The organism is Cytobacillus sp. Hm23 (assembly GCF_051842895.1).
GTDB lineage: Bacteria > Bacillota > Bacilli > Bacillales > SM2101 > Nanhaiella.
Map to the genome: position 1 here is coordinate 1 of NZ_JBPXRQ010000008.1, position 115343 is coordinate 115343.

Below are 115343 nucleotides of genomic sequence, written 5' to 3' on the forward strand. Positions count from 1 at the left end.
TGTAACATCAAGATATATAAGAAAAGAGTTCCAAAAGGAACTTTCGAAATACTATTGGAAACCTTATTTTTGGAACCGTAGTTATATGGTTTTAACTACAGGAGGAGCTACCATTGACACAATAAAAAAATACATTGAAGAACAAGGTGAATGAAGACCTTAGCGACTAACCCCCACTAAATCAAATAGATTTTGAAGGGGAATGCGTCGCTATTTTTTTTTCAACCTTATATTAATAATGATCTAGCAAAACACCCTTTATATGGTAATAGTTTATGAATAAATACTCGTAAAAAAAGCTAGAAGCGATTTTAGGCCTCTAACTTATTCATGACTATGCTTTTGCTTTACCAGTACACATACAATTATTGATCTTCTGTGTAGAGTCTATAATGAACTAATTACAAAGCGCTCAAAACCACAATATATACTAACTTCATTCACCTTTGGTTTGTATGACATCTGGTTTTTCACCAGATTGATCTTGCATTTTTTTTCCTTTATTACCACCGAAGCCTCTAGGCTGAGTTCCGATATGATTTGGTGTATAATGACTACGTTTATCATTAAACTGTTTAGCCATGTATAACCCCCCCTTTTCATCATTTATTATGGTCAAGTTGACCTTATTCATGTATGAAAGGAGCAAAAGTTTTCATCATTGAAACTATTGGATTTTTCTGATCATTTTTTGTTCGAGCTTTAATTCAATTTTCTCTAATGCCTCTTGATCTTTTAATAATTCTTTTTTATTTTCTCGTACTAATTCCTCAAAAGTGACTTTTTTAATTTTTCGCAATTTTCTCACCATCCTTTATATTTTATTTTAACGTTAGTATTACCCAACAAACGTATAAATTATTACAACTTTTCGAAAAATCATTATTATATAAACACAAAAAAAGAAACTTCTTTGATAAGTTTCTTTTCCTTACTTTTTACATTTGACTGTTTTGCAAAGATTGTTGTTATTCATTCTAACATATTAGTACTAAAACGATTAGCAATAACGACATCTTTTCTACTATTGTAATTATTGAGTTTCTTAAAACTCGATACTGTCCATAATCATTAATTATAACAACAAAGTTTATGAACAGAGCCTTCCATTTTCAGCAGCATTATCATAAATCCTACACTCGTTTATTTTCTTTGTCGGATTAACAAAACATCGTTTCTAATTCATATCATCAATAAACTTTTCCATCTTTTCATAAGACAGTTGACCCACAAACTTATTTCTAATTATCCCATTACTATCAATAAAATACGTAGTCGGAATTGATAATACTTGAAAAATCCTATTAGCATTATCATCTTCATCTAACAGAACAGGAAAAGTCATTTTATATTCATCCACAAAACTTTCAACATCATATTCTGGATCAACATTTACCGCTAAGATCATAACATCAGAGCCGTACTCTTCATGAAACAACTGAAAATCAGGTATCTCTTCTTTACATGGTGGACACCAAGTTGCCCAAAAGTTCACTATTACTTTTTTTCCTTGCAGGTCAGAGAGCTTTATTGATTCGCCATTTAAAGTAGGTAATTCAAAATCAGGAGCCTTATTTCCTACTGCAATACCTTCAACAGCTGCCTCTGCGTTACTAGTTTTTTCATCAACATGAGCTGTTTCAGTATCATTTCCAAACTGTTTGCCAACTTCTTCAATGCTACCATTTTTTCCAGCAGATACTACTTGCCAAATACTTACTCCAATAAAACCTATTATTAAGATCACAGCTATTATTTTTTTCATTCCAACGCTCCTTAAATACCATGGTGAAAACTCATGTAACGTTATATGATTTATTATAAATGTTTATATGTAATAATAATATTTCTCTTTATAAACATTTTATGACAAGGCTCTTTTCGTACACTTTGTTGCTTTTTTTTACTTACATTAATCACTGATGTATATTATAGATCTTTTATAGTCTTTAGTGAAAAAAGATGCCTCGAACGCTAATAATTTTTTGTGTGTTTACTCTTATGACGAAAAACAACTATCAATATCGAAATTAGCCTCTAACAAGGCTCTTTGCGTAAGCTTTATTGCTTTTACCACTCACATTCAATCACCGATGTATATTATAGAATTTTTATTGTCTTTAGAAAAGAAAAGATGCGGTGAACTTTTGTTATAAATCTGCTTAGCTCTTACAATTAATTCGAAAAGGAGCCTTTACCGTAAAAATAACCTTACAAAAAAGCGTCAAAAATCAACGCTTTTATTGTAAGCACTTCTTATGTTAATGATCTGACGGCTCAGCAACTTTCACTAATAATTTGCCTAAGTTTGTACCTTTAAATAAGCCAATAAATGCTTCAGGTGTATTCTCAAACCCTTCGATAATCGTTTCTTCATATTTTAATTTTCCTTCTTTTAACCATTGTGCTAATTGTAGAATCCCTTCACTAGCACGATGTGCATAATCACCTACTAGAAACCCTTTCATTAAAGTGCGGTTTTTAATTAAAGTAGTTTGAATGCGAGGTCCAATGTCTTCTTGCAAATTATATGCAGAAATCGCTCCACACACTGGGATGCGTGAATGTACATTTAAATGTTTAAATACTTCATCAGACACATTCCCTCCAACATTTTCAAAGTAGACATCTACCCCACTTGCACATGCGCTTGCTAATTCATCTTTGAAATGTTCACTCTTATAGTTTATAGCTTCATCAAATTTAAGCTCATTTAGTAAGTAGTCGATTTTATCTTGAGAACCAGCTATCCCAACTGTACGAGCGCCTTTGATCTTCGCAATCTGCCCAACGATCATACCAACAGCCCCTGCAGCTCCCGATACTACAACAGTCTCTCCTTCTTTCGGTTCACCAATATCTAGTAAACCAAAATATGCGGTTAAGCCAGTCATACCGAGAATTCCTAACGCAGTCGAAATTGGTGCAAGGGATGGATCAATTTTCTGGAGCTCTGATTCATGAACAACTTGATTTCTAGCCCATTTCTGAAAACCTACAACGATATCCCCTTTTATCAATTTCTTTGACTTTGATTCCATTACTTCACTTATGACACCACCGACGATTGGTTGATGCAGTTCATATGGGGCAGCATAAGACTTCCCTTCCCTCATTCTTCCTCTCATATATGGATCTACAGATAAGTATAAAGTTTTTAAAAGGACTTCCCCAGAATTGAGAGCGGGTAAATTAATTTCGACAAAATTAAAGTTATCATTGTTTGGAACACCTTGTGGCCTTGAAGCTAGTTGAATTTCTTCACTACGCATATTTGAATCTCCTTTCTCTTTCTATACTACAAACTACCCTACACCGTTAGATTATATACTAAACTGTTCTAAACAAAAAAGAAGTTGATTTCATCATAACAATAAAGATATTGAACATAATAAATTTGGCAGTTGGACTATATTATCTAACCAAGGGTTTTGATAAACAAACAGGTAGTTGTCCCTTTTTCTTCTACTATTCAAACTAATTAATTTATGTACGATTTTTACCTGTTGCTACATACTTTTAACAGGTTTGTCATTATATTAACTATAATTGATATTGCTACAATAAGATCATTTTTGATGTCCTTACATTTAAGCTAAAAAGCTGTTAAGAACACCTTTTTGTTAAGAGTTTAACTACTGCAAAATAAACAGCTATACAAAGAAAAAGGGCCAGACCTTTATACTATATTATGCAAAAATGTTGGTATACTCCCTTTCACATTATATAGAATTAGTCAGACCCTTTTTAACTTACTTAGTATATTCTAAATTATCCGTGTAATTTGTCACGAAGAACCATTTGTAAAATACCACCGTGGCGATAGTAGTCAATTTCAACTTCACTATCAAATCTCACAAGTACTTCGAATTCTTTTTGATTACCCGCTTCATCAGTAGCTGTCACTTTTACATGGTCTCGTGGGCTTACAGATTCATCGATAGCAACTTCGATTGTTTCTTTCCCTGTTAACCCTAAGCTTTCAGCACTTTCACCTTGTTTAAACTGTAGTGGTAGAACACCCATAAGAACAAGATTACTACGATGAATACGTTCAAAGCTTTCAGCAATGACAGTTTTGATTCCTAGAAGGTTCGTTCCTTTAGCAGCCCAGTCACGTGAACTTCCCATTCCATAGTCATTGCCAGCTAATACAACAAGTCCTGTATCATCTTCCTTATACTTCATACATGCTTCATATATTGACATGATCTCGCCAGTTGGCCAATGAGTGGTCCAACCGCCTTCTGTACCTGGAGCGATTTGGTTACGTATTCTAATATTAGCAAATGTACCTCTTGTCATCACTCGGTCATTTCCACGTCGAGAACCGTAAGAGTTAAAGTCTCGTGGCGTTACACCTTGTTCTTGTAGATATTTACCAGCAGGAGTATCTTTACCAATTGACCCAGCAGGTGAAATATGGTCTGTTGTGACAGAGTCTCCAAATTTAGCAACTACACGTAAGCCTTTTAAGTTTTGTACTGTACCTGGCTCTTTTGATAACCCTTCAAAGAACGGTGGATTTTGAATATAAGTAGAATCTTCATCCCAACTATACAATGCTTCTTCAGAAGTCTCTATTTCATTCCAACGCTCATTGTCATCAAATACTTGTTCGTATTCTTTTCTAAACAATTCTGGTGTAACAGTTTGATTAACGACTTCTTTTACTTCTTCCATAGTTGGCCAAATTTCGTTCATGTAAACGTCGTTACCGTCTTTATCTTTTCCAATTACATCTTTTTGCAATTCAATATCAACAGTACCTGCAAGAGCGTAAGCAACAACTAATGGAGGTGATGCTAAGTAATTTCCTTTGACTAAAGGATGAATACGGCCTTCAAAATTTCGATTACCAGAAAGTACTGAAGTAACTAATAAATCATTTTTCGCAACTGCTTCTTCAATTTCCTCTGCCAATGGACCTGAGTTACCGATACATGTTGTACAACCATAACCTACTACGTTAAAACCAAGTTGCTCTAAGTATGGGAGTAAACCAGCATCTTTAAGGTATCCAGTAACAACTTTAGAGCCAGGAGCTAATGATGTTTTTACATATTCAGGAACCTGCAAGCCCTTTTCAACTGCTTTTTTCGCTACTAATCCAGCTCCCACTAAAACATATGGATTTGAAGTATTCGTACAAGATGTGATAGCAGCAATCGCAATCGCACCAGTTTCCATCGTTGTCTCATTACCGTTTGCTAATTTAACAGCTACTTTTTTATCTAATTCAGCTTTATCTAACCCAAATCCTTGGTTACCAGCTTCTGCTGTTAAAGCTGTATTAAATGCTTCCTTCATTTTAGTAAGTGGTATTAAATCTTGTGGACGTTTTGGTCCTGAAAGGTTTGCTTCTATTGCTGATAAGTTGATCTCAACCACATCAGTAAAGATAGGATCTTCTGCATCAGCTGTAAAGAACATACCATTAGCTTTACAGTAAGCTTCTACAACTTTCACTTGTTCTTCTGAACGACCTGTTAAACGCATATATTCAAGCGCTTCCTCATCAACTGGGAAGAAACCACAAGTTGCCCCGTATTCTGGAGCCATATTAGAAATTGTCGCACGATCTGCAAGTGGTAATTCAGCAACACCTGGTCCATAAAACTCAACAAATTTTCCTACAACACCTTTAGCACGAAGTACCTGAGTTACTTTTAATGCTAAATCAGTCGCTGTAGTGCCATTCGGTAAAGCTCCTGTTAGCTTCACACCGATGACTTCAGGAACTGGAAAATAAGATGGTTGTCCTAGCATACCTGCCTCTGCTTCTATACCACCAACACCCCAGCCTAGAACTCCTATACCATTGATCATTGTCGTATGTGAATCCGTACCAACAAGCGAATCAGGATAAGCAATAAATTCGCCATTCTCATCTTCAACCGCTTGAACAACATTTGCTAAATACTCTAAATTTACTTGGTGAACGATACCAGTAGCTGGTGGTACAGCACGATAATTATCAAAAGATTTTTGAGCCCAGCTTAAAAATTTATAACGCTCTGCATTTCGTTCAAATTCTAAATCCATGTTAAAGTTTAACGCATCTGCACTACCTGCTTTATCAACCTGTACAGAGTGATCAATTACTAAATCTACTGGAATTTCAGGGTTAATTTTATCTGGATCTCCACCCATATCTGCCATAGCTTTACGCAGTGATGCTAAATCAACGACAGCTGGTACCCCTGTGAAATCCTGTAAAATAACACGTGATGGCTTAAAAGGTACATCTATTGCTTTTATATCCTTAGTACCCCATTTAGCTAAATTTTCCACATGATCTTTTGTAATTACTCGACCGTCAACTTGACGTAAGACTGATTCCAACAAAACTTTAATAGAATATGGTAGGCGAGTAATGTTACCTAATTTTTGTAAAGAATTTAATTGAAAATAATTATACTTTTTTCCATTAACTTCAAATGAAGAACGTGCTTGAAAAACGTCTTGCTTTGTCATTTGTCCTTCCCCCTGTGTCGAAATTTTAAGAATGTAGTCTCAAAAACCCTTCTGAGCGCACATTAATTTGAACATATTATTAATATGTTCAATAATTAGTTGAGAGTATTATCGAAAAATATCATTTTTTCTCCCAATTCTAAATTACTTCTCATCCATCTTAATACAAGGAAGATTATAAGTAAATATCAATAATGTTATTGAAAATGATAAGTTTCCCTTATTATACATATTTTTTCCCTTGCAAATAAAAAATAGTAGTGTCTGCAATTTATCAGCAAAAATTGTAATTATAAAGATGATGGAGGTGAAGAAATGGGCAAACGTAAAGCAAACCATGTCATCCCTGGTATGAATGATGCAAAATCACAAGGAATGGGTGCGGGTTATAATGAAGAAATGCAAAATGAGCCATTGACAGCTGAGCAAAGAGCAAACAATAAGAAGAGAAAGAAAAATCAATAAAGAACCAGACCTTTTCGTAAATTTTAATCATGATTAATGCACGAACCTTGTTTTATATAACATTACATCATAAAAAAATATTCTGAACAAAATTTCAAGGACAAGTGCCATTTCGCAAGAATATACACCTCTTCTCTTGTGAAATGGCTGTTTCTTTAATACATAAAATAAGTTCAAAGCACAAAAATTGATTCTAATAGAACACAAAAAACAATGAAATTTAAATTGTAAAGACAAAAAAACCTGCCAATGCAGGTTTAAGGTGTATTATTGATTTCATTTACAATCGTGTGTAAATCTTGCTGAAATTGCTCAAGTTTTGGCTTTTGGTTTTCAGAGGCAACTTCAAGTGCATTATTTATTTGTTCGTAAGCTTCATTAATTTCATTAGATAAATGTTTTAATTCAGAACCATAATCCGCTCGATTCTCTACGATATTATTGTATACGTCCTTAACTTCCTCTGTACCTTGTTGTGCAGCTTGAAAAGCTTGCTGTTTATTTTTATGATAAGGCACTTATTGTCAACTCCTTCAAATAGATGGAACTTTCTTAGCTAGTATAGACAAAGCCTCTAATATCTATTCATTGAATAAAAAAAAACTTTACTGTCATCCTAAAAAAGAAGGAGGAGATTTATCCATGGATGAAAATAATACTAAAGGAATTCGAAAAAATGCTCCTGATGGTGAAAACCCCGGCCAGCCTGAACCATTAGACGGATCGAAAAAAGTGAAAAATCATAACCATACGAGACAGAAGCATAATAAAGGACATGATATGTAAAAAATTATGAAATCCTATGTAATATATCAACTATTACATTTGCCTCTTCTAAAGTCACAGTTCTAAAATCTAGTACGATCTTGCCTTTATTAATTCTAGTAACAATGCTCGGTGTGCTCCTTCTTAACTGTTGTGATAGCTGTTGAGACGATTTGCTATGGTGCTCTACTGTTACAACATATGTAGGGAGAGTAACTCCTGGCATTGTTCCTCCGCCAATTTCGGATTCATCTTTTAATAAAGCGAACTTATAATCATTTGTTTTGGTGTTAACCAATTCTATAAAATGCTCAGAACGCTGTTTAATTGCTCCAGTCGTTTCCAATATATCTCGCAATGTTGGGATCTCAAGTATATTACCTTTCAGGTATGACAAAAGTGTATCTTCAAGTGCTGCAAAAGTCATTTTATCAACTCTTAAGACCCGCGCAAGCTGATGTTTTTTTAGCAGATCAATAAGAGGCTTTTTCCCAACAATTATTCCTGCCTGAGGACCCCCTAATAATTTATCTCCACTAAAAGATACTAAGTCAACTCCTTGTTCAAGGATGTCTCTTACAACAGGCTCATCCCCAATGCCATTTTTCTGAAAATCAAATAAACTCCCACTACCAAGATCTTCATAAAATATAATGTCTTCATATTTTTCTCGAAGTTGTACAAGGTTTTGTGTAGGTACTGTTTTAGTAAATCCAATCGTTTTAAAGTTACTCGTATGCACCTTCATGATCATCGCAGTTTGCTCATTAATTATTTCTTCATAATCGTGTAGATGAGTTTTGTTTGTCGTCCCAACTTCTTTAAGGGATACTCCACTCTCCTCCATAATAGCTGAGATTCGAAATGAACCCCCGATCTCAACAAGCTGCCCTCTGGACACAATGACCTCTCGATCCTTTGCTAATGCTCTTAATACTAAAAATACAGCAGCGGCATTATTATTGACAACCATCGCAGCCTCAGCACCTGTCACTTGGCTAATAATCTTCTCAATGATGTCATGCCGAGAACCCCTTGTCCCCGAATCTAGATCAAATTCTAAATTGGAGTAATTTGATGCAATTTCTACTACCCTCTTTACAGCTGAATCACTTAAGCGGGCTCTTCCTAAGTTTGTATGTAGGATCACTCCCGTAGCATTAACTACTTTTTGTAAATGATATTCAGACATTGACTGTAGTTTAGCTTTAACTTGAGTAAATATATGATTAACCATGGAGGCCTGTCCATGAAATTGAATGATATATTCATTAGATAAAAGCTGTTCTCTCAATTGATTCACTTCGGTTTGAATAACTTGAGTCAACGTCTGCTCGTCAATATTAAACTCTAATAGCATAGTAAAAAATTGATTGTTTTTTTGCAATATATGTATTGGTGGTAATTGTCTTAATAAATCAATTCTCATGGAATCTTCCCCTGTCCATTTTTTATCAATTATATTTTAACCATTTTAATCGTTGACACCTTTTTCGTTCAATCATCATATCATATCCAATAGTATATTTCTGGAGGATAATTCAAATGGTTAATAACAAATATCCTAAAGCGATGCAAATCCAATGTATTGAAGATTGGATGGAGCAATTTTTTCATGACTCTTTCTATCAGATTCTTGACGAGCAGCAATTTAGAGTTGATTTATTTGAGACTGAACATGAATATATAGTCGAAGCAGAATTACCTAATGTGAAAAAACAGCACATTAATATAACAAGACACAATAATGAGGTGTCAATTCTCGTTAACAAAAATGAGCAAGAGGTAGTTGAAAGAAACGTGATTCTTCCATTTTCTATTGAATCGAAAGCAATAAAAGCACTGTTTCATAATGACATTTTAGAAATTTATATTAGTAAAGAAGCTAAAACAAATGTTCAAACAAAACATATTAACATACAGTAATATCATATTCATCTTCACGCAATATGGTAGGAAATTTGACCACAAAAATAAGCATCAGTCACTAGCTGTGAACAGATGCTTTTTAAATTGATCTGATTGCTTTATAAGTGTATCCATACCGAGAAGAAGAATTGAAGAATTGAAGATTTTGCAGTCTCGGTCAGTTGGAATAAAGTTTCCACATCATACACCAATGTTTATGTTATTTTGAACATGTTCACTTCTTATTCCATTTATTCTTTTTGCTCAATCATATTTATAATTTCATTGGCATCCGGATGTTCACCAGTTTCAAGCTTTGAATAAATTTTCTCACCATTAACTGAAACTTCGAAAGCACCACCTGAACTCGGGATAAGCTCAAGACTTGTTATTTGAGAATAAAAATGAGAAAACAACTTCTCTGCGAAACTCGCAGCTCTAGGTGCATAGTTTCACTGCATACAAAATTCTACGGATACTTTATAATTTTTCACAACTATTCCTCCAGTACTAAATTAATTATTTCAACATATGCCAAATTAACATGTGAATGCAAATATTTTGCATCCACTTTTATTGTAGTACATCCATTATTATATCGTAAAGTTACTTAAACTATTGGTTTTTTTTTATTGTCAGTCTATACTTTTATTAACGGAGGTGAAGATGATGAGTGAACATGAAAAAATCCGTTTAACTGCATTATCAACAAAAGCTGGTTGAGGCTGTAAAATTGGTCCACAAGACCTAGCGCAAGTTTTGCGCTATTTACCTGAACAAAAGAATGACCCAAACTTTCTCGTCGGGCATGAAACATCTGATGATGCAGGAGCCTACAAAGTAACTGATGAACTAGCATTAGTACAAACTTTAGATTACTTTACTCCAATCGTTGACGATCCATATATGTTTGGTCAAATTGCAGCTGCGAATGCATTGAGTGACCTGTATGCGATGGGAGCTACGCCAAGAACAGCATTAAACATTGTCGGTTTCCCAATCAACAAACTAGGGGCAGAAATTCTAGCACAAATCTTAAAGGGAGCTGCTGATAAGGTGGCAGAAGCAGATGCACTAATTATTGGTGGGCATTCCATTGATGATCAAGAGCCTAAATTTGGATTATCTGTTACTGGCTTTGTTCACCCGAATAAAATATGGAAAAATATTGGTGCTACACCTGGAGATGTATTGGTGATTACGAAACCACTCGGTGTAGGAGTTTTAACAACTGGCATTAAACGCGATAAAACAACACTCGACCAGACAAAACAAGTTACAGCAACCATGGCTCAATTGAACAAGATGGCAGCTGATTTACTACAAAAATATACACCAAGTGCTGTTACTGATATAACAGGATTCGGATTACTTGGACATGCAAGTGAAATGGCGCGAGGAAGCAATGTAAGCATGTTAATTGATTACTCGAAAACACCTCTATTAGATGGTGCACATAAGCTAGCAGAAAATGGAGTAATACCAGGAGGCTCAAAAGCCAATCATCAATGGCTGAAACAATCTGTGACATATGGTACGAACATCACTGAAACTGAACAGTTACTATTATGTGATGCCATTACTTCGGGTGGGCTCTTTATAAGTATGCCTATAAACGATGCAAAATCGTATGTAGAAGAGCTACATAATAATGGTATTGAAGACGCAGCGATTATCGGGCGTGTAATAGAAAAAGAAGATAAGTTTATATTCGTGCAATAAGTTTTTTACTTTAATTGGACCTGTACACGAGAAATAATAGTTAAACATTTACAAACTAAGCTGTTCACAAGCCATGAAATGATATAACAAAAGGTCCAAACTGAAGAAGCAGCGGGAATCTATTCTGAACCGCTACTTCTTATTTGAACCCATACTCGTTTAGAGTCTTCTCTTGTCGTATATTTTAACTTATCAAATAGTTCAAGTAATGGTACTAAATACTTCCTAGATAGTTGGAGAACATCTTTAGCGTCTTTGAGCTCAAACTGTTTCGGAAAATGTGAGCGTAGCTTTGCAATAGCTTCTTGTAACGCTGCAAAATGAATATAGTATTTACCATTTATTCCTATAAGTTTTCCAGTAAATATCAAATGATTTCTTAGTTCGTCAGCTTCCGTATTAGGTATTCCTGATTGTTTTACATATTCTTCCCAAGACAGAACTGTAATTCCGTCCTTTCGGATCATTTGAATCATATTCTCCATTCGTTTTGCCCATTGTTTAGGATAACTAGGAGTAAAGCAATGCATTGAGATATATTGCTCTTTCTTAATAAATATATCTTGATCCGACGTTTGAGTAAGTACAAAATCAAGCACTTGTGTTGGATATTTGGTTGAAAAGTGTTGAAGTAATTCCGCTTTGTTGATTCCTGTTCTTAGTGGATAACGAACATGGTAAGTATGTAAATATGATTTCATCTCTTCAATTATATTAAGGATAATAGCATTTAGAGTAACTTGGTTCTTTTTAATAACAACAAACTCTGGATGTAAGACCAATTCACCTACCAGGCGTTCGTTAATCGAACTACGCTTATTAATGTCAGATATGGAAATGATACCAGCTTGTTCGATCATATCTATTAAACGTTCTTTCGGAGTCCCTTTCATTTTGCTATGCAACATAGATACCGTATCTTTGCCAAAACGGTATTTCTGACCATTAGGGTCAATTACCCATCCTCCACCAATTGTTTCTACTGGAGTAGGCCTACGAATTATAAAACGATCTCCTCTTGTCACAACCGTTGACTCTGCTAAACGGAGTTGACAGAGAATTTCTTCATGAACTTCATCACTATTTACTTCATTACGATCAAAGAAAACAATTTTCGCCATGATTTCAGCTGTTCCAATGTGGCATTTTACTAGAGACCTTTGTTTTAGTGTGTGCTTAACATGCTTACTAAGTGAAAGTGCAATATCAATCGTATTTGTCACTAAATAAGATTCTGAAGAAGAAACTAAAACCTCACCACGTTTCACTTCATCACGTAAGGACGATACATTTATAGCTATTCTTTGTCCAGCCCAAGCTTCATCTACTGGTTTGCTATGCATTTGCATTTGCCTTATATTTGCTCTTTGGTTTGAAGGTAATATCGTTACTTGCTCATCTTCCCGCACAGACCCATCAAACACTGTTCCTCTTACGACTGTGCCTTGACCTTTTAACGTAAAAACTTGGTCGATTGGCAATCGAAATACATTTCTTGTATTTCGTGGAGAGATTGTCCGTAATAGTTTTAGTAATACTTCTTTAAGCTCATCAATTCCCTTATTTGACAAACTATCAACTAACAGGGCTGGAGCATATTCAAAAACTGTCCCTTGTAACTCTGAATGAATATCTTCTTTAACGAGTTCAAGCATTTCATCATCTACTGTATCTATTTTAGTAATTGCAATAATTCCATGTTTAATTCCTAAAAACGATAATATTTCTAGGTGTTCCTTTGTTTGTGGCATGACACCTTCATCGGCTGCAATAACAATAACAACAACATCTATGCCAGCCACTCCCGAGATCATCTGTCTAATAAACCGTTCGTGACCTGGACAATCAATGATTGAGGCTATCATGTTTTCATGAAGGTGCAAAGGTGCAAACCCTAACTCTATAGTAATCTTGCGTTCCTTCTCCTCTTTCAATATGTCAGTATCTACATTTGTCAACGCTTTCGTTAAAGCTGTTTTTCCGTGATCTATATGACCAGCTAGGCCGATCGTATAATGCTGCTCTGTCACGTAACATCACCTGCAACTCAATCACAATTTTACATTGTAATTTATCTTTGTATTATTTTAAGACTGATAAAGTAATAAGCTATTGTATAGACCTCTTAGATAGCATTTAAAAAAACACTAATCACACTATTTTCAAAGCATAATTTTTGAATGTCACAACACGAATACTTGGCAATTAATGTATGATATATGCCATGTATGCCAAGGACAAATATTACGCAATGGTAGCTGCTTGTTCTTCTATTGCCTTTTGCATATCTAGGTTAGTTACACGTTTTTCAACTTCATCTAATAGATCATGGATCTTGTTTTCAAAATACTGTACTTCTTCTTCAGTTAAGGCATTCTTCATTTTTTCTGTTAGCCGATCAACCTGCTCTTTCTCTGCTTCAGTTAGATGCTTTGCTAATCCTCGCATGAAAAGACCTCCGTTAATTTATCAGTACTGCTATTATATCATAAAAACCTTTAATCGTTGGATCATTCATGCGACTACATTAACCTTTTTTTAACACGTTCAAGTCCATCTACTTTTGTTCGCTCAGTTTTAATTTCTCGATGTAATAATATATTTTCAGCTGCCATTCCTGATAATATTGAGATACCGACTAAATCTGTAACATTACACGGTGAAAATAAATATGTTGTAGCTAAAACTGCAGCCACTGCACCTATTAAAAAGTCCGCAATAAAACCAACATCATAACCTTTTGGCTCTGTCCTTTTTTTGGGGAAGATGAGAACTCTTTTATTGCGAATGAGATGGGCAATGATTCCCGTAACCCCCCCTACTATCGCCGAAATTAACACGGTTTCAAGTAGCATTTCTCACCTCAACCTCCTTTTAGTTATAAAACACTAAAATTCTACTTAACTTCCTTTACAATTTTACTAAACCTAAGCATGTGACTGTGTAGATAGCAGTTAAAAAAGAATTAATACTATATTCAATTGCATAATATAGGTTTGATAGAAATTAGAAGCAATAGTTCTAATAGTGGGTAGATGGTTTAATAAATATATTAGGGGATTGAGTTTATTGGAGTAAAAAAAGTAAATTACATCTAATTATTCTTAATTTTCAGTTTTTTTTAAGCGTTTCTTAAGCTTGTTCACTGTCCTTTAATGGGCTATATTATTATTTATTATCATAACATATATAAAAACATTATTTTCCTTTTTTATCTTATAATTATAAAAATAGGAATTTGTACTTGCATAGCTCTTGTTTTGCTATGGTATTCAAGTACTAGTGTCAATATTGCGGAGACATATATCTTAACTATCACCATTAAATTATTTAATATTATTATTATTTATATATAATAAACAGATTCCTTGTCTTAATCTATTAATCTTAAAATTAATATATGCAAAAAATTTCTCTTGCAGATTTTATGTAGTGGATTGTATAATGTACTCGTAAATTACTATTAATTATCCTATTTTTAATCATTGTGGGGCTGGGTGTACATCTGGTGAGTGCCGCGGTCTTCAAAACCGTTTGAGAGGCGCGTGTCGTCTTTGGTGGGTTCGATTCCCATGCAGTCCCGCCAACATACCTTTCGGCATAAGGGTTTCTAGTGATTTGATCGATGATTTTATACGGTGATTTGTGCGAGATTCCCCTAACGGATTTCGCCCGGTTTTAAGAAAGACTGTTATGATCCGTAATGAAAAACCGTTATAGTCTGACGATGAAACTGTCCGCTTTCAAAAATTGAAAGGGGTTATTTTTATGCGTAAAAAAACTATTACGAGAAGATACAATCGCGACAATTCCTCAAGAGAACGCGTAGATTTATCGATGTCAATGAGCGAGATGTTCGAACAATTTATGTATCTCAAGAAAGCCGAAGGACTCGCAAATAGAACTATCGACGAATACTATATTCACTACGAATATTTTATGCGGTATGTTGAAAATGATATTCCACGCGAGGAAATGACGACAGAATTATTTTGCAGCTGGATTGCGCACATGGCCGAGGAGATGGAACTAGCGCCAGCAACTATTAATATTCGAGTCAGAACTATGAGGGCATTTGTGCGCTATGCGTACGAGGAAAAAGGTTGGATAGACGAGCCGGTACATAAACGGTTTAAACCAATTAAAGCGCCGATAGACATAATAGAAGTATTTACAAGTGAGGAAGTTAAGCGAATGATAGGCACGATTGATGATTCGACTTACGTTGGATTTCGCACTAAGGTTGTTGTGTACGTATTACTTGATACGTTAGTAAGAGTTTCAGAGCTAGTTGAATTTAAACGTAATAATATCGATTTGAAGTCAGGCACTATAAAATTAGAGGGCCTCGAAACTAAGACGCGAGTAGGTAGTTATGTGCCACTTTCTTCTAAAACCATCCGCCTACTTAAAGAGTATTTGGTTGAAACGGAGGATTGCGATAGTGAATACGCTTTTCTAACATACGAGGGGCGAAAAATTAGTACAAGCACTATTCGTGACGATATAGCCTTAGTTGGTAAGATTGCAGGAATTAAGGATAAGCGAGTATCACCGCACACATTTCGACATACTGGAGCATTGTATTATATACTATACGGAGGTGTTCCGTTTAGCTTAAAAAAATACTTGGTCACTCACATATGAACATGGTTCGACGTTACGTACAAATGACTGACGTTGATATAAAAAGGCAACACAACACTTACTCACCGTTGAATCGAGTTTTTGGTAATAAATGAGAACTACAGCCGGTTTTTACACCGGCTTTTTTTTACCCGTCATATACGTCTACTTCAACACCCACCACTTCGCTAAACTTCACTCGCTTAAATCCGGTATTCGTTTCAACGACATACTCCCGTGCCCTATCATCAATGAAATGCACTTCACCAATTAATGTCGAAATAGCCCCGTCATGCCACGTCTTGAACTTAACGGTGTAATGAAATTCCATTGCGAGGTAAATTCGTTCCTCCCACTTCGTTAGCATATATTCGTCAACTGTCGGTTTTTCAACGTGGTAATACGCCCGTTCAGCCTCGCGCTTCAATTTTCCTTGTTCCGGCATCTGAAATGCTGGCGCCCATTTTACGATTCCTCTGTCTTTTATCGTCATTACTAATCGCCTCCATAACGATTTCATAATCGAACATAAGTTCGTGGTGCAATCGTTCAATTTATCGTCACAAGGAAGTTTCATCGCAAATTAGAAGTCATTAACAACGAAAATAGACGGAGGCGATCGAATGCAAAAAGGCGAAAGAGAATTTACGCGTAGTGTCGTGAGAGCAATTATGAAATGTGATATTTCGTGTTCCTACATATTATATGAACGCAATAACTTACGAAAATACTTCGTTGTAAAGGAGGATACTCATAGACGATGCTTTTACACTTTGCGTTTTTAGTCCTCGCATGATTGTTGACTTTCATTTTAAAGCCGGTGGTACGGATGATTTAGCGAGGCAGTGGGCTAAGAATGCGGTTAAGGACGTGATCGAGCACGGGAAAAAAACGGCGAATGTGGTTTATGGTCGAGAGTTCAGTTAATTCATATTGTCGTAAACTGTAAAAAATGATAGATTATTGGTATAGAAGATTCAAGAGAAGGACCAGATACCGTGGAAACATCTAGGGAAGTATACTTCAAAAGCGAAGAAGAGGCGAAAACTAAATACGTAGAACTAGGCATATCGAACTTAACGACTAAGAGATTACCGCGAACATTCTTTTATAAAGTTAACGGACACTGGCACATTTGTTGCGTAGTTGGTTACATCGAAGATCAGCTCGATATGGTAATCATTGAGTTTATGAACTTCGAGAAAAAGATCGTGTGGATTCGCGAATTTGTCAAAATGCAGGAAGATAAAACGAAAGAGTTTGCGCAATTTGAAAGAGAAGCGCTAAGACAACGGGAGGAGACAAACACGTAATGAGTGACTATGGCATTTACGAAGAGTTGAAAATGATATCCACGATTTCAGAAGCGAAGGAAACTCTCTGTTGTTTAGGTGAAAACGATGAGTTAACGTTCAAAGTTGACGAAGGAATGGTAAAAATTAAAAAGTCGTTTCCGAGTCATTATTACGATTTTTACTATTTTCATAACGAAGCATTATTACGATTTACTATGCCGCTTAATCTATCCAGTAACAAGGCAGCCGCCGAGTTATATAGAATCCGGAAGTATTACAACGCTCATTTAAAAGAAGTAAACGCCAAAGAAGTAAATATAAACTGGGGGTAGTTGCGATCTTTGGGGTCGGAATGGCGTTCATCCCGAGCGAAGATATGTTATCAATGTAAAAAAATTTGCAACGGTTAATTAATAAATACAAACAACAGTCAACCTCCAAACATACATAATATGAAGCGAAGAAATACTTCGCCTTGCTGAACTAGCACTGCCCCGCTCATTTGAACGGGGCTTTTTCAATACTCGCAACGAAAATCACCGCATACACTGTTATAAACGAATAAAAGGGGGTCGGTACGATGGTACTGGCTTATGTTGTTAGTATGTCACAGAGTAATAATGTAACTGTTATAGACACTAAAAGTCACACCGTAATCGCAACCATTCCTTCTATAAATATTCCAGCTAATGCTAATATCGCTATTACTCCAGACGGAAAGATCGCCTATGTGTTAATTTTAGATAGCATTGATAATGTTAGTTTAGTATCTGTCATTGATACAAAGACACATTCAGTTATTGCAACCGTGCAAATAGGTAATAATATAGTATTTTTCCCACAAGATGTAATTTCCTTTACACCGGATGGAAAACTTGCATATGCAACTGTTAGTGGAGGAAATATCGTATCAGTTATTGATGTAAAAACACACTCGGTCATAGCTACTGTTGTAGTTGGAATAGCACCTATCAAAGTAGATTTTACTCTGGATGGAAAACTCGCTTATGTTGTAAATTCAAATCCGAGTGGTGTTGGCTCAGTTTCCGCAATTGATGTAAAAACTCATACTGTTATTACAACAATTCCTTTAACTGGAAACGAAGATGCGCCGAGCAGCATCGTTATTACACCTGACGGAAAACTCGCTTATGTACCTACTTCGAATGGAAACACTGTCATAGTTATTGACATAAAAACTCACTCGGTTATTGCCACAATTCAAGTAGAAAATAATAATCCACCTCAACGTTTTATCTCCTTCACACCAGATGGAAAATTAGCTTACGTAGGAAATAACATTGAAGGAACTGTATCGGTTATTGACGTAAAAACACATTCCGTTATTGCTACCGTCGATGTTGGTGCAAATCCGGCTGCTATCGCATTCACACCGAATTAGCCCCGCTCATTTGAACGGGGCTTTTTCAATACTCACAACGGAAATTACCGCATACACTTGTTATAAACGAGTGCAAGGAGGTCGGTACGATGGTACTGGCTTATATTGTGAATAATAGTGGAGGAGTTTCAGTTATCGATACTAAAACTCATTCTGTTATTGCTACTGTTTCAGTAGGGGGAAGTCCTAGTAGTGTAGCCTTTACTCCGGATGGAAAAATTGCATATGTCACAAATCAAAATTCATTCAGTGTGTCCGTAATTGATACAAAAACACATTCGGTTATAGCAACTATTACTGTACCTAGAGCGCCAAGGATGGTCGCAATTACTCCGGATGGAAAGCTCGCTTATGTTGTACATGGGGGTTTAGAGGGCGGTCAGGAAAATGTTGTTTCGGTTATTGATACAAAGACTCATTCGGTTTTGGTAACCATTCAAGTTGGTTTTTCTCCAAACTCTGTCGTGTTTACTCCAGATGGAAAAATCGCTTATGTCGTAAACGGATCATCGAACAACAATAGCGTTTCCGTGATAGACGTAAAAACTCACTCCGTTATCTCTACTATTCCAGTAGGAAGCTTGCCAAGTAATATCGCAATTACTCCGGATGGAAAGCTAGCTTATGTGACAAATATTTTCGGTAATTCTTGCTCTATAATTGACACAAAAAGGCACTCCGTTATCGCAACTGTTAGTGTTAAAAACCGTCCCTCTGATGTAAAGTTTACGCCTTACGGGAAACTTGCTTATGTCGTAAACAGAAATACAGGTGGTACTGGTTCTGTATCTGCAATAGACGTGAAAACGCACTCTGTTATCGCTACTGTACCGGTAGCTAATCAGAATGATAGACCGAACAACATCTCAATTACTCCGAATGGTAAACTAGCGTATGTAAGTACGCTTAGTAGCGATACAGTAACGGCTATTGATACAAAAACACACTCGGTAATTGCAACAATTCAAGCAGGTAGCGACCATAGTTTTGTCGAATTTACATCTGATGGTAAGTTGGCGTACGTTGGAAATCTCGATGACGGCACGTTATCGGTAATTGACGTAAAAACGCACTCGGTAAATGCAACCGTCGACGTTGGCACACGTCCGTCTGCTATCGCATTCACACCGAATTAACCCCTCTCAATTAAGAACAGGGCTTTTTCGTGGGGGGTTTCACCAATTGTCCGTAGCTTTCCACGCTTACCTATTTATTATTCGCCAACGCCCTATATAACATGAGAAATAACTGCCCTCTCGTACATGCTACATTCAATCGTTCACCATTCGAAATCCCTTCCGCCTTCGCCCATTCGATAGCTTCCTCTAATTCCTGTTCGTAGGCTAATGGCGTTGGCTTCGTTGCAACTGGCTTATACGTATGTCCAATATGACGACAAAATGCACGCACAACCACCTCCGCGTAATCCTGCCAATCGTTAAGTAATTGCGTCACGTCATCTTTTTTCGAATAGGCAAACCCGTACTCTACAATCGTTGTATTAACTGCGCCAGTATCCCGGTGCATATAATAGTAGTCTTTCTTGTTGTTATATGATAGAGTTCGCGTAAATACTCGACGCATGTTTTGACCTTCGTTTACGATTTCCTGCGCCAATAACTTCGGTAAATCATCGTCTGCGTAAATCGAATGAATTGTCTCAACTCCATCGCCACCGCCTGCGTTAATATGATTTGATATGCAATATTTAGCACCGCTTGACTTAACTTTTGAAGTCCGATGACTTGGCGACAAATATACATCAGAATCACGAGTCAAAGCAACCGGAACACATAGCGCCTTAAACCTTTCGTATTAATATAGCGATATTTTTAATACGAGGTCTTTTTCCTTCCAGTGTTGATTCGAACCGCCGCCTGGATCTTTTCCGCCGTGCCCAGGGTCAATAATTATTAGTGGTTTCGCCATTACTTAACGCCTCCTTTGTTCTTTAGTACGTCGACTGCTTGCGAAATAACTGCCGGCACTGGCACACCGATTCGTCCGGCGTTTTCAATAATCGATAACACCTCGTTCGCTGCATAGAAGAATATCGATGCATTCCGAATTAAATAACTTCCGTCGCCTATAGCGTTATCGATTAAATGTGCGACTGCAACCCTGATGAATATTGCGAGTTTCTTTGCGATACCTTTGAAGCCGATCGCGCTCGATAACTTACCCTCAACGCCACCCGCGATTAATCCCGAAACAAAATCAATTATGACTACAGATAATAAAAACACCATTAAGCCGTCAAATCCTCCCCACAAATACGTTGATATTGAGCCTCCAACGCCAATTCCTAGTTTTGCGAAAATGTCCCATCGTTCCATCATTTTGTTTCCCTTTCGGCCTCTAAATTTTGTCTATAATTAATCGTTCATTTGCGTTAAAGTTCAGTCTTAAAACCACAACCTTATCATTTGTAAGTAACGTCAGATCACTGCGATAAGGCACCGATTTAACAACACTGACGTTAATCCTTATGTCTGCCGTTGAACCTCCAACTGTCACCACCTCGCCGTAATCTGCGAAATGAGTATACCGCTTCAATTTGGCATCAATCTTATCGTTAATTACTCGATCAATACCACGCCAAAACTGCTCGAGATTTTTAAACAAGCGATATCACCCGCCTCGCTTCTAACGTCATGTATTCGCCAACTCGAAACGGTATATTCAAACGTTCAATCACGTATTTATCATTAGTTGCTGTCGTGTCCTCTACGAGTTGTAATACGTCGTCGGCTTCGTGTAAGTAGTTCGGCAATATCGTTATTTCTTGAACTTCGCCAATTTGTGAGGCTCGCTGTAATTCGTAGTCGGCTCGGTTTTGTGCCTCTTCCTCCGTTGTGATTAAATGCGCCGAGTGGCCGCGCCACTCTAGTAATCTCTCGCCGATATTTCTGATTGAAATTGGACTGTTCGAGGCGTTATTTCACGATTGTTACCAGCCACTACGATTACTTTGTTACATAGTTCCTTCGTGTCTAAACGTTTAACGCTGCCGGCATAGGTTGTATACTGCGATTTATCATACGTTTCAACAATCGGGGCATTTTCATAATCTACCTTCTGGCGAAATCGTAAATAACCGTTATTATCAAAGTAAATATCGTAATTAGCGAAGTCAGCAAGCTCTTTCATTGCGTCACCCCGTGCCGTTCCCGTATCGTAGTTGAGTGTGTACGGAATGGTAGCGTCACAAGGGTCAAAAAGAAGATTATTAATACCGCCTTCTACCGCAATCAATTCAATCGCGTCATATACCGACGAGCCCGTTTCTATCGTGGTGTTGTACGTAAAGTTTCCGATTGGACTGCCGTCAAGTAAGCGCCATTTATCACCACCGCTAATTTCGGCTATTACATTACCGTCATGGCTAGAACTTGCAGCCGGGCCATCGATAATAAAAACGCCGAGTGAAATCCACTCGACGCTGTCATATGAAACGTATAACCGTATTCTTTTGTTGAGCCATATCCGCCCTCCTGCCGACCAATTAAACTCGTTATAATCATTCTCGAGTGTTAGCGCAAAACTACGCCTTACACCTCTTGTCTTATCGATGTCAATAGAACCGTCAATAGCTTTCGAGGTCATTACGTCAATTACTTGTTCATCGCGATCTAGTAATTCTAGTTTAATATATACATCGGCGATTACTTGCTTTGCTGTTATTTTGAATGTATCACTTGCAATAATCACGGCTTATCACCTACTTCGACCCAATCTACTGACAACGTTTCTCCTTCGATGTTTGGAGTCCGTTGTATATTAAAAATATTCACACGCCAACTATCATCTCGCCACGACTTTAATAATAACGGCTTTCGTTTTAGTGCTAACCTTCGTAATCTTTCGTAATCCTCACGTTCAGATAATAGATCGGTAATCGTTCCTCGTTCAGCGTAGTATTGACCGTAACGTATAAACGGTTTTTCTGCGAATGTTCGAATTCCTGCGCGATCTTCTTCGAGTGGAATCGGAGTAGGGAACGTGTTGTATAAAAACTGAAACAAAATATGTGTCGGATTATCTTCGTCAACAAGCCAATATCCGTTGTGAGTTGGCGTAATTCGTTTACCGATTGCGTCTCCTTCAACGCCATTGACTGCAATAGGTTTAACTGCGTATTCGTACTCTCGTTGAGCAACGACTGTGTAATCCGTATAGTCATACGCTGGAATATCTTCGTCATTGGCAATTTGGTAGATTTTCTTACCGTCACGCATTACGTGCCATTCTCCGATATGCAAGCCGTTGAAAACTACTTCGCCAGCTTCAAGATTACCGTCAAAGTGTGCGAGTAATATGGAGTTACCACCGATTTCTCGGCATTGCTCCCACAGCGCCGTGTTCTTCGGCTGCTCAATCATCGCGCGATATATTTTAGTCCGGAAGTCCGACCGTTTATGTAAAATGTTCATTAATAAAGCGTCGTGGTGTACGGTCGTTCCCATGTATACATACGCTGTTAATTCACCTTTCGGGTCGCCGAGTGGCATAACAACCGACGTGAACCACTCGCGAAGTTTCTTTCGAAGTTCCGGCGTTGATGCGTTTGTGTTGGCGTCCTCTAAATCATCGCAAATAACCAAGTCAGGGGGATTACGATCCCAGTTACGACCGCGTAAACGTTGACCGGTCGACGCTGCTTGAACTAACGCTACTCGTTCGCGTCTGTGTTGTTCGCCAACAATCGGATGCCAAGCGATGAACTCGCTTGAATTATCCTTTTCGTTCCCTTGCAATTTTGGGTCGAGTAATGGGCCGAAGTCGGCGCGTAATTTTTCGTTATATTTCAGTTGATTCGAAATCCAGTCCATGTTGGCGCTCGATACGTCCGGTGTTTCCGAAATAATGATGATATATTTGCGCAATCGGTACACGACCTCATGTATAGGGTACGCCTTTGAAAGAAACGACGATTTAGCGTGAGATCGGGGCGCTGCGACTCCGACCTTATCATTACGCTTAACGTATGATACTTCGTCCATTAGCCCACAAATTTCATGGTGAAACGATGGAGCGTTTGCTAATACGTTGCTAGGTGGTTCGTTTTCCGGATCGAAATCGTAACTCGGAATCCAGTTACCGGAGTTTTCCGGGTTCAAGTCCTCACTTAAATATTCGTATGCGAAATAGAGCAAGTCACGTTCGCCACGATGAATTCGGTTGTAACGCTCGAGCTTTTCGATTAGTTCGAAATAGTCCTGCGCAATTTCCACCGGCATTTCTTCGGCTGAGGTATATTCAGCGTCTATTAACGTAATAATGTCGTTTATTTCTTCGATTTTACGCTGTCGTTGGTCGTATTCGAGCCATTCGCCATTTTCCCACGCCAATAAATCGCCCTCCTTTCCGTTTTAGTGCACGCGAATAAGCCCACCGTTGATGGCGAGCTTTTTGAACATATAAATTTGCGTTATGTTAGTTCGGTGTAAATGCAATAGCTAACGGTCTATCTCCAACGTCGACGGTTGAGATAACTGAATGGGTTTTTACATCGATTACCGAAACTGTTCCTTGAGTAGCATTTCCAACATAAGCAAATTTTCCATCCGGAGTAAATTCAGAAAAAAGTTGATTGTTACCCACTTGAACTGTCGCTACTACAGCATGAGTTTTCGTATCTATTACCGTTACCGCATCTCCAGTAGAAGAATTGATATATACTAACTTTCCATTCGGTGAAATGGCGATTCCTGTAGGGGGCGTACTTCCAGCACTTACAAACACAGTTGCGATAGTAATGTTAGTTTTCACATCAATTACTGAAACAGTGGAATCGCTTGTATTCACAACATAAGCAAGTTTTCCATCAGGTGTTATTTTAACGTTCTGTGGTTCATTTCCTACCATCACAGTAGCGATAACAGAATGAGTTTTTGTATCTATTACTGACACGTTATTACTTGGATTATCATCCGTTCCTTCATTAGCTATATAAGCTAACTTTCCATCCGGAGTAAATGCCAACTCTACCGGAGTCTCCCCTACTGGCACTGTAGCAATAACGGAGTGTGTTTTCGTATCAATGACTGAAATGTTATTCGAATCCCTATTCACAACGTAAGCTAGTTTTCCATCCGGAGTAAAATCGACAAACACGGGCCTTCCACCCACGTTTACTGTGGCTATAACAGAGTGTGTTTTCGTGTCTATGACCGATATATTATTCGATCCTGCGTTCGTTGCATAAGCAAACTTTCCGTCGGAGGTAAAAGTTATACCGTTAACAAAATTGAAGTCTATCCCTAATGGGACAGTAGCAATTACTGAGTGTGTTTTGACATCGATTACAGACACAAAAGCCATATCACTTGCGTCATCTGCAAACAACACATAAGCAATTTTACCATCTGGTGTGATTGCAATAGTGTCCGGCGGCCCTTCTACAGAAACAGTAGCAATAACAGCTTGGGTTGTCGTATCTATGATTGATATTGTTTGGGATTGAGTGTTTGAAACATAAGCCAGTACCATTCTGTACCGACCTCCTTACAATCGTTTTTACCAGTGTATGCGAGAGTAAGGTCAAAGTGATTTTTAATATCCGCATTGTTTTTCCACCTGACAACGCTTTTTCGATAGGGTGGCTTGGGGGTTGCATACATTATTCATTCGATCGTATAACGAATGTAACAGAAAGTCTTTTTGTTACATTGAAGAAACGCTCGAACGATTGATATAACAACGTTTGTTAATGATACATAATCCCCAATACCCCTACTCGCCATATACATTCGGGGAATCCCAGTATATCAACGTTCTATACTACCGCCTATCCTACCAGGAATGTATAGAATCCTGTATATTCCTCAAAGTGTTCGGGGTACCGCGCGTCGGGTATGCCGTGCAGACCTAACTACACGGTTGTGTCATTCCATCACAATTTACTTCTACAGTCAGATTTTCTCCACTCATAACCATCAGATCTATTTTAGTTACATTTAGAAATGAATAGAGTTTGCTAGAGAGAGTACCAATACCATTTAAAGTTAGGGTTATGGGATGTATAATACCATTTGAAGTAAAGTTAATAACTACCTCTCCTACACCGGCTGGATCTTGACCTTCAAATAATACGACCTCACCATGCAATCCAACTGCTCTACCAATGTATACTTCCGCTATATTATTAGTCGTACTATTTAAACCTTGATTTACCACATTTATATCATCCGCTAACAATTGACAGGGACAATCACACGTTTTATCCTTACCGGTAGTACTCCCGCAACAAGTACTTACTTTCTTATACTGACTCATTGATCTACCTCCATAATCACAGTTTAATACGGTATTTTATGCCGATATTTATAACCGTGATTGGACGTACGACCTCAGCCGACATCAAGTCCGTCCTATTATTCCGCATCCCTTCCTATTAACTATCGCTCACTATTCGTCAGTGTCTACCGTTTGCTTAAATCGTTCGATCTTCGCTTTCATATCCGACATACTTACGCCTTCCTCTTTACCTTTCGAATCGACTTCGACTTTCTCCGTTAACATACTATGCGCCTGCAACAACGTCCTAAACATCGCAGCATTACCGTCCTTGATAATGTGATCGGGTATCGACTCCATTACTTCCGGTAATCTGTCGAGTGTGTTGCGCATAATCTGACGATTTAATTCTTCGTTAAAATGATCGAGTTTACGCCAACGCTGTAATGTACGTTCTGTAACGCCTACCTCTTCGGCTATTTCAGTGTACTTCATTCCGTTCCTTTTCGGCATTGCTAATATCGTAATTGCCGTGATCTGTGCTTCCGTTAAATTCCGTGCCATAACTAACGCCCTCCTTTCCGTTTGATTAAACGATAATATGACGTTGGTAATCTTAATACTTTATCATCGGTATACTTAACGTCTATATCACCGTTGAAATATACGTTATCAACGTTAAAGATGCCGATATAACTTACGTATACTAGATCGTCTATTACCGGTAACTCATCGTATATAACGGAGTAGTTTGCGAATATATAACCGAAATCATCCGTTTCTTTTAATAGCGCCATACACACCGCCCTTTCAATCGATTTAATAAGTTCAAAACCATTGTGCCGCCTTTCGCTTCGCTCAATTCGTCACTGTCCTTTATTACTTTCCTCGGCGATTATTTAATAACCAACGATAAAGGGGCCACAGCGACGAATGTAGTGAAACGGAATGAGGCGCAATCTAGGTCGGTAGACAAAGATTAAGATATAATTTCGCACTCAAAATCGCTACATCCCTTGTCGCTCTTAGTACGAACCCTGTTTTTGGTTGTGCGAATAAAGTCGTACTTTTCGCCGATTTGTGCGAATAAGGTCGTACTTGTTATCAATTACGTAATTCTAATTGAGAATCAACGTCTTTTCTTCACGTTAAACATGGCGAGCAAAGTGTCGTCCGGCTTCTTGTTTTGACGATAAAACACACTAGGATTAAACGTATATCGCTCCGGCTCGGTGCCGACCTTAATCCTCGCAACCACGTATTCGCTACCGAACTTCATTTTCGGAAGCCTTCGCCCTAACGTGTCAGGATGAACGCCCAACACTTCCGCCAATTCCTTACGATTAAACCACGATATTTGCTTCGGGTCTTGCTCGAAAGGGTTAGCGCATAACGCATTCGTTTCCATGTGAACGTAAGGTAACATACGATATATCAAACCGATGTCAGTCGCCTTTACTTCGCAATATACACGCTTGATTTTTGCCGTGTACGACTTAATAACGTACTGATCTTCGAATGCACCTTTGAAATGATAACGTTCATTAACCGCGTAAGTGTCGTCGCTGTTTTCGATAATAATGCCGTGATCAACACACGCGTCATAGAAGTCGTAAAATGTGCGTGGCTTCTTATCGAGTTGTAGGACGGTCATCATTTGTGATTTAGTCATTGGCGACTTATCAGCGTTAGTTAATGCGCCGCCGCCATAACCAACGTAGCACTGTAATAACATTAAATAACCGCATTGTGCCGTTGTTAGTACGCTGTACACTTCATGTAAGTTTCGCATATTGGACGCAGTAAAGTCCGCTTGTCGACCTTTGCGCCATTGCTCGCGTTGTTGCTCGGCTTTGAATGCTTGCGATTGTTCGATACTGACCACTCGATGTGTATCAACTGGCGCTGACAATCGTGGTTCGCCGTTTTCATCTACATAAGAAAAAACACCGCTAAAATAACGGTGTTCGCTGGTCGTGCCTTGTATTTTATTTGTCATTCGTTATCCTCCAATTAATTATTTAACGGAAAGGTTGGCCGGAACATACCCGGCTCATGCGTTAACCTTTCGCAAAATAAATAAACCAACCACGTTGATTGTGCTATCAGTTAACTACAAAATATTTACTTATACGTCTAATCAACAACGTACAACCTCGCATATTATGCTTCAAATAAACTATGAAATGAGGTTTAATTATGGGTTCTTATGTTCCAAAATCATCATGTTGCGGTAGCACTAAAACTGTCACCAAAGAACAAACCGCGTGTTGTGATTGTCCTGCTATTACTGGCGGTAATGATGGAGAGTTTAATCTTGCCTGCGGTAGTCCACCATATACTATCTTTGCTGGAAATACAAATTCAACCGTAAATGGTACTATTGAAGTAAATCCAAATTCACAATGCGGCATTGATATAATAGTTGTCTCTAACGGCAATAATATTCCTTTTAGTATTCCTCCTGTGAATGATCCAGCAGTAACTAATAATAGTAACTCTTTGTTTATTTCGATGAGTAATGTAACATCTATTACAGTTACATGTAACTCAACAGGTACCGGCAACTGTTTAGGTGAGTTTGATTTTATTGCGTCAGAAAGATGTATTACACAATCTCCTTCGCAAAATATACCTTTTAATTAATTTTCTTCGATTCTTCAATGGCCCTCAAAAGAAATAATTTCGTCTGAGGGCGACCGTTTACACTACGATGCAAGCATTGCTTTAAACAATTTGCCCTCGCCCTTAAAACGCAAAAACGGAAACAACTTAACGATTGCCCCCGCCTCAATTAACGATACTACGAATCGGATCGTGATAACTGGCGACCCAACGCTTACCTACGTCAGTAATTTCGTATTGCTCAGCTTCTTTGCGCTTGCGATATGCCGCAGCTTGACGGCGATTAGTCAGCCGTGACTTCTTCACCTGTTGAACGATCGATTACTAGAATGTTAGTTATTGCTATCACCTCCGTTACTCTGTGCCTCCAACTCCCGAAGTGCCTGCGATTCTTTCCTCGCTTTACGTTGAATCATCTTTAAACCGGTAATAGCTTCTGAAATATCAACGTTTAATTTCACTGATAACTCGCCAACTTTGCGCTCTTGCGCCATGTTAGGTCGCCTCCTTTTCCGAAATATAACAAAGCGCATTGATTTACTATTACCTTTAGAACACCAAAATATTTACTCTTACGCCTAATCAAAACGAATTAATTAACGATACAATACCACAAACAAACTATGAAATGAGGAAGAATAATGAGCGCGTATGCTTCAAAATCATCGTGTTGCGGTAGCACTGTAACTACTACCAAAGAACAAACTGCATGTTGCGATTGCCCGGTAATTGTTGACCAATGCTCAGGGAGAATAGAGCGAGAGTGCGGTAGTCCAACATTTTCTTTTTTCAATGGAAATACTATAGGATCTGTAAATGGTACAATTAATATAGAACCTACTACAACATGTGAAATACTGATAGTAGTAACCTCAAACGGGATGGATATTCCTTTAGGTCCTTGTATCAGTGGGGATGTTATATGCATCTCATATAGAAACGTCACTCAAATAACTCTTACATGTACTAATGGAGGTACAGGAGAAACTTGTGTGATAAATTATAACTTTACTATTACTGAAAGATGTATATCTAACACCGTTGTTCCGAGCACTCCTATACGATAGCGTTAATTCGCGCACTGACCGCCTCCTTTGACTAATATAAAAAGCCAACCACATTGATTTGCGGTTGGCCATTAAACACCAAAATATTTACTCTTACGCCTAATCAAAACTAAATAATTAACCATACAATACCGCAAACAAACTATGAAACGAGGTAGTAAAATGAGTGCGTATGTTTCAAAATCATCATGTTGCGGTAGCACTGTATCCACAGTCAAAGAACAAACTGCTTGCTGTGATTGTCCTATGGAAATCATCAGCGAGGTGGTGATATTAACATAGCGTGCGGTGAATCCATGACTATTTTAGCAGGAAACTTTAGAGGTCTACTGACCGGAAATATTGTTGTACTTGATTCATCTGAGTGTGGACTCCGTGCTACGATTACGACAAATGGTACAGATTTTGTGTTCGATGTACCTCCGAGAAATGATCCAGGTCAAAATGATAATGTATTCACTTTTTCATATACAAACGTAACTCGAATCACAGTTATGTGTTTAAGTGACGGTGGAGATAATTGTATCGGATCTTATTTCTTTAAGTTCTTCGATAGATGTATAAGTACATCGCTACCGAATCAGTAGCTCAATCGCTCTCAGACGAAATTATCTCCGTTGAGGACGACCGTTTATATTTAGATACAAGCAATTTATCATCGGATTTAGGTCTCTATATACTGCGATAAGGATTACAGAAAAATATACACATTTACTTAAAATATTTTCGAATTATTTCCGCTTTCCTTCTATTTAATAACAGTATCTCTTCTTTTACTTCCTGCACTCTATTTCTACTTTGAATATAATCGCTAGAACAACCGTTATATTTATTGTTGTGCCAGTCTTGAAACTTTAGTTCTTGCTGTAATTCTTCTAATTCAGACGCAAGAGCATCGATATCATGTTCTAAATTGTACAATTCGTCAGCTCTAGCGCTGGAATTAACGTACACTTTTTCACGATTATACTTAGGTTCAAACGTACTAATAACATGTGTTTCGTATATATCTCGCTCTGCCCCGTCATCGATGTAATATAAGTCAATTCGGTATGCCTTCATTTTTGTACAAAGTGTAGGTGATTACTAGGTAACGCCACCTTTATATTCCGCATTCTTTCAGTATTTCGCAATCCACCCATACCACTACCGTTCTTAGGATCTCCGGTTGCTTTTCTTTGATAGCGTTTAACACTTTCTTCTTTCATTGGATGAGCAACATCGTACGGATTAAATATAATATCTTCATGCTTTGCGAAATGAAACACAGGTTCAAATGCGTTTTTAAATCTATTTTTCAATTTGCCGGGAAAGCCGTTTTTAGTCCAGGTGAACTCATCAACAAATCTAAAACCCACTTCCCTCTTCAATCGGATTAATAATTCATAAACGTATAGATGACGTTCACCTTTATCGCAGTGTGCTTTAATATTTAAGAAAAAGGATCCCGTAGGCTTTAAAATTCTCTTAATCTCTTGTGCGATCGAAATAAACCAATCGTTATACTCCTCGGCCTTAATCCCTCCATACGTTGTTTCTCGCCTATCCGCATAAGGAGGACTTGTGACGACTAAATCAACGCTATTATCCGGCAACAACCGCATACCCTCGATACAATCCATTTGATAGATTCGATTCAACTCAACGCTACCTAAAAGTTTCTTTTTACTCATTTTATTACCCACCGTTTCCCATGCCGTAAATTATACCAACATTTGGTGATTACGAAAATGCGATAATTCAAGAACTAAAATCATTAGAAATAAATACCTTAGATGCTTTAGATAGTATCATTGGTAAGGATATAAAAAGATACGGATATGAAGAAAGGACATTTACTGCCTCCCTTAGAGACATTATGATCATTTATGATGCTGAAGATTTCTTTTCCAGTGCACAATTTGATAGAGATATACCGTTCGGTATAAATCATATGGATTATCAATTATATAAAAACAACGGTGTTGATGTAGATCAATTAATGAAGAAATACAATATAATTGAAATCCCATTTCAAGGTTTTGTTTAGAAACCTCTAGAATTAACATAGTCTGTACTATTTTCTACAACAATATTGAGTGCATCACAACCAATCCGCCAACTCCGAAAACTTGTCGCTAGCCTTTACGCTCCTCTCTACCTCCCCCTTTCGTTGTTCCTCCACCAATACTCGTTGCCAAATATTACGCTTATAGCTCCACATGAACCCGAAACTAATACCGGGGTATTGTGGCGTTGGCCTATATTCCGCAAAGCATTCGTCAATAAATTGGCGTAGTAACTCCGGTTCGTGTTGGCGTGGCTTCTTTGCTGTTCCGATGATATTGCCGATTAGGCCCTGTTCGACTCGCCAGCTTCGAAAGGGTACGTAATCAACTCCGTAGAGCTCTTTATGGCGATCGTCGAGATAAGCGTGAAATGTTGTCGAGTTCCAGGTCGTAATTTCCCTTGCTCGCCAGTCGCGTGCTACGGGTAATTTTTGCCATTGCGTTTCACTTCACTTTCGTTTGATATTAGGCGTTTTAACTGCATTGATACGTATTGTATTAGCGTTGAGTTAAGACGCCTATTTTGCCGTGTTTGATACGGTAGAATGATAGTTTATGCCTTCGATTTTGTTGATCTAGGAATTGCCGTACTTTAGTCAAATATAATAAGTTAGAAAGGAGGTAATGAGCGTGAAAAAGTTAAAACGAATTCTCCTAATTTCCGCAGTTGTTATTACTGCTTATGCCGGCACGTCACATTTTACAATTAACGAAATTTTTGCCGGTCCACCATGTAACGGTTGTTCAGATGATAGTAATCAATAATGTTTAAGAAGAGTGATGCTATTCGGCGTTGCTCTTTTTACTTTCCACCGCCCCTTCCGGCTTAATTTTGAAACTTCTTGCGAACTCGATTAAGCATTCATCGCAAAGATCGAACGACGATTGTTCGTAATTAATATACGCTGTAATAGGATGATAGGCTTGCGCGTAATCGCCCGCCTTAACCTCGGCTTGTTTGCCGCAGCAATTACAAGTCACTTGCGTTACTGATTCGGTTTTTATCGTTACCTTTTCGAAAACTCTCATCGTACTATATCCTCCTCCCTTATAAATACCGTGTTATTTAACGTTCTACCCTTTCCGAGACTAATTACATTCGACGGTGAATAACGCCCTGATCTCACGCTGAAATGATTGAATTTCATTGAGTAATTCCGCTAAGGTAGCCGCCCCACTCTCGCGAATACGTTGATCGACTATCCATTCGAGTGCTTGCCCACCGATCGGCAGTAAGCTACCTCGCGCCATTTGACTGTAGGTTCCGGCGATGAACCCTTCACTTTTAGTTCAGCCCATCTTGGCGATTTAGTTGGGTCGGCGATGTACTTGCGAGTAACAATAACGTTGAGTGAGTCCGAGGTTAATCGGTAGTTATCGTTTACTTGAACGTTCATGAATGCGCCTCCTTTTCAGATAGTTTAATAATTACTATAGTGACTATTACACCGAGTAAGTAAGTGATATACCCTACGATTGGTATTGATTCTACGATAGTTAACGCGATGATCTGTATTATTAGACCGGCTATTAACGCTATTAACATTCTCATACGCATTACCTCCGTTTCTTTTAATGTCTTATGTACCTCTTATCGCTGAGTACTTTAACGTTAATCTTTAAGTTAGTTAATAGACACCGCGACAAGGTACTTGGCGCTATCTTTTATCTTCTTAGTGTCAACACTCGCTATGTTCGTCGTTACGTTGTCAGTCGTTGTTTACATGGTTAAATATTTCGAGTCTACTAACCGGTAAAACTGTATATCTTGTGTTCTCGAACGTTCCTCCTTTCGCCCTCCCTTTTTTCGCAATTACAACCGGCCTCCCTTCCCAACGATAATCTAGCAATTTTTGAATATACTTATTCGCTGTCTGTCTACTAACGCCAAGCCCGTTGGCGATCGAACTCTGCGTCGGATAACACTCGCCTTTTTCATTCATAAACGAAGCTATCACGCAAAGGGTCGTCCAGTTTTTCGTTCCCATATCGCCAATTAGCCCCGACTGGACTGCATCAACGTACATTTTGACGAAGATTCTAGTTTCGGATTTGCCGGACGTTAAGTTATATTCGGATTGTGATTCGATGGAAATTAGCTTGCTGTCCGCCATGATTTAAGTCAACACCTCCAAGTTAATCGCATAATAACATTGCTCGAATCGGTTAGTACGGATATGGCTCATCTGTTCCTTATAAACGATCGGCTCGCCTTTCCATCGGAAGTCGCATAACGCTTTAATTCGACGGCAAACTGATTCTCGACGCATTTTCAAAATGTCGGCGATGTGTTCTTGAGTGACGTTAGTAGTTCCTTCCTCTTTTGTGTAGGCTGCGAGGAGGCAAAGCGTTTGCCATCTTTCGGCGCCCAATTCGGCTAGTAGTCCGATTTTTGTAGCGTGTGAGATTGATATATTGTTCATAAATTACGATTCTCCTTTCGGAATAAATCCATTTGATTAAGTATTCGTATAATAATACCCGCGAGGATTGTAGTCTGCGCACTTTTCAGCAAATATTTTTTTTTCGTTACCTCCTCCGTTTAATGTCTCATGATATTATACGACCTCTAATCCAAATCCTCACAAAATCTCGTAGGCTTTCTCGTTTAGCTGCGTTTAACACACTAATATATAATGGGAAATTGAAGAAAAAGATACTCTATAAGTTAGTGGCGTAAAGGAGGACTGTAGAAGGAAAATGAGTTATTAACACGAATAAATAATGCTAACAGAAAAACATCACAAATACATACTACACAAGGTCAAGGAATTTCAGCATTTATATTTCCCTTCCTGGACTAGCGATTTTATCTCGTTTAATCACAAACGGGGCTTTTTCACTTCTCACGATGGAATTCATCGCATAATTTGAAATATACGAATTAAAGGAGGACGACAATGTTTGCTTATGTAACAAATATAAACGATAGAACTGTCTCAGCTATTGATACTAAAACCCATAGCGTGATTGCGACTATACGGGTCGGTGAAAACCCTCAGAATGTCGCCTTTTCACCTGATGGCAAGCTCGCTTATGTAACTAATAGCGGTGATATGACTGTGTCTGTTATTGACACGAAAACGCATTCTGTTATTGCTAATATTCAAGTAGGTGCAGCACCAACTTTCGTTGAATTTACACCTGACGGGAAACTTGCTTATGTGGTTAGACGCGGAGATGCCATGGTCTCAGTCATAGATGTGAAAACTCATCGTATAATGGCTACTGTGGAGGTTGGTGGTGGCCCATTTTTTGTTTCGATTACACCCAACGGAAAACTCGCTTATGTGACAAGTTCAGATGCCCCAGGAACAGTATCCGTTATTGATACAAAAACGCATTTTGTTATTGCGACTATAAATGTTGATGGTTTTCCACAAGATGTAAAATTTACACCTGATGGGAAACTTGCTTATGTAGCTGGCTCTAATGGAAATAACCCTTCTATTGTCTCCGTTATTGATACGAAAACACACTCCGTAATTGCTTCTGTTACTATAGGTCTTATGGCGTTTAAAATTGCGTTTACACCAAACGGCAAGCTCGCTTATATAACGAACGCTGGAACTGGCCCTCAAGCAAGTAACTCCGTTTCCGTCATTGATGTAAAAACGCATAATGTGATTGCAACAGTTCAGGTTGACGGCATTCCGTTTGATGTAGCGATAACCCCGAATGGAAAACTCGCTTTTGTTTCTGTTGCCGGTAGCAATAATAATAATACAATCAGTGTTATAGATACTAAAACACACTCTATCATTTCTAACATAATTACTGGTTTTGTAATCGGCACCGCCCTTTTTATAGCTTTGTCCCCTGATGGAAAATTAGCGTATTTCCCTAACACAATTGGCATGGGTATAGTCACAGCTGTCGATGTTAAGACTCATTCTATCATAGCCTCTATACCGGTCGGTTCGGAACCATTCTTTATAGCCTTCACACCAAATTAACCCCACTCATTACGAACGGGGTTAATTTTGGGAGGTTATTCACCGATTATGGCGTAGTGTTCCCCTCTTACCTACTTATTATTCGTCAAAACCTGAAACTGTATCGTCAACACTTGCTGTTTAGTACAGTGTTCCTTTAACCGTTCTCCATTAAAAATACCTTCCTACCTCACCCAAACAATTGTTTTTCGGTGTTTGTAGAAAGGACTTCTTGAGAAACTACATTCTAGCTTTGATCAACTAGTCCAGCAAGCAAAAAATAGAGTGCTTTAAAATATATATAATATGTAAATTGCATCAGTTACCATTTTACAGCTAAATTAACACAATTTTTATTTATTATGTATATTCTGTAAAGAGGTGATATCATGCAGCTACAAGCAATAAACTCATCAAAAATAGAAGCAGTGGGATATGATAACAACGGAATGATTTTAAGGCTTAAATTTAAATATATCACTTGTGACTACTACGAAGTTCCTAGCCAAGTATACAGAGATTTAATGGAAGCATCTTCAAAAAGTGGATATTTTACAAAACATATTAAAAATTCATACCGTTATTGTATCGTTTAAAACATATTTATGAGAAATAACTGCTAGTACAAGTAGTTATTTCTTGTTTCTCTCATAGATCTACACTGTAAGATTTTAAATGAGACATGAAACAGTTTGTAGAGATTTCCCCATAGTATGTATTCATATTTATCAATAACAATGGATAAAACAAGTTATTGTAGAACTTTTCTTTTTGCTCTTTTTATAAACTTTGTTCTTCCTGCTACTAAATTATGATCGTAAAAAACAATTTTTACCATTAGGTATCGTTTTAATAGTAGAAATCTGCCACAATTATTAGGAGAGAGAAAACACTATACATATAAATCTTGCGGAAAGTTTACTTCTACTAATAATTTGTTATATTTTATATTTTTTTTCAATTATATTATAATCAGATATACGTTTAACATATACTTTATATTTAAATGTACGATAATTGTTTCAATTAATGTCGAAATGTTATTTTAAACATTTTCATAGAATTTGTTGCTTTATAGCTCAAACAATAATAATATTAATTTTGATGTTGTGAACGTGAGAATTTTTTGAGGTGAAAAAGATGTTAACTGGTTGGTTTTTATGGTTTATTCTGTTTTGGGTCGTTTTTCTTATTGGCATGTTTGCAATCGGAGGCTATTTCATGTTCCGCAAATTCTTCAAAAGACTTCCGAAAGAGGATGGAAAATCCGAATTGGATTGGCAAGATTATTATATTGAAAAAACGTATCACTTGTGGACTGATGACCAAAAAGCTTTATTAGAAGAATTAGTTAAGCCAGTACCTGAACTTTTTAGGGATGTTGCCCGCCAAAAGATTGCAGGGAAAATTGGTGAAATAGCATTAGAGGAAAAAGCAAACTCAATTACACAAAGTTTAGTCATCAAGGGTTATATTTTAGCAACACCTAAGAGAGATCATAAATTTTTAGTTCGCACTTTACGCGAAAAACAAATTGATCTAACACCGTACGAAAGTTTTTTTTAACACCTACTAAAAGAGGCTGACTCAATTAAAGTGCTCCCTTTATAAAGGGCATTTTAAAATGAGAACAGCCTCTTTTTACGTTTTTTATCATTGTTTGTTGTTTTCATACTAAAAGTAAACTGTGTTTTGTGCATCTTTTCATTTCTAATTTAATTAAAATCATTTCTAGATTGCTAACAAAAGCAACAACGTTTTTAACAAGATCTATTTTAAAAGCTCTTCAAAATTTGCAAGTGTTACAACGATTCGTTCGTGGCCAACCTGGATGTATAAATCTTTTTATATTGAAAATACATTGCAATACGCCAAGGTACAATCATGCCAAAAGCTAAAATCCAAAACATGCCACTCAACTCAGCATAGTTAATTTGTGTACTTAAGTATGATTTAAAGATGATTCTAATGATTAATAGTCCTATTAAAATGAACACAAAAGCTTTTGATCTTTTTAAATAAATATCTTCCCCTCTCACTTCAAACTTAGAAGTCTTAATTAAAAGTATTGAAAAGAGAGCCCCGACTGTCAATGCTTCTATCAATTCAGCTGAAGAAACACGAAACATTGGATGGATGAACATCAATGCCCCCGTGCTCATAAATATTGGTGGTAACACTATTTTTTTTACATTCGTAGGTTTCTTGGCTGCTTTCATTCTAATTAATATGACAGCAATCGCCATTAAAATTGCAACTATTGATGAAGCGTAAATCAATCAAATCAATCCTTTGCTTATTTATCTATAAAGTTTATTATACGTAATCATCATTATAAACGATAGTAGATAAATAAAAAAACCATTTAAGCCTTTTCTTAAATGGTTTTTTACATTAGCACTTTTTTACTATGTTGAGATCGTCTAGAACATTTAAATGAGGATTTATGCCATCGTCTTTAAAATAGGTGATTTTCGCATAAATAGATATTTTACATCCTCAGAGCTGACACGATTACATCAATCATTCGTAGCATTTATGCCACTCGAAAGAGCAACTGCTCAAATTTCATGGAAAATAGCAACAACTTTTATGTATGGAGCATAGTTGTAAAGAAGAAAAGCATGAACTTTAAGGGCAGTGTCGTTAATTCGTTATTACAAATTACGTCAACAGAAACCTAAGCGTATTATGGAATTAGATAACTCGATTAATAGCTTCTATTACACGACCCTCATCGAACGGTTTAACAATAAAATCTTTTGCACCTGCTTCTATTGCTTCAACAACCATTTTTTGTTGTCCCATCGCTGAACACATAATAATTTTTGCATGTGGATATTTTTGTCTAATTCCTTTAACTGCATCAATTCCACCCATACCAGGCATTGTTATATCCATAGTTACTAGATCAGGATGTAATTCATCGTATAACTTAATCGCTTCATTTCCGTTCTCACCTTCACCAACGACTTCATGTTGTGCTTTTTTTACTATGTTTCCAAGTGTCATGCGCATAAATTTCGCATCATCAACAATTAATACTCTTGCCATACAATTCTTCTCCCCCTCGACTCTATTAGCTCTATATAGTCAAAAAGTAGTGACATCATATACTTTATCGAAAAATCACAATTTTTTCAATACTTTTGTTGTGATATGAAAGTCCTAATTTATCATAAAATGACCCTTTAAAACATATTAACAGGGAACAAAAGTCCCCGTCACTCGTCTTGAGTTAAAATCCTGTAAAACCACCAAATAATGGAGTAAGATAAATCGTTATTTTCGTCATTAAGTCAAAAAACAACATAATTCCAAAGACGATCATTATAAATCCACCAATTTTCATGATCGTTACATTATGTTTGCGTATCCAGTGCATTTTTCCTATAAAAAGGGATAGGATTAAAAATGGGATTGAAAAACCTAAAGAGTACGCAGTCATGTATATTACTCCTGAACCCGGATTAGCTGCAGCTAGCACTAACACACTCGAAAGGATTGGACCAGTACAAGGCGTCCAACCTGCTGCGAATGCCATACCAATTAAAGAAGATCCTACATAACCAGATGGACGATTTTTAAATTCGAGCTTTACGTCTTTCATCATAAATTTAGGTTTAAAGACACCTATTATAACTAGACCAAAGAAAACAATTAAAATTGCACCAATTTGCCTTATTAAATCTTTGTAGTTAATAAAAAATTCTCCAATAAAAGATGTGCCAAATCCTATCGCAATAAAGATTACTGAAAAACCAAGCAGAAAAAATATTGTATGTAGTAAGCTTCTTTTTGCTAATTTGGTATTTTCATCCTTCAATTCTCCAACAGAAACACCGGTGATATATGATAAGAATGCTGGATATAATGGCAAACAACAAGGCGATATAAAAGATAAAAAACCAGCTCCAAATGCTAGAAAGATGTTAACATCAGCCATTTAAACAACTCCTACGTAGTAGATTCTCTTTATATTCTAGCAAATAAAATAGCTAAATCCTCATTTGAAATTGTGACATATTTGTGTCGAACTAGCTATCTCGATTGATGATTTCCTTAAAATACTATTTCTTCTAATTTATCAGATTGACCATTTTGTAAAATAAACATTTTATAATATAGGCCTTTTAAATGAAGAAGCTCTTGGTGAGACCCTCTTTCAACAATCTCTCCTTTATGGAGAACGAGAATTTGGTCTGCATCTTGAATTGTTGAAAGTCGATGAGCAATTGCTATTGTCGTTCTTCCCTTTCGCATTTTAGTTAATGCAGCTTGGATGGCTTCCTCAGTTTCAGTATCGATATTTGCTGTTGCTTCATCAAGTATAAGTACCTTTGGGTTTGTTGCAATTGTCCTTGCAAAAGCGATGAGTTGACGTTGACCACTAGAAAATGTTGACCCTCTTTCAACTACTTCTTGATTATATTTATGCGGCAGCTTGTCAATAAATGAATCAGCTTGTACAAATTGTGCAGCTTTTTTTATATCCTCTTCTTTTATAGAATTATTTTTCAGTTTGATGTTATCAGCTATTGTACCAACGAATAAAAACGGATCTTGAAGAACGAGGCCAAGACTAGACCTTAACTCCTTATTTTTATATTTTCGAATAGATACTCCATCAATAAGAATATCTCCTCGATTAAATTGATAAAAATTCATTAACAGGTTGATGATCGAACTTTTCCCGCTACCAGTATGTCCAACTAAAGCAACAGTCTCACCTTTGTTTGCAGTAAACGAAATATTCTTTAAGATATCTTGTTTTCCATCGTAAGAAAAACTAACATTTTTAAATTCTATATTACCAACTTTGATCAAAGGATTGTTATCACTATCGCTATCAGGTGCTAGTTCATTTTCATCCATTAAATTGAATACTCTATCAGCTGACACAATAGCTTGTTGATAAAGTGATAATCTCATCATCATCTCATTAACAGGTTCAAAAAAACGGTCTAGATAGCTAATAAATGCATACAGTACTCCAATTTCAATAGGTCCTTCCATTGAAATAATTCCGAAATAAGAAAGCACTAGGACTAATGCTAATGTAGAAACTACGTTTATAGCTGGACGTAATAACAAACCATCTAATTTAATATTCTTCATCCCCGCACGAAAATGACCTTCATTAATATGAGCGAACTCTTCTCTTAATCTACGTTCTTGTCTGAAAACTTGAATGATTGCCATACCTTGAAGTGATTCATTTAGTTTAGCATTTAGCTGACTCAACTTTTCACGCATATCTTGATAATATTTAGAACTGTAACGACGATAAGTTTTCATAATAAGAAAGATGATCGGAATAAGGACTAAACAAAAAATTGCTAATTGGACATTTAATAAAAACATAGCCACGAAAATACCAATTAAAAATACACCGTTTTGAACGAAAGTTGCTAAAACACTTACAAACATATCTTTGATTGCTTCTGTATCATTCGTTACTCTAGAAACAATGCTCCCATCAGGGGTTTTATCGAAATACGATAAACCAAGTTTATGTACTTTGTCAAATACATCAATTCGTAATTGCTGAATAATTTTTAGTGCGATTTGCTGAAACTTTAATAATTGGAAATATTGAATAATGACTTTAGCCAAAATCGAACCTAAATATCCAATTGCTAACAATAGAATCGGTCCATATTCTAAATTTTGTGGCGTTAAATAGTCATCAATAAATATTTTGACTAAGATTGGACCAATGATATCAGCTGTTGTAGCTGTTATTAGTAAAGTAAATGCAATGACAAAAGATTTTTTATGTGCTTTCGTATACGAAAGCAGTCTAAATAACACTTGGCGCTGCTTTTTAGCAGAAATTGATTTATCCATGTTTATCCTCCAAATTCAACAAGTGCTTCTAATTGCTGAGTAACATACATCCTTTTATACCATCCAGCTTGATTCATTAGCTGTTCATGCGTCCCTTGTTCCATAATCCTTCCTTCATCTATAACTATAATGAGGTTTGAATGTTGAATAGCACTCAATCGATGAGATGTTATCATTGTTGTTTTGCCGTTACGGTTCTCTTTTAGAGACGATAGAATTTTCTCCTCAGTCTTCGCATCTACGGCTGATAAAGAATCATCTAAAATGAGAAGTTCTGGATCCATCAACAACGCTCGTGCAATTGCTATCCGTTGCTTTTGTCCACCTGACAATGAAACACCCCTTTCTCCAACTACCGTTTCATAACCATGTGTAAATCCAGTAATGTCTTCATGAATATGAGCTAGCTTTGCTGCATGGTGTATTTCAAAAATTGATGCTTCAGGTTTAGCAAAAGCAATATTATCTGCTATCGTACTTGAAAACAGATAATGATCTTGTGGCACATAACCTATGGCACTACGTAAGTCATGCAAAGAATATTTCTCAATAGGATGTTCCCCAAATAAGATATCCCCTTCATATTTATCAAACTCTCGTATAAGGAGCTTTAAAAGAGTTGTTTTACCTGCACCCGTTTTACCTACAATTCCAATTGTTTGCCCTTTTTGTAGTTTAAATTTAATTTCATGTAATACATTTTGCTGTTCATTAGGGTATGTAAAGCTATTAATATTATAGGTAATATGACCAGAGGGAGTTTTCTTATTATCCTTTGAATCATCGTCAATGTCGACTTTTTCAGATAATAAATTAGACACACGGTCATATGATGCTCTTCCTCTTTCCACAATGTTAAACAGCCAACCAAAAGCCAGCATAGGCCAGATAAGTAAACCTAGATACGTCGTAAATGATACTAACTCTCCTAATGTCATCTCACCTAGTATGACATATCTTGAGCCAAACCCAACTGCCAATAGAAAAGATAGTCCAACAATGAGAGATATAGTAGGGTCAAACAGCGAATCAATCTTAGCCACAGTTACATTCTTTTTGACTACGTCTTCAGATTGTTCAAAAAATGCCTCATTGTCTTCTTTTTCCTGTCCAAAAGTTTTAATAACTTTTATCCCGCTAATACTTTCTTGAACTTTGTCGTTTAAAGAAGAAAAAGCTTCCTGAGCTTTATGAAAATGTTTATGTAATAATGTTCCGTAAAAATTGGTTGCTAATGCCATAAAAGGCATTGGTATTAGACAAATTAATGTTAATTTCCAACTAATCGTAGCTGCCATTGTAATTAATACAAAACCACCTGTAGCTACTGAGTCGACAAGTGTTAATACTCCCGCACCTGCTGTTTGCTGAATGGCTTGAATATCATTTGTAGCATGTGCCATTAAGTCACCTATACGCTTTTTTTGGTAAAATGATTGAGACATTTTTGTGAAATGCTCAAATAATTGGTTTCGTAACAACCTAGCCAGCTTTACTGATGATCCAAAAATCATCATCCTCCATACTAAACGGAGAAAATAAACTATAATAGTGACTGCAATTAATAACAACATCCACTTTAATAATAGGTTAATTGATAACGTCTGATCATTAATATGATCTACAACAATCCCTATTACTCTTGGTGCTACTAGTTCCAGCATAGCTACTATACATAGCACGAGAATCCCAAAAATATATGACTTTTTTTCTTTTTTAAAAAACCACATCAAGTCTTTAAAAACACTCATCTTTTGTCCCCCATTGAACTCAGTCAAGTAAACTTGTAATTCGTTGTACTAAGGTAAGTCTCTTGCCCCACCCTTTCTTCACCTATAATCCATCAGTGAGAAAGTGCTTCATATTTACTATGATAAGGTATGTGCATATACATAAACATAGAAAATAATGTTTATCAGTATTGCAAAGAAATGATATGTATGAATAATCTAACACATACGAAAACTTCGTAACATTTATTTACAGACCATATTCATTATTTGTAATCGAATTCATAAAAAGACACCCAACCATTTGAGTGCCTTACAACTTTATTTTATTTGGTTGTTCATTGCTTTCATCATTTGATTGATTTTCTTTTGTGATGGCTTTTGACCCATTTGTGCCATCATCACTTTCAACATTTGTTCATTAATAGGTGGATTTTTCTTAAGATAGTTCATCATATATTTTCGAGCTATGAAAAATCCTAGAGCAACTCCAGCAATTAAACCTAAAGATACCCATAGAACTATTTCCCACATACTATTTTCCTCCTTCAAATTGTCTACATTACAGTGTACTAAACCAAATATGATTATACAATAGTTGAGCACAAAAGTCTCAATAAGAAATAATTTTTATAAAAAACATGTAGTTTTATTTTTTTAACAGAACATTCAAAATATTATGCGTGTGACAATGGTAATGAAGGATTCTCTAACATTACTAAAGAGCATTCATTTTAACTGGTTTTAACCAGCCATACCGATCGAGCTGTAAATCCATTGCTAAGAAACAAGGGTCGAATTTTCTTATAATTTCAAAAAATACAGCTTCAGCTTCATAGCTTCCTTCAGCAGTTAATTGCATGTATTCTTCATATACGACTAATTTTGCATAGCTTTTATTATCAGGTAATAATATGGAATGAACCTTACGATGAGAGTTATTATCGTTCTGGTTGTGTAGTTGTTTCACCAATAATTTGTGGATTGTATGAGTAGGAATTGGTTGAGTTATATACTCTATTTGTTTTTTTAGTAATTGTTTTCTTGCACTATTAGCATGTTCATAATCTACAAACAACTGTAATAGCATTTTCTCTCGTCCAAAATAATGTTTAGCAAATTGTTCTTCAATTAAATAAATACGATAGTGTCTCACGAAGTTCCCTCCTTTATCCTACATATTTAATCTAATTATAGACTTGTCTTATTTAAATTATTGTCTTATTCCGCAAAAATGAGCCACTTGTTTTGCCGAATTCTGTCTAATATGTCTGTTAATGATAATCACCTATTTTATTTACGAGCGTATAATATAAAAGTTGAAAGCTATTTTCACATAAATAGTTGTTTTTCCTACTAAGACAAAAACGTGTATACAATTCGTGTAAAGTAATATTAGTGCTAAAAAAGCCGATCAAAAAAAGCTAAACTGAAATAGTGAAGGAGGTATGATAAGGTGTTTACATCCCGAGTTAATTTCGATCCTAATGCATGTCATTATCAAATAATATATAATTCCCCTCAGTTACTTAATGACTATCATGTAAACCATACTAGTCGACACCCATATAACAACAGACAATTTCCTCCTGTTGACACAACAATGTTTAGTAAATCCGCAAAAGAAATGCAAAAGTTGATGAGTGAGGCTGCTTTAGTTCTAAATAAAATTGCTTACTCTAAGGAATTTGCACATCAGGTCATGACCGCCGCTCAAGAGTCTCAGTTAAATAAAGTTGAACAATTAATTAAATCAACAGGTATTACTTCAGAAGTTGAATGTTCATTTAATCCAGATGGTATTACAATCACTTTTATTTTAGCAACTAGTGGAATTGATTGTTGCCATTTAAGTATTATTTTACGTTGGAGAAGTTAAAAAAAGGCTCTTTTCGTAAACTTTGTTGCTTTAGTTCCTAAACAGATGTTTTACTCAACAGTATAATCTCGTTTTAATTAATAAAATCTATGCGAAAGCAGCCTAAAAAAAAGAGCCCTTTAAAAAGGCCCTCTTTTGCTTATTTTTGTATTAAGTTCTTTACTTTGTTTACTACATTTTCAACTGTAAAACCATACTCTGCCATTATTTTTTCTCCAGGTGCAGATGCGCCAAACTGATTGATCGCTAAAATATCACCTTCATCGCCAGTATATCTTTCCCAGCCTAATGAAGAAGCCATTTCAATACCTAAACGTTTTTTAATATTTTTAGGTAAAACAGCATCTTTATATTCTTGTGGTTGTTCTTCAAAACGATCCCAAGACGGCATACTAACAACTGATACATGAATGCCATCATTAGCTAATGACTTCTGCGCCTCAACAGCTAGACTAACCTCTGAACCAGATGCTAATAGCAATGCATCTACATTGTCATTACTTGCTGGAGACACAACATATGCTCCTCGCTTTACACCTTCATATGCATCACGCTTCGTGTTTGGTAAAGTAGGCAAGTTCTGACGTGTAAGCACAAGTGCGTGTGGCTTATCAGTAGCTTCAATTGACACCTGCCAAGCTGCAGCTGTCTCATTCGCATCACCCGGTCGAATGACTGAAAGACCAGGCATCGCACGTAGTGCTGGCAGCTGTTCAACTGGCTCGTGAGTTGGTCCATCCTCACCAACAGCAATACTATCATGCGTAAATACATAAGTTACTGGTAATTTCATTAAAGCTGCTAAGCGAATGGCAGGACGCAAGTAATCAGAAAATACAAAGAAAGTCCCACCAAATACTTTCACACCACCATGAAGTGTCATGCCGTTTAGAGCAGCTCCCATGGCAAACTCACGTACACCAAACCATATATTTTTTTCTTCATATGAATTTGGCATAAAGTCATTTGACTCTTTAATCATTGTTTTATTAGACCCTGCTAGATCAGCAGATCCACCTATAAATTGTGGAACACTATTAGCTATAGCATTTAATACCTCACCAGAAGAGGATCTTGTCGCTAAGCTACTTCCTTCTTCATAAGTTGGTAATTCCTTTTCCCAACCACTTGGAAGCTTTCCTGTAATAGCTGCTTCTAGTTGTACTGCTAATTCAGGGTATTGTTCCTTATACTGAGCAAACATTTGGTTCCATTCATCTTCTTTTTTACTACCAGCATCCTTCACAGTATCTGAGAAATTGTCGTACACTTCAGACGGTACATGAAAATCTTCTTCAAATGTCCAGTTGTAGGCCTCTTTCGTTAATTTTAACTCATCTGCACCTAGTGGAGATCCGTGTACTGCTGACTTACCTGACTTATTAGGTGCTCCGTAGCCAATGACTGTTTTAATCTCAATCATCGTTGGATGGTCAGTATCAGCCTTCGCTTCTTCAATTGCTTGCGATAATTCTTGTATATCATTACCGTCTTCAACACGAATATACTGCCAGCCGTATGATTGGTAACGGTTTTTGATACTTTCAGAGAATGACTTATCGAGGTCACCGTCTAAAGATATATCGTTTGAATCATATAACACAACTAGACGTCCTAGCTTAAGGTGACCTGCGAGCGATGCTGCCTCAGCTGATACACCTTCCATTAAGTCACCGTCACCACAAATTGTATACGTGTAGTGATCTACAACATTAAATGTATCTTTATTATATGTAGATGCCATATGTCTTTCAGCCATAGCCATACCAACAGCCATCGCGATACCTTGACCAAGTGGCCCTGTTGTTGCTTCTACTCCAGCAGTATGCCCATATTCTGGGTGTCCTGGTGTTCTGCTTCCCCATTGACGGAAGTTTTTAATATCATCCATCGTTACGTCATAACCACTTAAATGTAATAAGCTATATAATAGCATTGATCCGTGCCCAGCTGATAATACAAAGCGATCACGATTAAACCATTGAGGATTAGACGGGTTGTGGTTCATATATTTAGTCCACAACGTATATGCCATAGGAGCAGCTCCCATCGGCATGCCAGGATGTCCTGAGTTAGCTTTCTCAATTGCATCAATCGATAAAGTTCTGATTGCAGCAATAGATAAATCATCAATATTAAGTGACATAAAATACCACCCTTTCAATCATTATAGTACATATCATATATTCAAAATGAACAAATGTACATACATTGTGAAAAAAAGATACATTTTGTTCAAGAAAACATCTTATCATAGTATGTACAAAAAACGATACATACTATGATGTATCCTTAAACTTCCTTCATTCAGCTTATAATTTAGGAAGATTTTAAAATAAAAAGTTACGAATACCAATAACTATAGCCTTAGTGAAAACGGCTATTCTTACTCTTTTTTAACTTTGTAGGTGTAACATCATTTCCTTCTTTATCTACGACTTTGACTGAATGTAAAGTATTTTCCATCGAATTACGAAACGATTGAATATATTCCTTACGTAAATCCTGTTGTTCACGTTTTTCTTCATCCGTTAACCCAGATGATTTCGATTTTTTTGACAAATAGTTAATACGATTAATTTTTTCATTTGATAACACGTAAATGCTTCCTTTCTATACAATAGAATATTATGTTCTGTACATATTACAAGAAGAGAGCTTCATTTTCAACGGTTTTGTTTTAGTACAAAAAACTAAAGACTTATGCAATTAGTATTTATCGTATCTTCTCTTTGTTGAAAATAATGTCAATAGCATTATAATACGATCTAACCTTCCACTATAGTTGAATACAATGGTATTGCTAAAAGTGCCATTTTAATAGGCTAAATTCGTAAAGGTTGTTGCACTTCAGACTATGATTTAAGCACGTTTATATCTAGCTTTTGTGGTACCTTTTCTACTACTTATAATTTTGTGGATCCGACAAAACTCCGTCTTTCTGTCTTCTTGTTATTATAATAGCAACAAAAGTTTACGAAAGGCTGTTTTCGAATTGATTATTGTTTTTCGTATTAAGACTCAACTAAAGGTTGTGACATCTTTTCTTCCCTACAACGATGACTAACATGTAAAGTCACTTATATTGTACTAATTTGTAAACAATAGTAACAAAGCTTACGAACAGAGCCTAACGAAATTGCCTTACAATAACAACGTATTAAAAGTATACAATTTTAAATTGTATACTACAGCATTCTTCCATTCTATTGTTAGCCATCTACTCTAATTTATTATGCATATATTCTTTATACCGTCGATGTACCGTTGCTTTTGACACATTAAATCCGAGACCACGTAATGTAGCCGCTATATCTGAAAATGTGAGATTATTTTGACGTAACCTTATAATTTCCTCGATAGGTATTTCTTTTCTTTCTCTACCTGAGCTTGCATGGATGTTTTTTAAATTCCTCTCTGGCTTATAACCTTCTTCAATAGCACGTTTCATTCCCCGTTTAATTTTTAAATTATGTATTTTGCGTTGATATTCCTCAACAATGCTTACAATTTCCAACATCATGGAATCAGCTTCAGACAATTGTAGCTCTCCATGATGATGAACAGTATATATTTTAACTTTTTCTTTTAAAATAAAATGCAGCAAAGCTATTCTTGCATTACCCCTACCTAGCCTTGTCTCATCTTGTATTAAAAGGGCATCGATTTGCTGTTCCTTAATTTCATTCAATAATTCATAAATGCCATCTCTATCCATGTCATATCCGCTTGCTCTTTCTACAACCACTTTCTTCACATCAAAATGGTAACTGTTTGCAAGCTGGAGTAATTCTTCCTTTTGTCGTGTTAATGATGTCTCCTGTGTTTGTTTATTTGTACTAACACGACAATATATTATTGCTTTTTCCATTTCTACCTCCGATTAATTGTTAACAGCATAAGTATCATACATTTTATTACCTTCTGATTTTAACACTGGAATATAAATTTCATCACCATAAAAAATACTATCAGGAGCAATTTGATTTACATCCTCTACCCAACTGATAAAGTCATTTATTGACAAATCGTGACTGTTACTATACTCGGAAGCAATATCCCATAGTGTATCACCATCTTCTACTTTAATAATGATATAATCATTTTTCTCGATATCCTTATAAGAAGTAATTAGTGCAAAAGCAAAGCCGATAAAAACAGTAAAAAACAAGATATAGTAAATTTTAGATTGTTTCATAATAAGTCCCCCTGATCAACAGAATACATGTTCGTTTTTAGTTATTGTATACGAACAAATGTTTTATGTCAACAATTTTACGAACTTACGTTTGTTATACATGACAAGTCGTGCTATAATGAATGAAAGTAAAATCTTTCTAGTATATCCTTATCGTCTTAATAGATGATCTTAATTTTTAAATGTTATGGACGGGTATACATGCTAACCATAGAAAAGATTATTATAATGAGGTGCTAACGATGGCAAAATTATCGAAAAGGCAACAAGACATACTGGATTTCATAAAACAAGAAGTACAATCAAAGGGATATCCACCTTCTGTTAGAGAAATTGGAGAAGCGGTAGGGCTAGCTTCAAGCTCAACGGTTCATGGTCATTTATCTCGTTTAGAAAGTAAGGGATTAATCCGTAGAGATCCAACGAAACCTAGAGCAATTGAAATATTAGATTTAAATCCTGCTGATGTAATTCCAAAAAATAACGTTATGAATGTACCGATCATTGGAAAGGTAACAGCTGGTCAACCAATAACAGCGATTGAAAATGTTGAAGAATACTTCCCTCTTCCTGATAAACTTGTATCTCCTGACGAAAATGTTTTTATGCTTGAAGTAATGGGAGATAGCATGATTGAAGCAGGTATATTAGATGGGGATCACGTCATTGTTCGGCAACAACAAACTGCTTCCAATGGAGATATCGTTGTTGCAATGACGGAAGATGATGAGGCAACAGTTAAGAGATTTTTTAAAGAAAAAGACTACATAAGACTACAGCCAGAAAACTCAACTTTAGAACCTATTATTCTTCGTAATGTAGCTATATTAGGAAAAGTGATCGGGGTGTATCGTACCATTCATTAAAACATGATGTTACATAATGAATGTATGATCTACTCTTTGACAAATTATAAAAGGTTGTACCAATCAGTTCGATTAACATACAGGTTAGCAGTCCACAATGCTCTTTAACGTATTCATACTATCTCATATTATAATCCAATCCTTAGCTTAGAACGTCTGAGCTAAGGATTTTTTTGTCATATAGTAAGCTCCCTGCCAAATTATTTTTATTGGCTATTTTCACAATAGTTGCTGCTTTTAGTTTTAAGATATAAACACGTATATATAGTGTTCGAGACACCTTTTCTTCATTTTTAATTATTGATCTCCTATAAAACTAATAATGCTGTCCGTTTTTAGTAAAAAACAAAGTTCACAAAAAAGTCTTTAGTTTTAACTTTATCATTCAATGAATTGCTTAATAACTTGCTCTCATATTTCCTTCACTATGACCATTAATTTTATGCTTATTACCTTGAGTTAGACTTGACGGTCTAGACCGTACGGTCTATTATATATAATAAGAAAGCTCCATTAACTATTAGGTCATTTCCGCATAGCGTGTTTTTCGTACTAAAACACAAACACGAATACAACTAGATTTCGTGCCATCATTTCACATATAAAACGATGTATATTGAGTAACGATGTCTATATCTTCAGTATAAAGAACTAAAGCAACAAAGTTTACGAACAGAGCTAACTATTAAGATTAAAAACTTGTAGGAGATGATGTAATTGACGCAAGGATTTAATAAAGAATTCGAACACTCAGATGATTTAATGCAAGCAGCATTAAATGAATTTGTGGAAAAAGGCTATGAAAAAGCCTCATTAAATCATATTTTGAAGACGGCGAATATGAGTAAGGGATCATTTTACTATCATTTTAACAACAAGGAAGATCTTTACTTAAATCTCATAGACATTTTAATTCATAAAAAGCAAGAATTCCTTGTCAAGGTTATGAAGCCAAGTGATTATGCCAAAGACATTTTTTCGATATTTAAAACACAAATCCGAGTTGGAATGCAATTTGCCAATGAATACCCAGATATTAACCGTTTTGCAAACAGCTTTATTAAAGAGAAAGGAACTAACATATACGAAAAGGCGTTGACAAGGCATAATTTTCAGGATAATGATCAAATGAACAAGCTCATTGAAGCATCCTATAACAAAGGTGAAATAAGGCAGACACTACCACTCGAATTCGTCCAATCATTAATTGGTTTTTTGTTCACTAATATTGTGGATGTAGCTGATATGTCAAAGCCTGACAACTATGAATCAAGTCTAAACCACTTAATTGATTTCCTGAAAAATGGCTTAGCAGATCAGTAATGATCATAACCATCACATGTTGACATCAGCAAAGTATCAAGTCTTTACCTGTCCAGTTGATAATTTGGAGTAAGATAAATAAATGCTACATCAGTGCATCGTTAAAGTAATAATTCCTTTCTGCCTTCAATTAGTTTTCAAAATAACAAGCTTAATTTGAAAAGGAGAGTTATTATATGACTCAATTTGATTATCCTGTAGGATACCATGATTTTCATAAAACAAAAATTATAGACTATCAAATGAATCGCTGGTATTCAATGGGATACACACGAAAAGAAGATATGGTAGATGCAGCAAGCAGAATAAAAAAGTTAGAAGATTGGAAAGAGGAAATGATAAGGCAGGCTGAAAAAGCTATTGATGAAAAACGCTTAATGAATGGAACATTTTATTACAGGGCTGCAGAATTTTTTGCTCATCCGAATGACCCAGATAAATTAAGACTTTATGATACATTCATTGAAATGTTTTATAATGACCTATTTGTTGAACATGATATTGAACGTCATAACATACCATACGAAAATGTATTCTTACCTGCGATGAGACTACCCTCTAACAATAAAAATGGCAGAGGAACGATTGTGATTCATGGAGGATTTGATTCCTTTATGGAAGAGCTATACTCCATGGCAAACTATTTTGTACAATTAAACTATGAGGTCATTTTATTTGAAGGTCCAGGGCAAGGTGGTGCCTTAAAAAAATCTGACTTAGCACTTAGTTATGAGTGGGAAAAACCAACGAAAGCCGTTCTAGATTACTTTCAGTTAAATAACGTAACCTTATTAGGTGTGTCCATGGGTGGCTGGCTCTGTTTTAGAGCAGCTGCGCATGAACAGAGAATTAAACGAGTTATAGCTCTTAGTATAGCCTACGACTACATGAAAATTCCCCCACCTATAATTGAGAAATTTGCTTTATGGCTTTTCAAACACCCTAAATTAATGTATTGGATGGCTGATGTAAAAATGAAGATGATGCCACAAGAAAGATGGGGAACAGATAATTTAATGTATATTACTAAAACTGATACTCCGTTAGATGGTGGCATGGCATTATTAGAATTCAATGCTGCACATTTAAAATCAGAACACGTTACACAAGATGTATTAATATTAACAGGGTCAGAAGATCATTTTATACCGTTGAAGATGCACGATATTCAAGTAAAAGCTCTAACGAATGCAAAATCTATAACTGAAAGAATCTTCACTAGAGATGATCATGCTCATAATCACTGTCAGGTTGGAAATTTTGGCCTTGCTCTTAGTGTCATGTCAAATTGGTTAAATGAAAAAGAATAACAAATTTGAAGGATTATAGAGATAAAGATAAAGCTAAGCTATTGAAGAAAACCCCATTAACTAATATAAATCAGTTAAGGGGTTTTTATTTAGACTGTTTTCGTATTGGTTGTTGTTTTTTGTATTAAGAAATAAACACGTATAACTAGAGTCGTGGGCATTTTTTCTTCTGTACAACGATGACTAAATATAAAATCTCATTGATGGGATTTTATTTAAAAATACAGTTAATTAAAGCAGTTTTATTTATTCTCCCCCTCCCCCACCGCTGTCACCACTGCCCCCACTGTCTCCGTTACCGTAATCAGATGAAAATAAACCTACACCATTTCCATCATCGTTACTACTAGTGGATGAACTTGTCCGATGATGAATACGATGTTTTGTTCTGTTAGCATTTCCAGTACTAAAAGCAGTAATTGAGATAATAATAACTAATAAGATAAACCCAAGTATCATAAATTCCATAGAAATCCCCCCACATTTAGTTATATATAATATACGAATAATAATAGTATGAAGTTTCATGAGTTTGACAAAAAAGTACGGCTCAAAACAGCAATACCTTAACATTTCTACCTAGTTCAAATTTTTCTAATGGCTTGTTTCGCATTAGTTGTTGCTTTTTATAATAGTGGGTTCGTATAGGATGATGCATGTCGTACTAAAATATAACACGTATAAAACTAGTATTCAGGGCATATTTCTTCTATAAAACGTTACCTTTATCTTCTGTTTTCGAACTATTTGAACAAAGTTTACGAAAAGAGCCTTATAATAAGAGCTAAACATGTTCGGCATCTTTCCTTCTCTATAGACTATTAAAATCATATAATACACAAATGTAAGTGAAAAAATGCAACATAGTTTACAAAGAACCCTTCCTATCAACTACATAAAAAGCGTAGCAATTCGTTAAATGCATGCTCAGCAGATAATTCACAATAGTGCTCTGAGTAGATATCACTAAACCCATGATTTGCTCTATATTTTTTAATGGTGATTTTTTCTTTATCCTTTAGCTTAGTAATTAATTGATCAACATTAAATGATTTTTCATTCTCTGGGAAAATTAGTAGTGTGGGACAAGTTGGAATCATGTCAAGATAATCCCTTATCCTTGAGCCATAATAACAAATAGCTCCATCGCAATTTTGGTCTTCACTGAATAGCCATGCGACGGTCCCACCTACACTATATCCAAGAATAAAGATTTTTCTGTATTCCTGCCTGTATTTTTTTAAAAGTGCCTTAACGTATGTAGTTGCTATATCAAATCCGACTTTATTAACAAAATGGTGATAAGCCAATTTCTCCTCATCGTAATGAAATGCATTGTTTTCTCTAAATAAATTGGGACAAATCACATCAAAGCCTTTATTTGATAGTTCTTTACATATATGTTTCATATGCCTATTTAAACCGTATATTTCATGAACAACGATCACTAATTTGTCTGAATTATTTTTGTAAGAAATCATTTACTTTACCCCTAATAATTATTGACCTTATTTCTTCAATTGCTTCATTGTAATAATTGTTGCTCGTACATGGAATACGTAACAACAATTAATGCAGTGGGTATTCTTTTCTTTATAACGATGACAACAACCGTATAACCTACTTGTTATTGTTGTCAATTGTTAACAAGAGTAAATAAAATGTTCGATCAGAACCATTTCAACAACATTTAGACTTCTCATTTGTTCGGATCTGTTAATTAGGTGAAATTTTCAATTGAATTATTATTGGATGCTTTTTCTAAAATGTGTTCATTTTATTCACATTATTGTAACTTTGATAATAATTAAATAATAGTCTATTAATTTGTAAATTTTTCTAGTAGAATAATTAACAAATTTAATTAGGCTCATTACGTAAATTCTGTTACAGTTTTTACAAAAAATGTCCAGTATGATGAGTTTATTTGAGAGCTCAATAATTTAAAAAGGAGAAAAGGTACAAACAATCGTTAGATAAATATGTGTTTATATTTAAGAACAATATGAACAAACGATGCAAAAAGCCTCGAGTTATTTAAGGATTTATAATAAATAACTTTTTTATAAAGTATGTGGAGGGATAGTCATATGAGTATTAAATGGCAATCAAAGCAGCAATTCATAGATCTTCTTTGCCAGCTTGTAAGTATTCCTAGTGTCACTGGTTCACAAGCAGAAACATGGTTACCACAATTTGTCATCTCTGAACTCGAGTCACTACCCTATTTTCAAAATCACAAAGATCAAATATCCTTACATGCAACAGACGATGGACGTTTTTTTGCGACAGCTCTAGTTAAAAAGTCTGACAAATGTAAAAAAACCATCATCCTCCTTAGCCACTTTGACGTCGTTGACGTTGCTGATTACGGCAACCTCCATCACCTTGCATTTGATGCGAAAAAGTTAACAGCATATTTCTATAAACACAAACTTGAGATGCCAAAAGAAGTAAGAGATGATTTAAATACTGGGGATTGGTTATTCGGAAGAGGTACGATGGATATGAAATGTGGCCTAGCTATGCACATGGCAATGATTGAGTTAGCATGTAACGGGGAATTTGATGGAAATATTTTATTGCTAACAGTTCCTGATGAGGAAGTGAATTCTGTAGGTATGAGATCTGCTATACCTACCCTTCTCGAGTTAGCTAATACTCACAAATTAACATATACTGCTGTACTCAATTCGGAACCGATGTTTTCACGTTTTCCAGGCGATCAAACAAAATATCTTTATACCGGAACAATTGGCAAAGTTTTGCCCGGTTTTTTTTGTTATGGCAAAGAAACACATGTTGGTGAGCCATTTTCAGGGCTAAATGCCAATTACATGGTTTCAATCGTTAACGATGAATTAGAGTTAAATACAACTCTTTGTGAAAAAATAAATAATGAAGTAACCCCACCACCAACTGCCCTTATTCAACATGATCTACAAAAAGAATACTCTGTTCAAGTAACAAATAAAGCTGTGACACTCTTTAATGTATTCATGTTTAAAAAACCATTGAATATACTAAAAGACGAATTAAAGAAAATTACCAATACAGCTGCCTTACGTATCCAACAGTCATTTGTTGATAAAGCTAGCAGCTTTACAGCATTAACAAATTCTGAAACACCATCCATACATGTAAAAGTTTATACGTATGAAGAGCTCGTTATATACGCGAAAGAAAGGTACGGAAGTAAAAGAATAGAAGCATTGCATCAAGAAATATTCGAACAGCATAAGCAAAATCTAGATGATCGAGAGCTTTCTATTACTATAGTTGATCAACTTTCTTCTTTATGTAAACATTTATCACCAATGATCGTTCTCTTTTTTGCTCCACCCTTTTATCCAGCTGTCTATTCCCATGAACATCCAATGATTCAACAAGTTATGTCAGACTTAAATATCCATGCTAACCGTATGCACAACATACTATTTCAGCAAGTGCTGTTTTTTAATGGTATATCCGATTTAAGCTATGTCGGACTCCAACATTCACCATCATCCATTCAACCATTAATTGCTAATTTCCCACTTTGGGATCATGGATATTCACTGCCAATTGAAGATTTAAAGCAATTAGATATACCTGTATTAAATGTTGGACCAATAGGACGAGATGCTCATAAATGGACAGAGCGATTAGATATTAATTATACTTGTGACACGATGCTCGAGTTGTTCCCATACTGCATCCAAAGATTATTTGTTTACTCGAAATCTGATCAAGGTTGTTAAATGTATTTTTTCCTCTGTTCTGATCTACTGAAAAGTCTTCAAACAGATAAACTAGATATACACCGTCATTCCAACAAGGTTACTCGATCGTGATCATGTCGTTTAATTTTTTGGAATATTTGATAACAGAACAATATCATAGCTATAAATCGTAGAACAGTTTTATTGCACATTTCACTGTTGTTGACTACAATAGAAAATATTCTTAAGTGAAATGAGTGATATACTTTGAAGCAAACTAAGGTTGGAATATCTTATACAATTATTGCGTATGTGCTTTGGGGGATACTTCCATTATATTGGAAAATGATTGAGCATGTTCCTGCTAGTGAGATACTTGCTCACAGAATTATTTGGTCCTTTATATTTGTTTTATCAATTATTATTTTTAAAAATAGGTTTATGAATTTTAAAAAAGAGTTAAGTTCATTAGTAAATCAACCGAAGAAACTGGCAGCCATATTTCTTGCAGGGGTTTTAGTAAGTGGAAACTGGTTTATATACATTTGGGCGGTAAATACCGACCACCTTGTTGAGGCTAGTTTGGGTTATTATATTAATCCCCTTTTAAGTGTATTACTCGGTGTACTCGTCTTACGGGAAAAATTAACAAAATGGCAGATTATATCTGTTCTCTTTGCAGGGATAGGAGTAGGAATATTAACGTTGCAATATGGAAAGGTCCCTTGGATTGCATTATCATTGGCACTATCCTTTGCCCTATATGGATTAGCAAAAAAATTAGTTAAACTGGACTCACTCTTCGGTCTCGCAATAGAGACCTCTATCGTTACTCCAATTGCTTTCATTTATCTTGGAACGATACAAGCACAAGGTACAGGATTGTTCTTATCGAGTTCTTTCAGCACAGTGTTATTATTAATTGGAAGTGGAGTAGCAACAGCGATACCATTAATATGCTTTGCAGAGGGAGTAAAGCGCATTCCGTTATCAATGAATGGTTTTTTTCAATACTTAGCTCCTACAATAAGTTTATTAATTGGGGTATTTATCTTTAAAGAAGAATTTACAAAAGTTCACCTAGCAAGCTTTACGTCTATTTGGTGTGGTCTTGTTATTTATACAGCTTCAAATTTACATCTTGGTAAACAAACAGAGAAGAAAACTCTACGTGCGTGAACTTTAATTCAAGGCTTTTTCCGCAAAGCTTTAATGCTATTATAACTAGCTGAATCTTCATGCCATTCTAATTTTAATGACGAAAAAGTTACCTCGAGAGAGAGTTGCTTTCGTGTCTATGTCTAAGAAAAACAATCATCAATGTAAAACAGCCATAATAACAGCTGACAAATAGAAACAGGTAATTGAATATTCTCACCTGTTTCTATTGCTAGATAATTAGCATACAAGCTTAATATGTACTGACTGGTTTTACATATTTTACTTTATTCAGCCATGGACGAAGTTAGCATCAAAAGCGTTTTTCCATGTGAGTTAATTCATTGAATTTAATATCTGTAATCAAAATGATACCAATTATATATATCATAGCCTCGCCACCAAAAAAACCCTATGATCACACATAAAAATATCACATTAAATATGATACCTTTTCTATTACCCTCTTTAAAATTCTGTATTATTTTCTCAACTCCATCAATTAAGAACCATCCCCCCATAGAAAGAACTCCTAAAAACGGCCTGCCAAATACTAACTCGGTACTCCCGAAAACTAGCAGAGCTACTTTCAAGATCCTATATATTTGTTTTAGTATTTTAGTCAATCTATTTTCAACTCCATCACTTACATTTTTTTGCTTTATAAAGATTTTGTCCCTTACCATTCTTCGTAATAAAATTAGGCCCTTTTCTTAAACTTTGTTGCTATTGTTATTAAAAATGGACAGACTGATGAATTTTATAAGAGCTCAATAATTGAAAAGTAGAAAAGATGCCACGTATACGTGCTTATATCTTAGTAGGAAAAGCCCCAATCTGTGCGGAAATAGCCTAGCCTTAAATTATGTAAGCGTAAGCGAACCTCTTACCATTCTAAAAATCCTTAGATTAATAGCTTATTATAATTAGGCTCTTCTCTTAAACTTTGTCGCTATTGTTATTAAAAATCAATAATCGTAAAACTAGAAAAGATATGAACACTAAATGTATACATGCTCTTCTCTCAGAAAGAAAAATAACAATCAATGCGAAAACTGGCTTTACTTACAATAATATCATATTCTATTCATTATTTTTTAATGGTATTTTATTACACATAAGTGTTTTCCGTAAATTTAGTTGCCCTTCTTCAACAAACGAACGTCGTTATTTTGAATGAATAAGATATTTTGGAAGAAAAAGTGTTACGAGCCGTAGTTGCAACATGTTTACTTCTTAGCACGAGAAACAACTGTTATTGCGAAATGCAACCCCTAAACAAAAAACCATTACTTCTCAATTATGAGGGTAACGGCTTTTAAATAATTCTGCTTTTTTTAATATAAGTTTACGAAGCAATATCTTTTTTTCGATAGACAGTAAATGCCCCTAAGAAACTCACTGTTATGATTAAGAGCATAATTATCAAGTACAGAGGTTTTATCGTGTTATCAATCATGATTGAGGCGGAATCAACATATTCGAACGGCGTAAAATATTTTATTGCGTCAAATTTATTTGAAATGCCGGATATGATATCTAAAAAGTATGAAATTAATACAATACCTAGCGATATAGAGATTATATTTCTCGATTTTTTCATCACACTAGATATGAAGAATGCTATTGCTGCAAAAGTTAAATGTAGTAGAAAAGGTGCTATGGTGATTAGAAAAAATGTCTTTGATTCTATAGGCTCATCCGTAAAACCAATGTATGTGATTAACGACAATGCTATATTAAAGACTATTAAAGATAATAACACAGCGCATAATTTTTGTCCTACAATCTCTGTTCGAGTTATCGGTTTAGAAAGTAAAAATTCTGCTGTCTTCTCACTTTCTTCTTTAACGAGAATACTAGAAGCTAGTAGGACCGCGTATATACTGCCGAACAATGTTGTAAACAAATAGCCTTCAATTGCATAAAATCCAAGAACCGTATGCAAGCTAAATTGATCCATGTTAAATGCCTGTAGCATAGCTTCCGGGTAAGCATTTAACAATTGGTCTAATGTTTCTTGCTGCTCCGCAAAAGAAGGGTACATACTTAACATCATTATCATTAACCCTCCGAGAACTGCTATCCAAATCCATAATGCTTTCTGTGCTTTTACAAACTCCCTTTTGAATAACATTGCTTTTCTCCCCTTAATTCTCATAATAGTGCATGAACACTTCCTCTAATGAAGGTTCCTCAATGTTAATATCTGTTAATTGGAAATTGTATAACTGCTTAATTAGCGCAGTTGCGTTACCACTATATAAAAAATGCATTTCATCACCAATTACTTCTTGATTAATAACACCCTCTAGGTCCAAGCCTTGTGGCGGTTGTCCAGAGAACAGAATTGAGACTTTTTTAAATTGATTATGACGGAGCTGTTCAATCTGTTCTACTTTCAATACCCTTCCTTCTTTAATAATTCCTACTCTATCACACATTTTTTGTACTTCACCTAAATAATGTGAAGAGAAAAAGATGGTTGTTCCATCATCCCTCAATTCATGAAGTAAATCAAAGAACGTTTGTTGAATTAATGGGTCTAATCCACTTGTAGGTTCATCTAAAATTAATAGCTTGGGTTGATGAAGAAGAGCTTGAATGATTCCTACTTTTTTTCTATTCCCAAATGACAAATCTTCGACCTTTCTCGTTAAATCTAAATCTAACCTTTCAGCTAATTCATTAATTTTAGCTGTAGTATCTAGTTTATAAAATTTTGAAGAATATTGAAGTAGATCTTTGGCTTTCATATCATCGTAGTAATGTACCTCTGAAGGAAGATAACCAATTATTTTACGAATTTCTTTCGTATCTTTTACTACATCCAATCCGAAAACAGTAGCGCTTCCTTTAGTAGGATATATTAAGTTTAATAATGTACGGATGGTTGTACTTTTGCCTGCGCCGTTAGGTCCAATAAACCCAAATATTTCCCCTTCTTCAACTTCTAAGGTAACATTTTCAATTCCTCGATTTTTACCAAAAAACTTCGTTAAATTATTCATCTGAATGACATTCACGGTATTCCCCTCTTTCTATTAATGAAGAAATATTTCATTTTTTGTGCTTCTTATTTCTCTTATTAAAATAGTATCCACCTCTCCTCACAAATAGCACATAAAATAACGATGGCATAGGGGCTTGTATTAACCCAATAATTCCCCACAGCCAATAGTTATAGCCATGTTTTCTAGCATCAAAAAATAACAAGGTACTTTGAGTAATTAGTATGATGGCTACAATTGGTATAACAATTAATTCTTCGCTAGTCATCCATCAGCCACCTGCTTATCCTTTGTAAAATAAACGATAATTGGAAGGATGGCAGTGACAACAAGCTGTAATGCAACAAAAATAGCTGGCGACTTAGTTAATATCACAATTAATCCGGAGCCTACGGTCAAGATTATCAAAACGTATATGCATAAATCTCGTATAAATCTCTTTCTCAAAGCTAATTTATCCGCTACAATTTTTTGTTCAAGCCAGCTTAAATCTGGTGTTTCTATTGAGAACTGATTATCGATACTTGCTAAGCCTTTATTAACCTCTTCCACAGTGCTCTTATAGCTTTTTTTGTCGTCGATGTGTGTTACTTTGTTTTTCGTCACTAATTTTCAACTCCCTTCTAATCTTATCTATTCCATAATGAATACGTGATTTAGCTGTACCTACTGATATATTAAGCATTTTTGATATTTCTTCATACGTATATCCATAATAATGCTTTAGTACAATGGGGATCCGGTAATTACTAGATAATTGTCCCAATGCTTGATTAACATCAGCCCAATCCTCATTTTGAGTTTCAAACTTCCATTTCATTTCCCGCAAAGCTTGCATTTGTTCAAGCCATTTTTTTTCACGTTTGTTCTTTCTACATTGATCTATATAAACATTTGTAGCGATAGAAATAAGCCACGAAGAAAAAGCCGACTTCCCATTGTATAACCTTATTTTTTCAATGCATTTTGTCATCGTTTCTTGAGCAAGTTCCTCTGCCAAATTGTAATTCATAGTGACTTTTATTAAATACTTTACTAAAAAGGGATAATGATCTTGAAATAATATTGCAAAAGCTCTTGAATCTCCTCGTTTTGCATTCTCTATTAATTCTTGTTCCTGCATACCCACCCTCCTTCATGGAAACCCAATCACCCAAGCCTTAGAGTCAATAATAATACGCTACACATATTAGATTCGTTCAAAAAATCTTACATAAATTCGTTATCATTTTGAAAAATATATTGAGATGGTAGTGAGCTATAATAATTTTTCACTGCCTAAACATATTATAAACAAATCTTTAGCCTAAGATTAAAACATTTAAAGTACTATTGAAATAATTTTGTATTTTTTACGAACATTTTCATTTATTCACATTAATATTATTCGTGGTTTGGTTGACATCTATTTAAATTATTGTTATATTATCCTCTGGTTAGAGCAAAAAAATAATATTTATAAATTCACAATATAAAGTCAATGGAGGATTTCTCATGAATTTTGATTATGATGTAATTATTGTCGGTGCAGGACCAGCTGGTATTTTTACTAGTTATGAAATTTCCTTAAAAATGCCACATGCCAATGTCCTATTAATAGATAAAGGTCACGATATATACAGTAGACATTGTCCAATTCTAGAGAAAAAGATCCAAAAATGCCCTCCACCAGCTGGAAAAAAAGATTTCTCAGGTTGTTTACCAGCATGTTCAATAACAAACGGTTTCGGTGGAGCAGGTGCATACTCTGATGGTAAATTTAATATTACAAGTGAATTTGGTGGATGGATGACAGATTACCTGCCTAATTCTGAAGTAGTTGATCTTATAAAATATGTTGATCAAATTAACTTACAACACGGAGCTACAGAAACAATTACAGACCCCTTAACTTCAAAAGTTCGTGACATAGAAAAAAGAGGTTATGCAGCAGGGTTAAAATTATTACGTGCACAAGTTCGTCACCTTGGAACAGAACAGAATCTTCAAATACTACAAAGTATTTATGAATACTTAAAAAGAAAAATAGAGATGAAATTTAAAACTGAAGTTACCGATATCATTACTGAAAAGATTGATGGTCATCATACAGTGAAAGGAATCGAACTTACGAACGGTGAAATTATAACATCTAAAAAAGTCGTTATTGTCCCTGGACGAGACGGTTCTGCGTGGCTATCAAATATATTTAGAAAACGACGACTTAACATGATAAATAACCAAGTAGATATCGGTGTTCGGGTAGAGACATCAGATATAGTGATGGAGGAAATTAATACACATTTATATGAGGGTAAATTTGTATTCAATTCTTCTGTAGGTACAACGGTTCGGACTTTCTGTAGTAATCCATCTGGTCATGTTGTTGTCGAAAACCATTCTGGGATCATGTTAGCTAACGGACATTCGTACAAAGATCCTAATCTAGGAAGTAGTAATACTAACTTCGCTTTACTCGTATCACATAAATTTGCTGAACCATTCGATCAACCAAATGAGTTTGCACACGAAGTATCTAGATTAGCAAACCGTTTATCAAACGGTGGGATCATCGTTCAAAAGTATGGTGATATATTAAAAGGTCGCCGTTCAACTGAAAAAAGAATGAAGGAAGGGTTTTTAGAACCAACTTTAAAAGAAGCAGTACCAGGGGATTTAGGTCTTGTATTACCTTATAACACGATGAAAAGTTTAATCGAGATGACAGAAGCACTCAACCATGTAACTCCTGGTCTTGCATCTGAACATACACTTTTTTACGGAGTTGAAGCTAAGTTTTATTCAGCACGACCGAATCTTAATAATAAGTTTGAATCAGAAATAGATGGACTTTATGTTGGTGGTGATGGCGCTGGTATCACCCGTGGTCTTGCTCAAGCTGGTGCATGTGGTGTATGGATTGCCCGTGATATTATAGAAACAATTAAATAGTTCAGTAGTTAAATAGTATCATGTACTACTTTCCTAAAAACCACATGGGCATCCATATAACCCATGTGGTTTTCCTCGCTTGCTATTATTCGTCTTTTATTATGTTTAACAACCAATTGTGTTATGATGCTGCAGACTCATCCACCTTTGTAGATCGTTTATTTTGTGACAACATTAAAGTAATCGCCATGCCTATAAATGTGAGCACAATGCCAATCATTTGTAAAAAGCTAGGTCGAAAACCTGTAATCATTGTATCGAGTAGAATGGCTACAATTGGATCTAAAAATACTAACGCTGATATTAAACCCGCAGAAAGATGTCTCACACTTCCAAAAAACAAAAAATAGACAACACCTGTATGGAGAGATCCGATGAGTGTGACAGCAATCCAATTACTTGTTTCTAACCCCACGAACGCTTCAAAATTAACAAAAGGTAATAACAAAACCGCACCGAGTGTTGTTTGAATGACAGTCACTGCATATGAACTTAATTGGCGAATGTTTTTGCTTAATAGTGTAAGAAAAGCATATAGTACCGCTGCTAAAAATGCCCAAATGAGACCAGATGAGAATAATTGGCCAAATGGAGTATTAGTTCCTAAACCCGAAACGAGCATTGTCCCTAGAAAACAGACGCTTATCGTTATAACAGTTACAACTGTTAACTTTTCTTTATAAAAAAGACTACCAAGTAGTAAAACAATCACCGGGGCTAAATAATATATTGATACAGCAACTGTGACAGGCATCATTTCGAATGCTTTAAAAAGAAACACCCAATTTAATACTAGTATAAGACCACAAAAAATAATTTGTTTTACTTCATGTTTATTCCATTTTTCCGAAGCGAATTTTCCTGTTAATAACCAAAATACGCCTAAAAAGAATGAAGCAAAAACACATCTCACAAAAACTAATTCAAACGCATGAAGTCCAGTTTTTGCAGCTACAAATCCAATAGATCCAAAAATACTCATTGCTACAATCATGCCAACCATAGCTGCCGATTTCTTTGAGCTTGAAATCTTTGTCTTCATTAATATTGCCCTCCTTTTTGTCCGACATTAGTTTATTTCTATTGGAAATGCACTTTATACTCTTAATAACAATAAATATTAATTATAAATAATTTCAAAAGCATTGTAAAATTTGCAAAATAATAAAAATTAAAGTAATGTACAAGTATTAATTATAATATCGTTTACTTCAAGGTAAGTTACTTGTTTATTTTTCATGAATGTTTTATCAAAAATTGCATATATTAAATTTTGGACGAATTGTTTTAGAAAGTAAATCGTTTCCTGAACAAATGGAGCTATCCAAAATCGGATGGCTTCTCTTGTTACATCACTTAGGAGGTTGATTGGATGGTATTTGGCAAAAAGGTTATCAAAGAAATCGAAACAGAAGAAACAAAAATATGGGTATGCTCATCTGAGTTGTGTAATTGTTGGGTGAGAGATAATTTTAGAAGTAAAGACCAAACTACTTGCCCAGCTTGTAATAGTGAGATGGAGATGGCATTTAAAGAGTTGGAAATCGTTCACAATAACTCCATTATTTCATAACCTCAATAATATTATCTATCAACGAACCATATTAACCATTAACAAACCATTTCTATAAGCATAGTTTGTTATTTTCAGAAGCTCAATAATGATCCGTGCCATCATCAGGTGTACTAATATGACAATGATGGCACGGGTTCGATTGAAACATGAACTTGTCCAAGAACTCACACAAATTGAATGAAGCGACTAACCTCCTGTTAAAAAAACTACACCTTCATAGGTAGCAACCTACAACCCTCTGTACATTTCACTTTAAATTTTCCCATGAAATTCAGCTATTGTTTCTTTCATTTCAAGTCTTTTGTTTTCGATTTTTTTAATTTTGCGCAGAGATACCAACGATATTATAGAAAGAAGCAAAAACCCTATATAAGAGATACTATGATTTTGCTGAATAATATTTGTCTTCATCAATTCCATCTCCTCCCTAGTCTTTATGTTGCGCACTATTCACATTGATACATTTTTCTATTAAAAATCAAATCTTAGTCCAATAGTGCCTGCATAATCTATTCTCAGTTACATGAAAATCCATCGTTACATTCAAAAAAGCTCTCCACTTATGTATTATAAAATATTCATCCGTCTTCTATTTTTTGCACTTTATTATAACATTTATTATACGATTTATAATTATTTTTCGTATCCTAAATAATTATATAGTACCGTACTAATATTTTCCTAAGCATTCTTATTGCATTGCGACATAATTAGGTGTATATTTTATAATATAATAATTAGGAGGCTAACTAAATGGATGATTATCTCAACCATGTTGGTTTCAACTTAAAAGTAGTTGCTAGAACACTTACAAATATACAGAATAACAAATTAGAGCAGCACGGAGTAACGATCGCACAATACCGCGTTCTTTATCATCTAAAAGAAAAGGAGGGTTTATCACAGTCAGAACTACTTGATGCTTTGCAAATTAAACCTTCCTCATTGACCGGGTTAATTGAACAGCTTGAGAATAAAGAACTTGTCACAAGAAAATGTGACAGTAAAGACGGACGCTTGAAGAGGCTTTATTTAACTAATCATGGGTCCGAAAAGATTGAACAGCTATGGAACATCATTGTCGATTTAGAAAATGATCTTACAAGTGGATTTTCACCTGAAGAAAAGGCCCTATTGGTATCCTGGTTAAAGAAGTTGAAAAAAAATACTTGCAAGGAAGCAAATGAATAAAGAGAGTATAGACTTTGACTCCCCTCTTCGAGATCATCTACCAACTATCCATATCTAAACTAGTTCATTAACATTAACCACATTGGTTAATGTTAATTATGTTATTGTCACTTTAAGGATGATGGTTGGGAAAAAGTATTAACAAAAAGTTAGGAAGCTAATAAATTACAAATGGGGGAATATGTATGAATAATAGAAGTGAAATATTAGGTACCGAACCAATACCCAAACTATTGTCTAAGTTATCCATCCCTGCAATGATCGGCATGTTAGTTATGTCGCTTTATAACGTTGTTGATACAATTTTTATTGCTAAAGGTGTAGGAACGCTTGGAGTTGCTGGTGTATCAATAGCCTTTCCTTTGCAATTAATATTGTCGTCAATTGCTGCTGCCATTGGTATAGGTGGTTCGGCAGTCATATCAATCAAACTTGGACAAAAGAAGCAAGAAGAAGCTAATCATGTTTTTGGTAATTTTCTTGCTTTATTACTCGGCTTAAACATCATAGCAATTATTCTTGGACTTTTATTTCTAGAACCGTTACTACGACTTTTCGGTGCAACAGATTCCATCCTTCCTTATGCAATGGATTATTTAAGCATTATTTTATTAGGAATGATCTTTTTTGCATTTGCTATGTCTTCGAACAATATAGTACGCGCAGAAGGTAACGCAAAAACAGCCATGATAACAATGATTGTTTCATCGATTATAAATATTATCCTTGATCCTATATTTATTTTCACATTAAATATGGGTGTCAAAGGTGCTGCCATCGCTACTATTATTTCACAAGTTGTTGCAGCGCTTTATATATTTAATTATTTCTTTATAAGTAAGAAAAGTAGCTTGAGCATTTCATTTAAACATCTCAAACTAAAACTATCATATATTAGATCCATTTTAACTATCGGCTCTTCTGCTTTCATTAGACAAATCGCAGGTAGTATTATGTTTGTTGCAGTAAATAGGATGTTAATTATTTACGGTGGTGAGCTTGGAGTAGCAGTATTCGGAATGATTCATAAGGTAATGGCTCTATCTGTTATGCCGATGTTCGGAGTTATTCAAGGCTTGCAACCTATTGTTGGCTTTAACCATGGTGCAAAACAACCTGAACGTGTGAACGATACAGTAATGTTATCCATTAAAGTAACAACAATAATTTCAGCTGCGGTATTCGTAATTGTTCTAGTATTTGCAAAACCATTAATTTCAATATTCACTTCTGATGTTCAGGCAATTACGATGGGCGAACACGCGCTCAGAATCATCTTTGCACTCATGGTCACAGTTGGTTTCCAAATGGTTATTGGTGGTGTGTATCAAGCACTCGGGAAAGCTAAACCGGCTTTCATTTTATCAATGGCTCGCCAAGTATTATTTTTAATCCCACTAGTTTTATTATTACCTCGTCTGTTTGGGTTAACAGGCGTGTGGCTTGCTTTCCCGCTCGCTGATTTATTTGCATTTATCATCACTTTCGCCTATGCATGGAAAGATCGTATAATCACTTGGAAGAAACAAACACAAAATAGCAATGCAAGTGCCTCCGCATAGTATAAATTAACAGATGACTTGCTATTGTCATAATGTTCTTTTTAAAAAATAATGACAATAACGTACATCCAGCCGATGCTGATAATAAATACTACTTTTTCTACACACATAGTATATTTATATAGTAAAAAAAATTGATCGGTATAACGATCAATTTTTTTTATGTTCTATTCACGAAGATTCTTTACACAGAACGTTTATTGGATAATAAATAGAAACCCTCCTACTTTATTAGAAATACTATAAGAATTCACAAAAATGATCTTGATTTACAGCTATACATGCATTAATATGGAAATGCTTGAAGAAAATACAGGTTGCTTTGTTAACTCCACTATGGATTTAGCAACTACATAATAAGCAAATGTTAACGTTACCACTTTTAGAAAGGGAGACACGGATGAAAATTAAAACGAAGTTGTTACTTTCATATTCATCTTTAATAATAATCCTCATTATACTGGGGAGTTATGCCATTGTTAATATTGCTCATATTAACGAAAACGGAAAAAATATAGTAGATGAAAGACTAGTACCTACCTCTTCAATTGGTAGAATTGCACAATATGCTAGTAACACACGAATTCAAATGCTACAAGCTTTAGTCAATGAAGATAGCTCAATGACGGCAAAGGCAAAAAATAGTATGGATACAGTTGATCAAATGCTATTATACTATAGGGAAAATTCAATGACTGCTGAAGAAAAAGAAATTTTTCAACAATTAGAAGATGATTGGGAGCTTTTTAAAGAGAGAGCCTCGGCTAATACTGAGTTTATTTTGCAAGGTCAGTATGAAAAGGCTCGTGATGGTATTGCATTAGGTGGTGATCAATTCGACAAAGTTGAGGATAAGATCGGAAAGCTCATGAAGCTTAATATAGATCTCGCAAATGACTTATCATCACAAAACAATAAAATTTACCAATCTACAAAAACGTTATTATTGATTGGTCTAGTCTTAGCAATAATCATTTCCTTTGTTATCGCATTAATTGCAGGAAGGAAAATTACTAATCCTTTAAAAACGATAAGCATGCGTGTAAGTCAAATTGCCGATGGAGAATTAACGGGTGAACCCATCAAAATAAAGACTAAAGATGAATTATCTTTGTTAGGAAATGATATAAATACGATGCAAGATAATTTAAGAGTGTTAGTTAATAATGCTGCTGAAGCAGGAGATCAGCTCGCAGCAGCCGCTGAGGAACTAAGTGCAAGCACAGGACAAAGTTCACTGGCTACAGAACAAATGGCAACACTCACTCAGCATTCAGCTGAACGTGTTGAGCAACAACTACAAGGTATTAATGATATTTCATCAACAATTAAGAAGGTATCTGACAATACATTAGAAATAGCCCTTAATAGTAGTGACATGGTAGAAATCTCTAAAAAAGCAACTGCAGCTTCTGAAAATGGCTCTATTATTGTTACAAAAGTCGTTGAACAAATGAAAATGATTACTGATATCGTAACTGACAGCACAAGTCAAATATTTCAACTTGATCAAAAATCTAATAAGATTAGTAATATTATTGATATTATCACCGATATATCAGAACAGACTAACTTGCTTGCCTTAAACGCTGCAATCGAAGCGGCAAGAGCAGGAGAAAATGGTAAAAGCTTTGCTGTTGTTGCAGATGAAGTAAGGAAACTAGCAGAAGAAACAAAGCATTCCGCATCACAAATTGCTTCTGTATTACATGAGATTCAAAATGAAACAAGAAGTTCTGTAAAACATATGAGTGAAGGTACTGACAAGGTAAATGAAGGCATTACGTTAACTGAAGAAGTAAATGTCGTATTCAGTAATATATCTCAATTAATCTCTGACGTTGCTACGAAAGTAGACGAGGTTATGGGTTCTATTCAAATGATGGCTGAAGCAAATGAACAATTAGTATCTAGCTCAAAATCTGTAGAAGAAATGGCACATTCATCTGTTTTAGCAAACCAAGAAAGTTCTGCAGCTTCTGAAGAGCAATTAGCTACTACAGAAGAAATCACGAGTTCCGCAGAAGCCTTATCTGCCCTTGCAGATACATTGCATAATCAAATATTAAAGTTTAAAACATCTTAAAACATCGCACGTGTAGTTAACTATTCTTCGATGTAGTGGTTGTATGACATTAAGTTTGCTTATCACCTATTAAAAAACTCAATAAGCTACAATTATAAAAAGCGTGTTTGAATGAAGATTGTTCAAAGCACGCTTTTTATGTTTTCTCTTTTCCATATTCTATTATCGTGTCGGTTGATTCATAATACGATTTATTGTGTCAAAACTTGCTTATGCATATGATAATAGAGATCAATCACTAACAAGCTATCTTTCACTACTGTTATTTCTAAATAACGTTTAACCCATGGGTGAGATGTGATTAAATGAGTAAACAAAGATATGTATTATATGATTAATTGAGATTTTTTAATAATTTTCCAACCTTATCTTTCCAGGCATCTGCGAGGTCTGAACATTTTAAAATTTCCTCTATAGCTTCTTTATTCTTCTTATCATGAAATAAAACTTGGTTAGCAGACCATATGGACACGTTATTTTGTACTCGCTCGATCAATTTGATCTCCGAGTTACAGTTCACAGCACCTTCCTTAAGGACTTTAAAGAAATAACCAGTATACCCTGTTTCTACAAACCTAGATAGTAGAGAATCAATTTCGTTGAACTTCGAAATCGTATTACAAGGAATTCTGCCCTGTGAAACTTGGACAATTGCATCTCCAAGAGCAAATATATCTCCTATAAAAATATCATTCTCAAGCATATTCCTCACTGTTATATTTTCGCCAAATGCTGGTGGTTCAATAGATTTATTAAATTCTTTTTCAAACTGTAAGTAATGCTCATATGGATAAACACAAACAGCTCTATCTGGTCCACCATGATACTTTTGATTAGCTACTCCATCACCTACAAACCCCTCTGTTGTTAAAAAGGCTTCCTCAATGATCTTTTTCCCTATACCTGAATCTTTCGATTTTCCATTCCAAACATAACTCTTGGGTTGTCCAATACTTATAGAAACTATGTTTCTTTCCATGTCAATCACCTCAATTTTCCATTAACGTTTTTATTCTAGCTGTTATTGTAAATATGTTCAACTTTTTCCTTTTATGATCAATTGATTCATATAATAAAGTTAGTATAATTGAACACCGGCAAATTAAGTGATAACCCTATCCAAAGCTCATCTGTAGAAGTGTGGACAAACGCATCAAACGACTGTCACAAATTTATAAGATAAAATGATAACGGTGAACATATTAATTGTTAAGAACGGTAACATACATAATATATGAAACCTGATTCGTTCTTACTTTTTTCCTGATTACATCATACGATACGACCAAACGTTAATACGATTGCCATCAGGGTCGAAAAAATGGAATCCTCCCCACCCTTCCAATGGATTCCCTGCTATTTCTGATAATTCCATATGCTGATCTTTGAGTCTATTATATGTTTCATAAAATTTATCCGGTCTAATATCAAAATATGTACGTACTGCTGGATTCCCTCTAACTGGTTCATCAATTTTTTCTAAAAAAATATTATCCATTAATGATTGTTGATGAACGTTGAAATCATACGCATCTTCCGTTTGAAGATGAGCATATCCTTTCTCTCGGTCTTCAATGACCTTCAAGAAACCTAGATGGGTCGTATACCAATCAACAGCATTGCTTATATCAGTTACACCGATTCTTGCATTGACCTCACCAAATCCTAGTAGTCTAGCATCAGGGTAATTATCCTTCTCTGTAGGGTTTTCAAAAACTGTAAATCGAGCATTTTCAAATCCATAAAAATCAAACGTTTTCAAACCATTTACTAATGTGACCTGTTTTGAGTAAGTAATGTTATGCTGTTCAAAATAGTTAAGTGTATTTTCTATACTGCCAATTTCAAAACACAACCTTACATTACCTTCTTCCCCAGTTTCATTTATGAAATGGTCTATATCGGAATCAAATGATTTTACCGTAACTACCCCTAGTCTAGGCATTTTCAAAAAAGCTTTTTTCCCCAATGGTGTCTGAACCTGATCTAGACACTCCCATCCCATATGTGTTGTGTACCATTCTACTCCTTCGTCAAATCGGTCCCACGAAACCATGATGAAGCCTCCATCCCAACGAAACATAACCAATCACACTCCTTAACAATAATTTCTATACATATATCCTAAACCTTAAAGTGGGTTTAATGTCAATATTTTTAAGAAATTCTTTTTTAAAAACGCTTTCATAACATTCTTTGCTATAGTCCTAAACTAGTAAAATAAAGATATCGTTTCACTACAGGCATCTTTTTATAGTGTATAAGGATACCAAGAACGGTAGATGTACATATTTTAGTAAAAAAATCCCTACATCAAAAAAGAAACTCCATTTATATAGAAGTTCCCATTCAAAATTGCAGTTTTTTTCGTTAACTTTGTTCTGCTAGTACCGAGTAAATTCAGCTAATTAATCTTATAAAATCTTCGTTGGTACAAAAACTTTATTTATTCCCTTTGTTTGATGCGACTTATTTTCTCATCCACCACTTGCATGGGAAGTTTGACTCTACCACATTCCATGAGTTTTATGTAGGACTAATCCAACGTAATATTTATTGTCTTATTTGACCAAATATATTAATCAAAAACTTCAATCTTTCCAATAGTTGCTTGCATTGGGCTACTATCTAAAACTTCACCATCTATCCATACTTTAAACTTCTTACCCTTTTCCAAGCTGCTTTTATCAACTGACTTTCCATAGCTTAAAATAATATTTCCAGTGTTTCCTTGTTCAAAAAAAACACCTTGTTTAACTTCCATTTCTATTGTTTTATTATTAAACTTTATTATTTCCCCGATAAAGTCTGATTCGGCTGAATATTCTTCATTACTGTTACAGCCTGAAAGTAACATAAAAATAGTAAATATCAATAGTGATATCCTTAATGCCATTATTGGACACCCACCTATATAGTCAATCTATTTACCTCGTTCCAGTAGATCCGTGGCCACCTCTATTTTCATTATTTAGAACGGCTACTTCATTAAAAGTCACATGCTGCATTTTTTTTATCATTCTAAACTGACATATTCGATCGCCAAATTCAATCTTTGTATCTCTCAGAGCATACGCTGGAAAAAACCATTGATCATTATCACCTTTATACGACTCATCAATTACACCCATAGAGTTTGTTTGGATAATACCAAAATTTTTAAATGTACTTGATCTAGGTACTACATGCGCTTCATACCCATCAGGTAGTTCCATCGCAACACCAAGAGGAATCAAACAGAACCCTTCTTTTTGTATTTCAACAGTTTCAGCTGCACGCAAATCAATCCAATCCCCAACTTCTATTTTATTAATTTTTGGCAATTGTTTATTAAAATACTTTATTTTTATCGTTAATGACATTTATGTCTTCTCCTCTACCATGGACTAATATAAGTTAAAAAAAAGATGTTCTCAAAACTATTGACGATATTCTAGTATGTATAAACAGTTTTAGTATACGAATGCTGTCTGAATTATTCATTTACAGTATTTATCATTATGCGATATTGTAACAACCAACAAAAAAGATGCATAAATGCACCCTCTCTAAGCTGTTATGTCACGTTTCAACGTTTTAATTGATAAAATTAAATAAGTGATTACAACTGCACCAATGAAGAATATAACTTTAAGATATATTACGGCTGACAAAAAGAAAAATGTATAAAAAACTGAGCTCCAAATAATCAAGATCCCTATTATTTTGGGTTTCATAGGGATCGCTTTATGCTCTCGATAGTTTTTTATATACTCCCCAAGTATTTTATTATTCATTAACTTATCATATAATTTTTTCGATGATTTAGCATAACAAAAACCCGCTAGTAATAAAAAAGGTGTAGTCGGTATTAAGGGTAATATGATACCTATGACACCACATATTAAAGCAACTGTTCCTATTCCAATCAATACGGTTCTTTGAAGTGTTTTCATAACCGAACTCCTTGCTGCTAGATTAATTATATTTATCCACAAAATATCTAAGTATTTTTAATTAAATTGTCTAGAGATAACATTAGCAACATTATAACACCGTAGATAAGGAAAAGCTAACCGTCGATAGTATGCAAACTTAAATTATCTTACATTGTTTCCATTAAATATTTATCTAGACTCTTATTCCTTGTTGATATGTTACTACTGCTATTAGAGTTTATACTGCTAGTCATTGTAATTAATAAAAATCCCCATGAAATATCGTTGTTTTTCTCATAATTTTTGATCTCGTTGAGCGTATATACAATCGTATTATTTGGATTTATTTCGTAATTTTGTTAGATGTTTTTTTCTCACTACTTGTAGTTACACTGTTCTTTTCCTCTTGGAGTACATTTATTTCATCATTTAACCTCCAGCCAAATAATTTTCTACCAAACTGTCTATTAAAATAGCTTTCTCTAAAGTTTCTGCCACAAGCTTCACCCTATCTTTTATAAAGGATCATTTCATACACTTTGTTGCGATACCACGATAAGAAATTTTATTCAATTTTCATTTTACATAAGAGAAAATGCCACGAATTCTAGTTATCAACGTGTTAATTTCTTAACAACATTAAAAAAAACCTTTATAGAACAAAAAAACAATAAGTTTTACTTATGTTAAGTTAGCTTTTATTCGTATTTTAATTATAAACAAATAGGTTATATGATAAAAGATATGAAAGGAGGAATTCATATCTATGATGATTATACTAATATTAATAGGATTCTGTGCATCGTTTATTGGTACGTTAGCAGGTAGCGGTGGACTTATCAGTATGCCAGCTCTACTTTTGCTTGGTGTACCTATCCATTCAGCTATCGCTGCCGCTAAATTTTCAAACATATTTAGTTCATTTTCTAGTTTTTATACGCTGTTTAGGAAAAAAGAGGTTACTTTATCTTCAGTAGTGGTTATTGTTCCTTTGGCGCTACTTGGCGGAATTACAGGGGCACTTTGTGCATCTGTATTATCCGAGCAACAAATGACGATGATTGCAATTGTATTACTCAGTTTTGCGTTAGTAGTGAATATACTAAAGAAACTACCAAAAGAAGAAGTAGTAAATAACATCATTCCGAAAAGTACACGCCCTCTGTTATTCTTCAATGGAGTGTATGACGGTTTATTTGGACCAGGACAGGCTACCTTATTAATGTATACCCACTTATACAACGGATTGTCTTACATTAAAGCAATGGCTTTTACACGTTTTCAGACCTTTATGAGCTGTATCGGTGCATTTTTCACCTATTTCTTTGCTGGTTATTTTGATTGGCAAATCTCGATATTGCTAGCAACAGGTTCACTAATTGGTGGTCTCATTGCTGTAAAAGTTGCCACAAAGCTCTCAACAAATCACTTAAAGAACCTTCTGAGAATAGTAACTTCCATACTAATTATTCAACTTATAATAGGTATATGACCACCTGAATTTAAGACTATCCTAATATTAATAAACGAAAAACGTGGCTACACGGCATTTATTGAGAATTAGCTAACAATGTAAATATTAGAAGGTTATAGACCGTGTTCAGGTCCTACCCCTATGAAAATATCGTTCATCAACTATTTCTTATAAAAAACAATAAACTTTTGTTAACCCTATTGACAATTTAAATTATCGTACTATGATTAATCATAAGTTTTTGAAAATTCGATAATTTATAAGGTGGCTACAATATGAAATATGGGTTTGCTAAACGAGTTCAACATTTACAAGGTTCAGAAGTTCGAGAGCTATTAAAAATCATTGAGAGCGGTAATGTAATTTCTTTTGCTGGTGGTTTACCTGATGAGAGTTTATTTCCTATAAAAGCTGTTGAAGATGCTTTCGAAAAAACATTTTTATCAGGACAAAAAGCTCTCCAATATGGTGTTACCGAAGGTTTTACTCCACTACGTGACTTGATTGTTGAGCTTATGAAAAAACAAGAAATAGTAACAACTACTAATGAATTATTGTTAACGACTGGTTCGCAACAAGCGATTGACCTTTTTTCAAGGATAATGTTTAACCCTGGTGACATCATTCTAACTGAAAATCCAACATACTTAGCAGCTCTTCAAGTATTCAAATCCTGTGAGGCTAAAATTTTACCTGTTTCAAGTGATGAGCACGGCATGTTACCTGATGATCTTGAATATAAAATTAGAAAATATAAGCCTAAATGTATTTATGTTGTGCCTACATTTTCAAACCCTACAGGTAGAGTATGGTCTATGGAACGTAGACAAAAGTTACTAGAGTATGCGAAAAGGAAAAACGTCATTATATTTGAAGATGACCCTTACGGACAAATAAAGTTTGATGACCAAAAATACTTACCTATTGCAGCACTAGACCAGAGCGGGACTCAAGTTGTTTATACAAGTACGTTTTCTAAAACCGTTGTACCAGCACTACGCACAGGATGGATTAAAGGTCCTCACCAAATTATCAGGATGATGACACAGGCAAAACAAGCTGCAGATCTTCATTCCAATTCTTTATCTCAACAAGCACTCTATCACCTTTGTACAGACTTTAATCTTGATAATCATATTAAACAAATTCGAGCTGTATATCATAATAGAATGAAAATCATGCTGGAACTGTTGGATTCAGCTAATATACCAAACATTTCTTACAATATCCCGAAAGGTGGCATGTTTTTTTGGGTAACTCTCCCTGAGAACATTGATGCTACTAAATTATTGACAGCTTGTATCCAAAAAGGAGTTGCCTACGTACCAGGCAAACCATTTTATGTTAGCTCTCCTGAACTAAACACTCTACGCTTAAACTTTTCTCACTCGACTCCCGACAAGCTTAGAGAAGGAATGGGCACTTTAGTCGAGATGTTCGCAGCTGAAAGCAAGCTTCAAAATGTTTAAATTAACATCTTACCTGCAAAAGTTTAGTTGTTCTTTACCCGTTTGACTTTCAATCCAATGAATGACTTATAATGTTGTATTAAAGATAAAGACTTGTGATGAAAATTTTATTAGTTTGCATTCCTGAACGATTTAATTCCTACTGCCCCATTAGAGATAATTGCAAGTAAAATACCACTACAATGGCACTAACATAAAGCTTTATCGCCATTTTTCAACGAACGAAAATAAAGTTCGTATAATATATCATCATCATAATTGCAACAGTATACTACCTTCTCATCGTCCAAGAAGGTAATCCTTCTGCAGTCATCACTAGCACATTTGTTAGTGATGACACAGGAGTAATTACAAAACCTTTATTTCAGCAATAGCTATTGCAATTAAGCATGAATGGAGACTAAGCCCTTGTTGAATAGTTCATGTAAACCGATTTTTCTTATAATTACAGCTGTTCAGCATTGTAATAATTAGGATAAAATTTATTGTAATAACATAACAGCTAGTTAATACAAACAGCTCTTGTTATTTCAGTGAAGTAGCCATTGGGAACATTCCAGCTATGAACATAACCTGAATATGTATATAAATATTCATTGCTTGTCAGTATCATTATTAAATCTTCAACCATTGCTACCACTACAGTTGGAATTTATTCAAACAATGCACTCAGAGCTTTTCCTTCAGTAAAGGTAGCTGTTGACTCTTTTCCATAACCCCAATCATGATCATACTAGCTTTTTCCTTTGTCAACACCATCCCTATGAATCAATTAAGCATCTACTATGTTAAATAGATCATGCTAAATTAATAGAGCGTGCTTTTATCCCACGTACTTTTGATAAATAGAAAGTAATATCACCTGCACTTAATATGCACACAAACGATGGTAAAGTAGTTTAGCGGTATAGTATTGCATTACATCATAAAAAGTAATAAATGCAAAATTCGACTGTTATTTCAGCTCTGAATTTGGAGATAAGTCATGTAAATTTAAAGTTGATACTTACCCGACATACATCTTGATCAATCACCACCTCACTAGCGGCTTTCCTTTTATTAAACGTGAATCTTCAGATGAATAAATTTCGGTCGTTCTTCACACTCAACCCACTTCAACACCTATAGGCTAAGTGTAATTTACACTAAATAAATAATCCGGTTTAGAAGTATAAAGGAACTTATCTCTACTTGGTTGAAAACTAAACTCCAATTGAGATAAGCGCTCACAACATTTTTTGATTAAACAAATATTACCAAATTTAATTTCAGAGAGCTTCAATACACATGAATTAATAAGATGACAAAGGGCCACGAATGACAGACTTATATGTGGACATATATGATAGCAAGTTTGCAAGAAAATTTTTGTATTTTATTACAACTTTTTTGTAATCTTATTCGTCTGTATATATAAAGGCTAAAAAGGAGGGCATTTTTAATGAAAATACAAATCAAAAAAATTTTAGCAACACTTATAATAGTTCTTGTTTTTATTGAGTTAATTAGCATAGCATTCACGGATCATATATTTACACCTTTCCTTATTATAGATGGAAATATTAGTATTTTATATTTTATTTTTTCCTATGCAATCATTACGTGCATAATTTTACTTGGATGTATGTTATTTATAAATATTATGATATTTACTTTTTCTCTGAAAAAGTAAATCTAGCTACTCTACTAAATTTGCTTAACTAAGGAGAAAATGCCTGAGTATAGTGTTTTTCTGATTATATTTCCTATAATTGATTAGAAATTAATAGTTTTAGTATTCATATGATCGTTAAAATGCCTTTGATTTTTTCACTACATATTTGAGATAAAAAGTAACAAAAAGATACTTCATGTATTAAGTAGCTAAAAAACCAAACCATTAAAACAAAACGGTTTGGTTAATTGGTAAGTAGCTTAGCTATTCATTCTTCCATTTTTTGAAAACTTTGCTACTATCTTTGTATTATTTAACGCAGTTTGAAAATATTTTATCTGAGGGCTACTGTTTAATGGGGGAATCTGAGTTAGTTACTTTAGCACTAGCATATAGACTCATTGGAATAATGTAACATGCTATGCTAACTAGTCACTTTTTGACTCCTTATCCATTTACCTCTATCGCTTCACGATCTGTCCAATATAGCTCTGAAAAAATTTCTGAGAAGGCGTCAACACTTCTATCAAGTTCTTCAAATGTATTGTCTACACCGCCTATTTCTAGCGTGATAGCTTTACTAGAAATATCCTGATTATATATGCCATTTCCATCTTTTTTTGATTTTTGATATATTCCTCTACTAATACCAGGGTACCTTTTATTAAGCTCTGTATTCAGTTTATCGATAAATTGTTTATTTTGCTCATAATTTTCATTTTCTGTTCCTAATACAAAATATAATGTTGCGTATTCAATTCCATTAATCATCTTAGTTGTAACATCTCTACGTGCCGAATCCCGATGAATATCAATATAGTACTCTATACGACTATTGTTATTTGTGTTGACCTCTAAAATCTCACGAGACAAGTTATATGACATTGTTGTTTTCCATTCTTTCTCATGCAACTTTGCTGTCATATTCGTTTGATCGTGATGTGCTCCGATCCCTTCTTTAAGAAGATTAGCTGATAAGCGCTTACCTAGTGCAACGACATTCACTCGATTATCATTACTGATTGCATGATTCGGACTGCTAGCATCTTTTATATATGGTAGAAAAGATTCCCAACTATGCGTCTGATAGATATATATAGTCTTATTTGGAATTTGATTTACGAGATTATTTTCATCTAATGTTATATTTTCATCTTGTTTTAGTTTTTCTGTTGCGACTTCTCTTTCTTTTAATAAAACTTCAATTGGTGGTGCCGATTCAAATACGTACGCCGTTTCTTCAGATATACTCGTTTTGTTTAAGGAGGAAGTTATACCTGGTAATTCTCCGCCAAAAAATGTTGTTGTATCACTTAGAATAATATTTGTTCCAAATTGTAGTATAGATTTTGTTATATTCTTAATAGAAAATAAATCATTCTCACTTTCTTCTTGAGAAAAATGTTGATTTTCTGCCTTCAGAAAATGAATTAGTAGATCTTCTGATTCTACATTTCCTAACGCAGTATCAATAAAGCTAGATTCATATTTTATGTTCAAGCCAACGATTAGTGTTGATATGAAGAAGATGAAAAATACCAGCATTGGGATACTAGAAATGAGCAATAACCTCTTGTTTCTATACAGCTTCATATATATAATCCCTCCTATGTTAATCTATATGCATAGACAGGACAGAATATATTTATTTAACAAAATAATATAAAGAATAGTAGATTATACCCCTACTTCTTATTAACACTATTAAGAACAGGTGGTCGAACCTAGTGACTATACCTTTCATATTTTATAAAGAAATAGCTTCTTAATTGGAGACTTATATATTGCTATAAATTGAGTTTAGCAATAAAAATCGGACAAATCAGAGGAGATCATACCTAAAATTTTCATAGTAGAATGTGACTACTGTGGATAATTAAATTGTAAACAGTAATACGAAGGATTTCCTGTTGCCGATGATCTTTAGCATTTTGAAACAAATGACCTTTGGATATTACTCTGATAAGATTACGATAAAAAGACATTGTAAAGTTGATCAACCAATTGAAAACAGCAGTAGTAACAACCAGAGAAAAATCGAGGAGCAATAAGAAGGTTATTAGACATTTGAAGCAGTTCTCGGTAAGAAGCCATTGTATTGACTCGTTTATGAATGTGAAGAAAAAATTAACCCTTTCAATTTATGTGTTTATGAACCCTTTTCCATTAGCAACTCACTTATAAATTCCTATAACAAACAAGTTGTTTTATATCCAAGTACTTGCTATGCTAAATTTCTCATTCTTATAATGTTTTTCACATGCCTTATATGACTTTTCTTAGGTATTTTAATCAATTTTTTGCTTTCTTGTCATTTTCCTACACAACTTAAAACCATTAGCATAAAATATTCTATCTTACTATATAGTATGATTTACCCTTTTAGCAGAACAATTGACTTTTTGTAAAGATCATCGTTGGAATTTACTATTTTGACATCCAGTGATAAAAAGCTAATGTTATGATAATAAGCTTAACAACAAAATATGGATTATATAATCAACCCCAAATACAGGAAAGCATCCTGTAACCGAGAAACAGCTGAATTGCTATTACACTAATAATCTTCCTTCTTATAAAGTTTAACAGAGTGGACAGAGCCACTCTGTTTTTTATTTTGACTCTATTCGTAAACGTTGTTGTTATAGTTCTTATACTTGAAGATAAAAATGTCGTTTACTTAACATTCACCGTTTTATAGAAGAAAAGATACTACGAAATCTAGTTGTTTTCGTGTTTAATGTTTAGACAAAGAATAACAACCTATGTGAATGTAGCTTTTATTTATACACTTGCGTTACCCTTTATTGCTACTTCCCAACATTAACGCATTGGGGTCAGATCCCCGGCACTAAAACAATTTTTCCAGTTGTTTTTCTTGCTTGTAATAGTGTATGTACGTTTGCTGCTTCTGCTAGTGGGTATACCCCTCCAACTGTTAATTTCAATTGGCCTGTTTGTACGTATTGAAGTAATTCAATTAAGCTGGATTGGAGGAGCTGTGGTTTACGCATAATCTGTGGTAAAAAGAAACCGATAACCGATTGGTTACGTCTCATTAACTCTGCTGGTTGCATAGTGCTCATTTCTCCACTAGCTACACCATATATGACTAGCCTACCAAATGGTGCTAAACAACGGACTGTTTTATTAAATATATCTCCTCCAGCCATTTCAAGTGCTACATCAACACCTTTACCTTCTGTCGCTTTCTTTACTTCTTTATCCCAGCCGTCTAAAGTGTAGTTTACAGTTACGTCAGCTCCCATCTCTTGAGCGAGTGCTAACTTCTCATCAGTACTAGCCGTTGCTATTACTTTACCTGCACCAAATAACTTAGCGAGCTGAACGGCAAGTAAACCGACTCCACCAGCAGCCGCATGAACAAGGACTGTTTCACCTTCTTCAAGGCGCCCCATTGTTTTTATAATATGATAGGCACTTAATCCTTGTATTGGTAGAATAACAGCATGGTTAAAATCAACCCCATCAGGTATCGGTATGACTGATCTTTCATCGACCATCGCAAACTCTGCATATCCACCTGATTCCATAATAGTCACAACTTTTGAACCTATACTAACAGAAGTAACATCTTCCCCAACTGCAACTACAATACCAGCAACTTCGCCTCCTAAAACATATGGTAATGTTGTCTCAACTACATATTGTCCTTCTCGTCTCGCTGTATCAGCATAATTTACTCCGATGGCTTTTACTTCAATTAATACTTCATTGCCTTTAGGCATTGGTTTATTCAAATCAACATATTGTAAAACATCTGGTCCACCAAATTTTTCGATTTGTACTGCTTTCATAGTCATATTCCCCTTTTCTATTTACCTTTAAATTGTGGTTTTCTTTTTTCTTTAAATGCGCTAACGCCTTCTAAGTGGTCTTCAGTATGAATCATCAGTGTTTGTGTAATTCGTTCTTGCTCCAAAATATCATCTAATGATGACTCGTAAGACCGATCAATGATCTTCTTCATCATTCCATAAGCTTTACTTGGACCATGGGCAAGCTTCATTGCTATCTTTGTCGTTTCAAATTCAAGGCTTTCAAGTGGAACAACTCGATTTAATATACCTAGTTCCCTAGCTTGGTCAGCAGATACTGTTTCTCCACTAAAGAATAATTCTTTAGCACGATATGGTCCTACTAATCTTGGAAAGAAATAGGATCCTCCTCCGTCTGAAATTAGTCCTACTTGTGAAAAACTAAAGACAAATTTACTGTTGTCAGCTGCTATAATAAGATCACAAGCCAATGCTAAATTAAACCCTGCGCCCGCTGCAAAACCATGTACTGCTGCAATAATTGGTTTAGGTAAATCTTTCATTAGTTTTATACATTCATTTAGCTTACCAATATGATCGTAAATTTCTTGTGACGAGGATTCGCCCATAGATTTTACATCTCCACCTGCACTGAATGCTCTACCCGCCCCTCTAATGACCACCGCTCGAATATCATCATTTTCTCTGGCTAATTCCATTGCCTCTGATAAACCTAGTATCATATGTGAACTAAACGGATTAAGGCTTTCTGGACGATTCAACGTTAAAACCATTATAGGGCCTTCGATATTAACAATTAGGTGCTCATTTTCCATTTCTATCAGTCTCCCTTATTACTAATTTCACAGCTTATGAAATAAGCCAGCCACCGTCTACAACGATATCTGATCCAGTCATATATGAAGCTTCAGATGATGCCATGAAAGCTATTATATTGGCTATTTCTTCTGCTTCGCCTACCCGACCCATAGCTGTACTTCGCTCAATTGTTTTCATAAATCGTTCACTTTCAAGACTTATTTCAGTCATAGGTGTTTTAATAAAGCCTGGTGATACTGAGTTCACACGAATTCCAAATTGTGCAAGTTCATGAGCAAGTGTTTTAGATAAATTTACCACCGCTGCTTTTGCAGCACTGTAATGAGGTAAAGTTGGCGCAGCTTTATGGCCTGATAATGACGCGACATTGACAATTGTTCTGTCCTTTCGATTTCCTTCATCCTTTTCACTACTTTCCGCCATCAGTTGCCCTAAATATTTGGAAACGAGAAACACACTTTTTAAATTTGTTTCTTGAACAAAATCCCAGTCTTCTGCTGATGTATTAAATAATCTAGAAACGGGGGATGCTCCTGCATTATTTATTAAAACATCTAAGTGACCATAGGTTGTTTGTACAAAAGTAGCTAACTCTGTAATACGTTCTTCATTTGTTACATCTGCCACAAAATATTGAACAGCATTTCTATTGACCTCTTCATTGATTTGTTTTGCTACTGTTTCTAATTTAGATTGAGTCCTTCCTACTATTAGTACATCAGCGCCCTCTTTTGCTATTCTATGAGCTACTGCCTCACCTATTCCACTACCGCCACCGGTGATAGCTACGACTGTGTCAGAAAATCTCATACATATCCACTCCTTTTTTATTTTCGCTCTTTTCGAAAAGATTGTTGCTATTGTGATCAGCTTAGTACTATAAAAAGTAGTTTATTATTGTTTGTCATTGCTGTATAGAAGATGAGATACCACGAATTCTAGCTGTATATTATGTGTTTACTTCTCAATGCGAAAACAGCATTTATTTTATATCGATATGATTTTACACAAAGTTTAAAATAATCAAAATATTCCAAGTTCACGTTTGCAATCATACTTTCAGTTATTTATGTGTAAATTTTGGTTTGCGTTTTTCTAAAAATGCTCTTACTCCTTCTTTTATATCCTCAGTTTGAAACACTTCTTCAAATAATTCAGCTTCCCTTTTTAGACCATCTTCAAGCGTTAACTGTACACCTTCTTGAATGGCTTGTTTACTGCGAGATATTGCAGCAAGTGAATATTGACAAATGGTCATTGCCATCTCCTGTGCAGCTAATAATCCCTTCCCACTTGCCACTACTTTATTTACAAGACCAATACGCCAAGCTTCTTCCGCATAAATAGGTTCCCCAGTGAAAATCATTTCCTTTGCTTTAGCTTCCCCTATCAATTTAGGGAGTCGTTGAGTACCTCCTCCACCTGGAAAAAGACCTAGCTTTATTTCTGGTAATCCTATTTGCACGTGATTTTCAGCAATTCTAATATCACATGCTAATGCTAACTCACACCCTCCACCAAATGTTATGCCATTAAGAACAGCAATCGTGGGCTTGCTAAATGTATCGATATAGTTCAGCACGTGATGACTTTCCAAAAATTTGCTTTTCAATCCAGTTTTTCCAATTAAATTAGGAAACTCACGAATATCTGCTCCTGCCATAAATGCCTTTGAACCAGCACCAGTCAAAATAACAGCAACCACTTCAGAATCACCTTCAAGTAATAAAAATGTTTCAAATAATTCTTTACTTACTGAGCTACTCATAACGTTTAACGGTGGGTTATTAATGGTTACTGTCGCAACACCATTTACTTTTTCGCATTCCACATAGAGCATTATTGCTTCACCTTTTTGCTTGAATAATCATAAAAGCCTTTTCCTGTTTTTCTTCCTAACAAACCTGCCTTTACCCTTTCTTCAATAAAAGCAGGTGGTTTATCTTTTGGGTTACCAGTTTCAGCGAAGCGCTGCTGCATAACATAATAACCTACATCTAATCCCGATAAATCCATTAATTCAAACGGACCAATCGGATGTTTCAACGCTTGTTTTACGATCAAGTCGATGTCTTTATATTCAGCGATACCTTGTTCATATAAATACATCGCTTCTTTTTGAAGAGCAATGAGAATTCTATTTGCAACAAACCCAGAAATTTCTTTACGTAGTAGAATCCCTTTACGGTTAATTTTTTCGCAAACATCTAAAGTAATTTGTGCAGTTTCTTCTGAAGTTTGCTCACCCATTACTACTTCAACACAATCCATAACAAGAGGCGGGAAAAAGAAATGCATATTACAAACCTTTTCAGGACGTTTTGTTGCATCTGCGATAAGTGAGTTGACGATTGTCGAACTGTTCGTAGCTAAAATAGCATGTGCTGGCGCATACTCATCTAACTTGTTAAATACCTCGCGTTTTATTTCAAGTTTTTCTACAATTGCTTCAATGACAAAGTCCGCTTTTGAACTTGCCTCTTCTAAATTTTCAGTAAATGACAACCTTTTAAGGGCGGCTTCTTTTTGATCCTCAGCTATTTTACCTTTCATTACCCATTGTTCCATAATCGACTCAAGACTTGTTTTAGCTTTTGTTAATGATTGTGAATTCACATCTTGAATTGTTGTTGCAAACCCACCTAATGCACTTAGCATTCCTATTTGATGCCCCATTTGTCCTGAGCCGACTACACAAATATTCTTTACATCTTGAATATTCATAATGTAACCTCCTTTATACTGACTAGTTAGTATGTAGATCTTATTCACACCCTAGCAAAACTAGAGTAGACTTAACTTATTCTATTTGTATACCTCGTAAAATCATGTCAATGTATATTTCAGCAACATCATGATCGGATTTTGTACCTGTTGGATCAAACCATTGATACGTCCAATTTGTTACACCTAATATACCAAAAGTAATAATGTCTATTTCAAGGTCCTTACGAAACTCTTCCTTCGCGACACCATCTTCTAGTAGTTGCTCGATATTCAGTCTGAATTTGTCACGTTTCGTAAGAATTTTTTGAAGATGTTCATTAGTTAAATTTCTTAGCTCTCGTAAGAACACTCGTGCACTAGGCCCTTGTTCTTTTATATCCGTAATAAGTAATAACACAACATCTCTAAGCTTTTCCTTACAACTTTTTTTATTATCTACTAAAATTTCAAGTTGATGTTGTAGCAGGTCGTCGATGTAATGTAGATGAATATCCATTAATAGTTGTTCCTTACTCGAAAAATAATAATAGAAAGTTCCTTTTGTTACTCCTAGAGCGTCAACAATATCTTGGATAGAAGTCTCAGTAAATCCTTTTTTCTCAAACAGAAGGATGCTCTGCTCTTTAATACGTTGTTTCAAAGTTATATCCTCACATTCTATATTTTTTAATGAAATTATAACACAAAATATCACCCCCTAATTTCTTTATTAGATTAATCTAGGTTTGATTGATATTGATTCATTAGGCTGCATTCGCAATGGTTGTTGCTTTTCGTTCTAAGTTATAAGCATGTATACAACTAGTGTTCTTAACATCTTCATACTTTTATTTATTTAGCTCCTATAAAACTCATCACACAAACCATTATTAGTAATAAAAACAAGTTTACGAAAGAGCATTTCATTTATAAAATGTGTACACGAATAACACCAGTGGCATTTTAGAATTCTTTGTTATAATATCGGAAAAACAGTATATACAAAAAACCTTTTTTTGGTGTTTCTATGATAAAAAGAACGGAAACATATCTTTAGACAATATGTATCTTAATCAATATGCTCCCTGTTCGCCTTGAATCATCTTTCAAAAAGATTTTACGTAACATTATTCTCCCGCAAAGCACGCCTTAATATTTTACCAACCGTCGTTTTCGGTAATTCACCCTTGAATTCTACAATTGTTGGTACTTTGTATGAAGCCATATGGTCTTTGCAATAGTTTATAATATCTTGTTCATTTGTTTGTTCCCCTTGCTTAAGAACGATAAATGCTTTTACTGTTTCACCCCTATATGCATCCTGTACTCCAACCACTACAGCTTCTTGTATAGAAGGGTGTTCATAAAGAACTTCTTCTATATCACGGGGATATATATTGAAACCGCTTGCAATAATCATGTCTTTTTTTCTATCAACGATGTACAAGTATCCATCCTCATCCATTCGGGCAATGTCTCCTGTATATAACCAACCATCACGGAGAGTGTGTATCGTTTCATCAGTCATATTCCAATATCCTTTCATGATCTGAGGTCCAGAAACGATCAGTTCACCAACTTCTCCTACTGGTACCTCTAGCTTGCCATCTGCAATGTCAACGATTTTAAAATCAGTCGAAGGATATGGAATCCCAACACTTCCTGTTTTTCGCTCAGCGAATAATGGATTAGAATGTGTAACTGGACCTGATTCAGACATGCCGAAGCCTTCAACTATTTTAGAGCCAGTTTTTTCTTCAAATGCTTTTAGTACTTCCACTGGCATTGGTGCTCCTCCGCTATTACAAACCTTAATACAATCAATTCCGTAGTCAGTGGCATTAGGATGGTTTAAAATAGCAATAAACATTGTCGGAACTCCTGGAAAAATCGTTGGTTTTTCAGCTTTTATCGTATGCAATACTTCCTCAACATCAAATCTTGGTAGAAGGACCATTGAAGCAGCATTAAATATTGAAAAGTTCATACATGCCGACATACCAAAAACATGAAAGAATGGTAGAACTATTAAACAACGCTCTTTACCTTTTTCTACATCATTTTTGAAAAACTCTTGTGCTTGAACATTATTTGCAATTAAATTACGGTGTGTTAGCATAGCTCCTTTTGGTCTACCAGTCGTTCCACCAGTATACTGTAGGACTGCTATATCATGCTCAGGATCTGTGTCAACTGGACTAACAATTCCGTTTCCAACTTTTATAAACTCATAGAAAGACAAATCTGGTTTGTATGAATGATCGTTTGGTTGCAGACTAACAACTATAATATTTTTTAATCCTGTATTTTGTTGAATCGCTTTCACTCGAGGGTATAACATATCTAGGACAACAACAGTTTGCGCCCCAGAATCTGCTAAAATATATTGTAGTTCTCGCTCTACCAGCATCGGATTAATTTGTGTTACGATTGCGCCTGCAGCCAACACCCCATAAAATGAAATCACGTATTGAGGACAATTAGGTAGCATAATTGCGACACGATCACCTTTGTTAATTCCTGACTGTTGTATTGATGATGCAAAAGCTTGAACAGACATATTTAATTCTTTATATGACATCTTTTGTTGGTAGAATAAAATAGCATCATTTTGTGGGTATTCCTCTGAAGTATTTTGTAAGATTTGTGGTAATGTTGTGTTAGGAATTTCAACATCTGTTGAGATATCATCTGGATAATGGTTTAACCAAACATGCTTATCAGTCACGAAACAACCCCCAAGTTATTATTTTTTCTAAGTTAACCCTCAGATGTAAGACAATTTATTCTCACGTATCTAACAACTTACTTTTATGAAAAATAATTTTGATAGGGTATTTGCAGCATTTCATCCATAAACGAAAGATAATATGTTGTTTTGTTGAATTTCTGTTTTTACAATTTATGCGTAGCTTTCAATATTCATGATAGATTCACAATTTTAATACTATCACCTCCAATTCGATAACGATTGATAAATGTCTAGTCATTTGTCATGTAATACTCATACAAAACTTATAATAATATTCTATAATGACTATGTAATTAATAATTATCATATTTTTACCCATGCCATAGACATGTAATCAACTAGCCTTCGTGTAAGCTTTTCGAAATTGGTAATTTATACAAAATAACTTCTAACTAACCTATCTAGAGAAATAACAACAAAGTTTAGGCAATGTGTTTTATGATTGTATGAAAGTTTTAGAAACCTCACATAGACATAGATTCTTTAGTTATATAGAAAAGAATGTCCTTTAACGAATTCAAGTTCATTTAACGGAGTTCAATTGAAAATTAAGATAGCTTTTCAAGCTCTTGTTTAAGCTTCAACATACCCTTTTCTGCTCGATTTTTAATTATTATTTTTGCTATTGGCATAAAGAAAATATTGGCTAACCTCGAATGGTTTCTACTTTCCATTTTCCAAGTTACAAGCGTACTATCTATTGCTTTAGCCGAAAAAGTAACTGTCATTCTTTCCATCAAAGGTGGAAAATCACCATCAGTTACGAACTTTGAATTATGTGCTGATTCAATGACAGTGATTGGTATTGATTTTTTTATATTGAAGGGTAGTCTCGTTTGCTCAGTATATTTTTTCCCTATTTCACCGTGATCAAGCTTATTATTAGAGGTCATTTCTATTACATTAGGAAACCATTCACCGAAATTTTCCATATTAATTACATAATTATATACATCTTCTATTGGTCTGTTAATTTCTTCTTGTTTTTCTGCTAGGAATATCAACATAACTCCCCCTCATTCTTGTCCTATGTATATTTGAACTAACCGGTTGGTATGTTTGATAATTCTATCATATTATGTAAATCATAGATACGCAAGTTTTTTCACTGAATATTTATACAATATTAAACTACGTAAAAATACACATAAGTCTGTTTTCGTTTTAATTATTGTTTTCGTATTAACAAATAAACACTTACAAAACGAGTGTTCGAATCATCTCTTCTCCATTATCATGATAACTAGCATTTAAAGCCACTTCTTATAGTACAAAATTCGTGATAACAACAATAATATTTACGAAAATAACCTTCAATTATAAGTGGTGTCTTTAACTATACTTGTATTTTTCAGATACTCCCTAAATGTATGCTTGCCTTATGGCATAGGCGCGGAGAGACGATGATTAAAAGGTAAAGAAGGTAATAGCAGTATGTTAACATTTGAATATTAAATTTCCTCTCCTTATACACAAAGCTGTCATAACCGTAATATGCTATAAAGATGCTGTGACTGTAATAATATTGAGGTGAAGTTAAATGTCCGAAAACTCAGCAGGCTTTAGTATACGTCTTGCCGCATTATTATTTGATTGGTTACTTATTGGTTTACCAATTACCTTTATCGCATATTACATTTTCAATGAACAGAGTTTCCTACTAAACCAATTTGAAGTAATATACGGGACCTTACTTCCTGTTTTTTGGAAAGGGTACACAGTCGGAAAAAAAATTGTAGGTATCCGAATTGTTAAAATAGATGGTACGAATGTTCACCTCGGGACTATGGTTTTGCGTGTCATAGTTGCAGGTATTGTATATGGTTTAACACTTGGTATAGGCATTATTGTCAGTATATTTATGGTTCTGTTACGTGAAGATAATCGCGCAATACATGATTTTGTTGCAAACACATACGTGACTTATGATAATTAGCTTATAAATCATTTCAATAATAAAGAGTTTGAACATCGTGGATCAAAAGAATAGACTACATTTACTGCATGGCTCTATTGAGGAACTTGACTACTATAAATTTTTGATAACCCGGAGTGCATTTTCTTTCACTCCGGTTAATTTTATTTATACTGTTTACTGTTTTAGCACTAATTGTTGTTTTTTCTAGTAAAGAAAAACACGTACACAACTAAAATTCGGAGAATCATTTCAATATTCACCAGATATTTAAATTTATGAGAATAAAGCAACCAAGAATACGAAAAGAGTCAAAGAAGCTTTTATGAAACTTTTTCTTGTTTTAAACAACCTCTATTGCACTCATAAAAATTAGCTAATCATATAAAGAACTTAACTGTCATTGTATAACGTTTTAGTAAGCGCAATAGCTGTAATAGATGCTCCAATAGCTTGAAGCCAACTACCTAATCTTGACAAAATTCTTCCCATTTTCTCTTTGTCATTTATTATGTAAAGAATACCAATTGCTAACAGAGCCGCACCGAAAGATTGAATGCTGTTTCCTAGGGCCAACAGATCTGATGACCTAAAAACAGCACCCACTGCGCCGAATGAAGCCCCAAGTGATTGTACACTATTACCAATCACTCCAATTTGTAAACCTTCATCTTCATTTTGTGCCTCCATCATTGCAGCACTTACAGCACTTGCAGCAGACCCTCCTGCTAGTAACCAGTTCCCAAAAATAATCAAATCATTACCTTTATTATTTTCAGCCACTTGTTGTTGTTCTCTTCCTATAGCTCTAAAAGAGTTCCCTACAGCTTTTAAAGAATTTCCTAGCATTATAAGTTGGTCATTAACGGCTTGTTCATCAACTGGTTCAGATTGCCCAATTGCTGCTATAACACTCCCAACAACTTGAATCCACGCTCCAAGAACTTCTAATTCTTTTCCCTCAGTCACCACCCGCCTTGCACCACCGTTCTAAAAACATTGATACATTCATTGTATTCAAGTTATATAAATAGTTATGGAGCAAGGCCTACACCGATCGTATAATTTTTTCATTATGTTTCCTATTATTAACTTTTCTTGCATTTCACCATAATTTACAGCTATATGGTAAGTTTATACGGCTTCTATCGTTTCACAGACCCAAAGAATCCTTAAGACATATTTTATACGAAGATCAACAGTCAAGGACATCCCTCGGTTAATTAATATAAGTCTAATTGCTCATTGCTTGGGCATTCTTACTACTGTAATGAGCCTAGCAAATCAGCAACAGAACGATACCAACTACGTACGTCATATAAGCCAATGCCAACAATATCAATATGATCTGTTGAATTGAATTCACCTAAATAATTCCACATCCCTTTTTCTGGTAATCCTTCGTAAAATACTATCTCGTCTGTTGATCCTAATGTTGGTCCATCCATAGAATTTGTATTGACTACTCCATCATTCTTCCACCAGTCACTATTAATAGTAATACTTCCGTTTTCTGTATATTTACCAAGAAAATCACTAAGAACGTATAATATTGGGTTCATAAATAATTCAGGTTTATGATTTCCTGACCATATAGATGGGTAAGTTTGTTCCGTGGAAACTGAAAAATAATATGTACTTGGTTGTGCTGAAACCCAGCTGTTTATTTCAAGTGCACCTTCTGGGCTGGCATCCCATTCTGCAGTATCTTTCGTATCATTCCAAATAGAACTGTTATATACACGATTAGCATAGCTTTCAAATGTTTCTCCTTCTCTTCTTTTTAGTCCCCATTGATCTAGCTTAAAATCATATAAAATATTGTCAGTTTTTCCTGTTAAACTAGCAGCTAAAGCTATTATCTCCTTTGTCATTGGAAAAAAACTGTCTACTAACCTTGTAGCCGTAGATCCATCATGTGGTGATGAGATAGTAAACACACTACTAACCATTGAAGAATTTTCTTTCTTAAAAAGAGACGATATGTCATTTGAATCAGATAAAGCTAATTCATTTTCGTCTCCATGTTCCAAAAGCTGTGTTAATAAACGAATCGTTTGACCACCTAAACTATGACCAACTAAATGTATTTTATTCACCGTTCCCGTAGTGGAATTCACCTCTCCCCATTCAGGATAAAAACCACTATATGTTCTACCGTACCGATCATGACCGTGCTCAAGTGAATGTGCCTCACCGTAATCAACTGTTCCTCCTTTGATTTGAGCATACAACTCACTAGCTCTATCCCAGTTGCTTGAGAATGGCCCAACTGCTGCACTGTATGTTTCATAACCATAGGAATTTAAATCTTTTTCAATGTCTGTTAATCCACCCCAATATCGAAAACCTAGTAGCTCATCACGTCCCCACCCTACTAATCCATGAACTAGTACAATTGGGTAATGATTTATCCTAGCTAAGCTTTTTTCACTTGGTAATAGATTTTGAGGAAATGGTTCTGGGTTAGTTAATTGATCACTAAGAGTTGTAAAATTACTATTCTTAAATGAGGAAATCTGTTCAGCGCCAACATTGTAAGGGCTTACAAAAAGAACCAAACTAATAACACAAATGCCAATCATCATAGTATATATTTTCATCGCACACCTCTATTGTTTGAATTTTTTTAAAATTTATCATCTTTGAAATTTATAGTCAATAATTACATTAAAATTTCCCTTTATAGAATCGATAGTTCTAGTATTTATTCTAAAACCAGTAGTCCTATACAACTACTATTATGAATATTTTTACATTATTTATATATTTTTACTTTAACTGTTGTGTATATAATGTAACGTTGTCTAATTTTCAGTACAATTGAAAATATCGTTGTAAGAAGTCAAACATTATTTCGAACTAGTAGTTGTTATGTAAGACTAGAATTGTTAAATACTAGTCTAAGATAGCATTAATTAGAAATTTATGTTTTCCTATACTGGTCTAACTTGAATGTGATAGGTCCAATGACTTGTGCTTGTGTATTAGCTTCAATGTTTTCAACTGTTAGTATATATGAAACTTTACCTAGCGTCGGTTTTGTATCTACATGAGTAAAGCTATCTATCGCAAAATCATTACCTACCTCATCTAGTTCACTTTTAGCACTGAAGATAAGATTAGAAGCAACGATAGAATTCCTATACACCTTATATAACAAATCAGGATTACCTCCACCATCTGAAACTTTTGCTCCAACGGTAGCATTTATTACGATCATGTCGCTCGGTCTTATTTTTTCAAAAGATGAACGTGCCAATTCCAGTGGATCCATACCAATGTCAATCATAATACTATCAGATACATTTTTTGGTAATACAAACTGATTCACATCGACTAGCTTTATATTAGAAGCTAGGTTACATGTGCATTTACCGCCTTGCTTTGTTCTAATTTGCTGAATCACAAAAGATAGTGGCCCAACTACAGAAGCCTCGTCATTAAAAGATGTTTCAATCTCAACAGTAAGGATGTATTTTACCTTTCCTAATGTTGGTTTAAGATCTACATGAATGAAGCTATCAATACTAAACTCATCTTGAAGCGTTTCATCTATTTCCGTTCTTGAACTAAAAATGAGATTAGCATCATTAACCGAATTCCGAAATATTTTGTACAACAATATTGGACTTTGCATAAGCGCTTCTGTACCTACGGTAGTCTTCAAGAGAACGATATCATTTGGTGTTATTTGATCTAAAGATAACTCTGCCAATCTTAAAAACATTGGTCCTACAGGAATCATCCCATCAATGAAGCTTCCAGACTCGTTAGGTGATAAAACTATGTGATTCAAATCTACAACTGTCTGTTTAACGGGTTGAGTACACATGCATTTGCTATTTAGTTCTGCTCTAATTTGCTCTATAACAAAAGTAATAGGACCAACTACAAAAACCTGTTCTTGACTTTGTTCTATAAGCTCAACGGTAAGGATATACTTCACTTTGCCTAATGACGGGTTTACATCTACATGGAAAAAGCTATCAATGCTAAAATCATTCTGATTATCATCTAATTCAACTCTACCACTAAATATAATATTGGCTTCACTAATCACATTTCTATAAACTTTATAAATTATATCTGTGTCTCCACTTCCCTCTTCTACTCTAGAACCAACAGTTGCATGAATAGATACTTTGTCTGTCATTCTTACATCTTTTAGCTGCAGTTCTGCTAATTGGAGAAATTGTGGTGACAAAGGGATCTCTTTCTCAACACTACCAGATGTATTAGGATTTAATGTAAATTGTTTTGTTTTAATTAATGTCTCTTCAACGTTTTGTAGACACTTACATACTTGTTTTCTCATTTTATTCCCCCCATTTATGTCATAATGTATTCTATGACTCTAAGGTGCTCTTTGGTATGGGGATTATTCTTATAAATAGTGATAAAATAAAGTATAATAATACACACATTCTGTTGAAATGTAACCCTCAACTACTAAAACTTGTTACATATTATCCTAATAGAATTTATTAATGATGTTAGCACCCTGATCTTTTGTCGAAAAAAGATGTTGCTATTTTAAATAATGCTCAGATTCCGCATTAATTGGTGCTTTGCGTAATAAGAGCTAAAAAAGTATATATTTAATGCTCGAGGCATCTTTTCATCTTTAGATACTTAAAAACGGTAAAATACGCATTAGTTACTTAAATTTAAGTGAAACAGCAATAAAGTTTTTGAAAAAAAGCCCTTAACTAATGTTGAACAGTTAGATGGTGGTTTATCAAATTGACATTGTATAGTACTAAACAGATGCCGTATGTAAATGAATACATGTAATCTCTTAAGCATAAAAGCTATCAATTCGTCCAATTCAGCCCTATCAATATGGTCACATCCTAAATACGATAATGTTTACCAATCAATATAAGTATTTTGAAAGGAAGATATTTATGAAAGTTGTATCCTGTGTTCCAGCAGCAACCCATATGATTAATGCTTTAGGCTTAGATCAGTTTTTAAGCGGGGTTACGTTTGAGTGTCCATCTTCTAAGCCAAAAGTAGTTAGATCGGTATTAGAAGATAACCAATTGACCTCTTCAGAAATTAATGAAACTGTCTCTGAATATATGGAAGAACAAAGATCGCTCTATTATATAGATCAAGAATTACTTGAACAAATTGAACCCGACATCATGTTCACCCAACACGTTTGTGACGTTTGCCAAATAGGAACATCCTATGTAGAAAAGGCTATATACAAATTATCGAAGCAGCCAAAAATTATACCGCTTATTCCAAAAAATCTTAACGATATTTTTGACAATGTCATAACAGTTGCTAAGGAGCTTGGTTCTGAACAAAAAGGAATAGATGCAGTTATAGGTTATAAAGATAGGCTTAATCGAATTCAAAGAAAATTGATGGAAAATAACAGAAGGAATAGTCAAGTTTTTTTCATGGAATGGATAAACCCAATTTATAACTCGGGTCATTGGATTCCAGATTTATTACACCTAGCTGGGGGAGATGATATTTTTGCGAAGAATGAGGGGCACTCTAACCCCATAAAATGGGAGGATCTTAAACAATATGATCCCGAAATAATAATTATTTCACCGTGCGGATATGATCGGAAAAAGGCCGTTGAAGAAGTAAAACAACTCCAACAATTAGATGGTTGGAAACAACTGAGAGCTGTAAACAACAATAATGTTTACCTTGTTGACCCAAATCTATTTACACAACCTAGCATCGGTGTAATAGATGGTGTAGAGCTTTTGGCAGCTCTTTTTCATTGGGACATAATCTCAATGCCTAAACATCTTACAAAAAAATATATTAAGATATAAATAGTTGGGGTTTATCCCCCAACTGTTCACCACATTATATCACTGGAGGTCTGACCCTCTCTTGCTGTACTTCCGCCTTTTCTTCTTTTTTAAGGTCTAAATGAAACGGATTTTTATTATTTTGATTCTGTTTATCTACGTCCATACTAACTCCAATTGAGGCACCAGAGTTAGTCGTTGTATCATTTAGAATTCCATCTTCGCTAGTAGGATCTGTATGATATGAATGTTCCTCAAAACTCATTCCTTTTTTAGGCATGGACACACCTCCTTTACGTATATCATTTGTGTTCTAGGCAAATCTATACAAAATAATATATAAAGGAAGCAAATTAAAGTGACATTCGTTTCTAATGGTTAAAAAACAAGGCTCTTTTCGTAAGATCTGTTCATATTTACAAAGTTACCACAGTAAAAAAGAAGTGATTAATATCATATTATAGAAGAACAGATGCCACGAATGACAGTCACATAAGTGAGTATTCATAGTACGAAAAGCAACATTGATGCGAAAACAGCTATTAATTAAAATCGGATACAAAAAAACTGAGCATAAATATCTTAATATACTCAAAAAATAGGGGATAATATATTTATATTGAAGTAACGATACTTTCAAAGCTACAATTACTGTTTGTTCACTTTCACTTAATAATTTGGGACAACTTATTGATCTTTTAATAGTAATTTTATAGTAAGAAATAAATTTAATTGCATCCAAAACTTACTTTTTTACACTATCTACAACTTTTTCGAGAGGAAGAACTGTAGCTCTTACTCTTAATTCAGTATGATAACTTATTAATATCGATATTTTTTTCTTTTTAATGAAAGGAAGGATATATTTATAAGTACTAGAAAAATCTCGCTATTCATTGAGCCTTTCATATTCTAGATTTTTGTTTAGTTCACTTAACAATTTATTTTGCTCCTCTTGCTTTTCAATGATTGTCATTAAATGCTTTTGAACATTACCCATAAAAGATAAGACAGTAAATATAATAACTAGCCATAGTACATATATTACTATTTCCACAAAATTCACTTCTCCTTTCTTAAATCCTGTACGATTTAGTTCGGATTAAGGTAATTTTATGTCTCCAAAGTGAATGCTCTGTATGACCTCAGGAAGAAAATGTTTTTCACAATGAAAAACTCTCTTAGCTAAACTATGTACAGAATCGTGTTTTAACACATCAACTTTACGTTGTGCTAATATTTTTCCCTTATCATAAACATCGTCGATGATATGAACAGTCACCCCTGTAACCGTTTCTCTAGCCTCTAATACCACTTTATGAACGTTATTTCCATACATACCCTTTCCACCGTATTTCGGTAATAGAGATGGATGAATATTAATAATTCTTCCTGAAAAAGCATCTAATGTTTTTGGACCTATTTTTTTTAAATACCCACTTAAAATGACAAGGTCTACACTGTGCTTTACTAAAGTATCCCTAATATGTGAATCTAGCTTTGTTGAGTCGTTAATAGTATTGTTGCTAATGTGATATGACGGAATCCCTTCTCTCCTTCCATATTCCAAAGCTTCTGAGTTACTATTATTACTTATTACAACACCCGCATTTGCTGATAAGTTCCCCTGTCTAATCGCTTCTACAATTGATTTCATATTACTACCACCGTGAGAAGCTAAAAATCCTACTTGTAATAACTTCTTTTCTACCTTACGCTCTTGATTAATTTGCATAATAGATACACCTCACCTAGAAACTTCACATAGTCTCATAACGATTTACAATGAAAGGATTGACTATATGATTCCACTGTTAGTTTACCAGCAATATCCTAGTTTTAACAGGGTATATTTTACTTTATTGGTATATTTATTGAATCTAAAACATGATGTTCATATGTAAATGCGTTTTCGCATCGAATATTGTTTTTCGTATTGAGATTTAAACTGATACACTACTAGAGTTCGTGGTATTTTCTCTTTTCTAAAACGATGACTAAGGTATAAAACCACATATCCCAGATCAAATTTGATAAAAATAGCAACAAAGTTTACGAAAAGAGCTTATGTTTTTAATATAGCTTCATAAAATTCCTACAAGTAATTTTTGATAAAAAAACTACAAAAACATTTGATCTAGTGTCTAGAGCTTCTTCTTAAGACACTTGTCAATTTATAAAAAAAATATGATTTTTGATGATTGATTCAGGTAAAATAGGATATTCGACTCATGATAAATTAGCGTATTTATTAATTGCAGCTTTTTAGATCAACCAATTGATGTACACCTTTATTAGCTATCAATCAAACAATTCCTTAAAATAAACCTCTCGATTTTCTAAAAATCTTCTCGTAATTTGATAATGGCTCGTTTGTTCATAATCAATTGTACTTATTGGTGAAGTGTCAAAAGAAAGAATTTGTGCCATTGGGAATCCCAACAATATCGGAGAGTGTGTTGCAATTATAAATTGAGAATATTCTTTAAGTTCATGAATAATACTTAATAATGATAGCTGACGTGCAGGAGACAAAGCTGCTTCAGGTTCATCTAACAAATATATCCCTTTGCGATCAAACCGATTTGTAAATAGAGTAAGAAATGATTCACCATGAGACTGTTCGTGTAATGATTTCCCCCCATATCCCTGATAATGAAAAGCTCTATCCTCTCTTGCTAATTGATCTAAGTAACTTGCAAAATGATAGAAGCTTTCTGCTCTTAAAAAAAATCCATCAGTCATTTTCGGAAGCCAAGAAAGACGAATGTATTTACTTAAATGTGACTGCGATGCATCGACCTCATATATATTATTCCTGCTCCCGCCTGCAGTATGAAAATCACATTTATCAGCAATTGCTTCAAGCAGAGTTGATTTTCCTGACCCATTTTCACCGACAAAAAAAGTTACATTACTCTCAAAACGGATTTGCTCAATTGATCTAAATGCTTGTATGTTATGGGGATAGTTAGTTTCTTCTCCAATTTTCTCTTGTAAGAAAGTTAATTCTCTTAGATACATGATAATCTCCCATTAAATTATTATATTTTTATAAGTGAGAGTTCATTTTACCATAGTGAGCAATATAGAATGAACACAGACAATGCTTAAATGTACCTGAACCTTGTAACAACAATGGGAAGTTTAACATACAAGAGCTTTGGTGGACTGCTATTCATTTAATTAATTCATTTAATGATAAAACTTGGTGCGCAAAGGTTATTTTACATATTTTCACATTGTTGCATCCTATTCAATTATATACCGCGGTTTTTCAATTGATTGTTATTTATAGTTCTAAGAAATAAACGCATACTTACATCACAGATGACTAGTATCGTAAACTTTATCTTTCTCTCAAATATAGAAGCAGGGGCACCAAAGCTTACGAAAGAACTCTAATTAACAACACTAAGGAGAGAGGGATGCGAATATATGAACCCCAAACTATCTGACGAACAAATACTTCATATTATATCAGCTGGATTAAAAAAAACACATATGCCTAAACATATTATAATTGTCGGAGCAGGATTAGCTGGGCTTGTTGCAGCATCATTATTAAAAAATGCTGGACATAAAGTGACCATTTTAGAGGGAAACGATAGAGTTGGAGGTCGTGTACATACGTTACGATCTCCATTTAGCAGTTCTCAATATTTTAATACTGGTTCCATGCGTATTCCTGAAAACCATCGATTTGTCTTAAGATATATTAACAAGTTTAATTTGCCTACAAACCTATTTATTAATCAAACCTCATTGGACAAAATTTATGTAAATGGGACCCATACTACCTTGAGTACGGTTAGGTGTAACCCATATATTTTAAACTATTTTTTGGATGAAACTGAAAGTGGTAAAACTGCAGTAGAACTATTGCTTTCAGCCCTTCAACCAATTGTTGATTTTATTCAGCAAAATCCACAGAAAAATTGGAAAATAGCAGAGAAGAAATACCGAAAGTATTCATTTGGTTTCCTCCTACAATCTTATTTTTCATATGGTGCAATTGATATGATGGATACTATGCTTGATTTAAAAGCATTTTCTGGCGTATCTTTAATTGAAGTATTACGGAAAATGAGTTTCTTTACCGCAAAAATTCGTTATTATGAGATAACTGGTGGAATGGATTATTTGCCACGAGCATTTCTGACACAATTAAAAAGCGATATTCTATATAATCAAAAAATGATAAAAATCATTAATAAAAAATCTAAAGTAGTTATTGAAACTCTTCATCAGAAAAATTTAAAGCTAAACACTTTTACAGGTCATCTTGCAATCGTGACTGTACCCTTTTCAACCTTACGCTTCGTGAAGGTTGAACCTTATGATTCCTTCTCATACGAAAAAAGAAAAGCCATACGTCAACTGAACTATATGCCTTCAACAAAAATTGCTATTGAGTTTAAAAGTCGATTTTGGGAATATGCAGCTCAATATGGAGGTAGGTCAATTACAGATTTACCGATACGTTTTTCGTATTACCCAAGCTATGGTATTGGAACGAAAGGACATGCAGTTGTTTTAGCCAGTTATACATGGGCGGATGAGGCATTACTATGGGATAGCTTAAGTGAAGAAGAACGTATTCAATATGCTTTATTGGATTTAGCAAAAATTTATGGGCAACAGGTTTTCCTTGAATTCGTCTCTGGATGTTCTTTTAGCTGGAGCCAAAATCCATATTCTTCAGGAGCTTTTACAGCGTTTGATCCAGGCCAAGAATATTCATTAGCTCCCTTCATCTCTACACCCGAAGGAAAAGTCCACTTTGCTGGTGAACATACGACTCAAACTGTCGGTTGGATGCAAGGAGCAATTGAATCTGGAATTCGGGTCGCACACGCAGTGAATGATTTACCTATATAGTTACAACAATATTTCTAGCAACAGCTATATTTTCCTCCTCCATTTTTTCGTTTTGATATATAACATTACAATTCTAAATAAGTTTTCCTTCCACTGACACTGCTCAAAAGAAGAATAGATGACATAAATACGGGTTATTACCGTCTTTGGGTTGGACTGTTTTCACATTTGTTGTTGCTTTTGTTAATGAGAGCTATACACAAATATAACTAATGTTCGTCATGTCTTTTCAGCTCAAAAGACTATAAAACCATATAGTATTTACTCAAATGTAAGTACAAAAAGCAGCTACGTAAAAAGCCTTAAATTAAGCATAATAAATCGATAGATACGATTGAATAAAGCACTGCATTTTATAATTAATAACCAGAATCCTCTGATGTTAGATTGTCAATCATCTTATAATCATACTTTTGTAGCGGTTTTTCAGCTGGTCCTTCAATGACCTCACCAGTATATGAGAATCTCGAGCCATGACATGGGCAATCCCATGAACGCTCCCCATCGTTCCATTCAACTTCACAACCGATATGTGTACAAGTTGTATCTACAATATGTAGCTTACCTGTATCATCTTTATAAGCTCCCTTTCTATGTCCGTTGACTGTTATGACTGCCCCCTCACCTCTAGATAAATCACTAGCATCTTTAGATAAGATTTCAAGTTTACCTTTAATTAAATGACCTGCAACATTCGCATTATCGACTAAGAAGTTTTTCAAGCTAGGATTTAAATGAAATCTAGATGGGCCAAACATATGCTCATCGACTCTTATTTTCTTCAAGAGTATATCTTTAAATAACAAAGCTGCAACTGTTCCATTTGTCATGCCCCATTTTCTATATCCTGTTGCAATCATAATATTTGGCTGACTTAAAGTTACAGCTCCTATGTATGGAATATTGTCTAATGTATATAAATCTTGTGCAGACCAGCGGTAAGCGATGCTTTCTATGTCGAAAACATCATTCCCAAACTTCTCTAAGGCATTGAAATGTGCTAACGTGCTTTTTCCTTCGCCCGTTTTATGCCCTTCACCACCAATAAGAATCATTTCCTCCCCAGCAATAGTTGTCGAACGAAGCGAACGTATTGGTTGATCGGCACTAATATACATGCCTCCAGGGTATGCCTCTTTAGCTTTTACAGCTATGATATACGAGCGTTCAGCATGTAACCTCGTAGAATACAAACCTGCACCTTCGTAAAATGGGAAATGCGAACATGACAAAATATAGTTTCCTGCTATACTAGCCCCTTCTCGAGTAACAACTGATGGTTTTTCCCCTGTCTTAATATTGACAGCTGTAGTGTTTTCAAAAATAAGTCCACCTTTCTCGATTATAACTTGTACTAGATAAGCTAAATATTTCACAGGATGAAATTGTGCTTGGTTCTTCATGACAAGCCCATTTTTAATTGTTATATTAAAAGGTATATTATCAACTAATCCTCCTTCAATGCCAATTTTTTCATATGCTAGCGCCTCTTTCTCAAGTTTGCGTCTATATTCTTCAGTTGTAGCGTATATGTATGAATCTTGTTCACAAAAATCACAATCGATTTTGTTTTCTTCTACTGTTTCTTTAATAAAAGCTAAAGCATCTTTATTCGCTTCATAATATAATTTAGCTTTATTAATCCCGATGTCCATACTATGAATAAACTTATCGTATATTAAACTGTGTTGTGCAGTAATTTTCGCTGTTGTATGCCCAGTGGTTCCACTAAATAATTTATCTGCTTCTACAATAGCTACTTTAAAGCCTTCATTCACTAATAGGTAAGCTGATGTTATTCCTGTTATACCAGCACCAACAATTACTACATCAACATCCGTATGATCATCTAATGTTGGAAAATCCTTCATATTATTAGTATTCGTCCATAATGACTTTGAAGACTTAGGAAGTTTTGTGTTTTCATCCTTGTAAATCAATTTGAATCCTCCTACTGATATTTTTAATATTAGGTTTACCTACCATTTGATGACTATTCTTAAATATACAAGAACTTAAACTATTTTTAACCTAATCAAATTTGTTTCGTAATGAATGTTTTAATTTTTTGAATACATTGACGGTAATTACAATCTGCTGTAAAGTAGACAATCATACTATTCGGGAAGTGGAACAATTTGACTACCTTGACTAAATCAAAAACAATGATGATGTCACCCATCTATTGGGTGTTATTTGCAATTAGCGCTGGACATTTTATTAATGACTCACTACAAGCAGTTGTCTATGCCATGTTTCCTATCTTAGAACAAAATTTACATTTTTCTTATACGCAAATCGGTTGGGTTGCCTTCGTATTAAATATGACATCTTCGATCATGCAGCCAGTATTTGGATCGTTCGCAGATAAACGTTCTGTTCCTTTTTTATTACCTTTTGGTACATTCCTAAGTTTACTTGGATTAGTGGGGCTTGCACTTTTTTCGAATTTTTTCTTTATTTTAATCGCAGCACTATTCATTGGTTTAGGATCTGCTATCTTTCATCCAGAAGGGTCTAGAGTAACTTCGATGGCAGCTGGGGGTAAAAGAGGACTTGCACAATCTATTTATCAAGTGGGAGGAAATACTGGCCAAGCAATGGCCCCTATATACACCGCATTTATACTTATTCCTTTCGGTCAAAAAGGTGGTCTTATCTTTTCTGTCTTAGCAATAATAGGGATTGGTATTCTCTTTCTTGTTTCATCATGGTATAAAAATCAATTAAGCCATATGAATTATCACACATTGAAAAATACTCAAGGTAAACGACAGAAGCATAAATTAAACAGCAAAATTAAAACAGCTATGATTTTATTAGTGTTTTTTGTTTTTGCTCGTTCTTGGTACCATGCCGGTATTTCAAGCTTTTATCAATTCTACCTTATTGAAGACTATGGTTTGTCCATAACTGAGGCACAGTTTTACTTATTCACATTTATGATTGCAGGTGCAATTGGCACTTTATTTGGAGGACCACTAGCTGATCGGTTTGGAAATAAGAATATTATTATGTTTTCAATGCTAGGCATCGTTCCGTTTACTATTGCATTACCGTATGTTCCTATACAATTTGTTATGCCTATGTTCTTAATTGTTGGATTTATTATGATGACAAGCTTTAGTGTTTCTGTCGTCTATGCGCAGGAGCTTATGCCAAAAAACATCGGAATGGCTTCTGGTTTAATTGTCGGACTTGCATTTGGAATGGGAGCGATTGGCTCTGTTTTCTTAGGTACGTTTGCTGATATGTTTAATATTAAGGTTGTCATGATATTTTGTAGTTTCCTACCAATAATCGGGATTATCGCTATGTTGTTACCTAATGACAGTAAGGTTCGTGAGATAAATCAATCTATATAGATAACTAAGGCTTAAACTAATTTTAATCTTAATAATATTGAATAACTGAAGGAGCTGTTTAAGTCAGAAATCAGACTTAAACAGCTCCTTTGAAGTAAACTAAATTTCCTGTGTACCAAAATCTAGTGTTTTTCCTGATTCTGTATATGTTTTTATATTACTCAAAACCATCCACCAGTGTTGTTGTGCATTTTCATATGCTGGATGATTCTCTGTCCATTGATCATTAACTAATGTTAGTTTTGTGCATTTTCCAATTTGTTGCAATGAAAAGGATACTCTTGATTCAAGTTCTGAATGATTTAGGTGATATGATGGACCAGGGTGTTCAATAAAGCTTAACAACTTATTTGGTTCACATGCTAAAATTTCACCATAGACATGTACTGTTTCTTCTCCATCATTACCCGGTCCCACATACTCAAAAGACTCTCCTTTTGTAAATGTTGATCTAAGTTCACTTCCAAAAAACGTACTTCGAGTCCCTTCAGGTGATACAAGTGTGTTCCACACTTTCACTGGTGGTGCATCAATATAAAACTGGTATGATAACTTCATATGTTCCTCCTTATACTCTTTGTATTAGCATTTACGCAATTGTTTAAGTAATGCTAATATGGATTATAATCGTATATACATAACAAGTATTGTAAAAACACGACATAATAAAGAAATGGGAGCGGTTTAATTGAAAGCAAATTCACCTAAACCAAGTATGGGTGTTCTAAAATTTAATGACAGTGTGAAAGATTATACACTTACACGTTATCCACCTTCTTATGAAACTAGCTTCTTTGTTAAACATTATTGGATCGTTAGTTGGGATTTAAAGGAAAATGAACAGTTCTTACAAGATGTTATTCCGAATCCTTGTGTAAATTTAATTGTTGAGCAACATAAAACAGGCATCTTTGCTCCTACAACAAATAAATTCTCTTACCTTGTAAAAGGTAAAGGACGTGTTGTTGGGGTTAAATTCAAACCAGGTGGATTTTATCCTTTTACAACAAGATCAGTGGCTGAGTTAACGAACAAACCTTTGAAAATTCAGGATGTTTTTGATATTGAACAGGAGTTCGTTGAGGAAACTGTTCTTTCATACGAAGAAGAATATGACATGATTAAATTTGTAGAAAACATCGTACGAAAAAAACTACCGCAACAAGATAATAATGTGATACTCGTAAATCAAATTATTGATCACATTATCACAAATGATGAAATTACTAAAGTGGACCATATATGCCATCAATTCAACATTCACAAAAGAAAGCTACAACGCCTTTTCCAACAATATGTTGGCGTTAGTCCTAAATGGGTTATTAAACTATACAGATTACAGAATGCTGCAGAGATGATTGAGAAAACCCCAAATCTAAATTGGCTACAACTATGTAATGATTTAGGATATTACGACCAATCGCATTTCATTAAAGATTTCAAAGCGATCATTGGCAACACACCAGATGAATTTGCCAAATTATCTTAGTAACATATGTTCGTTGTAGATTGGAATGTTATTTCTTCCTTTTACAACTTGTAAATATATCCCCTCTCATTTCACTGTTCTATTATTTTGAATAGTAATAATATTTATATAGAAACAAAACTAATAGTGAAACTTTTTCTTTGGTACTTACGTATAAATGTATAAGAAAGGGGCTAACGCTATGAATAATAAAGGCTGTATTAAATGTGGAGGAACAGAGGTAGGATCAAAAGAGATTGCTACCTCTGGTACTGGACTTTCCAAATTATTTGATGTTCAACACAATACGTTTAAAGTTGTTTACTGTAAAAACTGTGGCTATTCTGAGCTATATAACACAAATTCTTCTACTGGAATGAATATCATTGATTTATTTTTCGGAGGTTAAGTAAGAGTCTATAATGGACTCTTTTTTTACTGATTTTGTGATGGTCATTGTTTTCCTACCAAGGCATAAACAAGAACTTAACGAGTTGTGGATCTGACTCCTAAATTTCTCTTGTATTTACGCTATTGTTATGATATATTTTGTAATCTCGCCACAAAAATAAAATTGGTGAATATTCTCACAAGGAGGTAACTGATCTTGACTAAAAAGACTCAAAGTGCCTTTGATAAAGAGAAGCAGCAACTCAGTACAATAGCTGCAGAGATTGAGCGCCAGCTTCACTTACTCAACTCTATACCTCAATATCATGGCAGTGATATCACAGAACAAGCGTTAGAGTATGCAAGAGAGACTAGCCGACAAAACCTTCAAGCGTCTCTCAATGAACCTTATTTTGGAAGATTAGATTTCCAAGAAGATCTCAACCTAAAACTAGAAAAATATTACATCGGAAAAATAGGTATTTCTGATGAACAAACTGGAGAAGTACTTATTGTTGACTGGAGAGCTCCAGTAGCTAGTATGTTTTATTCGTTTGCTGGTGGTGATGACACCGCTTCTTACATAGCACCGGAAGGGCTAATTGAAGGTATTGTTTATTTAAAGCGTAATATTGCTATAAGAAACAAGGAACTTGGTCGTGTTGTTGATACTTATGTAAAAGGACAATCCAATTTTTCAGGAAGCGATGAATTTTTAGTTTATAAGTTAAGTGAACAAAAAGATAATCGTTTGAGAGATATTGTCTCAACAATTCAAGCTGAACAAAATACCATCATACGATCAGAAATTAATTTACCTCTTATTATTCAAGGAGTAGCTGGTAGTGGGAAAACAACGGTCGCATTACACAGATTGGCTTATTTACTATATCAATATCAACATAATACTAAAGCTGAAAAAATGATAATCTTTGCTCCTAATAATATGTTTCTCGATTACATCTCAAATGTGCTTCCTGAACTTGGTGTAGGACACATACAACAAACTACATTTACTGATTGGGCATTAAATATGTTGAATCAAGATGTACAATTGATAGATGCAACCAAATCTTTTTTAAAATGGTTCACTCTCCACGATTCAAGGCCAGCAATTAATGAAAATACACCAGGTAGATTTAAAGGTTCGGTTCGGTTTTTAAATAAAATTCAACACTGCCTACAATTCTATGAAAAAAACGTCATCCCTAATAAAGACTTTAGTGGCTTAGAGCATTCATTACTTAAAGCTGAAACTATTAAACAATGGTTTTACGAAGAATATATAACATACCCAATAGTGAAAAGAACAGAACGTACGATATCTCGCATAAAACGGTGGATTGAGACTGAGCTTCAACACATTGCTGATAAAAATGTCAGAGCTAAGCTAAAAAGAAAAGCTACTCAAGCATTACGGACATATACAAAGAGTTGGAACATCCAAACACCATTATCATTTTACAAACAAATCTTCAACCAAAAACATGTAAACTATATGCCTGCAAATATTTTTGAGGATATACCTGATGAGGTTTGTAAAACTACCACCAAATTACTAAATAAAAAACTAGTTGAAGTTGAAGACCTTGCTCCGATCGTTTATATTCACAACTATTTCAACGGGATCGAGAAAGAAAAACGTTATCACCATGTTGTTCTAGACGAAGCACAAGATTTCTCTCCTTTTCAAGTAGCTGTATTGCAGGAAATGACTAGAAAGAATGCTTTTACAATCTTAGGTGATTTATCACAAGGTATTCACAGTTATCAAGGGCTAAATGACTGGCAAGAAATTTTTCAGCTGTTCGGTGAAGAGAGCAAGGAAGGCTATTTTGAACTAAACAAAAGTTACCGATCAACACTGGAAATTATTCAGTTCGCTAATAAAATTAAAGCTAACAATTCTCAACCAGTTAATGACGCTGTTCCAGTATTTCGAAGTGGTGATAAAGTCGAATTGATAAATACAACACCATCAAACCGTGTCCAAGAAATCACAAATATCATTCAAAAATATCAAGAAGACAAAGCAAAATCAATTGCCATTGTCGGTAGAACTGAACAGGATTGTGAGCATCTATATAAAAAGCTTAAAATCTATATAAAAGAAATAACACTCATTACAACAAAACAAAATGAATTCAAAGGTGGCATCTCTATTATCCCTATTTATTTAACAAAGGGCTTGGAATTTGATGCAGTCCTTATCACCGACGTGGATCAAATAAATTACGGCTTAAATGATGTTGATGCCAAACTGCTTTATGTGGGCTGTACCCGGGCACTGCACAAGCTCAGCATCCAATATACAAAAACTAAATCACCCTTGTTGGGGGACTGACCCCCACCACTTTAAAGTAAAAAGTTTCATGGGCTACCAAAACCGAATGAAAAAATAAATACTCCGAACCTACCAACCGAGGACGAATTATTTTTTCAATAGTTCATATATACGTTTATCCGACAAATGTCAGATTTAAAATATGTTACCTTAATACATTTATGAAAAAGAGAGTCCTCGGGACTCTCTTTTTTTCAAGCTGCCATAACAGCTACTTATTCAGAAACAAAAGAATTATAAAGTTCATACTCGAGACTATAGCTGTTTTTACATTAGATTGTTGCTTTTCGTAATAAGAGCTAAACACGTTCCACATTTTTTAGCTCTAAAGACTATAAAAATCAAAATACACATTAGTTTTTAAAAATAGCATTAAAAGTTTAAGAAAATAGCCTTTATTTAACGTCGTAAAAGGTTCTTTAAGTGTGTTAAACCTAACAAATGCACGTTTTTCTTTTCTTCCCTATTAACTCTTTTTTCTCCATTTTCTCAATATATTCTTTAGCTAGTGGAACTTTACACGCTGTGTTCCCCATATTCACCTTAACCTTACCAATAACTCCTGCTATCCGCTTTGCCTCCGCATGAAGTGGCTCATAATATGCTCCAACTGAGATAACAAATCCATTCATCACATAACGAACTCGATTTCTTTCATCATGTATCGTGTGTTCCACTTTTGTTAAAAGTTTCTTTATTTCATCTTGGTCAATTAGTTCATCATGTGTAATTGATAAATAGTTTGAAAAAACGCTCCACCCTGCACAAGCAATGCTTTCACTTGTGGAAGCAATCCACTCTCTCGCTAGTTCTATCGAAAATTGAGACTCCGCTGTAACTTGAGCCACTGAATATTCACTTATCATATACCAATTTGCTTGCTTCACCCAGTTCTGTAGTTGTTCCTTAGTCATTTGTTGTGGGCTTACACAAAGCCCTGCCAAATACATAGCATCACTATTCCCCGAATTGTATAGTTTTAATGCTAAATCTTGGTCCTTCTTCACCTTTTTTACTAGGTGTTTTTTTAGGTCACCTATTTTCACTCCATATAGCGGCTCGCTTGCTCCATGTCTTAGCAACGTATTTTTCGTTTGTTCATTTCCAAGTTCCGATAGCTTTGTCATTACTTCATCATATGTAATCAACGTATAACCTCCTTATGAAATTTCAAATAGCTTCATTACAACGTACCTTCACCATTCACTTATATTCATATCCTTAATGTTAACCTAACAAATAAATATCAAAACCAACTATTCCCATATATTTTTTTGATAAATCTCTTTAAATTCCTAGTTGTTGGATATATAATATATGTTGCATAATACAGTATTATCCATTATTGCTCTAATCTAACTTTTAAGGAGTTACTATACTAAATGAATATATCAAATTACCAGACTGAACTATTACAGGAAATAGAGGAATTGAGGATTAAAATGATTACGATGGGCATAAAAAAAGGACTTCATCATGATGATACGATATACATTAGTAAACATTTAGATTTGCTATTAAATAAATATCAAACATTGTCAATTCAAAAATGATGAAAGAAAATCTTCTCAACAATTCTACCCACCTTCGACCTCTTATCATGCCTTCCATTTAGTACTTTAGTATGATTTCTCCTTCAAAGAAAGATGGCCACCTTAGCTGTTATCAATGATAACATGAAGCATGATACCTACGAATCTCTTTGATTAATATTTATTACCTTCCCTTCATCTTGTAACAATTTCTTTTTTTATGTTAATTAACTTGTCTTCAACTGAAGAAATTCTGTTATTCATCCTTATCAAAACTGGTGTATACAATAAAACAGTTACTAGAGCTGTTAGAAATATTTCCATGGCTAACTCCCTTCATCATAAGTCTTCCTTTTAGACTCTTATCGTAAACTTTGTTGCTATAGCTACTAAACTATAATATAAAGATGTCGTTTTTCTCATCAGTTATCGTTTTATAGTAAGATGACTCGAAATCTAGTTGTATACGTGATTATTTATTCTTACAAATAACAATAATCTATGCAAAAATAGCTTTGTTTTATGTATAGCTATTGCTTATATATTCTCTAAGATAAGAACAAAATTCCTTCCTACAAAACATTATTTAATATAAAAAATTAATTTTCCCTCAAATAAATAGCTAGTAGGAATATGTATCAACCGCTTTTATACATTTCAATCCTTAATTGTAATTTGCTTAGTAAATATGATAGCAGAAAGTGTGGCACCAATAGCTTGTATCCAAGTTCCAATTTTAGCTATTTGTAAACCAACTTCATCCATGCTAACTAATAAGTATATGCCACCTATCGCTCCTAGCCCAGCCCCTAAAGATTGCAATATATTCCCTACAACTGCAAAATCTTGCAGAGGAGCTTTAATCATGGTAGATCCAACTGCCGCAAAAGCAGCTCCAAGGGATTGAAATGAACCACCTAAGATACCAAGTTGAGTTCCATCATCATCTTCAATAGTAGTGGCTACAGCACTTGCTGAATTTCCGGATGCCTGTATCCAACTTCCAAAAATAATTAAAGAATCCGCCTCAGTCCCATCACCCTGAATATTCATTGTTCTCCCGATCGGCTTAAATGTGTTCCCAACTGCTTGAAGACTATTTCCAACTCTAATGAACTGATTAGATAATTCATTATCATTTAAAATAGGTTCAGTTCTGCCAATTGCCGCAATTATGTTTCCGATAGACTGAAGCCATGAACCAATCAACTGCAAGTCAGTTCCTGTCCTTATCACCTCCAAATCCCACCAATCCTGCTTTCACTTATTTAATGTATTGTATTCAATTGGAGGGATATAATTTTGTGAAAAAGCCTAAATTATTTACAATTTATAAATATAGTTCTTTATCGCTAATGAAGAACTCCTACTCCTACACTCTTAGTATGTCTTTCTGATTCACCAAACAATCTTATACCCTAATATACATTAACTTCATTAATTACGAATACAAACTAAATTGTTGATTTTAGAAAAGAAAGGATGGGATATCATTCCACTTCGTGCTTTTCATTAATCTTATAAAATCTACATTGTATAGCGAAGAATTAACTAATTATCACTAACAAGAAATTCCTCGAAAAACTAAAGGTCAAAACAATCAACAACATTTGATTTCTAAAGTAAGTAAGCTTATTGCTGAACATAACCTACACTAAAATTACTAAACAAACAAAAAATGAGAAGTTGATTTCTATAACATATGATCAACCTACTTTATTTCCGTGTGTAAAAAATGAAGAACGCATACGTCAAGTCCATTTCATATTATCGGACTATATTTGCACTATATACCTCTAGCTCACATGTCATTTTCTACATAAAATTTTTCAACTTCTAGATCTATCGCTTTAACTACTTCTGGGTTAGCGTACATATAAAAAGTAACACCTTTTGATTCATCTTCGTTTTCGACTTCTGCTTCAACACTTATCCTAGTTTTTTCCCCGTTAAAAATAACATTAAATGTACCAATTTTTTTATCCTCATGTCTTTTTTTCATCATATGTATTTCTTTGTTGATAAAATTAATATCATCTTCTGTAAAACCTTTATCAAAGATTGATGAAGATAATTGCATAAAAAAAGGTTTTATATCTTCAGGGTCACAATTAAAATCAGATAATAATGGCTCTTTGTCATTGGTTAATACTCTCTTTTTAATTAACAGAACAATCATGCTCACTAAAATGATTACCCCAAGACCAAGTATTATAGATTTCATACCTTCAATCCCCCTTTTACAATTGAATACAATACTATGAATTTTATTATTACCATATATTTATAACAAATTCCCTTTTTTAAATTAGTAGTCAATCAACTAATACTACAATCCACTAAACTCACCGATAAATATTTTCAAATGCTAAACCTATAACAAACACAATCATCTATACTTCGTTAATAATCTCCACAAAATAAAAAGACCTAAATAGGCTGCTTAAGGTACCGTCATTTCGTGTAAATAAGGTAATATTTTCTTGTAGTAAATTACTACATCTGTTGGTTACTATAGCTGAAATTAGGGGTCATATTGCTTTTTGATAAGATTGTTTACTCATTTTCGTTCTTACAAATAAGCACGTATATATCTAAAGTACGTGGCATCTCTTCTATACTGTCCATTTTTACGAAAAATAGTAAAAACGTTTACAGAAAGAGCCATTGAGAAACCTATAAATGATTGAAATGCTAAGAAGAACAGAATAAAAGAATAATAGATCGAACTATTATTTTTGGTCAGATAATTTTTCACCTACAAGTATTTCAAATAGTTCTACTGAATTATTCTTTTTTAATTGAACGTATTCATTTGCGACCTCTATTACAAGTTCAATATTTTCTTTATTTGGACTAATCCAAAGTTCGTATAACACCGCTTTAGCTTCTATTTCGGGGTTTTTAAATTGAAAAACAAATCTGTAATCAGCGGGGTGTGCCATATTTACTATTGCTTTTTTCCAATTAATATCCGTTAATATCTCTTTTACCTTCTGAACTTCTTCTTTAGTAGTAATTATTTTGTAGTCATCGTATTTATTTTTATCATTTCGTTTTTCAAGTTGTATAAATTGTTCTTCATTTTCTATTAAGTTGGAACAACCTGCTAGAAAAATTGAAATTACTCCAATAAAAGCAATCAAATATTTTATTATGTTCAAGATAATCTCCCCCTTTATATATTAGACGTTTGTTATTTAGCAAAGTCTCAAAATCTTCTTTTTTATTTAATACCAAATTTATTGAAACTATTCAGCTATAAATTCTCTGTTTATTATTAAATCCGTCACATTAAAATTGCAGAATAAAGAGAATGAGGTTGTCAAAGAAAATAAAATTGTACTTTCTTTAGGAATACTTTTCTTACACAATAACCAGACTCATATAAATAGCTGTTTCTTACTACATATGACTAATTAGAATGTTATACATTTTAGGATGTATTTTCTCGTCAACTATTACTTTGTTTCATCCTTTAGTATTTATTTTAAACAGCCTACTTTTTTTGATTAATAAGAGAACAACCGTAGCGCTAAGAAAAACGTAACGAATATATCGTCTAAAAAGATGAACGACTGATAATTAGGAAGATAGTTTACTTAACTTGCTTGATATCACGAACTAAACACTAAATGGGAAGTGAAAATCTTAGAATTGTGAGATATAGTTGAGGACTAACATATACAATAAAAAAAGGACTAGTGGTAGCCCAGTCCAAATTGTTGTAATAACTATATATCTTAATAAAAAACATATCATAAGATGACAAATGTTAACAATATAGAATTAATGGATAGATAACCATTATTTTCGTAATACTAATTTACTTGAATATTGTGTTACAGATATAATTACCAAACTGAACTTATAAATAGAATTAAGTTCGGGTTATCTCATCTTGCATCATATCTAATGGATACTATACTGATTAGCTTCGCACCAAAAAAGATTAGCTATTATTGTAGGCTTTATCATCATATGACTGCAAATCACTTCCCTATAATAATTACTTCGATTGCTACTCTCAGAAATCAATTTGTGTCTTTAACCTGTTTAGATTCTTATTATAACGAGGTTGTTGTAAAATGAATTTGTATTACTTGAAATAAAAATAAGGACTAAATCGAATCGTATTTGTGAGATTTTTTCACATATCTTATTGTGTGGTTACAAGCCACTCTCACCCTCTACAATATGGTCAAAAGTTCCGTCCCCGAGGTTATTCATTTTTTAAACACTTCTTAGTCAAATCTACAAACGCCTGTACAACTGGTGAAGCATGGTCAAACGAGTTTGCTACTAAACCAATAGAACGATAGTAATTTTCTTTTAATCTTACTGAGGTTATTTCTCCAATACAAACAGCTAAAACCATTTGTGGAACGATACTTATACCTAGGTTCTGTTCAACCATTGCACTTATTGTAGGATTATCTTCAATTTCACAATATATATAAGGAGTTACATCGTTTTCTTTAAATACTCTTTTTATCAGGGCATCACACCCACCCTTTGGCATGATAAACGGATTAGTAGCTATATCATGTATACTAATGTTCTTCTTTTTTGCAAATGTATGATCAGTTGGTACAATAACATAGAGATGGTCATCAACAAGGTTAATAAAGTCTAAATTATCTATTTCTGTTGCTGGTAAAAAACCGATATCCACCTCTCCTTGGAGAATCATTTTTCTAATTTCATCATACCCACCCTCATAAAACTCTACTCGGATTGCTGGATACAGCTTATGAAATTTTTTAATAATAAGCGGTAATAATTGAACTGATACACTACTAAAAGTACCTATACGAATGGTTCCTATTTCAAGGCCATTCATTCTCCCTGCCTCTTGCTTCATTTGTTCAGTTTTTGTTAATATCTGTCTGATGTAATCAATGATTACCTCTCCCTCTTTCGTTAAAGTAATCCCTGACCGATTTCTATATAAAAGGGTTAAGTTAAGTTCTGATTCTAAACCTTTTATGGCGTGGCTAACAGCACCTTGTGTGAGACCTAACTTTTCCCCTGCCTTCGTAAAACTCTTTGTATCAACAATTGTTTGAAACACTTCATATTGAAGTAATGTCATCAACAAACTCCTTTTCATTAATATAAT

Annotated in this window: 117 protein-coding genes, 1 tRNA gene and 1 pseudogene; 41 read left to right on the top strand and 78 right to left on the bottom strand. The window is 34.7% G+C overall.

Annotation, left to right across the window (positions count from 1 at the left end; translation table 11 throughout):
- Positions 1 to 154: transposase (locus ACSVDA_RS06345; protein WP_485882021.1), on the top strand; the 154-nt coding region annotated here is incomplete at its 5' end.
- 282 nt (positions 155 to 436) lie between these two features.
- Here ACSVDA_RS06345 and ACSVDA_RS06350 read toward each other — a convergent pair.
- The 5 genes from ACSVDA_RS06350 to acnA all read right to left on the bottom strand — a co-directional run bounded on the left by ACSVDA_RS06350 (position 437) and on the right by acnA (position 6477).
- Positions 437 to 583, bottom strand: coding sequence for an acid-soluble spore protein N (locus ACSVDA_RS06350; RefSeq protein ID WP_320210538.1), 147 nt, complete (start codon positions 581 to 583; stop codon positions 437 to 439).
- Between the two features lie 84 nt (positions 584 to 667).
- On the bottom strand, positions 668 to 799 hold the full coding sequence (locus tag ACSVDA_RS06355) for an FbpB family small basic protein (RefSeq protein WP_320210539.1): 132 nt from the start codon (positions 797 to 799) through the stop codon (positions 668 to 670).
- A 378-nt stretch (positions 800 to 1177) separates the two neighbouring features.
- The gene (locus ACSVDA_RS06360; RefSeq protein WP_485881754.1) at positions 1178 to 1765 is read right to left on the bottom strand and encodes a TlpA family protein disulfide reductase; all 588 of its coding nucleotides are present in this window, start codon (positions 1763 to 1765) and stop codon (positions 1178 to 1180) included.
- Positions 1766 to 2261: 496 nt separating this feature from the next.
- Positions 2262 to 3272, bottom strand: coding sequence for an NADP-dependent oxidoreductase (locus ACSVDA_RS06365; protein ID WP_485881755.1), 1011 nt, complete (start codon positions 3270 to 3272; stop codon positions 2262 to 2264).
- A gap of 499 nt (positions 3273 to 3771) precedes the next feature.
- A complete protein-coding gene (gene acnA, locus ACSVDA_RS06370) occupies positions 3772 to 6477 on the bottom strand; it encodes an aconitate hydratase AcnA (RefSeq protein ID WP_485881757.1) in 2706 nt (901 codons plus the stop codon).
- A 315-nt stretch (positions 6478 to 6792) separates the two neighbouring features.
- On the opposite strand from acnA, the gene sspO reads away from it, so the two are divergent.
- Complete coding sequence (gene sspO / locus ACSVDA_RS06375) at positions 6793 to 6942, top strand: small acid-soluble spore protein O (protein WP_214482393.1); 150 nt, start codon at positions 6793 to 6795, stop codon at positions 6940 to 6942.
- Positions 6943 to 7199: 257 nt separating this feature from the next.
- On the opposite strand, the gene ACSVDA_RS06380 is transcribed toward sspO, so the two are convergent.
- Complete coding sequence (locus ACSVDA_RS06380; protein ID WP_485881758.1) at positions 7200 to 7460, bottom strand: hypothetical protein; 261 nt, start codon at positions 7458 to 7460, stop codon at positions 7200 to 7202.
- Between the two features lie 124 nt (positions 7461 to 7584).
- On the opposite strand from ACSVDA_RS06380, the gene ACSVDA_RS06385 reads away from it, so the two are divergent.
- Positions 7585 to 7728, top strand: a complete 144-nt coding sequence (locus ACSVDA_RS06385; RefSeq protein ID WP_214482391.1) for a small acid-soluble spore protein P — start codon at positions 7585 to 7587, stop codon at positions 7726 to 7728.
- 4 nt (positions 7729 to 7732) lie between these two features.
- Here the strand turns inward: ACSVDA_RS06385 and selA are convergent, their stop codons facing one another.
- Positions 7733 to 9136, bottom strand: a complete 1404-nt coding sequence (gene selA, locus ACSVDA_RS06390; protein ID WP_485881759.1) for an L-seryl-tRNA(Sec) selenium transferase — start codon at positions 9134 to 9136, stop codon at positions 7733 to 7735.
- 116 nt (positions 9137 to 9252) lie between these two features.
- Here selA and ACSVDA_RS06395 point away from each other — a divergent pair, with 116 nt between their 5' ends.
- Positions 9253 to 9633, top strand: a complete 381-nt coding sequence (locus ACSVDA_RS06395) for an Hsp20/alpha crystallin family protein (RefSeq protein WP_485881761.1) — start codon at positions 9253 to 9255, stop codon at positions 9631 to 9633.
- A gap of 233 nt (positions 9634 to 9866) precedes the next feature.
- Here the strand turns inward: ACSVDA_RS06395 and ACSVDA_RS06400 are convergent, their stop codons facing one another.
- Positions 9867 to 10076, bottom strand: a complete 210-nt coding sequence (locus ACSVDA_RS06400; protein ID WP_485882023.1) for an Rdx family protein — start codon at positions 10074 to 10076, stop codon at positions 9867 to 9869.
- 208 nt (positions 10077 to 10284) lie between these two features.
- Here ACSVDA_RS06400 and selD point away from each other — a divergent pair, with 208 nt between their 5' ends.
- Complete coding sequence (gene selD / locus ACSVDA_RS06405) at positions 10285 to 11337, top strand: selenide, water dikinase SelD (protein WP_485881763.1); 1053 nt, start codon at positions 10285 to 10287, stop codon at positions 11335 to 11337.
- A 119-nt stretch (positions 11338 to 11456) separates the two neighbouring features.
- Here selD and selB read toward each other — a convergent pair whose 3' ends face one another.
- From selB to ACSVDA_RS06420, 3 genes are all read right to left on the bottom strand, one after another.
- Positions 11457 to 13367, bottom strand: coding sequence for a selenocysteine-specific translation elongation factor (selB, locus tag ACSVDA_RS06410; protein WP_485881765.1), 1911 nt, complete (start codon positions 13365 to 13367; stop codon positions 11457 to 11459).
- 214 nt (positions 13368 to 13581) lie between these two features.
- Positions 13582 to 13785, bottom strand: coding sequence for a hypothetical protein (locus ACSVDA_RS06415; protein WP_485881767.1), 204 nt, complete (start codon positions 13783 to 13785; stop codon positions 13582 to 13584).
- A 74-nt stretch (positions 13786 to 13859) separates the two neighbouring features.
- On the bottom strand, positions 13860 to 14192 hold the full coding sequence (locus ACSVDA_RS06420) for a DUF4257 domain-containing protein (RefSeq protein ID WP_320210548.1): 333 nt from the start codon (positions 14190 to 14192) through the stop codon (positions 13860 to 13862).
- A gap of 634 nt (positions 14193 to 14826) precedes the next feature.
- Here ACSVDA_RS06420 and ACSVDA_RS06425 point away from each other — a divergent pair.
- Positions 14827 to 14923: transfer RNA gene (locus tag ACSVDA_RS06425), tRNA-Sec, on the top strand.
- 182 nt (positions 14924 to 15105) lie between these two features.
- Entirely contained in the window at positions 15106 to 15984 is an 879-nt protein-coding gene (locus ACSVDA_RS06430; protein ID WP_485881769.1) for a tyrosine-type recombinase/integrase, read from the top strand.
- A 127-nt stretch (positions 15985 to 16111) separates the two neighbouring features.
- Here the strand turns inward: ACSVDA_RS06430 and ACSVDA_RS06435 are convergent, their stop codons facing one another.
- A complete protein-coding gene (locus tag ACSVDA_RS06435) occupies positions 16112 to 16483 on the bottom strand; it encodes a YolD-like family protein (protein ID WP_485881771.1) in 372 nt (123 codons plus the stop codon).
- A 272-nt stretch (positions 16484 to 16755) separates the two neighbouring features.
- Between ACSVDA_RS06435 and ACSVDA_RS06440 the strand changes: the two genes are divergently transcribed.
- The 5 genes from ACSVDA_RS06440 (at position 16756) to ACSVDA_RS06460 (ending at position 19796) form a co-directional block, all read left to right on the top strand.
- Positions 16756 to 16890, top strand: coding sequence for a hypothetical protein (locus tag ACSVDA_RS06440; protein WP_485881772.1), 135 nt, complete (start codon positions 16756 to 16758; stop codon positions 16888 to 16890).
- Between the two features lie 71 nt (positions 16891 to 16961).
- Complete coding sequence (locus ACSVDA_RS06445; RefSeq protein ID WP_485881774.1) at positions 16962 to 17276, top strand: hypothetical protein; 315 nt, start codon at positions 16962 to 16964, stop codon at positions 17274 to 17276.
- Positions 17276 to 17590, top strand: a complete 315-nt coding sequence (locus ACSVDA_RS06450) for a hypothetical protein (RefSeq protein WP_485881775.1) — start codon at positions 17276 to 17278, stop codon at positions 17588 to 17590. The genes ACSVDA_RS06445 and ACSVDA_RS06450 overlap by 1 nt, the downstream gene beginning before the upstream one ends.
- 248 nt (positions 17591 to 17838) lie before the next feature.
- Positions 17839 to 18660, top strand: a complete 822-nt coding sequence (locus ACSVDA_RS06455) for a cytochrome D1 domain-containing protein (protein WP_485881777.1) — start codon at positions 17839 to 17841, stop codon at positions 18658 to 18660.
- 89 nt (positions 18661 to 18749) lie between these two features.
- Positions 18750 to 19796, top strand: a complete 1047-nt coding sequence (locus ACSVDA_RS06460) for a cytochrome D1 domain-containing protein (RefSeq protein WP_485881779.1) — start codon at positions 18750 to 18752, stop codon at positions 19794 to 19796.
- Positions 19797 to 19866: 70 nt separating this feature from the next.
- On the opposite strand, the pseudogene ACSVDA_RS06465 reads toward ACSVDA_RS06460, so the two are convergent.
- The 9 genes and pseudogenes from ACSVDA_RS06465 to ACSVDA_RS06505 all read right to left on the bottom strand — a co-directional run bounded on the left by ACSVDA_RS06465 (position 19867) and on the right by ACSVDA_RS06505 (position 27898).
- Positions 19867 to 20589 (bottom strand): annotated as a pseudogene (locus tag ACSVDA_RS06465) (N-acetylmuramoyl-L-alanine amidase family protein).
- Positions 20589 to 20996 carry a phage holin family protein gene (locus ACSVDA_RS06470; RefSeq protein WP_485881781.1) on the bottom strand — a complete coding sequence of 136 codons (408 nt, stop codon included), beginning with the start codon at positions 20994 to 20996 and terminating at the stop codon, positions 20589 to 20591. The pseudogene ACSVDA_RS06465 and the gene ACSVDA_RS06470 overlap by 1 nt, the downstream one beginning before the upstream one ends.
- Positions 20997 to 21546: 550 nt before the next feature.
- A complete protein-coding gene (locus ACSVDA_RS06475; protein ID WP_485881783.1) occupies positions 21547 to 22371 on the bottom strand; it encodes a hypothetical protein in 825 nt (274 codons plus the stop codon).
- The gene (locus ACSVDA_RS06480) at positions 22368 to 23171 is read right to left on the bottom strand and encodes a hypothetical protein (RefSeq protein WP_485881785.1); all 804 of its coding nucleotides are present in this window, start codon (positions 23169 to 23171) and stop codon (positions 22368 to 22370) included. Before ACSVDA_RS06480 ends, ACSVDA_RS06475 begins: the two co-directional genes overlap by 4 nt.
- Positions 23172 to 24096: 925 nt before the next feature.
- Positions 24097 to 25152 (bottom strand): cytochrome D1 domain-containing protein, encoded by a 1056-nt coding sequence (locus ACSVDA_RS06485; RefSeq protein WP_485881786.1) that lies wholly within the window; start codon positions 25150 to 25152, stop codon positions 24097 to 24099.
- A gap of 378 nt (positions 25153 to 25530) precedes the next feature.
- The gene (locus ACSVDA_RS06490; protein WP_485881788.1) at positions 25531 to 25938 is read right to left on the bottom strand and encodes a hypothetical protein; all 408 of its coding nucleotides are present in this window, start codon (positions 25936 to 25938) and stop codon (positions 25531 to 25533) included.
- A gap of 132 nt (positions 25939 to 26070) precedes the next feature.
- Positions 26071 to 26463 carry a phBC6A51 family helix-turn-helix protein gene (locus tag ACSVDA_RS06495; protein WP_485881790.1) on the bottom strand — a complete coding sequence of 131 codons (393 nt, stop codon included), beginning with the start codon at positions 26461 to 26463 and terminating at the stop codon, positions 26071 to 26073.
- A 2-nt stretch (positions 26464 to 26465) separates the two neighbouring features.
- Positions 26466 to 26696, bottom strand: a complete 231-nt coding sequence (locus ACSVDA_RS06500) for a hypothetical protein (protein WP_485881792.1) — start codon at positions 26694 to 26696, stop codon at positions 26466 to 26468.
- Positions 26697 to 27028: 332 nt separating this feature from the next.
- On the bottom strand, positions 27029 to 27898 hold the full coding sequence (locus tag ACSVDA_RS06505) for a hypothetical protein (protein ID WP_485881794.1): 870 nt from the start codon (positions 27896 to 27898) through the stop codon (positions 27029 to 27031).
- A 200-nt stretch (positions 27899 to 28098) separates the two neighbouring features.
- On the opposite strand from ACSVDA_RS06505, the gene ACSVDA_RS06510 reads away from it, so the two are divergent.
- On the top strand, positions 28099 to 28545 hold the full coding sequence (locus tag ACSVDA_RS06510; protein ID WP_485881796.1) for an S-Ena type endospore appendage: 447 nt from the start codon (positions 28099 to 28101) through the stop codon (positions 28543 to 28545).
- Between the two features lie 311 nt (positions 28546 to 28856).
- On the opposite strand, the gene ACSVDA_RS06515 is transcribed toward ACSVDA_RS06510, so the two are convergent.
- Complete coding sequence (locus ACSVDA_RS06515; protein ID WP_485881798.1) at positions 28857 to 29018, bottom strand: hypothetical protein; 162 nt, start codon at positions 29016 to 29018, stop codon at positions 28857 to 28859.
- A gap of 98 nt (positions 29019 to 29116) precedes the next feature.
- Positions 29117 to 29470: a hypothetical protein gene (locus ACSVDA_RS06520; protein WP_485881799.1), complete on the bottom strand. Its 354-nt coding sequence runs from the start codon at positions 29468 to 29470 to the stop codon at positions 29117 to 29119.
- Between the two features lie 360 nt (positions 29471 to 29830).
- Here ACSVDA_RS06520 and ACSVDA_RS06525 point away from each other — a divergent pair, with 360 nt between their 5' ends.
- Positions 29831 to 30178 carry a hypothetical protein gene (locus tag ACSVDA_RS06525; RefSeq protein ID WP_485881800.1) on the top strand — a complete coding sequence of 116 codons (348 nt, stop codon included), beginning with the start codon at positions 29831 to 29833 and terminating at the stop codon, positions 30176 to 30178.
- Between the two features lie 124 nt (positions 30179 to 30302).
- On the opposite strand, the gene ACSVDA_RS06530 is transcribed toward ACSVDA_RS06525, so the two are convergent.
- A complete protein-coding gene (locus ACSVDA_RS06530) occupies positions 30303 to 30653 on the bottom strand; it encodes a hypothetical protein (RefSeq protein ID WP_485881801.1) in 351 nt (116 codons plus the stop codon).
- Positions 30650 to 31213: a DNA-methyltransferase gene (locus ACSVDA_RS06535; protein ID WP_485881803.1), complete on the bottom strand. Its 564-nt coding sequence runs from the start codon at positions 31211 to 31213 to the stop codon at positions 30650 to 30652. The genes ACSVDA_RS06530 and ACSVDA_RS06535 overlap by 4 nt, the downstream gene beginning before the upstream one ends.
- Positions 31214 to 31449: 236 nt before the next feature.
- Between ACSVDA_RS06535 and ACSVDA_RS06540 the strand changes: the two genes are divergently transcribed.
- Positions 31450 to 31620 (top strand): hypothetical protein, encoded by a 171-nt coding sequence (locus ACSVDA_RS06540; RefSeq protein ID WP_485881805.1) that lies wholly within the window; start codon positions 31450 to 31452, stop codon positions 31618 to 31620.
- A 643-nt stretch (positions 31621 to 32263) separates the two neighbouring features.
- Entirely contained in the window at positions 32264 to 32404 is a 141-nt protein-coding gene (locus ACSVDA_RS06545; RefSeq protein WP_485881806.1) for a hypothetical protein, read from the top strand.
- Positions 32405 to 32422: 18 nt separating this feature from the next.
- Here ACSVDA_RS06545 and ACSVDA_RS06550 read toward each other — a convergent pair whose 3' ends face one another.
- The 3 genes from ACSVDA_RS06550 to ACSVDA_RS06560 all read right to left on the bottom strand — a co-directional run bounded on the left by ACSVDA_RS06550 (position 32423) and on the right by ACSVDA_RS06560 (position 33753).
- On the bottom strand, positions 32423 to 32668 hold the full coding sequence (locus tag ACSVDA_RS06550; protein WP_485881808.1) for a hypothetical protein: 246 nt from the start codon (positions 32666 to 32668) through the stop codon (positions 32423 to 32425).
- A gap of 364 nt (positions 32669 to 33032) precedes the next feature.
- Positions 33033 to 33191 (bottom strand): hypothetical protein, encoded by a 159-nt coding sequence (locus ACSVDA_RS06555; RefSeq protein WP_485881810.1) that lies wholly within the window; start codon positions 33189 to 33191, stop codon positions 33033 to 33035.
- Positions 33192 to 33348: 157 nt separating this feature from the next.
- Complete coding sequence (locus ACSVDA_RS06560; RefSeq protein WP_485881812.1) at positions 33349 to 33753, bottom strand: helix-turn-helix domain-containing protein; 405 nt, start codon at positions 33751 to 33753, stop codon at positions 33349 to 33351.
- A gap of 786 nt (positions 33754 to 34539) precedes the next feature.
- Here ACSVDA_RS06560 and ACSVDA_RS06565 point away from each other — a divergent pair.
- From ACSVDA_RS06565 to ACSVDA_RS06575, 3 genes are all read left to right on the top strand, one after another.
- Positions 34540 to 35595 carry a cytochrome D1 domain-containing protein gene (locus ACSVDA_RS06565; RefSeq protein ID WP_485881814.1) on the top strand — a complete coding sequence of 352 codons (1056 nt, stop codon included), beginning with the start codon at positions 34540 to 34542 and terminating at the stop codon, positions 35593 to 35595.
- Between the two features lie 368 nt (positions 35596 to 35963).
- Positions 35964 to 36170, top strand: a complete 207-nt coding sequence (locus tag ACSVDA_RS06570; protein ID WP_485881816.1) for a KTSC domain-containing protein — start codon at positions 35964 to 35966, stop codon at positions 36168 to 36170.
- A 544-nt stretch (positions 36171 to 36714) separates the two neighbouring features.
- Positions 36715 to 37140, top strand: coding sequence for a DUF2621 domain-containing protein (locus ACSVDA_RS06575; RefSeq protein ID WP_320210550.1), 426 nt, complete (start codon positions 36715 to 36717; stop codon positions 37138 to 37140).
- Positions 37141 to 37376: 236 nt separating this feature from the next.
- Here the strand turns inward: ACSVDA_RS06575 and ACSVDA_RS06580 are convergent, their stop codons facing one another.
- Positions 37377 to 37853: a CcdC family protein gene (locus tag ACSVDA_RS06580; protein WP_485881817.1), complete on the bottom strand. Its 477-nt coding sequence runs from the start codon at positions 37851 to 37853 to the stop codon at positions 37377 to 37379.
- A gap of 157 nt (positions 37854 to 38010) precedes the next feature.
- Here ACSVDA_RS06580 and ACSVDA_RS06585 point away from each other — a divergent pair, with 157 nt between their 5' ends.
- Positions 38011 to 38181 (top strand): hypothetical protein, encoded by a 171-nt coding sequence (locus tag ACSVDA_RS06585; RefSeq protein ID WP_485881819.1) that lies wholly within the window; start codon positions 38011 to 38013, stop codon positions 38179 to 38181.
- Positions 38182 to 38271: 90 nt separating this feature from the next.
- Here the strand turns inward: ACSVDA_RS06585 and ACSVDA_RS06590 are convergent, their stop codons facing one another.
- From ACSVDA_RS06590 to sirA, 6 genes are all read right to left on the bottom strand, one after another.
- Positions 38272 to 38628: a response regulator gene (locus ACSVDA_RS06590; protein ID WP_485881821.1), complete on the bottom strand. Its 357-nt coding sequence runs from the start codon at positions 38626 to 38628 to the stop codon at positions 38272 to 38274.
- Between the two features lie 184 nt (positions 38629 to 38812).
- On the bottom strand, positions 38813 to 39520 hold the full coding sequence (locus ACSVDA_RS06595; protein WP_320210553.1) for a cytochrome c biogenesis CcdA family protein: 708 nt from the start codon (positions 39518 to 39520) through the stop codon (positions 38813 to 38815).
- A 116-nt stretch (positions 39521 to 39636) separates the two neighbouring features.
- On the bottom strand, positions 39637 to 41424 hold the full coding sequence (locus ACSVDA_RS06600; protein WP_485881823.1) for an ABC transporter ATP-binding protein: 1788 nt from the start codon (positions 41422 to 41424) through the stop codon (positions 39637 to 39639).
- 2 nt (positions 41425 to 41426) lie between these two features.
- Positions 41427 to 43175 carry an ABC transporter transmembrane domain-containing protein gene (locus ACSVDA_RS06605; protein ID WP_485881825.1) on the bottom strand — a complete coding sequence of 583 codons (1749 nt, stop codon included), beginning with the start codon at positions 43173 to 43175 and terminating at the stop codon, positions 41427 to 41429.
- Between the two features lie 300 nt (positions 43176 to 43475).
- The gene (locus ACSVDA_RS06610; RefSeq protein ID WP_214482373.1) at positions 43476 to 43688 is read right to left on the bottom strand and encodes a YneF family protein; all 213 of its coding nucleotides are present in this window, start codon (positions 43686 to 43688) and stop codon (positions 43476 to 43478) included.
- 184 nt (positions 43689 to 43872) lie between these two features.
- The gene (sirA, locus tag ACSVDA_RS06615) at positions 43873 to 44310 is read right to left on the bottom strand and encodes a sporulation inhibitor of replication protein SirA (protein WP_485881826.1); all 438 of its coding nucleotides are present in this window, start codon (positions 44308 to 44310) and stop codon (positions 43873 to 43875) included.
- Positions 44311 to 44610: 300 nt separating this feature from the next.
- Here sirA and ACSVDA_RS06620 point away from each other — a divergent pair, with 300 nt between their 5' ends.
- Positions 44611 to 45033, top strand: a complete 423-nt coding sequence (locus ACSVDA_RS06620; RefSeq protein WP_485881828.1) for a YuzC family spore coat inner layer protein — start codon at positions 44611 to 44613, stop codon at positions 45031 to 45033.
- Positions 45034 to 45172: 139 nt separating this feature from the next.
- Here ACSVDA_RS06620 and tkt read toward each other — a convergent pair whose 3' ends face one another.
- The 4 genes from tkt to yneA all read right to left on the bottom strand — a co-directional run bounded on the left by tkt (position 45173) and on the right by yneA (position 49231).
- Positions 45173 to 47179 (bottom strand): transketolase, encoded by a 2007-nt coding sequence (gene tkt / locus ACSVDA_RS06625; protein ID WP_485881829.1) that lies wholly within the window; start codon positions 47177 to 47179, stop codon positions 45173 to 45175.
- A 221-nt stretch (positions 47180 to 47400) separates the two neighbouring features.
- Entirely contained in the window at positions 47401 to 47631 is a 231-nt protein-coding gene (locus tag ACSVDA_RS06630; RefSeq protein WP_214482369.1) for a DUF896 domain-containing protein, read from the bottom strand.
- A 622-nt stretch (positions 47632 to 48253) separates the two neighbouring features.
- Positions 48254 to 48904 (bottom strand): YneB family resolvase-like protein, encoded by a 651-nt coding sequence (locus tag ACSVDA_RS06635; protein WP_485881831.1) that lies wholly within the window; start codon positions 48902 to 48904, stop codon positions 48254 to 48256.
- A gap of 12 nt (positions 48905 to 48916) precedes the next feature.
- Entirely contained in the window at positions 48917 to 49231 is a 315-nt protein-coding gene (gene yneA / locus ACSVDA_RS06640) for a cell division suppressor protein YneA (protein WP_485881833.1), read from the bottom strand.
- A gap of 242 nt (positions 49232 to 49473) precedes the next feature.
- Here yneA and lexA point away from each other — a divergent pair, with 242 nt between their 5' ends.
- The 3 genes from lexA (at position 49474) to ACSVDA_RS06655 (ending at position 52730) form a co-directional block, all read left to right on the top strand.
- Positions 49474 to 50097, top strand: a complete 624-nt coding sequence (gene lexA, locus ACSVDA_RS06645) for a transcriptional repressor LexA (protein ID WP_485881835.1) — start codon at positions 49474 to 49476, stop codon at positions 50095 to 50097.
- Positions 50098 to 50814: 717 nt separating this feature from the next.
- Complete coding sequence (locus tag ACSVDA_RS06650; protein ID WP_485881837.1) at positions 50815 to 51420, top strand: TetR/AcrR family transcriptional regulator; 606 nt, start codon at positions 50815 to 50817, stop codon at positions 51418 to 51420.
- Between the two features lie 176 nt (positions 51421 to 51596).
- Positions 51597 to 52730: an alpha/beta fold hydrolase gene (locus ACSVDA_RS06655; protein ID WP_485881839.1), complete on the top strand. Its 1134-nt coding sequence runs from the start codon at positions 51597 to 51599 to the stop codon at positions 52728 to 52730.
- A 246-nt stretch (positions 52731 to 52976) separates the two neighbouring features.
- Here ACSVDA_RS06655 and ACSVDA_RS06660 read toward each other — a convergent pair whose 3' ends face one another.
- Together ACSVDA_RS06660 and ACSVDA_RS06665 are read right to left on the bottom strand one after the other, a co-directional pair.
- Positions 52977 to 53198 carry a hypothetical protein gene (locus ACSVDA_RS06660; RefSeq protein ID WP_320210563.1) on the bottom strand — a complete coding sequence of 74 codons (222 nt, stop codon included), beginning with the start codon at positions 53196 to 53198 and terminating at the stop codon, positions 52977 to 52979.
- Positions 53199 to 53617: 419 nt separating this feature from the next.
- Positions 53618 to 54211 (bottom strand): dienelactone hydrolase family protein, encoded by a 594-nt coding sequence (locus tag ACSVDA_RS06665; protein WP_485881841.1) that lies wholly within the window; start codon positions 54209 to 54211, stop codon positions 53618 to 53620.
- A 609-nt stretch (positions 54212 to 54820) separates the two neighbouring features.
- Between ACSVDA_RS06665 and ACSVDA_RS06670 the strand changes: the two genes are divergently transcribed.
- A complete protein-coding gene (locus tag ACSVDA_RS06670) occupies positions 54821 to 56470 on the top strand; it encodes a M20/M25/M40 family metallo-hydrolase (protein WP_485881843.1) in 1650 nt (549 codons plus the stop codon).
- Between the two features lie 228 nt (positions 56471 to 56698).
- The gene (gene rarD, locus ACSVDA_RS06675; protein WP_485881845.1) at positions 56699 to 57610 is read left to right on the top strand and encodes an EamA family transporter RarD; all 912 of its coding nucleotides are present in this window, start codon (positions 56699 to 56701) and stop codon (positions 57608 to 57610) included.
- 329 nt (positions 57611 to 57939) lie between these two features.
- Here the strand turns inward: rarD and ACSVDA_RS06680 are convergent, their stop codons facing one another.
- The 6 genes from ACSVDA_RS06680 to sigY all read right to left on the bottom strand — a co-directional run bounded on the left by ACSVDA_RS06680 (position 57940) and on the right by sigY (position 61723).
- Positions 57940 to 58215: a hypothetical protein gene (locus ACSVDA_RS06680; protein WP_485881847.1), complete on the bottom strand. Its 276-nt coding sequence runs from the start codon at positions 58213 to 58215 to the stop codon at positions 57940 to 57942.
- A 722-nt stretch (positions 58216 to 58937) separates the two neighbouring features.
- Positions 58938 to 59726 carry an ABC transporter permease subunit gene (locus ACSVDA_RS06685; protein WP_485881848.1) on the bottom strand — a complete coding sequence of 263 codons (789 nt, stop codon included), beginning with the start codon at positions 59724 to 59726 and terminating at the stop codon, positions 58938 to 58940.
- Positions 59727 to 59739: 13 nt separating this feature from the next.
- Positions 59740 to 60615: an ABC transporter ATP-binding protein gene (locus ACSVDA_RS06690; RefSeq protein ID WP_485881850.1), complete on the bottom strand. Its 876-nt coding sequence runs from the start codon at positions 60613 to 60615 to the stop codon at positions 59740 to 59742.
- Between the two features lie 34 nt (positions 60616 to 60649).
- The gene (locus tag ACSVDA_RS06695; protein ID WP_485881852.1) at positions 60650 to 60868 is read right to left on the bottom strand and encodes a sigma-Y antisigma factor component; all 219 of its coding nucleotides are present in this window, start codon (positions 60866 to 60868) and stop codon (positions 60650 to 60652) included.
- A complete protein-coding gene (locus ACSVDA_RS06700; protein ID WP_485881854.1) occupies positions 60865 to 61206 on the bottom strand; it encodes a YxlC family protein in 342 nt (113 codons plus the stop codon). Before ACSVDA_RS06700 ends, ACSVDA_RS06695 begins: the two co-directional genes overlap by 4 nt.
- Positions 61160 to 61723 (bottom strand): RNA polymerase sigma factor SigY, encoded by a 564-nt coding sequence (gene sigY, locus ACSVDA_RS06705; RefSeq protein ID WP_485881856.1) that lies wholly within the window; start codon positions 61721 to 61723, stop codon positions 61160 to 61162. Before sigY ends, ACSVDA_RS06700 begins: the two co-directional genes overlap by 47 nt.
- A 371-nt stretch (positions 61724 to 62094) precedes the next feature.
- Here sigY and ACSVDA_RS06710 point away from each other — a divergent pair, with 371 nt between their 5' ends.
- Positions 62095 to 63531, top strand: coding sequence for an NAD(P)/FAD-dependent oxidoreductase (locus ACSVDA_RS06710; RefSeq protein WP_485881857.1), 1437 nt, complete (start codon positions 62095 to 62097; stop codon positions 63529 to 63531).
- Positions 63532 to 63652: 121 nt separating this feature from the next.
- Here ACSVDA_RS06710 and ACSVDA_RS06715 read toward each other — a convergent pair whose 3' ends face one another.
- Positions 63653 to 64573 (bottom strand): DMT family transporter, encoded by a 921-nt coding sequence (locus ACSVDA_RS06715; protein WP_485881859.1) that lies wholly within the window; start codon positions 64571 to 64573, stop codon positions 63653 to 63655.
- Between the two features lie 330 nt (positions 64574 to 64903).
- On the opposite strand from ACSVDA_RS06715, the gene ACSVDA_RS06720 reads away from it, so the two are divergent.
- Positions 64904 to 65104 (top strand): cold-inducible protein YdjO-related protein, encoded by a 201-nt coding sequence (locus tag ACSVDA_RS06720; protein WP_320210574.1) that lies wholly within the window; start codon positions 64904 to 64906, stop codon positions 65102 to 65104.
- 255 nt (positions 65105 to 65359) lie between these two features.
- Here the strand turns inward: ACSVDA_RS06720 and ACSVDA_RS06725 are convergent, their stop codons facing one another.
- Complete coding sequence (locus ACSVDA_RS06725) at positions 65360 to 65521, bottom strand: LPXTG cell wall anchor domain-containing protein (protein WP_485881861.1); 162 nt, start codon at positions 65519 to 65521, stop codon at positions 65360 to 65362.
- Positions 65522 to 65860: 339 nt separating this feature from the next.
- Between ACSVDA_RS06725 and ACSVDA_RS06730 the strand changes: the two genes are divergently transcribed.
- From ACSVDA_RS06730 to ACSVDA_RS06740, 3 genes are all read left to right on the top strand, one after another.
- Complete coding sequence (locus tag ACSVDA_RS06730) at positions 65861 to 66298, top strand: MarR family winged helix-turn-helix transcriptional regulator (RefSeq protein ID WP_485881863.1); 438 nt, start codon at positions 65861 to 65863, stop codon at positions 66296 to 66298.
- Positions 66299 to 66483: 185 nt separating this feature from the next.
- Positions 66484 to 67860, top strand: coding sequence for an MATE family efflux transporter (locus ACSVDA_RS06735; RefSeq protein ID WP_485881865.1), 1377 nt, complete (start codon positions 66484 to 66486; stop codon positions 67858 to 67860).
- A 400-nt stretch (positions 67861 to 68260) separates the two neighbouring features.
- A complete protein-coding gene (locus ACSVDA_RS06740; protein ID WP_485881867.1) occupies positions 68261 to 69946 on the top strand; it encodes a methyl-accepting chemotaxis protein in 1686 nt (561 codons plus the stop codon).
- A 334-nt stretch (positions 69947 to 70280) separates the two neighbouring features.
- Here ACSVDA_RS06740 and ACSVDA_RS06745 read toward each other — a convergent pair whose 3' ends face one another.
- The 5 genes from ACSVDA_RS06745 to ACSVDA_RS06765 all read right to left on the bottom strand — a co-directional run bounded on the left by ACSVDA_RS06745 (position 70281) and on the right by ACSVDA_RS06765 (position 73881).
- Complete coding sequence (locus tag ACSVDA_RS06745; protein ID WP_485881868.1) at positions 70281 to 70925, bottom strand: MOSC domain-containing protein; 645 nt, start codon at positions 70923 to 70925, stop codon at positions 70281 to 70283.
- A gap of 288 nt (positions 70926 to 71213) precedes the next feature.
- A complete protein-coding gene (locus ACSVDA_RS06750) occupies positions 71214 to 72029 on the bottom strand; it encodes a VOC family protein (protein WP_485881870.1) in 816 nt (271 codons plus the stop codon).
- Between the two features lie 495 nt (positions 72030 to 72524).
- Positions 72525 to 72842 (bottom strand): DUF3221 domain-containing protein, encoded by a 318-nt coding sequence (locus ACSVDA_RS06755; protein WP_485881871.1) that lies wholly within the window; start codon positions 72840 to 72842, stop codon positions 72525 to 72527.
- A 31-nt stretch (positions 72843 to 72873) separates the two neighbouring features.
- Positions 72874 to 73308 (bottom strand): dUTP diphosphatase, encoded by a 435-nt coding sequence (locus ACSVDA_RS06760; protein ID WP_485881873.1) that lies wholly within the window; start codon positions 73306 to 73308, stop codon positions 72874 to 72876.
- A gap of 186 nt (positions 73309 to 73494) precedes the next feature.
- Complete coding sequence (locus tag ACSVDA_RS06765) at positions 73495 to 73881, bottom strand: YbaN family protein (protein ID WP_485881875.1); 387 nt, start codon at positions 73879 to 73881, stop codon at positions 73495 to 73497.
- A gap of 748 nt (positions 73882 to 74629) precedes the next feature.
- Between ACSVDA_RS06765 and ACSVDA_RS06770 the strand changes: the two genes are divergently transcribed.
- Positions 74630 to 75355 (top strand): sulfite exporter TauE/SafE family protein, encoded by a 726-nt coding sequence (locus ACSVDA_RS06770; RefSeq protein WP_485881876.1) that lies wholly within the window; start codon positions 74630 to 74632, stop codon positions 75353 to 75355.
- A gap of 257 nt (positions 75356 to 75612) precedes the next feature.
- Positions 75613 to 76806, top strand: a complete 1194-nt coding sequence (locus tag ACSVDA_RS06775; protein ID WP_485881878.1) for an aminotransferase-like domain-containing protein — start codon at positions 75613 to 75615, stop codon at positions 76804 to 76806.
- Between the two features lie 2101 nt (positions 76807 to 78907).
- Here the strand turns inward: ACSVDA_RS06775 and spoIIP are convergent.
- The 9 genes from spoIIP to ACSVDA_RS06820 form a co-directional block, all read right to left on the bottom strand.
- Positions 78908 to 80053, bottom strand: a complete 1146-nt coding sequence (spoIIP, locus tag ACSVDA_RS06780) for a stage II sporulation protein P (protein WP_485881879.1) — start codon at positions 80051 to 80053, stop codon at positions 78908 to 78910.
- 1244 nt (positions 80054 to 81297) lie between these two features.
- Positions 81298 to 82278 carry a quinone oxidoreductase family protein gene (locus tag ACSVDA_RS06785; RefSeq protein WP_485881881.1) on the bottom strand — a complete coding sequence of 327 codons (981 nt, stop codon included), beginning with the start codon at positions 82276 to 82278 and terminating at the stop codon, positions 81298 to 81300.
- 17 nt (positions 82279 to 82295) lie between these two features.
- Positions 82296 to 83075, bottom strand: a complete 780-nt coding sequence (locus tag ACSVDA_RS06790; protein WP_485881883.1) for an enoyl-CoA hydratase/isomerase family protein — start codon at positions 83073 to 83075, stop codon at positions 82296 to 82298.
- 34 nt (positions 83076 to 83109) lie between these two features.
- Complete coding sequence (locus ACSVDA_RS06795) at positions 83110 to 83889, bottom strand: SDR family NAD(P)-dependent oxidoreductase (RefSeq protein ID WP_485881885.1); 780 nt, start codon at positions 83887 to 83889, stop codon at positions 83110 to 83112.
- Positions 83890 to 84142: 253 nt separating this feature from the next.
- Positions 84143 to 84919, bottom strand: coding sequence for an enoyl-CoA hydratase (locus tag ACSVDA_RS06800; RefSeq protein ID WP_485881886.1), 777 nt, complete (start codon positions 84917 to 84919; stop codon positions 84143 to 84145).
- Positions 84919 to 85803, bottom strand: a complete 885-nt coding sequence (locus tag ACSVDA_RS06805) for a 3-hydroxyacyl-CoA dehydrogenase family protein (RefSeq protein ID WP_485881888.1) — start codon at positions 85801 to 85803, stop codon at positions 84919 to 84921. Before ACSVDA_RS06805 ends, ACSVDA_RS06800 begins: the two co-directional genes overlap by 1 nt.
- Positions 85804 to 85879: 76 nt before the next feature.
- Positions 85880 to 86446, bottom strand: a complete 567-nt coding sequence (locus ACSVDA_RS06810; protein ID WP_485881889.1) for a TetR/AcrR family transcriptional regulator — start codon at positions 86444 to 86446, stop codon at positions 85880 to 85882.
- A 456-nt stretch (positions 86447 to 86902) separates the two neighbouring features.
- The gene (locus tag ACSVDA_RS06815) at positions 86903 to 88513 is read right to left on the bottom strand and encodes a long-chain-fatty-acid--CoA ligase (protein WP_485881891.1); all 1611 of its coding nucleotides are present in this window, start codon (positions 88511 to 88513) and stop codon (positions 86903 to 86905) included.
- Positions 88514 to 89085: 572 nt separating this feature from the next.
- Positions 89086 to 89544: an SRPBCC family protein gene (locus ACSVDA_RS06820; protein WP_485881892.1), complete on the bottom strand. Its 459-nt coding sequence runs from the start codon at positions 89542 to 89544 to the stop codon at positions 89086 to 89088.
- Positions 89545 to 90077: 533 nt separating this feature from the next.
- Between ACSVDA_RS06820 and ACSVDA_RS06825 the strand changes: the two genes are divergently transcribed.
- On the top strand, positions 90078 to 90473 hold the full coding sequence (locus ACSVDA_RS06825; RefSeq protein ID WP_485881893.1) for an RDD family protein: 396 nt from the start codon (positions 90078 to 90080) through the stop codon (positions 90471 to 90473).
- Positions 90474 to 90845: 372 nt separating this feature from the next.
- On the opposite strand, the gene ACSVDA_RS06830 is transcribed toward ACSVDA_RS06825, so the two are convergent.
- The 3 genes from ACSVDA_RS06830 to ACSVDA_RS06840 form a co-directional block, all read right to left on the bottom strand.
- A complete protein-coding gene (locus ACSVDA_RS06830) occupies positions 90846 to 91424 on the bottom strand; it encodes a DUF6944 family repetitive protein (protein ID WP_485881894.1) in 579 nt (192 codons plus the stop codon).
- Between the two features lie 290 nt (positions 91425 to 91714).
- Complete coding sequence (locus tag ACSVDA_RS06835) at positions 91715 to 93055, bottom strand: esterase/lipase family protein (RefSeq protein ID WP_485881895.1); 1341 nt, start codon at positions 93053 to 93055, stop codon at positions 91715 to 91717.
- 323 nt (positions 93056 to 93378) lie between these two features.
- Positions 93379 to 94770: a hypothetical protein gene (locus ACSVDA_RS06840; protein ID WP_485881896.1), complete on the bottom strand. Its 1392-nt coding sequence runs from the start codon at positions 94768 to 94770 to the stop codon at positions 93379 to 93381.
- A gap of 592 nt (positions 94771 to 95362) precedes the next feature.
- Between ACSVDA_RS06840 and ACSVDA_RS06845 the strand changes: the two genes are divergently transcribed.
- Positions 95363 to 96262, top strand: a complete 900-nt coding sequence (locus ACSVDA_RS06845) for an ABC transporter substrate-binding protein (protein ID WP_485881897.1) — start codon at positions 95363 to 95365, stop codon at positions 96260 to 96262.
- Between the two features lie 34 nt (positions 96263 to 96296).
- On the opposite strand, the gene ACSVDA_RS06850 is transcribed toward ACSVDA_RS06845, so the two are convergent.
- The 4 genes from ACSVDA_RS06850 to ACSVDA_RS06865 form a co-directional block, all read right to left on the bottom strand.
- Positions 96297 to 96521, bottom strand: a complete 225-nt coding sequence (locus ACSVDA_RS06850) for a hypothetical protein (RefSeq protein ID WP_485881898.1) — start codon at positions 96519 to 96521, stop codon at positions 96297 to 96299.
- A 609-nt stretch (positions 96522 to 97130) separates the two neighbouring features.
- Positions 97131 to 97298 (bottom strand): hypothetical protein, encoded by a 168-nt coding sequence (locus ACSVDA_RS06855; protein ID WP_320209792.1) that lies wholly within the window; start codon positions 97296 to 97298, stop codon positions 97131 to 97133.
- 45 nt (positions 97299 to 97343) lie between these two features.
- Entirely contained in the window at positions 97344 to 97976 is a 633-nt protein-coding gene (purN, locus tag ACSVDA_RS06860; protein WP_485881899.1) for a phosphoribosylglycinamide formyltransferase, read from the bottom strand.
- A 566-nt stretch (positions 97977 to 98542) separates the two neighbouring features.
- Entirely contained in the window at positions 98543 to 99265 is a 723-nt protein-coding gene (locus ACSVDA_RS06865; protein ID WP_485881900.1) for an AAA family ATPase, read from the bottom strand.
- A 414-nt stretch (positions 99266 to 99679) separates the two neighbouring features.
- On the opposite strand from ACSVDA_RS06865, the gene ACSVDA_RS06870 reads away from it, so the two are divergent.
- Positions 99680 to 101122, top strand: a complete 1443-nt coding sequence (locus ACSVDA_RS06870; RefSeq protein WP_485881902.1) for a flavin monoamine oxidase family protein — start codon at positions 99680 to 99682, stop codon at positions 101120 to 101122.
- 359 nt (positions 101123 to 101481) lie between these two features.
- Here ACSVDA_RS06870 and ACSVDA_RS06875 read toward each other — a convergent pair whose 3' ends face one another.
- Entirely contained in the window at positions 101482 to 102993 is a 1512-nt protein-coding gene (locus tag ACSVDA_RS06875) for an FAD-dependent oxidoreductase (RefSeq protein ID WP_485882025.1), read from the bottom strand.
- A 267-nt stretch (positions 102994 to 103260) separates the two neighbouring features.
- On the opposite strand from ACSVDA_RS06875, the gene ACSVDA_RS06880 reads away from it, so the two are divergent.
- Positions 103261 to 104487: an MFS transporter gene (locus tag ACSVDA_RS06880; protein WP_485881904.1), complete on the top strand. Its 1227-nt coding sequence runs from the start codon at positions 103261 to 103263 to the stop codon at positions 104485 to 104487.
- Positions 104488 to 104586: 99 nt separating this feature from the next.
- Here the strand turns inward: ACSVDA_RS06880 and ACSVDA_RS06885 are convergent, their stop codons facing one another.
- On the bottom strand, positions 104587 to 105045 hold the full coding sequence (locus ACSVDA_RS06885; protein WP_485881905.1) for an SRPBCC family protein: 459 nt from the start codon (positions 105043 to 105045) through the stop codon (positions 104587 to 104589).
- Positions 105046 to 105175: 130 nt separating this feature from the next.
- Between ACSVDA_RS06885 and ACSVDA_RS06890 the strand changes: the two genes are divergently transcribed.
- From ACSVDA_RS06890 to ACSVDA_RS06900, 3 genes are all read left to right on the top strand, one after another.
- Positions 105176 to 105976, top strand: a complete 801-nt coding sequence (locus ACSVDA_RS06890) for a DUF6597 domain-containing transcriptional factor (protein WP_485881907.1) — start codon at positions 105176 to 105178, stop codon at positions 105974 to 105976.
- 181 nt (positions 105977 to 106157) lie between these two features.
- Positions 106158 to 106364, top strand: a complete 207-nt coding sequence (locus ACSVDA_RS06895; protein ID WP_214482319.1) for a zinc ribbon domain-containing protein — start codon at positions 106158 to 106160, stop codon at positions 106362 to 106364.
- 198 nt (positions 106365 to 106562) lie between these two features.
- Positions 106563 to 108689, top strand: a complete 2127-nt coding sequence (locus tag ACSVDA_RS06900; protein WP_485881909.1) for a HelD family protein — start codon at positions 106563 to 106565, stop codon at positions 108687 to 108689.
- A 434-nt stretch (positions 108690 to 109123) separates the two neighbouring features.
- On the opposite strand, the gene ACSVDA_RS06905 is transcribed toward ACSVDA_RS06900, so the two are convergent.
- On the bottom strand, positions 109124 to 109834 hold the full coding sequence (locus ACSVDA_RS06905) for a DNA alkylation repair protein (protein WP_485882027.1): 711 nt from the start codon (positions 109832 to 109834) through the stop codon (positions 109124 to 109126).
- A gap of 237 nt (positions 109835 to 110071) precedes the next feature.
- Here ACSVDA_RS06905 and ACSVDA_RS06910 point away from each other — a divergent pair, with 237 nt between their 5' ends.
- Positions 110072 to 110242: an aspartyl-phosphate phosphatase Spo0E family protein gene (locus ACSVDA_RS06910; protein ID WP_485881911.1), complete on the top strand. Its 171-nt coding sequence runs from the start codon at positions 110072 to 110074 to the stop codon at positions 110240 to 110242.
- 174 nt (positions 110243 to 110416) lie between these two features.
- On the opposite strand, the gene ACSVDA_RS06915 is transcribed toward ACSVDA_RS06910, so the two are convergent.
- The 5 genes from ACSVDA_RS06915 to ACSVDA_RS06935 form a co-directional block, all read right to left on the bottom strand.
- A complete protein-coding gene (locus tag ACSVDA_RS06915) occupies positions 110417 to 110545 on the bottom strand; it encodes a hypothetical protein (protein WP_485881913.1) in 129 nt (42 codons plus the stop codon).
- Positions 110546 to 110878: 333 nt separating this feature from the next.
- The gene (locus tag ACSVDA_RS06920; RefSeq protein WP_485881914.1) at positions 110879 to 111457 is read right to left on the bottom strand and encodes a DUF6944 family repetitive protein; all 579 of its coding nucleotides are present in this window, start codon (positions 111455 to 111457) and stop codon (positions 110879 to 110881) included.
- Positions 111458 to 112022: 565 nt separating this feature from the next.
- Positions 112023 to 112445: a hypothetical protein gene (locus ACSVDA_RS06925; protein WP_485881916.1), complete on the bottom strand. Its 423-nt coding sequence runs from the start codon at positions 112443 to 112445 to the stop codon at positions 112023 to 112025.
- A gap of 508 nt (positions 112446 to 112953) precedes the next feature.
- Positions 112954 to 113385, bottom strand: coding sequence for a YhfM domain-containing protein (locus tag ACSVDA_RS06930; RefSeq protein ID WP_485881918.1), 432 nt, complete (start codon positions 113383 to 113385; stop codon positions 112954 to 112956).
- Between the two features lie 1058 nt (positions 113386 to 114443).
- On the bottom strand, positions 114444 to 115316 hold the full coding sequence (locus tag ACSVDA_RS06935; protein WP_485881920.1) for a LysR family transcriptional regulator: 873 nt from the start codon (positions 115314 to 115316) through the stop codon (positions 114444 to 114446).
- Positions 115317 to 115343: the final 27 nt, after the last annotated feature.

Bases quoted from the DNA above. Each gene is read 5' to 3' on its own strand.
- ACSVDA_RS06450 (WP_485881775.1), top strand. From the start codon at position 17,276: ATGAGTGACTATGGCATTTACGAAGAGTTGAAAATGATATCCACGATT.
- ACSVDA_RS06395 (WP_485881761.1), top strand. From the start codon at position 9,253: ATGGTTAATAACAAATATCCTAAAGCGATGCAAATCCAATGTATTGAA.
- ACSVDA_RS06495 (WP_485881790.1), bottom strand. From the start codon at position 26,463: ATGGCACGGAATTTAACGGAAGCACAGATCACGGCAATTACGATATTA.
- ACSVDA_RS06820 (WP_485881892.1), bottom strand. From the start codon at position 89,544: ATGTTGATATTCCTAGCAGAAAAACAAGAAGAAATTAACAGACCAATA.
- ACSVDA_RS06865 (WP_485881900.1), bottom strand. From the start codon at position 99,265: ATGTATCTAAGAGAATTAACTTTCTTACAAGAGAAAATTGGAGAAGAA.
- ACSVDA_RS06730 (WP_485881863.1), top strand. From the start codon at position 65,861: ATGGATGATTATCTCAACCATGTTGGTTTCAACTTAAAAGTAGTTGCT.
- ACSVDA_RS06430 (WP_485881769.1), top strand. From the start codon at position 15,106: ATGCGTAAAAAAACTATTACGAGAAGATACAATCGCGACAATTCCTCA.
- ACSVDA_RS06765 (WP_485881875.1), bottom strand. From the start codon at position 73,881: ATGAAAACACTTCAAAGAACCGTATTGATTGGAATAGGAACAGTTGCT.
- ACSVDA_RS06460 (WP_485881779.1), top strand. From the start codon at position 18,750: ATGGTACTGGCTTATATTGTGAATAATAGTGGAGGAGTTTCAGTTATC.
- ACSVDA_RS06595 (WP_320210553.1), bottom strand. From the start codon at position 39,520: ATGGCTGATGTTAACATCTTTCTAGCATTTGGAGCTGGTTTTTTATCT.
- ACSVDA_RS06455 (WP_485881777.1), top strand. From the start codon at position 17,839: ATGGTACTGGCTTATGTTGTTAGTATGTCACAGAGTAATAATGTAACT.
- ACSVDA_RS06600 (WP_485881823.1), bottom strand. From the start codon at position 41,424: ATGGATAAATCAATTTCTGCTAAAAAGCAGCGCCAAGTGTTATTTAGA.
- ACSVDA_RS06665 (WP_485881841.1), bottom strand. From the start codon at position 54,211: ATGATTTCTTACAAAAATAATTCAGACAAATTAGTGATCGTTGTTCAT.
- ACSVDA_RS06545 (WP_485881806.1), top strand. From the start codon at position 32,264: ATGAGCGTGAAAAAGTTAAAACGAATTCTCCTAATTTCCGCAGTTGTT.
- ACSVDA_RS06505 (WP_485881794.1), bottom strand. From the start codon at position 27,898: ATGACAAATAAAATACAAGGCACGACCAGCGAACACCGTTATTTTAGC.
- ACSVDA_RS06660 (WP_320210563.1), bottom strand. From the start codon at position 53,198: ATGGAATTTATGATACTTGGGTTTATCTTATTAGTTATTATTATCTCA.
- lexA (WP_485881835.1), top strand. From the start codon at position 49,474: ATGGCAAAATTATCGAAAAGGCAACAAGACATACTGGATTTCATAAAA.
- ACSVDA_RS06835 (WP_485881895.1), bottom strand. From the start codon at position 93,055: ATGAAAATATATACTATGATGATTGGCATTTGTGTTATTAGTTTGGTT.
- ACSVDA_RS06785 (WP_485881881.1), bottom strand. From the start codon at position 82,278: ATGAAAGCAGTACAAATCGAAAAATTTGGTGGACCAGATGTTTTACAA.
- ACSVDA_RS06570 (WP_485881816.1), top strand. From the start codon at position 35,964: ATGCAGCTACAAGCAATAAACTCATCAAAAATAGAAGCAGTGGGATAT.
- ACSVDA_RS06480 (WP_485881785.1), bottom strand. From the start codon at position 23,171: ATGCCACTCGGCGACCCGAAAGGTGAATTAACAGCGTATGTATACATG.
- ACSVDA_RS06490 (WP_485881788.1), bottom strand. From the start codon at position 25,938: ATGAGTCAGTATAAGAAAGTAAGTACTTGTTGCGGGAGTACTACCGGT.
- ACSVDA_RS06585 (WP_485881819.1), top strand. From the start codon at position 38,011: ATGAGGATTTATGCCATCGTCTTTAAAATAGGTGATTTTCGCATAAAT.
- ACSVDA_RS06550 (WP_485881808.1), bottom strand. From the start codon at position 32,668: ATGAGAGTTTTCGAAAAGGTAACGATAAAAACCGAATCAGTAACGCAA.
- selA (WP_485881759.1), bottom strand. From the start codon at position 9,136: ATGAGAATTGATTTATTAAGACAATTACCACCAATACATATATTGCAA.
- ACSVDA_RS06590 (WP_485881821.1), bottom strand. From the start codon at position 38,628: ATGGCAAGAGTATTAATTGTTGATGATGCGAAATTTATGCGCATGACA.
- ACSVDA_RS06715 (WP_485881859.1), bottom strand. From the start codon at position 64,573: ATGAAGACAAAGATTTCAAGCTCAAAGAAATCGGCAGCTATGGTTGGC.
- ACSVDA_RS06840 (WP_485881896.1), bottom strand. From the start codon at position 94,770: ATGAGAAAACAAGTATGTAAGTGTCTACAAAACGTTGAAGAGACATTA.
- ACSVDA_RS06935 (WP_485881920.1), bottom strand. From the start codon at position 115,316: ATGACATTACTTCAATATGAAGTGTTTCAAACAATTGTTGATACAAAG.
- ACSVDA_RS06485 (WP_485881786.1), bottom strand. From the start codon at position 25,152: ATGGTACTGGCTTATGTTTCAAACACTCAATCCCAAACAATATCAATC.
- ACSVDA_RS06530 (WP_485881801.1), bottom strand. From the start codon at position 30,653: ATGAAGGCATACCGAATTGACTTATATTACATCGATGACGGGGCAGAG.
- ACSVDA_RS06440 (WP_485881772.1), top strand. From the start codon at position 16,756: ATGATTGTTGACTTTCATTTTAAAGCCGGTGGTACGGATGATTTAGCG.
- ACSVDA_RS06795 (WP_485881885.1), bottom strand. From the start codon at position 83,889: ATGAGATTTTCTGACACAGTCGTAGCTATCACCGGTGGCGGTAGTGGA.
- ACSVDA_RS06850 (WP_485881898.1), bottom strand. From the start codon at position 96,521: ATGCCTAAAAAAGGAATGAGTTTTGAGGAACATTCATATCATACAGAT.
- ACSVDA_RS06670 (WP_485881843.1), top strand. From the start codon at position 54,821: ATGAGTATTAAATGGCAATCAAAGCAGCAATTCATAGATCTTCTTTGC.
- ACSVDA_RS06770 (WP_485881876.1), top strand. From the start codon at position 74,630: ATGATGATTATACTAATATTAATAGGATTCTGTGCATCGTTTATTGGT.
- ACSVDA_RS06915 (WP_485881913.1), bottom strand. From the start codon at position 110,545: ATGGAAATATTTCTAACAGCTCTAGTAACTGTTTTATTGTATACACCA.
- ACSVDA_RS06540 (WP_485881805.1), top strand. From the start codon at position 31,450: ATGATCATTTATGATGCTGAAGATTTCTTTTCCAGTGCACAATTTGAT.
- ACSVDA_RS06845 (WP_485881897.1), top strand. From the start codon at position 95,363: ATGAAAGTTGTATCCTGTGTTCCAGCAGCAACCCATATGATTAATGCT.
- ACSVDA_RS06745 (WP_485881868.1), bottom strand. From the start codon at position 70,925: ATGGAAAGAAACATAGTTTCTATAAGTATTGGACAACCCAAGAGTTAT.
- ACSVDA_RS06500 (WP_485881792.1), bottom strand. From the start codon at position 26,696: ATGGCGCTATTAAAAGAAACGGATGATTTCGGTTATATATTCGCAAAC.
- tkt (WP_485881829.1), bottom strand. From the start codon at position 47,179: ATGTCACTTAATATTGATGATTTATCTATTGCTGCAATCAGAACTTTA.
- ACSVDA_RS06360 (WP_485881754.1), bottom strand. From the start codon at position 1,765: ATGAAAAAAATAATAGCTGTGATCTTAATAATAGGTTTTATTGGAGTA.
- ACSVDA_RS06885 (WP_485881905.1), bottom strand. From the start codon at position 105,045: ATGAAGTTATCATACCAGTTTTATATTGATGCACCACCAGTGAAAGTG.
- ACSVDA_RS06535 (WP_485881803.1), bottom strand. From the start codon at position 31,213: ATGGATTGTATCGAGGGTATGCGGTTGTTGCCGGATAATAGCGTTGAT.
- ACSVDA_RS06685 (WP_485881848.1), bottom strand. From the start codon at position 59,726: ATGTTATTCAAAAGGGAGTTTGTAAAAGCACAGAAAGCATTATGGATT.
- acnA (WP_485881757.1), bottom strand. From the start codon at position 6,477: ATGACAAAGCAAGACGTTTTTCAAGCACGTTCTTCATTTGAAGTTAAT.
- ACSVDA_RS06750 (WP_485881870.1), bottom strand. From the start codon at position 72,029: ATGTTTCGTTGGGATGGAGGCTTCATCATGGTTTCGTGGGACCGATTT.
- ACSVDA_RS06415 (WP_485881767.1), bottom strand. From the start codon at position 13,785: ATGCGAGGATTAGCAAAGCATCTAACTGAAGCAGAGAAAGAGCAGGTT.
- ACSVDA_RS06605 (WP_485881825.1), bottom strand. From the start codon at position 43,175: ATGAGTGTTTTTAAAGACTTGATGTGGTTTTTTAAAAAAGAAAAAAAG.
- ACSVDA_RS06740 (WP_485881867.1), top strand. From the start codon at position 68,261: ATGAAAATTAAAACGAAGTTGTTACTTTCATATTCATCTTTAATAATA.
- ACSVDA_RS06610 (WP_214482373.1), bottom strand. From the start codon at position 43,688: ATGTGGGAAATAGTTCTATGGGTATCTTTAGGTTTAATTGCTGGAGTT.
- purN (WP_485881899.1), bottom strand. From the start codon at position 97,976: ATGCAAATTAATCAAGAGCGTAAGGTAGAAAAGAAGTTATTACAAGTA.
- ACSVDA_RS06870 (WP_485881902.1), top strand. From the start codon at position 99,680: ATGAACCCCAAACTATCTGACGAACAAATACTTCATATTATATCAGCT.
- sspO (WP_214482393.1), top strand. From the start codon at position 6,793: ATGGGCAAACGTAAAGCAAACCATGTCATCCCTGGTATGAATGATGCA.
- yneA (WP_485881833.1), bottom strand. From the start codon at position 49,231: ATGAAACAATCTAAAATTTACTATATCTTGTTTTTTACTGTTTTTATC.
- ACSVDA_RS06825 (WP_485881893.1), top strand. From the start codon at position 90,078: ATGTCCGAAAACTCAGCAGGCTTTAGTATACGTCTTGCCGCATTATTA.
- ACSVDA_RS06510 (WP_485881796.1), top strand. From the start codon at position 28,099: ATGGGTTCTTATGTTCCAAAATCATCATGTTGCGGTAGCACTAAAACT.
- ACSVDA_RS06385 (WP_214482391.1), top strand. From the start codon at position 7,585: ATGGATGAAAATAATACTAAAGGAATTCGAAAAAATGCTCCTGATGGT.
- ACSVDA_RS06420 (WP_320210548.1), bottom strand. From the start codon at position 14,192: ATGCTACTTGAAACCGTGTTAATTTCGGCGATAGTAGGGGGGGTTACG.
- ACSVDA_RS06895 (WP_214482319.1), top strand. From the start codon at position 106,158: ATGAATAATAAAGGCTGTATTAAATGTGGAGGAACAGAGGTAGGATCA.
- ACSVDA_RS06655 (WP_485881839.1), top strand. From the start codon at position 51,597: ATGACTCAATTTGATTATCCTGTAGGATACCATGATTTTCATAAAACA.
- ACSVDA_RS06710 (WP_485881857.1), top strand. From the start codon at position 62,095: ATGAATTTTGATTATGATGTAATTATTGTCGGTGCAGGACCAGCTGGT.
- ACSVDA_RS06910 (WP_485881911.1), top strand. From the start codon at position 110,072: ATGAATATATCAAATTACCAGACTGAACTATTACAGGAAATAGAGGAA.
- ACSVDA_RS06720 (WP_320210574.1), top strand. From the start codon at position 64,904: ATGGTATTTGGCAAAAAGGTTATCAAAGAAATCGAAACAGAAGAAACA.
- ACSVDA_RS06515 (WP_485881798.1), bottom strand. From the start codon at position 29,018: ATGGCGCAAGAGCGCAAAGTTGGCGAGTTATCAGTGAAATTAAACGTT.
- ACSVDA_RS06790 (WP_485881883.1), bottom strand. From the start codon at position 83,075: ATGGAAAATGAGCACCTAATTGTTAATATCGAAGGCCCTATAATGGTT.
- ACSVDA_RS06575 (WP_320210550.1), top strand. From the start codon at position 36,715: ATGTTAACTGGTTGGTTTTTATGGTTTATTCTGTTTTGGGTCGTTTTT.
- sigY (WP_485881856.1), bottom strand. From the start codon at position 61,723: ATGCAGGAACAAGAATTAATAGAGAATGCAAAACGAGGAGATTCAAGA.
- ACSVDA_RS06755 (WP_485881871.1), bottom strand. From the start codon at position 72,842: ATGGCATTAAGGATATCACTATTGATATTTACTATTTTTATGTTACTT.
- ACSVDA_RS06560 (WP_485881812.1), bottom strand. From the start codon at position 33,753: ATGGCGGACAGCAAGCTAATTTCCATCGAATCACAATCCGAATATAAC.
- ACSVDA_RS06565 (WP_485881814.1), top strand. From the start codon at position 34,540: ATGTTTGCTTATGTAACAAATATAAACGATAGAACTGTCTCAGCTATT.
- ACSVDA_RS06435 (WP_485881771.1), bottom strand. From the start codon at position 16,483: ATGAAATCGTTATGGAGGCGATTAGTAATGACGATAAAAGACAGAGGA.
- ACSVDA_RS06365 (WP_485881755.1), bottom strand. From the start codon at position 3,272: ATGCGTAGTGAAGAAATTCAACTAGCTTCAAGGCCACAAGGTGTTCCA.
- ACSVDA_RS06925 (WP_485881916.1), bottom strand. From the start codon at position 112,445: ATGAAATCTATAATACTTGGTCTTGGGGTAATCATTTTAGTGAGCATG.
- ACSVDA_RS06735 (WP_485881865.1), top strand. From the start codon at position 66,484: ATGAATAATAGAAGTGAAATATTAGGTACCGAACCAATACCCAAACTA.
- ACSVDA_RS06555 (WP_485881810.1), bottom strand. From the start codon at position 33,191: ATGAGAATGTTAATAGCGTTAATAGCCGGTCTAATAATACAGATCATC.
- ACSVDA_RS06805 (WP_485881888.1), bottom strand. From the start codon at position 85,803: ATGAATATTCAAGATGTAAAGAATATTTGTGTAGTCGGCTCAGGACAA.
- spoIIP (WP_485881879.1), bottom strand. From the start codon at position 80,053: ATGAAGCTGTATAGAAACAAGAGGTTATTGCTCATTTCTAGTATCCCA.
- ACSVDA_RS06635 (WP_485881831.1), bottom strand. From the start codon at position 48,904: ATGGAAAAAGCAATAATATATTGTCGTGTTAGTACAAATAAACAAACA.
- ACSVDA_RS06775 (WP_485881878.1), top strand. From the start codon at position 75,613: ATGAAATATGGGTTTGCTAAACGAGTTCAACATTTACAAGGTTCAGAA.
- ACSVDA_RS06875 (WP_485882025.1), bottom strand. From the start codon at position 102,993: ATGAAGGATTTTCCAACATTAGATGATCATACGGATGTTGATGTAGTA.
- ACSVDA_RS06760 (WP_485881873.1), bottom strand. From the start codon at position 73,308: ATGTCATTAACGATAAAAATAAAGTATTTTAATAAACAATTGCCAAAA.
- ACSVDA_RS06695 (WP_485881852.1), bottom strand. From the start codon at position 60,868: ATGACTAGCGAAGAATTAATTGTTATACCAATTGTAGCCATCATACTA.
- ACSVDA_RS06350 (WP_320210538.1), bottom strand. From the start codon at position 583: ATGGCTAAACAGTTTAATGATAAACGTAGTCATTATACACCAAATCAT.
- ACSVDA_RS06800 (WP_485881886.1), bottom strand. From the start codon at position 84,919: ATGCTCTATGTGGAATGCGAAAAAGTAAATGGTGTTGCGACAGTAACC.
- ACSVDA_RS06470 (WP_485881781.1), bottom strand. From the start codon at position 20,996: ATGGAACGATGGGACATTTTCGCAAAACTAGGAATTGGCGTTGGAGGC.